This is a genomic window from Klebsiella sp. 1SOBk5mer (assembly GCF_046603115.1).
GTDB classification, from domain to species: Bacteria; Pseudomonadota; Gammaproteobacteria; order Enterobacterales; family Enterobacteriaceae; genus Klebsiella; species Klebsiella quasipneumoniae.
Map to the genome: position 1 here is coordinate 168,945 of NZ_JBKIUU010000005.1, position 115,343 is coordinate 284,287.

Sequence of the window (115,343 nt, forward strand, 5' to 3'; positions counted from 1 at the left end):
CGTCGCGTATGACTTCGGCGCGAAACGCAACATCCTGCGCATGCTGGTTGACCGCGGCTGCCGCCTGACGGTGGTGCCGGCGAAGACTTCGGCGGCGGATGTGCTGGCGCTCAATCCGGACGGCATTTTCCTCTCCAACGGTCCTGGCGACCCGGCGCCGTGTGATTACGCTATCGACGCGATTGAAAAATTCCTGGAGACCGATATTCCGGTGTTCGGCATCTGCCTCGGCCATCAGCTGCTGGCGCTGGCGAGCGGCGCCAAGACCATTAAGATGAAGTTCGGCCACCACGGCGGCAACCACCCGGTGAAAGATATTGATAATAACGTGGTGATGATCACCGCCCAGAACCACGGTTTCGCCGTGGATGAGGCGACGCTGCCGGCCAACCTGCGCGTGACCCACAAGTCGCTGTTCGACGGCACCCTGCAGGGGATCCATCGCACCGACAAGCCGGCGTTCAGCTTCCAGGGCCACCCTGAAGCGAGCCCGGGGCCGCACGATGCCGCGCCGCTGTTCGACCACTTTATCGAGTTAATTGAGCAATACCGTCAGTCCGCGAAATAATCAGGAGTAAAAGAGCCATGCCAAAACGTACAGACATAAAAAGTATCCTGATTCTGGGCGCGGGCCCGATTGTTATCGGTCAGGCGTGCGAGTTTGACTACTCCGGCGCCCAGGCCTGTAAAGCCCTGCGCGAAGAGGGCTACCGCGTTATCCTGGTGAACTCTAACCCGGCGACCATCATGACTGACCCGGAAATGGCCGATGCCACCTACATCGAGCCGATTCACTGGGAAGTGGTGCGCAAAATCATCGAAAAAGAGCGCCCGGACGCGGTGCTGCCGACCATGGGCGGCCAGACGGCGCTGAACTGCGCGCTGGAGCTGGAGCGTCAGGGGGTGCTGGCTGAATTCGGCGTGACCATGATTGGCGCCACCGCCGATGCGATTGACAAGGCCGAAGACCGTCGCCGTTTCGATATCGCGATGAAAAAAATCGGTCTCGACACCGCGCGTTCCGGTATCGCCCACACCATGGAAGAGGCGCTGGCGGTAGCGGCTGACGTCGGCTATCCGTGCATCATCCGTCCGTCGTTCACCATGGGCGGCACCGGCGGCGGCATCGCCTATAACCGCGAAGAGTTCGAAGAGATTTGTACCCGCGGCCTGGATCTCTCTCCCACCAACGAGCTGCTGATTGATGAATCGCTGATCGGCTGGAAAGAGTATGAGATGGAAGTGGTGCGCGATAAGAACGACAACTGCATCATCGTCTGCTCTATCGAAAACTTCGACGCCATGGGGATCCATACCGGTGACTCCATCACCGTTGCGCCGGCGCAGACCCTGACCGACAAAGAGTACCAAATCATGCGTAACGCCTCGATGGCGGTGCTGCGTGAAATCGGCGTCGAAACCGGCGGCTCTAACGTTCAGTTCGCGGTCAACCCGAAAAACGGTCGCCTAATCGTTATCGAAATGAACCCGCGCGTTTCCCGCTCCTCGGCGCTGGCCTCCAAAGCCACCGGCTTCCCGATTGCTAAAGTGGCCGCCAAGCTGGCGGTAGGTTACACCCTCGACGAGCTGATGAACGACATCACCGGCGGCCGTACCCCGGCTTCCTTCGAGCCGTCCATCGACTATGTGGTCACGAAAATCCCACGCTTTAACTTCGAAAAATTCGCCGGCGCCAACGACCGTCTGACCACCCAGATGAAGTCCGTCGGCGAAGTGATGGCGATTGGCCGTACCCAGCAGGAGTCCTTGCAGAAAGCGCTGCGCGGTCTGGAAGTGGGCGCCACTGGCTTCGACCCGAAAGTGAGCCTCGACGATCCGGAAGCGCTGACTAAAATCCGCCGCGAACTGAAAGACGCCGGCGCTGAGCGTATCTGGTACATCGCCGACGCGTTCCGCGCGGGCCTCTCGGTTGACGGCGTCTTCAACCTGACCAACATCGACCGCTGGTTCCTGGTGCAGATTGAAGAGCTGGTCCGTCTGGAAGAGAAAGTGGCGGAAGTGGGCATCAACGGCCTCGACGCTGACTTCCTGCGTACCCTGAAGCGTAAAGGCTTTGCCGATGCGCGTCTGGCGAAGCTGGCGGGCGTGCGGGAAGCGGAAATCCGCAAACTGCGCGACCAGTATGATCTGCACCCGGTCTACAAGCGCGTGGACACCTGCGCCGCGGAATTCGCCACCGATACCGCCTATATGTACTCCACTTATGAAGAAGAGTGCGAGTCCAACCCGTCCGTTGACCGCGATAAAATCATGGTCCTCGGCGGCGGCCCGAACCGTATCGGTCAGGGTATCGAATTCGACTACTGCTGCGTACACGCCTCGCTGGCGCTGCGCGAAGACGGTTACGAGACCATCATGGTCAACTGTAACCCGGAAACCGTCTCTACTGACTACGACACTTCCGACCGTCTGTACTTCGAGCCGGTCACCCTGGAAGACGTGCTGGAAATCGTGCGCATCGAGAAGCCAAAAGGCGTTATCGTGCAGTACGGCGGCCAGACGCCGCTGAAGCTGGCGCGCGCCCTGGAAGCCGCAGGCGTACCGGTTATCGGTACCAGCCCGGACGCTATCGACCGTGCGGAAGACCGTGAGCGCTTCCAGCACGCGGTTGACCGTCTGAAGCTGAAGCAGCCGGCGAACGCCACCGTCACCGCCATTGAACAGGCGGTAGAGAAAGCGAAAGAGATTGGCTACCCGCTGGTGGTGCGTCCGTCTTACGTGCTGGGCGGCCGGGCGATGGAGATCGTCTATGACGAGCAGGATCTGCGCCGCTACTTCCAGACTGCGGTCAGCGTCTCCAACGACGCGCCGGTGCTGCTGGACCGCTTCCTCGACGACGCGATTGAAGTGGATGTTGATGCTATCTGCGATGGCGAAATGGTGCTGATTGGCGGCATCATGGAGCATATCGAGCAGGCAGGCGTTCACTCCGGCGACTCCGCCTGTTCCCTGCCAGCCTACACCCTGAGCAAAGAGATTCAGGATGTGATGCGCGAGCAGGTGCAGAAGCTGGCCTTCGAGCTGCAGGTTCGCGGTCTGATGAACGTCCAGTTCGCGGTGAAAGATAACGAAGTCTATCTGATTGAAGTCAACCCGCGTGCGGCGCGTACCGTGCCGTTCGTCTCCAAAGCCACCGGCGTACCGCTGGCGAAAGTGGCGGCGCGCGTGATGGCCGGTAAGACGCTGGCGCAGCAGGGCGTGACCAAAGAGATCATCCCGCCGTACTATTCGGTGAAAGAGGTGGTTCTGCCGTTCAACAAATTCCCGGGCGTTGACCCGCTGTTAGGGCCAGAAATGCGCTCCACCGGGGAAGTGATGGGCGTCGGCCGCACCTTTGCCGAAGCGTTCGCCAAGGCGCAGCTGGGCAGCAACTCGACCATGAAGAAACAGGGGCGCGCGCTGCTCTCCGTCCGCGAAGGCGACAAAGAGCGCGTGGTCGACCTGGCGGCGAAGCTGCTGAAGTTTGGTTTCGAGCTGGATGCAACCCACGGTACCGCGATTGTGCTGGGCGAAGCGGGCATCAACCCGCGTCTGGTGAACAAGGTGCATGAAGGTCGTCCGCACATTCAGGACCGTATCAAGAATGGCGAATATACCTACATCATCAACACCACCGCAGGTCGTCAGGCGATTGAAGACTCCAAGCTGATTCGCCGCAGCGCCCTGCAGTACAAAGTGCACTATGACACCACCCTGAACGGCGGCTTTGCCACCGCGATGGCGCTGAATGCTGACGCCACCGACAAGGTGATTTCGGTTCAGGAAATGCACGCGCAAATCACCAAATAAGCGCTCCGGCCTGGCCGGATAGCAACAAACCTGGGCTGACGATATCGTCAGCCCATTTTTTTTGGCTGCGGCCATCTTCAGAGAGTTCTGCTTTTAACCCCCTGTCGGGTCAGGCTAACTATAGTTAGCACCATAACGATACCTATTGATGAAAAGACAGGAGGATACAATGCGGAACAATATTCTGGTGGCATCCGCGCTGGCAGCGACGGCAATCATGTTCGTGGCCGGTTGCTCATCGAATCAGTCGATCAAAACCACCGACGGCAAGACCATTGTCACCAGCGGTAAACCGCAGGTGGATGATGATACCGGTCTGGTCTCCTACAAAAATGCCGAAACCGGACGCGTGGAGCAGATTAACCGCGATCAGGTGAAATCCATGGATGAGCTGGATAATTAAGGCCTGACGTTTTCCATTCAGGCGCGCGTTACGTACACCACCGCGACATAAATCACAGTTATCATTGTAAGCGGTTCGCTTAACTGTCTACACTCTTGCTGATTACGACAAGAGCTAACGCAGGCCAATCAATGATTCTGATAATTTATGCGCATCCTTATCCGCAGCATTCTCATGCGAATAAGCGAATGCTTGAACAAGCAGGGACGCTTGAAGGAGTAGAGATACGCTCCCTTTATCAACTCTATCCCGACTTTAATATCGATGTCGCCGCCGAGCAGGCGGCGCTCGCCCGTGCCGATCTGGTTATCTGGCAGCACCCGATGCAGTGGTATAGCGTGCCGCCGCTGCTGAAGCTGTGGATGGACAAAGTGCTGTCGCACGGCTGGGCCTATGGCCATAACGGTATTGCGCTGCGCGGTAAGTCGCTGATGTGGGCGGTGACCACCGGCGGCGGTGAAAGCCACTTTGATATCGGTTCGTTTCCCGGTTTTCCGGTGCTGGCGCAGCCGCTGCAGGCCACCGCGCTTTACTGCGGGATGAAATGGCTGCCGCCGTTCGCCATGCACTGCACCTTTATCTGCGATGACGAAACGCTGCAGGCGCAGGCTCGCCACTATCGTCAACGCTTAATCGACTGGCAGGAGGCACATCAGAATGGATAGCCATACGCTGATACAGGCGCTGATTTACCTTGGCGCCGCGGCGCTGATTGTGCCCATTGCCGTCCGCCTTGGGCTTGGGTCGGTGCTGGGCTATCTCATCGCCGGCTGTATTATCGGGCCGTGGGGGCTGCGGCTGGTGACCGACGCCGAGGCGATTCTGCACTTTGCCGAGATTGGCGTGGTGCTGATGCTGTTCGTCATTGGTCTGGAGCTGGATCCGCAGCGTCTGTGGAAGCTGCGCGCTTCGGTGTTTGGCGGCGGCGCGCTGCAAATGGTGGCCTGTGGGGTATTGATCGGCCTCTTTTGCATGCTGCTGGGCCTGCGCTGGCAGGTGGCCGAGCTGATCGGTATGACCCTGGCGCTCTCCTCAACCGCTATCGCCATGCAGGCGATGAATGAGCGCAATTTGACGATGTCGCAGATGGGGCGCAGCGCCTTCGCGGTGCTGCTGTTCCAGGATATCGCGGCGATCCCGCTGGTGGCGATGATCCCGCTGCTGGCGGCCAGCGGCGGCGCCACTTCGCTGATGGCTTTTGCCCTCTCCGCGCTGAAGGTGGCCGCGGCGCTGGCGCTGGTGGTGGTTCTGGGGCGCTATCTGACCCGTCCGCTGCTGCGCTTTGTCGCCCGTTCCGGTCTGCGCGAAGTGTTCAGCGCCGTGGCCCTGTTCCTGGTCTTCGGCTTTGGGCTGTTGCTGGAAGAGGTGGGGCTGTCGATGGCGATGGGGGCGTTTCTCGCCGGGGTGCTGCTGGCCAGCTCCGAGTATCGCCATGCGCTGGAGAGCGATATTGAGCCGTTTAAAGGCCTGCTGCTGGGGCTGTTCTTTATCGGCGTCGGGATGTCGATTGATTTCGGCACCCTGGTTACCCATCCGCTGCGTATTGTGATTTTGCTGGTGGGTTTCCTGGCGATAAAAATGCTGATGCTGTGGCTTATCGCCAGGCCGCTTGGCGTGCCTCGCGCCCAGCGCCGCTGGTTTGCGGTGCTGCTGGGGCAGGGGAGTGAGTTCGCGTTTGTGGTCTTTGGCACCGCGCGGATGGCGGAGGTGCTGGACGGCGAATGGGCAAAGGCGCTGACCCTGGCGGTGGCGTTGTCGATGGCGGCAACCCCCATCCTGCTGGTGCTGCTGACCCGTCTGGAGAAATCGTCCAGCGGCCAGGCGCGGGATGCGGACGAGATTGATGAAGAGCAGCCGCGGGTGATTGTCGCCGGCTTTGGCCGCTTCGGGCAGATCGCCGGGCGACTGCTGCTCTCCAGCGGGGTGAAGATGGTGATCCTCGATCACGACCCGGACCATGTCGATACTCTGCGCAAATTTGATATGAAGGTCTTCTACGGCGATGCCACCCGGGTCGATCTGCTGGAGTCGGCTGGCGCCGAAAAGGCGGAGGTGTTGATCAATGCCATTGACGATCCGCACGTCAGCCTGGAGCTGGTGGCGAGGGTAAAAGAGCATTTTCCGCATCTGCAGATTATCTCCCGCGCCCGCGATGTCGATCACTATATCCAGCTGCGTCAGGCTGGCGTCGAAGCCCCGGAGCGTGAAACCTTCGAGGCGGCGCTGAAATCCGGCCGGATGACGCTGGAGGCGCTGGGGCTCGGCGCGTATGAAGCGCGCGAGCGGGCCGATCTGTTCCGTCGCTTCAACCTGCAGATGGTCGAAGAGATGGTGGCGATGGCGGAAAACGATGCGGCGTCGCGGGTGGCGGTCTTCAAGCGGACCAGCGATATGCTGACCGGCATCATCAACGAAGATCGTCATCATCTGTCGCTGGTGCAGCGTCACGGCTGGCAGGGGACGGAAGAGGGTAGGCACACCGGCGATATCGCCGATGAGCCGGAAAATAAGCCCTCCGCCTGACGTTAATCAGTAACATTTTGTTTTCGTTTGGATCCTGTTCTGGCGGCCCACGGCACGAACGTGGGCTTGCCAGCAAATCAGAAAATTTTCTTATTCTTTACCCTCCGGCCAGTCGACGAAGTTGTACGCTTTCCGTATAGTGGCGACAATTTTTTGTACTCAGGAATGAATGAATGATCAGTCTGATTGCGGCGTTAGCGGTAGATCGCGTCATTGGTATGGAAAACGCCATGCCATGGAACCTGCCTGCCGATCTCGCCTGGTTCAAACGCAACACATTAAATAAGCCGGTAGTGATGGGGCGTCTGACCTGGGAATCCATTGGGCGCCCGTTGCCGGGGCGTAAAAATATCGTGATCAGCAGCAAGCCAGGCAGCGACGATCGCGTGCAGTGGGTCTCCTCCGTTGACGAAGCGATTGCCGCCTGCGGCGATGTGGAAGAGATCATGGTGATCGGCGGCGGTCGGGTTTATGAGCAGTTCCTGCCGAAGGCGCAGAAGCTCTATCTGACCCATATCGATGCGGAAGTGGAAGGCGATACCCATTTCCCGGATTACGATCCGGACCAGTGGGAATCGGTGTTCAGCGAGTTTCATGACGCCGACGCGCAGAACTCCCACAGCTACTGCTTTGAGATCCTCGAACGCCGTTAAGCGGGAAGGATAGCAATGAAAAAACCCCGGTCGCGTCTGGCGTGACCGGGGTTTTCTTTGGCGTGAATTCAGCGCGGATGCCGCTGCCACTATTTTTTCTACGCCAGGTTTCCCGTCGCGGGGGCGTTTTTCCGGAGCGCTGCCCGGGGGGAAAAATGGCACGTAAACGTAGGTCGGGTAAGGCGTTAGCCGCCACCCGACACAAACGTGGCTCCACGCCCGCAGTTCTTGCCCGGCGGCGCTGCGCTTGCGCGGGCCTGCGCCAGGTTTCCCGTCGCGGGGTGCGTTTTTCTGGAGCGCTGCCCGGGGGTGACAAATGGCACGTAAACGTAGGTCGGGTAAGGCGTTAGCCGCCACCCGACACAAACGAGGCTCCGCGCCCGCAGTTCTTGCCCGGCGGCGCTGCGCTTGCACGGGCCTGGGGGACGGCGCCTGTTTCTTCAGGACGCGACGGCTTCGCCTTCGTCGAGGCTTTTCTGCCGGTTCGACGGCTGGGTAAAGTACTGCTTATCCTCCCAGCGCAGGCAGGTGAGTTCCCCCCCCCAGCAGCAGCCGGTATCCAGCGCGTAAATGCCCTCCGGCGTACCGCGTCCCTCCAGCGACGCCCAGTGGCCAAAGGCAATGCTGTAGGCACTGCTGACCGGTCCCGGAATGGCAAACCACGGCTTCAGCGGCGCCGGGGCGTCCTCGGGCGCTTCTTTCGAGTACATATCCAGCTGGCCGTTCGGGAAGCAGTAGCGCATGCGGGTGAAGGCGTTAGAGATAAAGCGCAGGCGTGCCAGGCCGCTCAGCTCGTTGCTCCAGTGATTCGGCATGTCGCCGTACATGGCATCGAGGAAGAAAGGGTAGGAGTCGCTGGAGAGCACCGCTTCTACATCGCGCGCGCACTGCTGGGCAGTCTCCAGATCCCACTGCGGGGTGATGCCGGCGTGGGCCATCACCAGCTTTTTCTCTTCGTCCACCTGGAGCAGCGGCTGACGACGCAGCCAGTTGAGGAGCTCATCGGCATCCGGCGCTTCCAGCAGTGATTTCAGACGATCCTTCGGCTTGTTGCGGCTGATGCCGGCGAAGACCGCCAGCAGGTGTAAATCATGATTGCCCAGCACCAGTCGCACGCTGTCGCCCAGAGATTTGACATAGCGCAGAACCTCCAGCGAACCCGGGCCACGGGCCACCAGATCGCCGGTCAGCCACAGCGTATCGATCGCCGGGTCGAATTCAACCTGCGCTAATAATGCGATCAGTTCATCGTAGCAACCGTGAACGTCGCCAATAAGGTATGTTGACATTGTTTTAATGAATGAGCGTTGGAACTGCGAGACGGAAAACAGGGATCTCGATACGGAACGGCGCGCCGTCGATATCGATCATCTCATAATGACCCTGCATGGTTCCCAGCGGCGTTTCAATGACCGCGCCGCTGGTATATTGATATTCACCGCCGGCGGGAATATGCGGTTGCTCGCCGACCACCCCTTCACCCTGAACTTCAGTCTCACGACCGTGGCCGTTAGTGATGAGCCAGTAGCGGCCAAGCAGCTGAACCTGACTCCGCCCCAGATTGCGAATGGTGACGGTATAAGCGAAGACGTAGCGCTCTTCTTCCGGAGAAGACTGCGATTCGATATAGACGCTTTGCACCTGAACGCAAACACGAGGCGAATTGATCATGGTTAGCTCTCCTTCGATGGCAGATTGTCAGACAGCCAGTTAGCCATCTGGCAGTACTGCGCCACGGAAATATTTTCTGCACGCATGGCCGGGTCGATGCCCAGCTCGGTCAGCACGTCCACGCTGAACAGATTGCCGAGACTGTTGCGGATGGTCTTGCGGCGCTGGTTGAACGCTTCGGTGGTGATGCGGCTCAACACCCGGATCTCTTTGACCGGATATGGCATCGTGCTGTGCGGCACCAGGCGGACCACCGCGGAATCGACCTTAGGCGGCGGGGTAAACGCGCTCGGCGGCACTTCGAGTACCGGGATCACCTGGCAATAATATTGCGCCATCACGCTTAACCGACCATACGCCTTACTGTTCGGTCCGGCAACCAGACGATTCACCACTTCCTTCTGCAGCATAAAGTGCATATCGGCAATGGCATCAGTATAGCTGAACAGATGGAACATCAGCGGGGTCGAAATATTGTACGGCAGGTTGCCGAAGACGCGCAGCGGCTGACCCATTTTCTCCGCCAGTTCGCCGAAGTTCATGGTCATCGCATCCTGCTGATAGATGGTCAGCTTCGGCCCGAGGAACGGATGCGTCTGCAGGCGGGCAGCCAGATCGCGGTCCAGCTCGATAACGGTCAGCTGGTCAAGGCGTTCACCGACCGGCTCGGTCAGCGCGGCGAGACCGGGGCCGATTTCAACCATCGCCTGGCCTTTCTGCGGATTAATCGCCGAGACGATGCTGTCGATCACAAACTGATCGTTGAGGAAGTTCTGCCCGAAGCGTTTACGGGCTAAATGGCCCTGATGGACTCGATTATTCATTGGGTATTAACAATCATTTTGATGGCGAGATTAAGCGCCGTGATAAAACTGCCGACGTCCGCTGTTCCCTGGCCCGCTAATTCCAGCGCGGTGCCGTGGTCGACGGAGGTACGAATAAAAGGTAAACCGAGCGTAATGTTCACGCCGCGGCCAAAGCCCTGGTATTTTAGCACGGGCAGGCCCTGATCGTGGTACATCGCGAGTACCGCATCGGCATGGTCAAGGTATTTGGGCTGAAAAAGGGTGTCAGCCGGCAGCGGACCGCTGAGGTGCATCCCCTTCGCGCGCATCTCTTCCAGCACCGGAATGATGGTGTCTATCTCTTCCGTTCCCATATGACCGCCTTCGCCAGCGTGCGGGTTAAGCCCGCAAACCAGCACATGCGGCTGGGCAATGCCAAATTTCGTGCGCAGGTCGTGATCGAGAATCGTGATGATCTCGCGCAGCAGGTCGGGCGTTATCGCCTCGCTGATGGCTTTCAACGGCAGATGGGTCGTCACCAGCGCCACCCGCAGCTCCTCGGTCGCCAGCATCATCACCACTTTGCTGGCCTGCGCGCGCTCTTCGAAGAACTCGGTATGACCGGTGAAGGCGATGCCGGCGTCGTTGATGTTGCCTTTGTGCACCGGGCCGGTCACTAACGCCGCAAATTCGCCGCTCAGGCAGCCGTCGCAGGCGCGCGCCAGCGTCTCGACTACGTAGGCGCCGTTTTGTACGTTCAGCACGCCGGGCTCCGCCGGGACGCTCAGCGGTACGTTAAGCAGCGTCAGCGTACCGGCACGCTGCGGAACGGGCGGTTGCGCAGCATCATATGGCAGGAGAGATAAAGGAAGACCGAGCCTCTGGGCTCGGTCAGTTAACAGGGCGCCGTCGGCGCAGATCACCAGCTCAACTGGCCAGTCGCGCTGGGCAAGCTGCACGACCAGGTCAGGGCCAATCCCGGCGGGTTCGCCGGGAGTGATAACAACTTTACGGGTTTCAGGCATCGATATTAGTTGCTCAGAATTTTAACATACGCACTGGCGCGCTGTTCCTGCATCCAGGTTGCCGCTTCTTCAGAGAATTTGCGGTTCATCAGCATACGGTAAGCACGATCTTTCTGCGCGGCGTCGGTTCTGTCGACCTGACGGCTATCCAGCAGTTCGATCAGATGCCAGCCGAAGGAGGAGTGCACCGGCCCGCTGGTCTGCCCTTTGTTCAGACGCATCAGCGCATCGCGGAACGCCGGGTCGAAGATATCCGGCGTGGCCCAGCCTAAATCACCGCCCTGGTTCGCCGAGCCTGGATCTTCAGAATACGCTTTCGCCGCTTTAGCGAAGGTGGTTTTCCCGCTCTTAATGTCGGCGGCAATCTGCTCCAGCTTAGCCTGAGCCTGCGCATCGTTCATGATTGGCGATGGCTTCAGCAGAATATGACGGGCATGCACTTCGGTGACGGAGATGTTCTGGGTCCCGCCGCGCAGGTCATTCACTTTCAGAATGTGGAAGCCGACGCCGGAACGGATCGGACCGACGATATCCCCTTTCTTCGCGGTGCTTAACGCCTGGGCGAAAATGCCCGGCAGCTCCTGGATACGACCCCAACCCATCTGGCCGCCCTTCAGCGCCTGTTGGTCGGCGGAGTAGGTGATCGCCAGTTTACCGAAGTTGGCGCCGTTGCGTGCTTGCTCAACGATGGCATTCGCTTGCTCCTGGGCCGCGGCGACTTCATCAGAGGTCGGGTTCTCCGGCAGCGGGAGCAGGATGTGGCTCAGGTTAAGCTCGGTGCTGGCGTCGTTCTGGTCGCCGATCTGTTTGGCCAGCGCTTCCACTTCCTGCGGCAGCACGGTGATGCGACGACGCACTTCATTGTTACGCACTTCCGAAATCAGCATCTCTTTACGGATCTGGTTACGGTAGGTGTTGTAGTTGATGCCTTCATAGGCCAGACGGCTGCGCATCTGATCCATGGTCATATTGTTTTGTTTGGCGATGTTGGCGATGGCCTGATCGAGCTGGTCGTCAGAGACCTTCACGCCCATCTTCTGCCCCATCTGTAACACGATCTGGTCCATGATCAGTCTTTCGAGGATCTGATGGCGCAGGGTCGCGTCATCCGGTAGCTGTTGGCCAGCCTGACCAGCATTGAGCTTAACCGATTGCATCAAACCATCGACGTCGCTTTCCAGTACGACGCCATTATTGACGACGGCCGCTACTTTATCGACCACCTGGGGGGCAGCGAAACTGGTATTCGCGATCATGGCGATACCGAGAAGCAGCGTTTTCCAGTTCTTCATACTTTTTCCATTTCGATTAACCGCAAATGCGGATGATGTTGTAAACCAGCCGCATCACAGGGAGCTCTGGTACGGTAAAATGTTCGAACGCAGCATCTGCTGGGTGCCGAGGCCGTAATTAGAGCTCAGACCGCGCAATTCGATATTGATTCCGAAGGTGTTGTCGTATTTGCTCTCGCCGCCATTGTTGTTGCTATCCCAACCGTTGACTTTACGTTCGTAGCCAAGACGGATGGCGTAGCAGCAGGAGTTATACTGGACACCCAACATCTGGTTTGCTGCTTTCCGGGTATTGGTATCGTAGTAGTAGGCCCCGACCACGGACCAGCGATCGACGATCGGCCAGCTGGCGGTCATCCCCACCTGCGAAATACCCTCTTTATATTGCGCCGCAGTGGAATATGACGGCAGCGTGGCCTGAATATATTCCGGGCTGGCGTAACGATAGTTAAGCTGGACTAAGCGGTTTTCATCGCGACGGTATTCAATGGTGCCGTTGCCGGTTGCGACGTTATCCAGACGCGTATCGTACTGGATCCCGCCGCGCAGACCCCAGTTATCGGCAATGCGCCAGTAGGTGTCGCCGGCCCATACCAGTGAACCCGTGGTGTCGTTGTTCTCCCAGTTGATGTTGTCATCACCGGTGCGTGACTCGGTGAAATAGTAGATTTGACCAACGGAAATGTTAAAACGTTCCACCGCGGCGGCGTCATACACGCGCGAGGTGATACCGGTAGTGACCTGATTGGCCGACGCGATGCGGTCCAGACCGCTATAGGTACGGTCGCGGAACAGGCCGGTGTAGTCCGACTGCAACAGCGTGGAGTCGTAGCTGCCGATTTCACTCTGATCGCGGTACGGCACGTACAGATACTGCATGCGCGGTTCCAGCGTTTGGGTGAATCCCTCCTGCAGGTCGCGCTCAAAGACCATTTTGCCGTCGATTTTAAACTGCGGCATTACGCGGCTAACGGACTCTTTGTAGTCCGTACCGTTGGCGGCGTTGTACTTATCAAGATTGCTCTGCTGGTAGTGGGTCGCCAGCAGCTTGGCTTCGGTATTCAGACTCCCCCAGCCGTTGGACAGCGGCAGGTTGATCGTCGGTTCGAAGTGAACGCGGGTCGCTTCCGGCATGTTGTTGTTCGAGTTAACAAAATGGGCGACCTGGCCGTACAGATGGGTATCGAACGGACCGACATCGTTCTGGTAGTAGTTGATGTCGAGCTGCGGCTCAGCCGAGTAGGAGTTGCTCGACTCCCGATCGAAGACCTGGAACTGCTTGGTTGAGACCGTGGCGTCAAAGTTCTGATTGACATACCCGGCGCTGAATTTCTGCGTCGCATAGCCGTCGGTACTGGAACCATACTTCGAGCTGAAATCGTTGAAGTAGTCAGGATCGCTGACCTTGGTGTAGTCAGCGTTCAGACGCCACACCTGATCGATAACCCCGGAGTGGTTCCAGTAGAACAGCCAGCGGCGGCTGTTGCTGTCGCTGGAGTGGTCGTCTTCGTAGACTTTATCCGACGGCAGGTAGTCAAACTCCGTTAAGCCGCTGCCGAGCTGGGTCAGATAGCGGAATTCGTTTTCCCACATCACGCCGCCGCGCTTGTTCATATAGTGCGGGGTGATAGTGGCATCGAAGTTTGGCGCGATGTTCCAGTAGTACGGCAGGGAGAATTCCACGCCGTTTTTGGTGCTGTATTTCGCGTTCGGGATCAGGAAGCCTGAACGACGCTTATCGCCCACCGGCAGCTGCAGGTAGGGGCTATAGAAAATCGGCACGGAGCCAAGCTTGAAGCGGGCGTTCCAGATCTCGGCAACTTGCTCTTCGCGATCGTGGATGACTTCGCTGCCCACGACGCTCCAGGTGTCGGAGCCCGGCAGACAGGAGGTAAAGCTGCCGTTTTCCAGAATGGTATAGCGGTTTTCGCCGCGCTGTTTCATCAGGTCAGCGGTGCCGCGTCCCTGGCGTCCGACCATTTGATAATCGCCCTGCCAGACGTTGGTATCTTTGGTATTCAGATTCGACCAGGCTTTTGGCCCTTTGAGGATCACCTGGTTATCGTCGTAGTGCACGTTGCCCAGCGCGTCCACCGTGCGCACCGGCTGCGCCTGGCCCGCGGCCTGCTGCTGATGCAGCTGAACTTCGTCGGCGCGGAGGCGGCTATTCCCCTGGTTAATATCGACGTTGCCGGTAAAGACGGCGTTGTCCGGGTAGTTGCCCTTCGCATGATCGGCGTTAATCGTCACCGGCAGATCGCCAGGCCGACCTTCCACGAGCGGACGATCATAGCTTGGCACGCCAAGCATACATTGCGTTGCGAGATCGGCAGCGAGGCCTTGTTGGCTATACAAGGCGCTGGCAATCATCGTAGCCAGGAGGCTGGGAATACGTTTTTTCATACGTTGTATTTATTGTTCCATCATCTTGTGGCAGCGGCTTGCAAACGGTCAGAGCCTAACTTACTCAACTTTATCACGCTAGTGTTAATCCTGCCCGTTTCGAGCCCGAGCGTTAGGCACCCTGTTGAATGACGAGTATGATAAAGCAAATTATAGGCTATGTCCCACAATTGACCGAGGCGCGAGTGCCGGGTAACGTGCGGTCATATTCGTGCTTAACGGCGACAAACAGTTGGGGAGTCTATGCAGTATTTGGGTAAAGTGATTGGCGTGGCAGTGGCTTTGCTGATGGGCGGTGGGTTCTGGGGCGTGGTGCTCGGCTTCCTGGTCGGCCATATGTTTGACCGGGCGCGCAGCCGCCGGTTGAATCTCTTCGCCAATCAGCAGGAGCGTCAGTCGCTCTTCTTTTCCACCACCTTTGAAGTGATGGGGCATCTGACCAAGTCCAAGGGCCGCGTTACCGAAGCGGATATTCACGTCGCCAATGTGCTGATGGATCGCATGAATCTGCACGGCGCTTCGCGCACCGCGGCGCAGCAGGCGTTTCGCGACGGCAAGGCCGACAATTATCCGCTGCGCGAGAAGATGCGCCAGCTGCGCAGCGTCTGCTTTGGCCGCTTCGATCTGATTCGGATGTTTCTGGAAATTCAGCTGCAGGCGGCGTTCGCTGACGGCGAACTGCACCCTAACGAACGTGAAGTGCTGTTCGTCATCGCCGATGAGCTTGGCATCTCCCGCGCCCAGTTCGATCAATTCCTGCGAATGATGCAGGGCGGCGCCCAGTTCGGCGGCGGTTCGCAGCAGCAATCTTATGGTCAGCACGGCGGCAACGCCGGCTGGCAGCAGGCGCAGCGCGGTCCAACGCTGGAGGACGCCTGCAACGTGCTGGGGGTGAAACCGACTGACGACGCGGCGACGGTGAAGCGCGCCTATCGTAAGCTGATGAACGAGCACCATCCGGACAAGCTGGTGGCGAAAGGGCTGCCGCCGGAGATGATGGAGATGGCCAAACAGAAAGCCCAGGAGATCCAGAAGGCCTGGGAGCTGATTAAAGAGCAGCGCGGTTTCTGAGTTTTCCAGCCCCTCCCACCCGGCGAGGGGGTTAGCGTTTGGCCTGTGCGCGGCGATACAGCCGCCGCGGATGGCCGATTTTTCCGTACAGCATCTCCACCTCCAGAAAACCGGTCTCAACGCCATGTTCAAGATAGCGGCGGGCGGTGGTTTTGCTGAGTCCGGCGGCGCTGACCACCTCATCAACGGAAAAGCAGTGCGCTTCCCGGCCGCTAAACAGACCCTGCACCAGCGCCAGCGTTTTCTCTTCAATCCCTTTGCTGCCATTATCCATACGATAGTTCTTCGCCTGCAATTGATAGAGGGAATCGACGTTCTGCTGATCGACGATTTTCCACTCCCGCTGCTGATCGTAGAACTGGATAAAACGCTCCAGCGACTGGCTCAGCCGCTTCCATGATACCGGCTTAAGAATATAGTCGAAGGCGCCATTGCGGATGGCCTGGCTGCAGGTTTCCATATCGCTGGCGGCGGTGATAAAGATCACCGAGCATTGGCTGGTCGCCAGCGCCGGGTCGGTCATCAGCGTCACCCCTTTGCCGTCCGGCAAATAGTTATCCAGCAGCACCAGCTGCGGCGGCGTGGCGTGGAGCAACTGACGGGCCTGAGCGAGGGAGGCCGCCATGCCCGCCAGCCGCAGGCGCGGGTGTTTCTGCACAAGCTCGGCGTGCAGGCGCGCCAGCTCGCTCTCATCTTCAATGATTAGCACATCGACCAGGTCATGATGCATCGTGGGCCTCCGGTTGCGGACAGGCGGGCGCGTCGGCCGGGATAAACAGGGTGAAGATCGTTCCCCGCGGCGCGTTATCGGCGACTTCGATGGTGCCGCCCGCCTGAGTGACATAATGTTCAATAAGATACAGACCAATGCCGTGATCGCCACGGGTTTTGGTGGTGATGCCGCGTTCAAAAATGCGCTCGCGGATATCGGGGCGGAGGCCGACGCCGCGGTCGGCCACTTCGATAATCAGCTCCCGGGCGTTGAGCTGGATCAGAACTTCCACCGGCTCATGCGGAAGCTCGGCGCGCTGCGTGGCTTCGATGGCGTTATCCAGCAGGTTGCCGATGATGGAGATCAGTTCGGATTCCATCAGCGACGGCAGCGGACGGTCAATGCGGCAGGCCGGGTCGAAGCTCAGCGCCACGCCTTTTTCGCGGGCGCGGGTGGCTTTGCCGAGCAGCAGACCGCACAGCGTCGGCGAGTGGAAGTGCGAGGAGATAAAGTCCAGTAGCTCCTGAGCATGCTCCGACTGGGCCTGAATATAGCGGATCGCTTCGTCATAATGGCCCATATGCAGCAGGCCGGAGAGGGTGGTCATCCGGTTGAGCTGCTCGTGGCGCATGATGCGAAGATTGTCGACATAGCGCTTCACCTGGCTCAGCTGGGCGGTGAGGGCATTGATTTCATTGCGGTCACGGAAGGTAATCACCCAGCCCTGCAGGGTATTCTCCAGCATAATGCGTACCCGACTGGCGAGCACGGTCAACTGGTTGAAGCGGCACAATTCATCATGGGTGTCGCGCTCAAGCATGTCGCCGCTGGCGAAAAAGGGCTGCGGGGAAATCACGCTGTCGATGGACTGGCCGCGCAGCTGACGGGCGGGCTGGCTGAGTCCCAGCAGGCTGCGGGCGGCATGGTTAATCACCTCAATGCGCCGCTGGCGATCGATGACGATCACCCCCTCAAAGATCGACTCCATCATCGCCTTTTGCTGGCGCACCAGCAGGCCAATCTCCCGCGGCTCGAGCGAAAAAATCTGTTTCTTGATGCTGCGGGTAAAGTACCAGGAGAAGATAAACAGGGCGGTGAGCAGCAGGACGGCGGCGATAAAAATATTGATCACTTTGCTCAGGGTAATGCTGTCGAGATAGCTGGTGAGGTAGCCGACGGAGACAATGCCGATCACCCGCCCCGCGTCATCGACGATGGGCGTTTTACTGCGCAGCGAGACGCCAAGGCCGCCTTTGCGAATGGTGGTAATGGACTTTCCCTCCAGTACCGCCTGGTTGTCGCCGCCGACCAGCCGCGTGCCGACCCACTCCGGATGGACGGAATGAAACAGATGCATCCCCTGGCGGTCGCCGATGACGATAAAGCTGGCGTCGCTATGGGCGGCGATTTGCTGCATAAATGCCTGAATCGCCTGTGGGTCATGCCGGCTGACCTGCTGACGTAAATTTGGCATCAGGGCTATCTCTTCGGCCTGAATTTTGGCCCTGGCGCTCATTTCCTGATAAAGCTGGCGGCTGGCGTCAAAGTAATAATAAATACCCAGCGCGATAAACAGGACTGAGAAAAAAGCGACCAGCGAAATAAACAGCTTATATTGAAAAGATAATTTCATAGGTCCCGGACGACGTATTCACCATACCGGCACTTTATCATTTTTCTGTCACGTGACGTAAATGTTAAGGGAAAGTTGTGATCAGCGGCGCAGGCGCCGGCTGTCGCCAGTGGTCGCGGCGGAAATAACGCGTGGCGGGAAATAAAAACCATAAAAACCACGATAATAAATCAGAGATATATCACCCCTGCGCGGATCAGCGAATAGAAACCATAAAAACCATAGTGACCATTAAAACTTCTTTTTTAATTCGGGGAGCTTCACATTAACGACGCCGCTGTCCCTTTACGCTGAAAATGAATAATAACGACAGGGCTGAATTTATGAGCACCACAGACAACGCATTCTCTGCAACCCTAGAACCGATCAATACGCCGAAAACCACGCTCAGGCAGCGCTGGTGGCACATCATGGATAACTGGAAGGTAGGGATCGTCCCGCTGCCGCTGTTTCTGCTGGCCGGGGGGCTGATCGCTCTCGACTGCCTTGGCGGTAAACTGCCGAGCGATATCGTGGTGATGGTGGCTACGCTGGCTTTCTTTGGCTTCGCCTGCGGCGAGTTTGGCAAACGCCTGCCGGTGCTGGGAAAACTCGGCGCGGCGGCGATCTGCGCCACTTTTATTCCTTCCGCGCTGGTCCATTACGGCCTGCTGCCGGACGTGGTCGTTGAATCCACCACCAAATTCTATAAATCCACCAACATCCTCTATCTCTATATCTGCTGCATTATCGTCGGCAGCATCATGAGTATGAACCGCACCACCCTGATTCAGGGCTTCCTGAAGATCTTCTTCCCAATGCTGTGCGGCGAGGTGGTCGGCATGCTGGTGGGCATCGGCGTCGGCACGCTCTTGGGCATGGAGCCGTTCCAGGTGTTCTTCTTTATCGTGCTGCCGATCATGGCCGGTGGCGTAGGAGAAGGGGCGATCCCGCTATCGATGGGTTACGCCGCGCTAATGCATATGGAGCAGGGAGTGGCCCTGGGCCGGGTGTTGCCGATGGTGATGCTCGGCAGCCTGACGGCGATCGTCATCTCCGGCTGCCTCAACCAGCTCGGCAAGCGCTTCCCGCATCTGACCGGCGAAGGGCAGCTGATGCCGAACCGCAGCCATGAAACCCGCAGCCTCGGCGAGAGCGAAGGCATGAGCGGTAAAACCGACGTCGGGACGCTGGCCTCCGGCGCGCTGCTGGCGGTGCTGCTGTATATGATGGGGATGCTCGGCCACAAACTGATTGGTCTGCCGGCGCCGGTGGGCATGCTGTTTCTCGCGGTGCTGTTAAAGCTGGCTAATGTGGTTTCTCCGCGCCTGCAGGAGGGATCGCAGATGGTGTATAAATTCTTCCGCACCGCGGTCACCTACCCGATCCTCTTTGCCGTCGGCGTGGCGATCACCCCGTGGCAGGAGCTGGTGAACGCCTTCACCTTCACCAACCTGCTGGTGATCGTCAGCACCGTCTCCGCGCTGGTGGCGACCGGTTTCCTGGTCGGTAAAAAGATAGGGATGCACCCGATCGATGTGGCGATTGTCTCCTGTTGCCAGAGCGGGCAGGGCGGCACCGGCGATGTGGCGATCCTGACCGCCGGCAACCGCATGAGCCTGATGCCGTTCGCGCAGATCGCTACCCGGATTGGCGGGGCGATAAATGTCTCGCTGGGGTTGCTGTTCCTCAGCCACTATCTGGCGTGATATAACGCTACGCTCAGCGATAAACCTGCTATTTTCCGCTACAGAACGCCGAAAATATCTGCGTTCTGTATCCTAAATGCTCCGCATTTAGCGTTACAATCAGCGCGCGATCGGCTATCGCAACCATCATCATGACAGTCCAGGCGCTGTCGCATTTATCATATGTAGGAGAGGAATTAATGTCAGTGGATACTCCCGCCCAGGCGGGCGTCAGCATCGACGCATTGCTGGCGGCGAAAGAGCAGCGTGCAGCCCGCCAGGCCGACTGGTTGGCCCATTATCAGCAGCCTGTTATTTCCCTGACCCTGGTGACGCCCGGGGCGGTGAAGGACAGCATTCGCTATCGCAACATGATGGGCGTAGCCCTCCAGGCCTGCGATCAACTGCTGTGGAAGCACCGCTGGCAAACGCTGGATCGTCAGGTGCTGTGGCTGCCGACCGGGCCTGAAGCGCTGTGGTGCGTGGCGCACCCGGCCAGCGAAATCAAAGCGATGTGCAGTACGCTGGAGCAGAGCCATCCGCTGGGACGCTTGTGGGATATCGATGTGATCTGTCCGCAGAGCGGGCAGGTGGGACGCCAGTCGCTGGGCGAGTCGCAGCGCCGCTGCCTGCTGTGCGATGAGCCGGCGCACGCCTGCGCGCGCAGTCGTCGTCACGACACCGATCTCGTCGTTGCCCGCGTTGAGCAGATGATTGACGCGTGGTTTGCCCGCGATTAACGGGTCAGTATTCCCCGGCGGCAAAGCGCTGCCGGGTAGGTCCTAAAAGTCGATCGGCGCGCGGAAGGTCATCGCGTTGCCGTAGGCGGGGTGGGTAATGGTTAGCGTCTCAGCGTGCAGCAGCAGGCGCGGGGCCATCGCCAGCGCCTCAGGCGTGGCGTAAAAGCGGTCGCCAAGGATCGGATGCCCCAGCGCCAGCATATGCACGCGCAGCTGGTGCGACCGTCCGGTAATCGGCTTCAGGCGCACGCGGGCGGTGTTATCTTCCGCGTACTCCAGCACCTCATACTCGGTCTGCGCCGCTTTGCCGGTTTCATAACACACCTTCTGCTTTGGCCGGTTCGGCCAGTCGCAAATCAGCGGTAAATCCACCAGGCCCTCCGCCGGCTGCGGATGGCCCCAGACGCGGGCGATGTACTGCTTCTTCGGCTCGCGCTCGCGGAACTGACGCTTCAGTTCGCGTTCCGCCGCCTTATTCAGCGCCACCACAATCACGCCGCTGGTGGCCATATCAAGGCGATGCACCGATTCGGCCTGCGGGAAGTCGCGCTGAATGCGCGTCATCACGCTGTCTTTATGTTCATCAAGACGACCCGGCACGGACAACAAGCCGCTCGGCTTGTTGACCACCATGATGTGCTCATCCTGATACAGGATCACCAGCCAGGGATCCTGCGGCGGATTGTAGTTTTCCATCGCCATTTTGCGTTCCGTTACTGGTGAGTGACGACGATCAGACGCAGCGCGTCCAGACGCCATCCGGCCTGTCCCAGCGCCTCCAGCACCTGCTGGCGGTTACTTTCAATCGCCGCCAGTTCGTCGTCACGGATGTTCGGGTTGACCGCCTTCAGCGCTTCCAGACGGGAGAGCTCCGCCGTCAGCTTATCGTCGGCTTCGCTACGCGCCGCGTCGATCAGCCCCTGCGCCGCCTTGGCGATCTGCGCTTCGCCCTGCTGCAGAATGGCGTGAACGTCCTGCTGCACCGCGTTGACCAGCTTGCTGCCGGTGTGGCGATTGACCGCGCTCAGCTGGCGGTTGAAGCTTTCAAACTCCACCTGGCCGGCGAGGTTGTTGCCGTTTTTATCCAGCAGCATGCGAACCGGGGTCGCCGGCAGGAAGCGGTTGAGCTGCAGCTGCTTCGGCGCCTGCGCTTCGACCACGTAGATCAGCTCCAGCAGCAGAGTGCCGACCGGCAGCGCCTTGTTCTTCAGCAGGGAAATGGTGCTGCTGCCGGTATCGCCGGAGAGGATCAGGTCGAGGCCGTTGCGGATCAGCGGGTGTTCCCAGGTGATGAACTGCGCGTCTTCACGGGACAGCGCCACGTCACGCTCGAAGGTGATGGTGCAGCCGTCCTCCGGCAGACCCGGGAAGTCCGGGACCAGCATATGGTCGGAAGGGGTGAGGACGATCAGGTTTTCGCCGCGGTCGTCCTGGTTGATGCCGACGATATCGAACAGGTTCATCGAGAAGGCGATCAGGCTGGTGTCGTCATCCTGCTCTTCGATGCTCTCCGCCAGGGCCTGGGCTTTTTCGCCGCCGTTGGAGTGGATCTCCAGCAGACGGTCGCGGCCCTGCTCCAGCTGCGCTTTCAGGGCGTCATGCTGCTGGCGGCAGGACTTGATCAGATCGTCAAAGCCGTCGGTGGATTCCGGCGCCGCAAGGTAGTTGATCAGCTCGTCATGGACGCTGTCGTAGACGGTCCGTCCGGTCGGGCAGGTATGTTCGAAGGCGTCGAGACCTTCGTGGTACCAGCGCACCAGCACCGACTGCGCGGTCTTTTCCAGGTACGGGACGTGGATCTGGATATCGTGCGCCTGGCCGATACGGTCGAGACGGCCGATACGCTGCTCCAGCAGATCCGGGTTAAACGGCAGATCGAACATCACCAGATTGCTGGCGAACTGGAAGTTACGTCCTTCGGAACCGATCTCAGAGCACAGCAGCACCTGGGCGCCGGTGTCTTCTTCGGCAAACCACGCCGCGGCGCGGTCGCGTTCGATAATCGACATTCCTTCATGGAACACGGCGGCGCGGATACCTTCGCGCTCGCGCAGCACCTGCTCCAGCTGCAGCGCGGTGGCGGCCTTGGCGCAGATCACCAGCACCTTCTGCGAACGGTGGCTGGTCAGATAGCCCATCAGCCACTCGACGCGCGGGTCGAAGTTCCACCAGGTGCCGGTATCGCCTTCAAATTCCTGATAGATCTGCTCCGGATAGAGCATGTCGCGCGCGCGCTCTTCCGCGGTTTTGCGGGCGCCCATGATGCCGGACACTTTGATGGCCGTCTGGTACTGGGTCGGCAGCGGCAGGCGAATGGTGTGCAGCTCGCGTTTCGGGAAACCTTTGACGCCGTTACGGGTGTTACGGAACAGCACGCGGCTGGTGCCGTGGCGGTCCATCAGCATCGAGACCAGCTCCTGGCGCGCGGCCTGGGCGTCTTCGCGATCGCTGTTGGCGGCCTGCAGCAGCGGCTCGATATCCTGCTCGCCGATCAGATCGCCGAGGGTATTGAGTTCGTTATCGCTCAGCTTGTTGCCCGCCAGCAGCAGGGCGACGGCATCGGCCACCGGACGGTAGTTCTGCTGTTCTTCGACAAACTGCGCGAAATCGTGGAAGCGGTTCGGATCCAGCAGGCGCAGGCGCGCAAAGTGGCTCTCCATCCCCAGCTGTTCCGGCGTCGCGGTCAGCAGCAGAATGCCCGGCACACGCTCGGCCAGCTGTTCAATGGCTTGATATTCGCGGCTCGGCGCCTCTTCGCTCCACACCAGGTGGTGCGCTTCATCGACCACCATCAGGTCCCACTCGGCGTCGCACAGATGCTCCAGACGCTGCTTGCTGCGGCGCACGAAGTCTAAAGAGCAGATCACCAGCTGTTCGGTTTCAAACGGGTTATAGGCGTCATGCTGCGCTTCGGCGTAGCGCTCGTCGTCAAACAGCGAGAAGCGCAGGTTGAAGCGGCGCAGCATCTCCACCAGCCACTGGTGCTGAAGGGTTTCCGGGACCACAATCAGTACGCGCTCGGCGGCGCCGGAGAGCAGCTGCTGGTGCAGGATCATCCCGGCTTCGATGGTTTTACCTAAGCCCACTTCATCGGCCAGCAGGACGCGCGGAGCGTGACGACGACCCACGTCGTGGGCGATGTTCAGCTGATGCGGGATCAGGCTGGTGCGCTGGCCGCGCAGGCCGCTCCAGGGCATGCGGTACTGCTCGCTCTGGAACTTGCGCGCGCGGTAGCGCAGGGCAAAGCGGTCCATGCGGTCGATTTGGCCGGCGAACAGGCGGTCCTGCGGCTTGCTGAACACCAGTTTGCTGTCGAGCAGCACTTCACGCAGGGTGACGTTCGCTTCCTGGGTATCGAGGCGGGTGCCGGTGTAGGACAGCAGCCCGTTCTCTTCATGCACTTTGTCAACGTGGAGCTGCCAGCCTTCGTGGCTGGTAATGGTGTCGCCCGGGTTAAACATCACGCGAGTGATCGGGGAATCGTTGCGTGAGTACAGACGGTTTTCGCCGATGGCGGGGAAGAGGAGAGTGACCATGCGCGCATCCAGCGCTACCACCGTCCCTAATCCTAGTTCGCTCTCTGTGTCGCTAATCCAGCGTTGACCAAGTGTAAAAGGCATATATGTTCGGCTCTTTAGTTCTTTAATTGCAGGCAATAGTTGATCATCCCCATGTACAACCGGAGATGCGTCAAAATTGGGGCCAGGAATGGAAAGGGCGCTATATTACTGGATGGCAGAACGTTCGTCACGTCCTCCTCACGGTTCATTTTCAGGCTTCTGCGCCCGCGGAATGGGTGTGAAAAAATCAAAATAGCCCCAGCTGTCCTGTCACTATTGTAGCAAAGTCGTCGTTGACGAAGGGCAGGATCCCTTCCGCCACCGGCTGCAGCTGCTTTGACAAATAGTGGTCGTAATCGAGCGGCGATTGTTGATAATCCACCGGTTCCGGGCCGCCGGTGGTCCAGACGTATTTGATGGTGCCGCGCTGCTGATACTGCTGCGCCCGACCCCGCTTCAGGTTGTGCTCATCGGCAAGCCTCGCGGCGCGCACATGAGGCGGCACGTTGCGCTGATACTCCGCCAGCGGCCGGCGCAGGCGTTTGCGATAAACCAGCTGCTCATCGAGCTCGCCGTTCATCAGCCTGGCGATAGTCTCCCGCACATAATCCTGATACGGCTGGTTGCGGAAGATGCGCAGGTACAGCTCCTGCTGAAACTGCTGGGCCAGCGGCGTCCAGTCGGTGCGCACCGTTTCCAGCCCTTTGAAAACCATGCGCTGGCCGTCGCCCTCCTGAATCATGCCGGCGTAACGCTTCTTGCTGCCGGTATCGGCGCCGCGGATCGTCGGCATCAGAAAACGGCAGAAGTGGGTTTCGTATTCCAGCTCCAGGGCGCTGGTAAGCTGGCTTTTGCCAAGCTCTTGCGCCCACCAGGCGTTGACATCGTTCACCAGCGTCCGGCCAATCTCCGCCGCCTGCGCTTCGCTGTGCGGGCGCTTAAGCCAGACGAAGGTGGAGTCGGTATCGCCGTAGATAACGTCATAGCCTTTGGCTTCAATTAACGCTTTGGTCTGACGCATGATCGCGTGGCCGCGCATGGTGATCGACGAGGCGAGACGCGGGTCGAAGAAGCGGCAGGCGCTGGTGCCCAGTACGCCGTAAAAGGCGTTCATGATGATCTTCAGCGCCTGGGAGAGCGGCTTATTGTGCCGGCGCTTGGCTTCATCGCGGCCATGCCAGATCTGGCTGACAATCCCCGGCAGGCAGTGCTTGTCTCGCGAGAAGCGGGCGCCGAGGAAGCCCTCAATGCTGTGCTGGTCATCGGGCTGCGCCAGGCCCTCCACCAGGCCGACCGGATCGATTAAAAAGGTGCGAATGATCGACGGATACAGGCTCTTGTAGTCCAGCACCAGCACCGAGTCATACAGGCCGGGGCGGGAGTCCATCACATAGCCGCCGGGGCTCGCCTGCGGCGGCACGTCGCCGAGGTTCGGCGCCACGTAGCCCAGGCGGTGCATGCGCGGAAAATAGAGGTGGCTGAAGGCGGCGACCGAGCCGCCGTGGCGATCGGCGGGCAGGCCGTTGACCGTCGCTCGTTCGAGCAGAAACGGCATGATCTCCGTTTTGTGGAAGATCCGCGTCACCAGCTCGCAGTCCTGCAGGTTATAGATGGCCAGCGCCGGTTTATCGTCATGGAAGCGGCGATCGATCTCGTCCATCCGATCCCACGGGTTGTCGATGGCTTTGCCTTCGCCCAACAGCTCGCGCGCTACCGCCTCCAGCGAAAAGGAGGAGAAATTCCAGAACGCCGATTTCAGCGCCTCGATACCGTCGATAATCAGCCGGCCGTTGGCCTGGGCGAAGAAGACGCCGTGCTTAAAGCCGTGCTCGCGCCACTCCAGCTCGCTGTTGCCGCGGCCGAGCCGCAGCGGGATACGATAGCGTTCAGCATGTTTTTGCAGGACGCGCAGATCGAACTGCACCACGTTCCAGCCGATCAGCACGTCGGGGTCGTGATCGGCAAACCAGGCGTTGAGCTTTTCCAGCAGCAGGGGGCGACTGGCGACGTAGACCAGATCGAAATCGACGTCTGGCGGCGTTTCCGGTTCGGGGCCCAGCATGTAGACCACCCGCTGACCGCAGCCTTCCAGGCCGATGCAGTACAGCTCGCCGTGACGGCTGGTTTCGATATCCAGCGACACCCATTTCAGCGGCGGGCGATAGTCAGGATGGGGTTTCATGCGCGCGTTGACCAGATGCGGGCCACGCGTTTCGCCTTCCACCCACACCGGGGCGGTAATAAAGCGCTCCATCAGGTAGCGCTCCGGCGGACGGATATCGCCCTCATAGAGGGTGACGCCGCTGTCGCGGAGCATCTTCTCCAGACGCATCAATTGACGATGGGCGCGGCAGTAGAGGCCGACCACCGGCTGGCGGTGGAAATCTTTCAGGGCCAGCGGGGCGAAGCGGAAGCCTTTCTCACCCTGCAGCAGTCGCTCAGCCTGCGCCCGCTGCGCGGCGGGGATAAAGGCGACGGACTCCTGCGGCGGCAGCGTGACCTGCAGCGGGCCGTCGTCGGTGGCCAGCCAGAAGGACAGCTCGGTGCCTTGCGGAGTGTCCCGCCAGTGACGGGTGAGTAAAAAACCTGCTCGTGGCTGGGTCACGGGTGCTCTCAACGATAAAAAACCAGGCCTGATTATAGCCTGGTTTCTCAGTGGGTGCTGGGGTTTTATACAGGTACTCGGCGCTAAGGTGGCGCCGGATTTCGGCTTGCGCGCTTATCCGGGCTACCCGACGCGGCAGAGCCGTAGCCCTGCCAGGCGCAGCGCGAGCAGGGTGATTATTGGCCGTAGTAGGCTTTAGCCCCGTGCTTACGCAGATAGTGTTTATCCAGCAGGGTCTGCTGCATATCCGGCAGCTGCGGCGCCAGCTGGCGGCAGAAGATGCCCATATACGCGATCTCTTCCAGCACGATGGCGTTATGCACCGCGTCTTCGGCGTTTTTACCCCATGCGAACGGGCCGTGGGAATGAACCAGCACGCCGGGCATCTGCGCCGGGTCGATCTCGCGCTGGCGGAAGGTTTCAACAATCACCTTGCCGGTTTCCCATTCGTATTCGCCATTGATCTCCGCATCGGTCATCAGCCGGGTGCAGGGCACTGGACCATAGAAATAGTCGGCGTGGGTGGTGCCGGTCGCCGGAATAGCTTGCCCGGCCTGCGCCCAGATGGTGGCGTGGCGCGAATGGGTATGCACAATGCCGCCCAGCGTCGGGAAAGCCTGATACAACAGGCGATGGGTCGGGGTATCCGACGAGGGCTTCTTCTTACCCTCCACCACTTCGCCGCTCTCCAGACTGACCACCACCATATCGTCGGCGGTCATTACGCGATAATCCACGCCGGAGGGTTTGATAACCAGAACGCCCTGGTCGCGGTCGACGGCGCTGACGTTGCCCCAGGTTAAGGTCACCAGATTATGCTGCGGCAGCGCTAAGTTGGCTTCCAGAACCTGGCGTTTAAGATCTTCTAACATAGTGTGCTCCGAATAGCAGGCGAGTCGGGTATCCCTCACCCCGGCCCTCTCCCGGCGGGAGAGGGAGGAAGGCGGCATCGCGCCCGGCCGGTACCCTCTCCCCGGCGGGGAAAGGGATAGGGTGAGGGGACGACCTTTTAGCGTTTTGAACCGTAATAGACTTCATTCCAGCGCAGCGCGTCTTTGAAGGCCGGCAGACGGGTATCGTTGTCGATGACGGTCAGCTCGATATCATTCAGCTCGGCGAACTGGCGCATATCGTCGAGGTTCAGCGCATGGCTGAAGACGGTATGGTGCGCGCCGCCGGCGATGATCCAGGCTTCCGAAGCGGTACGCAGATCCGGCTGCGCTTTCCACAGGGCGTTGGCCACCGGCAGCTTCGGCAGATCGTGCGGCGTCGGGACGGTTTCAATGGTGTTGACCAGCAGACGGAAGCGGTCTCCCAGGTCGATCAGGCTGGCGACAATCGCCGGGCCGGTCTGGGTATTGAAGATCAGGCGCGCCGGATCCGCTTTGCCGCCGATGCCCAGCGGCTGGACGTCGAGGATCGTTTTCTCGGCGGTGGCGATCGTCGGGCACACTTCCAGCATGTGCGAGCCGAGCACCAGATCGTTGCCATTGTCGAAGTGGTAGGTGTAATCCTCCATAAAGGAGGTGCCGCCCTGCAGACCAGTTGACATCACCTTCATGATGCGAAGCAGAGCGGCGGTTTTCCAGTCGCCCTCGCCGGCAAAGCCGTAGCCCTGCTGCATCAGGCGCTGTACGGCGAGACCCGGGAGCTGTTTCAGGCCGTGGAGATCTTCAAAGGTGGTGGTAAAGGCGTGGAAACCGCCCTGTTCGAGGAAGCGTTTCATCCCCAGCTCAATGCGCGCGGCGTCCAGCACGTTCTGGCGCTTGTCGCCGTGAACCTGCGCCGCCGGGGTCAGACGGTAGCTGCTCTCGTATTCATCGACCAGCGCGCTGATATCGCCGTCGCTGACGCTGTTGACCACCTGCACCAGATCGCCGACCGCCCAGGTGTTCACTGAGAAGCCAAACTTGATCTGCGCCGCGACTTTATCGCCGTCGGTCACCGCCACTTCACGCATGTTATCGCCGAAACGGCACACTTTCAGATGACGGGTATCCTGTCTGGAGACCGCCTGGCGCATCCAGCCGCCGATGCGCTGGTGGGCCTCTTTATCCTGCCAGTGGCCGGTCACCACGCTGTGCTGCTGGCGCATACGGGCACCGATGAAGCCGAACTCGCGGCCGCCGTGCGCGGTCTGGTTCAGGTTCATAAAGTCCATATCGATGCTGTCCCACGGCAGCGCGGCATTGTACTGCGTATGGAACTGCAGCAGCGGCTTGTTGAGGATGGTCAGGCCGTTGATCCACATTTTTGCCGGCGAGAAGGTATGCAGCCAGACCACTAACCCGGCGCATTTGTCATCGTAGTTGGCGTCGCGGCAGATATGGGTGATCTCGTCCGGGGTAGTGCCCAGCGGCTTGAGGACCAGTTTGCACGGCAGTTTGGCTTCCGCATTCAGGCTGTTCACCACATGTTCGGCATGCTTCGTCACCTGGCGCAGGGCTTCCGGGCCGTAGAGATGTTGGCTGCCAATAACGAACCATACTTCATAGTTATCAAAAATCGTCATTTTCGTATCCTTAATGGGTGAGCGCTGCCTGAGATTGCGGGGCTTTTTCCGCCTTTGCAGCCGAAGGGAGATAGTGTTGTTCGGCGCTGACCGACCACTGCTGGTAGCGCTGATAGAGTTGTTCGAAACGTTGCGCCTGCGCCGGGCGTGGCTGCAGGGTGGTTTCCACCTGGCTTGCCATCCGCTGCTGGGCGGCGGGAATATCGTCATAGACGCCGGCGGCGACGGCGGCGAAGATAGCCGCCCCCAGCGCACAGCACTGATCGGAGGCGACAATCTGCAGCGGGCGGTTCAGCACGTCGCAGCAGGCCTGCATGATGACCTGGTTTTTCCGTGCGATACCGCCGAGGGCCATGACGTTGTTAACCGGGATCCCCTGCTCGGTGAAGCACTCCATAATGGCGCGGGCACCGAAGGCGGTGGCGGCGATCAGTCCGCCGAATAGCGCCGGCGCGTCGGTGGCCAGGTTAAGGTCGGTGATCACCCCTTTCAGGCGCTGGTTGGCATTCGGCGTGCGGCGGCCGTTGAACCAGTCCAGCACTACCGGCAGATGATCGAGCGATGGGTTACTGGCCCAGGCTTCGGTGAGCGCCGGCAGTAACTGTTTTTGGCTGGCTTTGATTTGTTCGCGCAATTCCGGATGCTGCTGGGCCAGCTGTTCCAGCGGCCAGCCGAGGATGCGCCCAAACCAGGCGTAAATATCGCCGAAGGCGGACTGGCCTGCCTCCATACCGATAAAGTGCGGGACCACGCTGCCGTCGACCTGGCCGCAGATGCCTTTGACCGTGCGGTCGCCGACGCTCTCTTTATCGGCAATCAGAATGTCGCAGGTGGAGGTACCGATGACTTTCACCAGCGCGTTAGGCTGCGCGCCGGCGCCAACGGCGCCCATATGGCAGTCGAAGGCGCCGCCGGAGATGGCCACGGTCTGCGACAGACCCAGGCGCTGGGCCCACTCTGCGCTTAGCGTGCCGACCGGCACATCGGCCGTCCAGGTATCGGTGAACAGCGGCCAGGCCAGATGCTGGTTAATGATGGGATCAAGCTCATCGAAGAAGCTGGCCGGCGGCAGACCGCCCCAGCTCTCATGCCACAGCGATTTATGCCCGGCGCTGCAGCGGCCGCGGCGCAGATCCTGCGGACGCGTAGTGCCGGAGAGCAGGGCGGGCACCCAGTCGCAAAGCTCCACCCACGAGGCGGCTGCCTGGGCGACGGCGCTATCTTCCCGGGTGACGTGGAGGATTTTGGCCCAGAACCATTCGCTGGAGTAGATCCCGCCGATATAGCGCGAGTAATCCTCTTTGCCCGGCTGGTGGCACAGGCGGGTAATCGCCTCGGCTTCCTCGACCGCGGTGTGATCCTTCCACAGGACAAACATGGCGTTAGGGTTGTCAGCGAATTCTTCGCGCAGCGCCAGCACGTTGCCTTCGGCATCAACGGGAGCCGGGGTTGAGCCGGTGCTGTCGACGCCAATGCCCACGACGTCGGCGCGCTGTTCGGCGCTCAGGGAGGCAAGTACGCTTTTCAGCGCCGCTTCCATGGACTCGATGTAATCTCGCGGGTGGTGGCGGAAGCGGTTGTTCGCGCCATCGCAATACTGTCCTTCCCGCCAGCGCGGATACCACTCCACGCTTGCCGCCAGTTCTGCGCCGGACGCGCATTCCACCGCCAGGGCGCGGACTGAGTCACTACCAAAGTCGAGGCCAATCGCAATTGCCATCTTGTTACTCCATGCAGAAATCATTCATGCAGCAACAGTAGATATCCCCGGCAAAATCCGTCAGGCCGGATTCGCTAATCTTATGGATTATTTTGCTGTCACCTCGCAAAGTGTGACGCCGTGCAAATATTCGATGTGGACTTTCCTGCCGTATTTATAGACACTTTTGTTACCCGGCATATCCCGGTGGAATGCACGCTGCTGGCGCTTTTTTCGCTTGCTGTGCGGCTTTTTAGCGAAATTTCCACCGCCGTCGCAGTCGTGACAGGGCCGAGAGCGATAAAATGATGAATATGGACAATTGGTGTCACTAATACCTTCGGGAGAACCACGCGTATGGCCGAAACGCAAAACGATCCGCTGCTGCCGGGCTACTCTTTTAACGCTCATCTGGTCACCGGCCTGACGCCGATTGAGGCGCAGGGATACCTGGATTTCTTTATCGACCGCCCGCTGGGTATGAAAGGCTATATCCTCAACCTGACGATCCGCGGCGAGGGGGTAATCAACAACCACGGCGAGCAGTTTGTCTGCCGGCCGGGCGATATGCTGCTGTTCCCGCCGGGGGAGATCCATCATTACGGCCGCCATCCCGACGCCAGCGAGTGGTATCACCAGTGGGTCTACTTCCGCCCGCGCGCCTACTGGCACGAGTGGCTCAACTGGCCGACGATCTTCGCCCAGACCGGCTTTTTCCGTCCGGACGAGCAGTGGCAGGCGCGCTTTGGCGAGCTGTTCGGCCAGATCGTCGATGCCGGGCAAGGGGCGGGGCGCTATTCCGAACTGCTGGCGATTAATCTGCTGGAACAGCTCCTGCTGCGGCGGATGGAGGCGATCAACGAATCGCTGCATCCGCCGCTGGATAACCGGGTGCGCGACGCCTGCCAGTACATCAGCGACCATCTGGCGGACAGCCATTTTGATATCGCCAGCGTCGCCCAGCACGTCTGCCTGTCGCCCTCGCGCCTGTCGCACCTGTTTCGCCAGCAGCTGGGGATCAGCGTCCTCGGCTGGCGGGAGGACCAGCGTATCAGCCAGGCCAAACTGTTGCTGAGCACCACGCGGATGCCGATCGCCACCGTCGGGCGCAACGTCGGCTTTGAAGATCAGCTCTATTTTTCCCGCGTGTTCAAAAAATGCACCGGCGCCAGCCCGAGCGAATTCCGCGCGGGATGTGAATAAAAAGTAAAGAAAGTGAAATGATGACCCGCTTAAATGTCACAGCCAGTAAACTATTAAGACAATTGGTGGCTTGACGACGGCGCGATGGCTTCGGAGAATCCGGGCTTCGTTTTTTAACCGGGTACATTATGCAAGCATTGCTCGAACACTTTATTACCCAATCCACGGTCTACTCGCTGTTAGCCGTGATGCTGGTGGCCTTTCTCGAGTCGCTGGCGCTGGTGGGGCTTATCTTACCCGGAACGGTGATGATGGCCGGCCTTGGGGCGCTGATTGGCGGCGGTGAGGTTAACTTCTGGCAGGCGTGGCTGGCGGGGAGCGTGGGCTGTCTGCTGGGCGACTGGATCTCATTCTGGCTCGGATGGCGCTTTAAAAAGCCGCTGCACCGCTGGTCGTTCATGAAGAAAAACCGCGCCCTGCTGGAGAAAACCGAGCATGCGCTGCACCAGCACAGCATGATCACCATCCTGATTGGCCGCTTTGTCGGGCCGACGCGTCCGCTGGTGCCGATGGTCGCCGGGATGCTCGACCTGCCGGTGGCCAAATTCGTGCTACCAAATATTATCGGCTGCCTGCTCTGGCCGCCGCTCTATTTCCTGCCTGGCATTCTCGCCGGGGCGGCGATTGATATTCCGGCCGATGAAAACAGCGCCAGCTTTAAATGGCTGCTGCTGGGGGCGGCGCTGCTCGCCTGGCTGGCAGGGTGGCTGTGCTGGCGGCTGTGGCGGAGCGCGAAAACGTCTGGCGATCGGCTGACCCGCTGGCTGCCGCGCGGGCGTCTGCTGTGGCTGGCGCCGCTTATGGTCGCGCTGGCGGCAACGGCGTTAACGTTTGTCTTCCGCCATCCGCTGATGCCGGTCTATCTGGCGATCCTGCACAAGGTTATTGCGCGCTGATCCCCATCAGATAAGAGGCGCTGCTGTGGCCGCTTAACAGCTCGGCGGTAGCGCCATCCCAGACAATGCGCCCTTCGGCGACCACAATCGAGCGCGGCGCAATGCGCGCGGCATCTTCCACGCTGTGCGAGACCATCAGCAGGGTGAGCTGCTGCTGCTCGCAGACATCAGCCACCAGCGCCAGCATCTCCTGGCGCAGCGCCGGGTCGAGCGCTGAGAAGGGTTCATCCAGCAGCAGCACCGGCTGCTGGCGCACCAGACAGCGGGCCAGCGCCGCGCGCTGCCGTTGACCGCCGGAGAGCTCTCCCGGCAGGCGTTCAAGCAGGTCATCAATTCCCATCTGGGCGGCAATCGCCACGACTTTCTGCTGCTGTTCGCGGCTCAGTTTCAGGCCAGGGTGGATCCCGAGACTGATATTCTGCCGAATGGTCAGATGGTTAAACAGGTTATTCTCCTGGAACAGCATCGAAACCGGACGCTGCGCCGGCGGCGTCGCGTGATGCGTCTCGCCGTTAATCTGCAGGCTGCCGCTGGCGGGCGGCAGAAAACCGGCGATCAGATTCAGCAGGGTGCTCTTTCCGGCGCCGCTGGGGCCGAGCACCGCGATGCGCTCGCCGCGCGCGACGTCGAGAGTAAAGCGCATCGGCAGATGCTGGTACAGCCAGGTCACATCATTGAGTTTTAGCATCACGCCCCGGAAGTTTTTCAATCAGCGTAAATAATAAGAAACAGAGCAGCAGCAGAAGCAGGGCGGTGACGGCGCCGTCCTGGCTGCGGTAGGCGCCTATCTGCTGGTACAGATAGAAAGGCAGGGTGCGGAACGCCTCGTTGCCGAACAGCGCCACCACGCCGAAGTCGCCAATCGACAGCACGCAGGCGAAGGCTAACGCCTGGGCCAGCGGGCGCCGGAGCGCGCGAAGTTCGATGACCCGCAGCCGCGCCAGGCCTTCGATCCCCAGCGACTGGCAGAGCATGCTGTAGCGGACGGCAATGTCGCGCATCGGGTTTTCCAGCACTTTAAGCGCGTAGGGGATCGCCATCAGAGCATTGGTAAAGATGACGATGCCGTCGGCGGACTCCGGCAGACCGATGCTGTTATTGAGCAGCAGGAAGAAGCCGGTAGCCAGCACGATGCCCGGCATGGCAAGGATCAGCATGCCGCTCAGCTCCATCGCCTGCCCGGCCAGCGGCCGCTGACGGGCGCGCAGCTCGCGACTGCTCCATAGCAGCATCATCGTCAGGGTCACGCTCAACAGCCCGGCGGCAATGGCGATGCGCAGGGAAGTCGTCAATGCCTGCCAGAGTGCGGGCTGCGCCAGCACGTCCAGCATGTTGCGGTTGATCCCGTCGACGATGACCGCCAGCAACGGCGGCAGCAGAAGCAGCAGGGCGGCGCCGATCAGCAACCCATCGCTCAGCCGGCTATGCAGGCGATCGTCAGGGTCGCGCCAGCCGCGGACATGGCTGACGCCGATAGCCACCGCTTTACTGAGACGCTGGCTGAGCAGCACCAGCCCGAGGCAGCAGAGCATCTGGATCAACGCCAGCATCGCCGCTCGCGCCGGATCGTAGTCAAAGCTCAGCGCCTGGTAGATAGCCAGCTCAATGGTGGTGGCCTTCGGGCCGCCGCCCAGCGACAGCACGGTGGCGAAGCTGGCAAAGCAGAGCATAAAAATCAGCGCGGCGACGGCGGGAATGTGCCGGCGCATCCATGGCCATTCGACGAGGCGGAAGAAGGCATAGCCGCGCATGCCAAGCTGGGCGGCAATTTGCCGCTGCTCGCCGGGAATGTTCTCCAGCGCCTGCAGCAGCAGGCGGGTGGCCATCGGCATATTGAAAAAGACGTGCGCCAGCAGGATGCCCTGCAGGCCGTAAGGCGAGAAATCCCACTGCCAGCCGAAAGCGTGAAACAGCGAGGCCAGCCAGCCCTGGCGGCCATAGACGCTGAGGATGCCGAACACCGCCACCAGCACCGGCAGGATCAGGGTCATCGCGCACAGGCGCAGCAGCAGGGTGCGGCCGGGAAAGCGACGCCGATAAAGCGCGCGGGCGAGAAAGACGGCCGGGCCCACCGAAAGCAGCGCTGAGAGCGACGCCTGCCAGAAGGAGAAGCGTACCACGTGCCAGAGGTAGCTATCGCTGAAAACCGTCTGCCAGCCCGCGCCGGGCGCGCTGAACCACAGCGCCAGAAACGCCGCCAGCGCGACGGCGCAGAGCAGCGTGGCGGCGAACAGGCCCGGCAGCAGCCCGCTAAGGTTTAGCGGCTGACGGCGCGTTGCCATGCGCTAATCCAGGTCTGACGCTCGCTGGCGACCTGCTGCGGGGTAAACGTCAGCGTGGTCTGCGGCTTCACCAGGGTTGCAAAACCGGCCGGCAGCGCGACCTGGGTCACCGGATACATCCAGTTGCCGGTGGGGATGGCGTTCTGGAAGCCAGGAGATACCATGAATTTGAGGAATTTCTCCGCCAGTTCCGGCTGCTTGCTGGCGGCGGTGCGGGCGGCAACTTCGACCTGCAGATAGTGGCCTTCGGCGAAGTTCGCCGCCGCATAGTGGTCTTTTTTCTCTTCAATAATGTGGTAGGCCGGCGAGGTGGTGTAGCTCAACACCAGGTCGCTTTCGCCTTTCAGGAACAGACCGTAGGCTTCGCTCCAGCCCTTGGTGACGGTAACGGTCTTCGCCGCCAGCTTCTGCCAGGCCTCGGGCGCTTTATCGCCATAGACTTTTTGCATCCATAGCAGCAGCCCCAGCCCCGGGGTGCTGGTGCGCGGATCTTCATAGATGACGCGCCACTTCTGCGGGCTCTCGACCAACTCTTTCAGGCTTTTCGGCGGATTGGCCAGTTTGTTTTTATCATAGACAAAGGCGAAATAGCCGTAATCGTAGGGGACAAAGGTGTCGTTATCCCAGCCGCCCGGCACGCTGACCGCGCTGGCGGGAACGTGGCTTTTAGCGAACAGCTGACTCTGCGCCGCGGCTTCCAGCAGGTTGTTATCCAGGCCCAGCACGACGTCAGCCTTGCTGTTCTTGCCTTCCATGCGCAGACGATTCAGCAGCGAAACGCCATCTTCCAGCGCGACGAACTTCAGCTCGCAGCCGCAGTCCGCTTCAAACGCTTTTTTGACCGCCGGGCCGGGGCCCCAGTCGGCAGAGAAGGAGTCATAGGTATAGACGGTGAGGACAGGCTTAGCCAGAGCGGGCATGGCGACCAGCGCCAGCAGCGGGAGTAATTTTTTCAACACTTTGCACCTCAGAAAAAAGGGGTGGCAAAGGATTTTGAGTGAGCCTCAAATCCCTTCGCCGGCGTTATCCGGATCAGGTTCGACGGGTATTTTCTCAGCCCATACGCTTCATCCTTCAAGCCGCATCTGCGTTAGCTTCGCGCGTTCACCCCAGTCACATAGTTATCTATGCTCCAGGGGATTCACCCGCTTGCTGCCTTGATGCAACTTGAATGATATTGCGTATGTTTATTAGCACCCCGTTGAGAACGGCCTTAGTGTAATGATTTTGTCAGATGACGGAAAGCGCTTACGGCTCCGGCGGCGCAAACCATGCGGATTTAAAATCGAACCAGCCGAGGGTGTTCATCCGCACGCCGCGCATACTGCGCTGCCCCTGAATCATCAGCCAGTGATGGATCAGCGGCACGATATGCTGGCTGGCCAGCAGGCGCTGACTCCAGGTAGCCGGATTAAACTCTCCCGCGCGCCAGCGGCTGGCGTCTTCCTGCCAGTCGATGGGGATGCAGCGCTGAATCAGCGGGACTTCGTACAGATAGGCGAATAGCGAGAATTCGATTGGCAAGGTGAAGTTAACGCTGTTGAGCCAGATATCGCTGACCACCTCGCCGCGATGCCAGGCATCGTACTCCAGCTCCTGGATCTCCAGCTTCACCTGATGCGCCGCCAGCAGGTCGCGCATGATCCCGCCGATCACCCGATGTTCGACGTGATCGCGGTAGTAGGTGAGGGTGACCGTCTCCAGGCCCGCCGGCTTGTCGCAGGCGTGGTTGCTGGCGTGATGCCAGCGCGGCAGCAGGCCGTAGGCGGGAAACCAGTTGCCCTGGTAAAGCTCGCCCGCGTGGTAGAGCAGGTTCGCGGGCTGAAACAGATAGCTTAACCAGCGGCGCACCGCCTCGTTGGCGCCCAGCGGGCTTCGCGAGTCGAACAGCAGGTAGTAGCACCCCTCTTCCAGACGACTCTCCACCGCCTTTTCGCTTTCGGTATTGCCCTGCAGCGTCAGGCCGCCGTTGGGCTCTTCGCTAATTTCCGGTAGCACCCAGACGTTCACCTCATCGATCAGCGCCCGGTAGCCAAAATAGTCCTCAAAGGCGTGGATCTTGAGCTGGTTCTGATTGTTGCGCACCACCGCATACGGGCCGGTGCCGACCGGCATCGAAGAAAAGTGGTTCATGGTCCGCCACTCCTGCGGCAGCACCATCGCCGGCACCTGGCCCAGCAGCCAGGGCAGCCAGCGGTCGGGCTGGCGCAGATGAATATCCAGGGTCCAGGCGGTGGGCGACTCAATGCGTTCGATATGCGAATAGAGCGGCAGGGCATTGCTGCGCTGCAGAGAAGCGATCACATCGGTCATCTCCAGCTCACGGCCATGGTGAAAATGGATGCCTGGCCGGAGGAAAAAGCGCCAGTGGGTGGGCGTCAACTGCTGCCAGTGGTGGGCAATATCGGCTTCCAGTTCCCCATTTTCCTCATTTACCCGCGTCAGAGCGCTGAATATTTGCCGGGCGATATGGGTTTCCGAACGCCGCAGCGCGCTGCCGGGCAGTAAATTCTTCATTGGCCGGTAGTAGAGCACGCGCAGGATGTGCCGCCCCTGGCGGAAGCTGCGCCCGAGATGCGAGACCAGCATCTGACGGACGGCGGCTTTATCGCCGACCAGCTGCACCAGCTGATCGATGCGATCCTGTTCAAGCAGATCTTCGGCACGCTGCTGCTGCAGGGCGAGGCCGGTATAGAGAAAGGTCAGCCGCGAGCGTTTTCCGCGGCCAGCCTCCGCCTCCCAGGTCAGCCAGCCGCGGGACTCCATCATATTGAGCAAGGTGCGCATGTGGCGGCGCGAGCAGCTCAGCATTTCCGCCAGCTCGTTGAGGGTGGTCTCCTGCGACTTGCCGTCGCAGCACTGCCATAGACGGATGAACTGTTGTTGCAGACGGCCGGAAGACATAAAAGGGGAACTCCTGCGCAAAACTCAGCAATTTATTACTCCCCATATTAAGCCAATAATGAATCCCGATGAAGCGAGGAGGTGAATATGATGAGGTCTACCGCAAAATCGTTCTACCAGCGCTACTTTTCTGCGACGCAGGAAGCGTCCTGGCTGGCCCGCCTGATGGCAGGACGACAGCAGGAAATTCTGGGTGAACTGATGCAGTGGGGAGTGACGTCAAAGACCTCGGATCATTGACTTGCAGACATCATGTGTGACTGAGTATTGGTGTTATACTCGTCGTTTTTCAAGCTGCAGGTGCGCGCGCTCGCCCGGGTCTATCGCTGTCGATACTCCCAGAGCCCTATGTTCTGGCCGCGTGAATCGCCCCTACGGGACTCACCCTTTCGGAGCCAGCGCAAAAACGGTTAACCGTTTGTCCTGCAACGTGAATTCCACAGAGTATAGAATCACCCGCCAGCAGAAAGCCTCTGCTGGCTTTTTTCGTTTACTTCGCGTGTGTTAAGGACATTTCATGCTGTGGTTGATGACGATGGGACGACGGCTAAACGGCGTCTATGCCGCCTTTATGCTGGTTGCTTTTATGATGGGCGTGGCGGGCGCATTGCAGGCGCCGACGTTGAGTTTGTTTCTCAGCCGCGAAGTGGGGGCGCAGCCGTTCTGGGTGGGCCTGTTCTACACCGTGAATGCGATAGCCGGGATCCTGGTGAGTCTGGCGCTGGCCAAGCGCTCCGATAGCCGCGGCGACCGGCGGCGGTTAATTATGTTCTGCTGCCTGATGGCGGTAGGCAATGCGCTGCTGTTTGCCTTCAACCGCCACTATCTGACGCTGATCACCTGCGGGGTGATGCTGGCATCCATCGCTAACGCCGCCATGCCGCAGCTCTTTGCCCTGGCGCGGGAGTATGCCGACAGCTCGGCGCGGGAAGTGGTGATGTTCAGCTCGGTCATGCGTGCCCAGCTGTCCCTGGCGTGGGTGATTGGCCCGCCGCTGGCCTTTATGCTGGCGCTCAACTATGGCTTTACCACCATGTTCTCCATTGCGGCGGGCATCTTTGTGATCAGCCTGGCGCTGATTGCCGTCAAACTACCCTCAGTTCCGCGCGTGGAGCAGCCCTCGGAAGAGGCGGAGGCGCTGGCGCAGGCCGGCGGCTGGCAGGACAAGAACGTACGCATGTTGTTTATCGCCTCCACCCTGATGTGGACCTGCAACACCATGTATATCATTGATATGCCGCTGTGGATCAGCAGCGATCTCGGGCTTCCCGACAGCCTGGCCGGGATCCTGATGGGCACCGCCGCCGGGCTGGAGATTCCGGCGATGATCCTCGCCGGCTACTACGTGAAGCGCTTTGGTAAACGTAAAATGATGGTGGCGGCGGTGGCGGCCGGTGTGCTGTTTTATCTGGGGCTGATCCTGTTTCATGGCCGTACGGCGCTGCTGGCCCTGCAGCTGTTCAACGCCATCTTTATCGGCATTATCGCCGGGATCGGCATGCTGTGGTTCCAGGATTTAATGCCGGGGCGCGCGGGGGCGGCGACCACCCTCTTTACCAACAGTATTTCCACTGGCGTGATCCTGGCCGGCGTGATGCAGGGGGCGCTGTCGCAGAGCTATGGCCACGCCAGCGTCTACTGGACGATCGCCGCGATTTCGCTGGTGACGCTGTTTTTAACCAGCAAGGTAAAGGATATCTGACCGTCCTCTTCGCCCCGGCGTGCAATTCGCCGGGGCCGCCGGGTTTACTTCAGTTCGATTCGCTTGATGTCGCCGATGATAAAGATGTAGGCAATCACGCCGATCAGCGCCGTCAGGCCGACGTAGATCAGTGCGTAAAAGAAGTTACCCGTTGCGGAGATAATCACGCCAATTATCAGTGGGGCTATAATCGATGCCATATTAGCGCAGAAATTAAATATACCGCCGGTCAGGCCTGCCATATTTTCCGGGGCAATATCAGAAATTAACGTCCAGCCCAGGCCAACCATTCCCTGGCCAAAAAACGCCACCGACATGATAATAATAACGGTGCTGTTGGCGCTCACCCAGTTCGCCGCAATAATACAGCTGGAGAGTAATAATCCGGAAATTATTGGTAACTTCCGACTAATGTTGACAGAGCCGGTTCGCTTCAGCAGTCGGTCCGAGATCCAGCCGCCGAAGAGGATGCCGATGGCGGCGGCGAGGAACGGCCAGGTGGCGAAGAAGCCAACGTGCAGCCAGGGAAGATGGCGCTCGTTGGCCAGATAGCTGGGAAACCACGTCAGGAAAAACACCAGCGTGGTGTTGCCGGCAAACTGACCCAGACTGGCGCCGAGGATCTGGCGACAGCCCAGCAGGCGCCTGGCGTCACGCCAGTTAAATGGAACGTTCTGGATTTTATTGTTAATGCCGTTTGCGCCAATATAATCCAGCTCCGCTTGATTAGCCGTGCGCGATTCATGGGGTTCGTGATAAAAACGCCACCACACCAAAGTAAATAAAATACCTAATCCGCCGGTGAGGAAAAAAAGCGTTCTCCAGCCATGATGCTCGAGGATTAAAAATAACAGCGGCGAGAAGGCCGCCAGTCCTATATATTCACCAACCGTATATGTTGCCGTCGCCCGCGCGCGCTCATGCTGCGGGAACCAGGTGCTGACGATGCGGCTGTTGGCCGGGAAGCAGGGTGCTTCACTGACGCCGAGTCCCAGGCGCAGAAGCAGCAGAGATTTAAGCCCGAGGGTGAAACTTTGCAGCAGGGTAAACAGCGACCAGAAGAAAATTGACAGGGCATAGGTCAGTTTGTTGCCGAAGCGGTCTAAAAACATGCCGCCGGGGATCTGCGCCAGGGCATAGGTCCAGGCAAAGGCGGAAAAAATGATGCCCATCATCGCCGGATCGATATGAATTTCCTGGGTTAACTGTGGGGCAACGATACCGAGGATGGTGCGGTCGAGATAATTGATCATCGTTCCGACGGACAACAGCAGTAAAATAACTATCCGAACGCGGCTTCTTTTTTTCGTCCCCGATGAGGAAGTGAGGACTTCCTGAGAGTTTGACATACTCATAGCGAGTTCCTTTAAAGTTTAAAATATTTTTGCATATATTTGTATATGCAAAAATATCTCCGGGAACTATAGGTTGTATCTATGAATGGCAACGCTTTGTGGCACATTCATCCGCTTCAGAAAATAATATTTGATGCACCGCCAATATTTTCCCGCACGTGCGCATTATTGGTGGCTTGCATGGTATATTAGCATCAGTGGATTTATTCTTATATTATACGGGCAAAAATAATGAACCTAAAGCAACTTTATTATTTTAAACGTCTGTCTGAAACTGAACATTATACCGAAGCGGCCTCCAGTCTGTGCATCACCCAGCCTTCGCTAAGCCATGCGATATCAGAGCTGGAGAAGGAGTTAGGGGTCGCGCTGTTCGCCAGACAGGGACGGAACGTTAAAATTACGCAAAACGGCAAGCGGTTTCTGCCGTATGTCGAAGATGCGCTGGCCTCACTGGAAAATGGCCGCACAGTTTTGCAAAAAAACGGCGCTGAAAATAAAGAAAACATTCGTATCGCCTTTATTTACACGATGGGCGAATATGTTGTTCCGCAGTTAATTAATAAATATTCTCTTTCACCTGAGTTTCACAACGTGACTTTTTCTTTTACTCAAGGGACCTCGCTGACGCTGTTGCAGGAGCTGAAAGCGGGAAAAGTCGATCTGGCGATCTGCTCTTATATTGCCGATGAACCCGATATCGATTTTATTCCGGTTATTCAGCAGGAGCTGGTGGTGGTGACCGCCAGGGATCATCCGCTGGCCCGGCTGTATGAACATGAAGTCGACCTCGTGGAGACGATTCATTATCCCTATATCTATTTTTCAGAAAATAGCGGCTTACGTCCGTTTATCGATAATGTATTTATGCAGCAAAAGCTGGTGCCGGAGATTGCCTGCTACGTGGAAGAGGATACCGCGATGGCCGGGCTGGTCAGCATTGACTACGGGATCGCGATCATGCCGCGGATCTCGGCGCTCTCCCATTACAACGTCCATATCCTGAAGATTAAAAACACCCTCCCTCCGCGCTATATCTATCTGGCGACCATGAAAGACCGCGGACTTTCCCCTGCGCTGCAGTCGTTTAAAAATGTGGTCATCCACGACAGCCAGAAGATCTGTTAGCGAATAGCCCGGAGAGGTCCTCCGGGCTGAGGGGTTATCAGGAGAGAATATCCATCACTTCACGCAGCTTGTCGATGGCGATCTGTCCCGGCGCGGAAGCCTGACCCACGGTACCGAAGGTCATGGCTGAGCCAAAAAGACGCCCGGTCACCCGGCTGACGCCGCCCGATTTTCCCATCGACATGGTGATCAGCGGGCGGGTGGCATACTTTTCTTTCATGGTCAGCGTGGCGGCGAGCAGGGTCAGAACGTCCTGCGGCGATTGCGGCATCACCGCGATCTTCGGCAGATCGGCGCCCAGATCCTGCATGCGGCGCAGGCGATAGATGATATCTTCCTGGGCGGGGGTCTTATGAAAATCATGGTTACTCATGATCACTTTGACGCCCGCGGCATGCGCATCGTCAACCAGCGCGCGGATCTGCGCTTCATCATTGAACAGCTCGATATCGATGACATCAACCAGGCCACTGCGCGCCGCTTCGCGGTTGAGCGCGAAGTAGGCCTCGTCGCTGAGCTCGGTCTCGCCACCTTCTTTCTTGCTGCGGAAGGTGAACAGCAGCGGCAGCGCTTTCAGCGCGCCACGGATTTCCGCCAGCGCGGCCATCACCTGAGCCATCTCTCTCACCTGAGTAAAGTGGTCAACGCGCCATTCGATGATATCGGCGCCGGCGTCGACCAGGCCGTGGGCGTTACCCAGTATTTCATCCAGCGTTTTGCCGATCAGCGGTACACAAATTAAGGTTTCCCCTTCCTGGAAGGTGATGTTCTTTACGGTAACTGCATTTGTCATGTAGGCATCCATTATTATTCGCGTTGAACCTCAGGCGGTGACTGCGGTGGGTGATACTTTTTGCGCCGCCCGAGCCTGCAGTTGACGATAGCCGATGTACAGGGCGATCACAAAGCCGATCACGGCGATCGCAAAATCAAACCACATAATGCTGGCAATACTGATCTGCGAAAGTTTGGCGGTGATCAGCGGGATCGTGAAGCTGGCGATACTGCCGGCGGTGTAGAAGATGCCGGTTGCCTTGCCTTTCCCGTTCGGGAAGCTCATCGCCATGATCGTCGCTCCCAGCTGTAGCACTCCGCCCGCGGCGGCAAAGCCGATGACAAAGGCGAAGCCGGTAACCATCATCGGCGTCGGGAACAGGCACACCAGCAGCAGCGAGACCATCGATAGGCCAGTATAGATGATCATGGCGACGGCGGAGCTGAACACCTCTTTGACGAAGGCGGCGGTCACGAAGACGCAGACCAGCGACCCGACGGTGTAGATGCTGAGCAGCTTAATCGCCGAGGCATAGGGCAGGCCGACCACGAACTGACCGTACTGCGCCAGCCACTGGCTGACCAGATAGAATGTCGCCATGCCGATATAGCCGTACAGGGTGAAGATCACCATATCCAGTTTGTTGGCCTGCGGACGGGCGGAGGTTTCCGCCTGTGGCCCTGGGGTGGCCTCTTTTTTCGCCGCCTGGCTATCCGGGAACGGCATTTTGAGCAAATAGAGGCCGCTCACAACAAACAGCGCCGCCGCAATCACGAACGACCAGCCGAACCACAGATTCGCCCAGATCAGGAAGCTGATAATGAACGGCAACAGGAACTGTCCGGCGGAGACGAAGGCTTTGATCAGCACGTTGGCCCGGCTGGCGGAGTGCGGGAAAGATTCCATCAGCGCCGGATAGGTGCCGGAGTCGAGGAAGCTGTTCGCCAGGCCCGCCATAATGCCGAAGACATAGGCCAGATAGATATTTTTGGTCAGCAGAATGCCGATAAAAAAGATCAGATAGCTGAGGATCCCCAGATAGATAAAGGGCTTACGACCAAAGCGATCCGACAGAAAGCCGGTCACGATGGTCGCCAGTTTGCCGATCCCTAACGAGGAGATCACCACTGATACGCCGGCAGCGTCTGTTCCCCACTGCTCCTGAAGATGGGCCATGTTGAGGGTGATCAGCAGCACCCCCATGCCATGAATCAGGTAGTTGAGGTACAGCCCTGCCGCGGTAGGGACGTATTTATTTTTCATCGCTTGCCCCTTAGAACAGGATGCTTTTGATGTAATCAACCGGCATCTGTTTACCCGTCCAGATTTCGAACGCGCGCGCGCCTTGCCACAGCATCATCCCGAGGCCGTTTAGCGTACGGCAGCCTTTTTTCTCAGCCACTTCCAGCAGGTGGGTTTTGCGCGGGTTGTACACGACGTCGGAGACGATCAGGTCCGGACGCAGGAAGCTGTCGTCCGGGAGCAGCATCTGGCCTTCGAACGGCTTCATGCCGACCCCGGTGGCATTGGTCAGGATCACGCTGCTGTCGATTTCGGCACGCAGTTTGTCATGATCGTCGAGATCGAACAGATGGATCTCGCAGCGCGTGTTGTTGCGGATCTTGGCTACCGTTTCTTCGGCGTTGGCGAAGAATTTATCGCGACGGTTGAAGATCGAGATCGCCTTCACGCCATCCAGTGCCGCCTGGACGCAGAGCGCGGTCGCCGCGCCGCCGGCGCCGAGCACGGTCATCTTCTTGCCAATAATATCGATACCCGCTTCGCTAAGGGCGCGCATATAGCCGGTGCCGTCGGTAATATGCCCGGTCAGTACGCCGTCGTCATTGACCACGGTATTCACCGCCCCGACCAGCTGCGCCGCCGGCGAGAGCTTATCAAGATACTGGCAAATCTCGGTTTTGTTCGGCATAGAGACGTTAAAGCCGCGCAGCTTCAAAGCCCGGAAGCCCTGCACAACGTCTTTCAGCTCCTGATTACCGACTTCAAAAGCCAGGTAGACGTAGTCCAGCCCGAGATGGGCGAAAGCCTCGTTGTGCATGGTGGGCGACATGCTGTGGCGAATCGGGGTGGCGATCAGACCAATCAGCTCAGTGTGTCCAGTAATACGTTCTGCCATGACAAAAATCCTCAATAAGTTAGAAAGGGAATTCGTTGTGCTTCGCGGCTGCCCAGCGCACCCATGTCTTCGAGGGTGTCCAGCACGTTGCGGCCTTCGCGGATGCCGTCGATAATGCGTCGCGCCATCACGCTGTCGCCGATATTCATGATTTTGACGTTATTGGCATTGGCCCAGCGCTCGATCTCGTCGAGACCCGTCCGGTTGGCGCGCATCCCCAGGCAGACAAAGCCGTAGTCGAAGGGGATATCGAAGGTATGCTGTGTATTTTTCACCTGGAAATGGTCGGCAGCCACCGCCATCAGTTGCGTATTCATGTGCTGTTCGACCTGGTGCTCGTCGAGCATGGTCAACATGGCATTCCTGGTAATGATGTCGAGATCGCGACCGGCGGCGTCCTGCATTTCGATTAATACCGCTTGCGCGCCGCGAGCGGTAAAATATTCGATGACGTCAAGGCCAACGGCGCCCGCGCCGACAACGGCGATGCGTTTGCCCTCGACATGGGTAAATTTCGCCAGATTGTCGATCATGCCGGTAATGGAAAAGACCTTGCCTTCCGCGGCGTCAATATTCTCCCGCAGTCCTGCAATAGGCGGCAGCAGGGGGGTTGAGCCGGTGGCATTGACGATCAGATGCGGACGCAGGGCGGAAACCGAGGCCACGTCTGCCCGTTTGCCGACCTGCAGCATCAGGTTGTCCAGCGCGGCGATGCGGTTTTTCATAAACTGCGGGAAATCCGCGATGCGTTTTTTCTCCGGCAGACGGGCGATATCGCTGGCGAGACCGCCGACGTGATTTTTCGCCTCCAGCAGCCAGGTGTGGCAGCCGACTTCCGCCGCGGTGCAGGCGGCCTCCATCCCGGCAGTGCCGGCGCCGATGACGACCACGTTCGTTTCGCGATTAACGTGCCGCGTTTTGTAGGTATCGCCGTGAATGATGTCCGGGTTAATTGAACAGCGCAGCGGGCGCGAGCGGGCGATGCGATGGTCGGCGCAGCCGATGTTGCAGGAGATGCATTTGCGCATCAGGCGTTCTTTACCGCTTTGCACCTTCTGCACCCACTCCGGCTCGGCAATCAGACCGCGACCAATGGCAATGAGATCGGCATCGCCGCTGGCGAGGATATCCTCGGCCACCTGCGGGGTACGGATATTGCCGGCGATGACCGTGGGCTTATGGAATTTATCGCGCACCGCGCGGGAGAGATAACGCTTCCAGCCATCCTCCAGCGACATCTGGTCGATTTGCAGATTCAGGTTGTCGTTCTGCGCCGCCGAGACGTTGATGATATCGACCTTCTCCTGGCAGAGCTCAAGGATGCGCAGAGAATCTTCGAGGCTATTGCCGCCCTTGAGGAAGTCGTCGGCGCTAATGCGCAGGCTGACCGGAAAACGCGGCCCGACGCAGGCGCGAACTTTATCGACAATCAGACTTAATATCCGGGTGCGGTTTTCGACGCTGCCGCCAAATTCATCGGTGCGCTTGTTAAATAGCGGCGATAAAAACTGGCTAATTAAATAGGAGTGGCCGGCATGAATTTCGACGCAGTCAAAACCCGCGCGACGAACACGCTCTGCGGCGTCACCGAATTTTTCCACCGCGTGATAAATTTCCTCATGGGTCATTGGCCGCGGAATATTACCGTGCTTTTTCGAGGGCGTCGTCGAGGAGGAGAGCGGTGTCTGACCTTCGAGGCGGTAGGCATAAGCCGAAGCGCCTGCGTGATTTAACTGAATGGATACGCAGGCGCCATGTTTATGCAGGGTCTCGGTTAATTTAAACAGCCGCGGGATATATTGATCGTTATCGATCCGCAGCTGGGTGGTGCCGTTGGAGGCGAAAGGAAAATCAATACAGATGTTTTCGATGGTGATAAGCCCGGTGCCGCCTTTGGCCCGCAGTTCGTAGTATTCCAGCTGTTCCTGCGAGACCTCGCCATTGAGCGTGGCCATATTGGTGCCCATCGGGGGCATAATAATGCGGTTTTTTAGCGTCATGCCGTTGATGGTCAACGGACTGAAAAGGTGCGGATAGTGGCTCATCTCTTCTCTCCACAGGAGGCCGGGAAGCCGCTATGCGGGGGCCCGGGCGTGTCCTTAGTTAATATTTCTCTGTGGGAAAAGATAGCGAGGCGAAAAATCGAAAAATAATGCTTTTTTTTGCTGTGAGCTATAGGGGTTCTCTATGAGATTAACGCTTTTTTTACATTGTTATATTTTTATATTAAACACTCGTACCTTATTTTTACTTGCAGTGAAGGGATAATACATAAACCGCGCAGGTCAGGGGGAGGAAAGCGGAATCATTCGTCTTTATCGCGTGGGGCAGGCCAACGTCATGGGCAGACGATCGGCGAAGCAATATTGTTTTTTGTGCGTGAGATCGCAATTTTCTGCCGCAATAAACTAAAAAGCCCGGTCAAATGACCGGGCGCGAAGATTAATTCATAAACGCCGGCAGCTTGTGCTCATAGTCGGAAATAGCCGCTTCATGTTGCAGCGTCAGGCCGATGCTATCCAGGCCATTGAGCATGCAGTGGCGACGGAAATCGTCGATCTTAAAGCTGTAGGTTTTATCCCCCGCTTTAACCACCTGCGCTTCCAGGTCCACTTCAAACGTAATGCCCGGGTTGGCCTGCACCAGTTTGAACAGCTCGTCGACCTGCTCATCGCTCAACGTCACCGGCAGCAGCTGATTGTTGAAGCTGTTGCCATAGAAAATATCGGCAAAGCTTGGGGCGATAACGACTTTAAAACCGTAATCGGTCAGCGCCCACGGCGCATGCTCGCGCGAGGAGCCACAGCCGAAGTTTTCCCGCGCCAGCAGGATAGATGCGCCTTTGTACTCAGGAAAGTTCAGCACGAACTCCGGGTTCGGCTGTTGACCTTTATCGTCGAGGAAGCGCCAGTCGTTGAACAGGTGCGCGCCAAAGCCGGTGCGGGTCACTTTCTGCAGAAACTGCTTGGGAATGATCGCGTCGGTATCGACGTTTGCAGCATCCAGCGGAACCACCAGGCCGGTATGTTGGGTTAATTTCTCTGCCATGATGGTCTCCTTACTTCAGATTACGGATATCGGCGAAATGGCCGGTCACAGCTGCCGCCGCGGCCATTGCCGGGCTCACCAGGTGCGTGCGTCCGCCGCGGCCCTGGCGGCCTTCAAAATTACGGTTGCTGGTGGAGGCGCAGCGCTCGCCCGGGTTCAGGCGGTCGTTGTTCATCGCCAGACACATAGAGCAGCCCGGTAAGCGCCACTCAAAGCCGGCTTCGATAAAGATCTTATCCAGGCCTTCCGCTTCCGCTTGCGCTTTCACCGGACCGGAACCCGGCACCACCAGCGCCTGGACGCCCGGCGCCACTTTACGCCCTTTGGCGATTTCCGCCGCCGCGCGCAAATCTTCGATACGCGAGTTGGTACAGGAGCCGATGAATACTTTATCGATAGCCACTTCCGTCAGCGGAATGCCGGATTTCAGCCCCATATAGGCCAGCGCTTTCTCGGCGCTGGCGCGTTCCACCGGGTCGCTGAACGACGCAGGATCGGGGATATTATCGCTGACCGAAATCACCTGGCCCGGGTTGGTGCCCCAGGTCACCTGCGGGGCAATCTCAGCCGCCTGCAGCGTCACTACGGTGTCAAATGTGGCGCCGTCGTCGGTTTTCAGGGTTTTCCAGTACGCCACCGCATCGTCAAAATCTTTGCCTTTCGGCGCGTGCAGACGGCCGCGTACGTAATTGAAGGTGGTTTCATCCGGCGCGACCAGGCCCGCTTTCGCGCCCATCTCGATCGCCATGTTGCACAGGGTCATGCGGCCTTCCATGCTCAGATCGCGGATCGCTTCGCCGCAGAACTCCACCACGTGGCCGGTGCCGCCGGCGCTGCCGGTTTTACCAATGATCGCCAACACGATATCTTTGGCGGTGATGCCCGGCGCCGCTTTGCCTTGCACTTCGATTTTCATGGTTTTCGCACGACCCTGTTTCAGGGTTTGGGTCGCCAGCACATGCTCTACTTCGGAGGTGCCGATGCCGAAGGCCAGCGCGCCGAAGGCGCCGTGGGTGGCGGTATGGGAGTCGCCGCACACAATGGTCATCCCCGGCAGGGTAACCCCTTGTTCCGGGCCCATCACGTGAACGATGCCCTGGTACGGGTGGTTCAGATCGTACAGCTCAACGCCGAACTCTTTACAGTTCTTAATCAGCTCCTGCATCTGAATGCGGGCCATCTCGCCGGACGCGTTAATATCTTTGGTCTGCGTCGAGACGTTGTGATCCATGGTGGCGAAGGTTTTACCCGGCTGGCGCACCTGGCGGCCGTGGGCGCGCAGGCCGTCAAAGGCCTGCGGGGAGGTGACTTCATGCACCAGATGGCGGTCGATATACAACAGCGGAGTTTCGTTTTGCGCCTCATACACCACGTGCGCATCAAACAATTTTTCGTATAACGTCTTCGCCATGATTACACCCCTTCTGCGACATAGCGGGCAATGATATCGCCCATTTCATCAGTGCTGACCGCTGCCGTGCCGCGCGCTAAATCGCCGGTACGAACGCCTTCCTCCAGAGCGCGGTTAATCGCGCTTTCAATCGCGCTCGCCGCCTCGTCAGCGTCGAGGCTATAGCGCAGCAGCAGCGCCAGGGAGAGGATCTGCGCGATCGGGTTAGCGATATTTTTGCCGGCGATATCCGGCGCCGAGCCGCCTGCTGGCTCGTACAGGCCGAAACCTTGTTCGTTGAGGCTGGCGGACGGCAGCATGCCCATCGAGCCGGTGATCATTGCGCACTCGTCGGAGAGGATGTCGCCGAACAGGTTGGAGCACAGCAGCACGTCGAACTGGGACGGATCTTTAATCAGCTGCATGGTGGCGTTATCGATATACATATGCGCCAGCTCAACGTCCGGATACTCCTTGCCGATCTCGGTGACGATTTCGCGCCACAGAATGGACGACTGCAGGACGTTGGCCTTATCGATGGAGGTCACTTTGTGACGACGTTTACGGGCGGATTCAAACGCGATGCGCGCGATACGTTCGATTTCAAAGCGGTGATACACCTCGGTATCAAAAGCTTTCTCATGCTGACCGCTGCCTTCGCGACCTTTCGGCTGGCCGAAGTAGATGCCGCCGGTCAGTTCGCGAACGCAGAGAATGTCGAAGCCGTTGGCGGCGATGTCGGCGCGCAGCGGGCAGAACTCTTCCAGCCCCTGATACAGTTTGGCCGGGCGCAGGTTGCTGAACAGTTTAAAGTGTTTACGCAGCGGCAGCAGAGCGCCGCGCTCTGGCTGTTCTGCGGGCGGCAGGTGTTCCCACTTCGGGCCGCCGACGGAGCCGAACAGGATCGCGTCCGCCTGCTCGCATCCGGCGACGGTCGCCTGCGGCAGGGGAGTTCCCTGACGGTCGATGGCCGCGCCGCCGACGTCGTACTGGCTGGTGGTAATGTGCATGGCAAAACGTTGGCGCACGGCTTCCAGTACTTTCATCGCCTGGTTCATCACTTCCGGGCCAATGCCATCACCCGGCAAAACGGCAATATGGTAATTCTTCGACATTACACGGTTTCCTTATTGTTCTCTTTATTCTGAGCTTTGCGTTGCAATTCTTTTTCGACTTCGGCGGCGCGCCAGATGTTGTTCAGCACGTGAACCATCGCTTTGGCTGACGACTCTACGATATCCGTTGCCAGACCAACGCCGTGGAAACGGCGACCGTTGTAGTCAACGACGATATCCACCTGGCCCAGGGCGTCTTTGCCGTGGCCTTTCGCGCTTAAGCCATATTTCACTAATTCAATGTTGTAATCGGTGACGCGGTTAATCGCCTGGTAGATAGCATCAACCGGACCGTTGCCGTTGGCGGCTTCCGTTTTGATCTCATCCCCACAGACCAGTTTGATCGAGGCGGTCGCGATATCGCTGGAGCCGGACTGAACGTTGAAGTAATCCAGGCGGAAATGCTCCGGCTCTTCCTGCTGCTTGTTGATAAAGGCCAGCGCTTCCAGATCGTAATCGAAGACCTGGCCTTTTTTGTCCGCCAGCTTCAGGAACGCGTCGTACAGGTGATCCAGGTTGTAATCGCTCTCCTGATAGCCCATCTCTTCCATCCGGTGTTTCACCGCCGCGCGGCCGGAGCGGGAAGTCAGGTTCAGCTGCACCTGGTTCAGGCCGATGGATTCCGGGGTCATGATTTCGTAGTTTTCGCGGTTCTTCAGCACGCCGTCCTGGTGGATACCGGAGGAGTGGGCGAAGGCGCCGGTGCCGACGATGGCTTTGTTCGCCGGGATCGGCATGTTGCAGATCTGGCTGACGGTCTGGCTGGTGCGCCAGATTTCATGGTGGTTGATATTGGTGTGCACGTTCATGATGTCTTTGCGCACTTTAATCGCCATGATGACCTCTTCCAGCGCGCAGTTGCCGGCGCGCTCGCCGATACCGTTCATCGCGCCTTCTACCTGGCGGGCTCCGGCGTGGACCGCGGCGAGGGCGTTGCCGACGGCAATACCCAGGTCATCATGGGTATGGACGGAGATAATGGCTTTGTCGATATTCGGTACGCGCTCATACAGGCCGCTGATAATGTTGGCGTACTCGAACGGCATGGTGTAGCCGACGGTATCCGGAATATTAATGGTGGTGGCGCCAGCGTTAATCGCGGCTTCCACGACGCGAGCCAGGTCAGCAATCGGCGTACGGCCGGCGTCTTCACAGGAGAACTCGACATCGTTAGTGTAGTTGCGCGCCCGCTTCACCATATAAACCGCACGCTCAATGACCTCATCCAGGGTGCTGCGCAGTTTGGTGGCGATATGCATCGGCGAGGTGGCGATGAAGGTGTGGATACGGAACGCTTCGGCCACCTTCAAGGATTCCGCCGCCACGTCGATATCTTTCTCGACGCAGCGCGCCAGGGCGCATACGCGGCTGTTTTTGATGGTGCGCGCGATGGTCTGCACGGATTCAAAATCGCCCGGAGAAGAAACCGGGAAACCGACTTCCATCACGTCAACACCCATGCGCTCGAGGGCCAGAGCGATCTGCAGCTTCTCTTTGACACTCAGGCTTGCCTGTAACGCTTGTTCGCCATCACGTAAGGTCGTATCGAAAATAATGACTTGCTGGCTCATGGTTTGGATCCTTAGTCTGTGTCCTGGCGCCTTGTTGACGAGCATAAAAAAACCCGCGCCAAGGCGCGGGTTTTATAGTCTTGCTGGAAGATGACTTAACGCTGAACGTCGCCCAACAGCCTACCGCGCAAATGGCATGCGTTTAGTAGTAGTAGGCTGGTGATGCGAGTGGTGCGAATCATTGCGTCAAACTCCAGATGAAATCGTTATGCTTTTAGAGTTACTGGATAGCCGTTTCAAAGTCAACCCCTGGCATGGAAAAAGCGTTTTTGGTCCGCAGCGTGAATTAGCTAATTGTGCTGATGTTAGCCCTTTTTTGCCGAAGATCCTATTTTGGACCTGCGGGGGCGCACAGGGATATGTTTCATTTGAAAATGTACTTTGCATTAAAGGCCTCGCTCACGATGCGCCGCGAGCGAAGCGGTCAAAAATCGCTATCTGAATGAAATAATTATATTTATTTTTCGTGTGAATATGTCTACCCCTTAGCGGATCTTTTTTCAATGATAAATAGTTGTTAATTTTATGGGGTGGAAAATAAAATACTTTATTATTGCTTAAGTTACAGTTAACCATTGGTGTTGTTTTTATTTTCCTGGATTATGGTTAGACTCATCTTCATTAAGTAACTCATATTGTTTGAGCAGTTTATTAATTCCGGTGGTACCGGTTTGACACTGCCACTCATAGCCTTGATATATTCCTAAAATACACCTTTGCTATTTTGCAAATGTCATTGGCATGATAAATGATATTTTCGGCGCTAATTATAGCGGTTTAGTAAAGGGAATTCATCGTGACGGCGGAACTAGATATGTTAATTGAAAGTCCAGAATATAAATCAGCCCCCGGACAGGAAGTCGTAAAACCTCAACTACGGATGGTTGATCTCAATCTGCTTACCGTTTTTGATGCGGTTATGCAGGAACAGAATATTACCCGTGCCGCCCATACGCTCGGCATGTCTCAACCGGCGGTGAGCAACGCGGTTTCACGTCTGAAAGTGATGTTTAATGATGAGCTGTTTGTACGCTATGGCCGCGGTATTCAGCCGACGGCGCGGGCCTATCAGCTGTTTGGCTCAGTGCGTCAGGCGCTGCAGCTGGTACAAAACGAATTGCCAGGCTCCGGTTTTGAACCCTTGAGCAGTGAGCGTGTTTTCAATCTGTGCGTCTGTAGCCCGCTGGATAACATCCTGACGTCGGTAATTTTTAATAAAGTCGCCGAAATCGCGCCCAATATTCATTTAGTCTTTAAATCAGCGCTTAATCAAAATACGGAACATCAGTTACGTTATCAGGAAACGGAATTTGTGATCGGTTATGAAGAGTTTCGTCGTCCTGAGTTTGCCTGTGTACCGCTATTCAAAGATGAAATGGTTCTGGTGGCTAGTCGCAACCATCCGCGTATCTCCGGACCGGTGATGGAGGCTGATATTTATCGCGAGGAGCATGCCGCGGTGGCTCTCGATCGGTATGCCTCATTCAGTCTGCCGTGGTATGACACGGCCGATAAACAAGCGCGCATCGCATATCAAGGTAATGCGATGGTCAGCGTATTAAACGTGGTGTCGCAAACGCAGATGGTGGCCATTGCGCCGCGCTGGCTGGCAAATGAGTTTGCCGATAAGTTAGCGCTGCAAATATTACCTCTGCCGCTGAAGGTGAATAGCCGGACCTGCTATCTCTCCTGGCACGAAGCGGCGGGTCGCGATAAAGGTCATCAGTGGATGGAAGAGCTGCTGGTGGATATTTGTCAGCGCTGAGCCGATGGCAATAAGCATGAAAGGGGCTTCGGCTCCTTTTTTTATATGATTTAATTACAATAATGCAGAATTTTATGCTGTTTACCCTTTCGGTTGCTCTTCGCCCGTTAACAAAAAATGGATCAATTCCTGCTATCGCGCCTTTTCTCCGAGTATTTACTATTCTCTTTTCTTATATCTGAAGCATTCCACCATATTTTCCTCTCTCCGCTTGTTTTTCTTCTTATTCTACTTAGAAAGCATCTCCGGTGGCGAATTGCCTGCCTGCTGGCGAGCAGTTATGGTAGTGGCATGCAGTCCATTCACCTCAGTGCGGAGGGGTACTCCTTCGCATCGTGCGAGCGCGCGGAAATTGAGTTCCGCTGTCGTAAAACAATAAGCCTGGAGGCAAACCATGGAGATGTTGTCAGGAGCCGAGATGGTCGTCCAATCGCTTGTCGATCAGGGCGTCAAGCAAGTATTCGGCTATCCCGGAGGCGCAGTCCTCGATATCTATGATGCGTTACATACCCTTGGCGGTATCGATCATGTGCTGGTTCGCCACGAGCAGGCGGCGGTGCATATGGCGGATGGCCTGGCGCGAGCGACCGGGGAGGTCGGTGTGGTGCTGGTGACCTCAGGGCCTGGGGCGACGAACGCCATCACCGGTATCGCGACGGCCTATATGGACTCTATCCCGCTGGTGATCCTCTCCGGGCAAGTGGCGACATCGCTTATCGGCTACGATGCCTTCCAGGAGTGCGACATGGTGGGGATTTCCCGCCCGGTGGTGAAGCACAGTTTCCTGGTGAAGCAGACCGAAGATATTCCCGGCGTGCTGAAGAAAGCCTTCTGGCTGGCGGCCAGCGGTCGCCCCGGGCCGGTGGTGGTCGATCTGCCGAAGGATATACTCAATCCGGCGAAGAAACTGCCGTACGTCTGGCCAGACGCGGTCAGCATGCGCTCGTATAACCCGACGACCAGCGGTCATAAAGGCCAGATCAAACGCGCCCTGCAGACCCTGGTGGCGGCGAGCAAGCCGGTCGTCTACGTCGGCGGCGGGGCGATCAATGCGCATTGCGAACCTCAGCTGCGCGAGCTGGTGGAAAAGCTGAAGCTGCCGGTGGCCTCCTCCCTGATGGGGCTGGGCGCTTTCCCGGCGACGCACTCGCAGGCGCTGGGGATGCTGGGCATGCACGGCACTTATGAAGCCAACATGACCATGCACCATTCAGACGTGATTTTTGCCGTCGGCGTTCGCTTTGACGATCGGACCACCAATAACCTGGCCAAATACTGTCCGAACGCGACTGTGCTGCATATCGATATCGATCCGACCTCAATCTCGAAAACCGTGCCAGCAGATGTGCCGATCGTCGGCGATGCCCGACTGGTGCTGGAGCAGATGCTGGAGCTGCTGGAGCAGGAAGAGGCGCAGCAGCCGCTGGACGACATTCGCGACTGGTGGCAGCAGATTGAGCAGTGGCGCGCCCGCCATTGCCTGCGCTACGACGACCAGAGCGACAAGATCAAACCGCAGGCGGTGATAGAAACGATCTGGCGCCTGACTCAGGGCGATGCCTATGTCACTTCCGATGTGGGTCAGCACCAGATGTTCGCCGCCCTCTATTACCCCTTCGACAAGCCGCGGCGCTGGATTAACTCCGGTGGCCTCGGCACCATGGGCTTTGGCCTACCGGCTGCGCTGGGGGTCAAAATGGCTCTGCCGGACGAAATGGTCGTCTGCGTGACCGGTGACGGCAGTATCCAGATGAACATTCAGGAACTCTCTACTGCGCTGCAGTATGAGCTGCCGGTCCTGGTGCTTAACCTTAACAACCGCTATCTGGGGATGGTGAAGCAGTGGCAGGATATGCTCTATTCCGGGCGCCACTCGCAGTCCTATATGGAGTCGCTGCCGGACTTCGTTCGTCTGGCGGAAGCCTACGGCCACGTTGGGATCCGCATCAGCGAGCCGCAGGAGCTGGAGACGAAGCTTGCAGAAGCCCTGGAGCAGGTGCGACAGCGCCGGCTGGTGTTTGTCGATGTCACCGTCGACGGCAGTGAGCATGTGTACCCCATGCAGATCCGCGGCGGCGGCATGGATGAAATGTGGTTGAGCAAAACGGAGAGGACCTGATTATGCGCCGGATATTATCGGTATTACTGGAAAACGAATCGGGCGCATTGTCCCGCGTTATCGGCCTCTTTTCCCAGCGCGGCTATAATATAGAAAGCCTGACTGTCGCCCCGACGGACGATCCGACCCTCTCCAGGATGACCATCCAGACCGTGGGCGATGAAAAAGCGATCGAGCAGATTGAAAAGCAGCTGCACAAGCTGGTGGATGTTCTGCGGGTCAGCGAGCTGGGGCAGGGGGCTCATGTCGAACGCGAAATCATGCTGGTGAAGGTCCAGGCCAGCGGTTACGGCCGTGAAGAAGTGAAGCGCAACACCGAAATCTTTCGTGGACAGATTATCGACGTGACGCCTTCTATCTATACCGTTCAACTCGCCGGCACCAGCGATAAGCTCGACGCTTTCCTGGCCTCCCTGCGCGATGTCGCTCGGATCGTGGAAGTGGCTCGCTCCGGCGTGGTCGGCCTGTCTCGCGGTGATAAAATCATGCGCTGAGGATCGGGAACTGATGCAAAAATAGCCCGGCAGCGACTGTCGGGCTTTTTTTTTGCGAAATCAGTAGGAACTGTAAGCGAAAGCGGTTGCTGCGCTAACTATTCTGCGCTTAGATGTTATAAAAAGGGTTCCATACCTGAATAATGGTTATGTTTGGCACTTCTTACCCAAGGGGCAATTGTGAAACTGGATGAAATCGCCCGGCTGGCCGGTGTTTCAAGAACCACCGCGAGCTATGTGATTAATGGCAAAGCGAAGCAGTACCGCGTAAGCGACAAAACGGTCGAAAAAGTGATGGCTGTCGTGCGAGAGCACAACTATCACCCGAATGCGGTCGCTGCTGGCCTGCGTGCAGGACGCACACGCTCTATCGGTCTGGTGATCCCGGATCTGGAGAACACCAGCTATACCCGCATTGCAAATTATCTGGAGCGGCAGGCGCGCCAGCGCGGCTATCAGTTGCTGATTGCCTGCTCGGAGGATCAGCCCGATAACGAAATGCGCTGTATCGAGCATCTGCTACAGCGCCAGGTGGACGCCATCATTGTTTCCACCTCGCTGCCGCCGGAGCACCCTTTTTATCAGCGCTGGGCTAACGATCCGTTTCCGATTGTCGCCCTCGACCGCGCCCTTGACCGCGAGCACTTCACCAGCGTCGTCGGCGCTGACCAGGATGATGCCGAGATGCTCGCCGCCGAGTTGCGGACTTTTCCCGGCGAAACGGTGCTTTATCTGGGCGCGCTGCCGGAACTGTCGGTGAGCTTCCTGCGCGAGCAAGGCTTCCGTAAAGCCTGGCAGGACGATCCGCGTGAGGTGCATTATCTCTATGCCAACAGCTACGAGCGAGAAGCGGCGGCCCAGCTGTTTGAGAAATGGCTTGAAACCCATCCGATGCCGCAGGCGCTGTTCACCACCTCTTTCCCGTTGCTGCAGGGCGTCATGGATGTGACGCTGCGCCGTGAGGGTAAACTGCCTTCCGAGCTGGCGATCGCCACCTTCGGCGATAATGAGCTGCTCGATTTCCTGCAGTGTCCGGTACTGGCCGTGGCCCAGCGCCATCGCGATGTCGCTGAGCGGGTGCTCGAGATCGTCCTCGCCAGCCTCGATGAACCGCGCAAGCCGAAGCCGGGCCTCAGCCGTATTCGTCGTAATCTTTATCGCCGCGGCAGCCTGAATCGCCGTTAAGGGCGCAATATCGTCAGCACCCAGGATTAATCCTGGCAGGCCTGCCAGAGAGCAGGCCGCTGGTGATAAATCAGGCAACTGACGTCCAGAATGCAAAACTGAATATATTTCAGACAAATCCCTAAACTTCTTTACGCGTTATTTTGTTTTATTCGCTGGCAATCGTTTTGCGACTCAAAACGGGACACAAAAAATGATTGTGCCGGCTTTAATTGTATTATTTTGTTACATTCACCAGGTTAATTGCTGAATTAACACCCATTTTGTTAGCCCCAACCTTTCTCTCCTGCCTTATCCCGCGCCTGGTCAGCCCTTCAGCCAGCAACAGGTACTGTTAACGGCCGGCATAATGGCCTAAAATGCCGCTCGCGTCGCAAACTGACACTTTATATTTTCCCGCCGAAGATATTTTGATGTTTATAACTGTTACGAGTTTGTTGGTTATTTTCTTACACGTATTCATAACGTTAATTTGCCTCGCCTGTTGATGATTTTTTCATCAGGGCTAATGTCGGCTGTAAATAATGGGTTTTTGAGCTCCGTTGGCATTCGTGCTGGCTTGACAAGCTTTTCCTCCGCTCCGTAAACTCCTTGTGGTGGGAATTTGTGGGATAAAGTGGCGAAAAGGGGTGAGGCTGGCATGTTCCGTGGAGCAACGTTAGTCAATCTCGACAGCAAAGGCCGCCTGGCCGTGCCAACGCGCTATCGCGATGGGCTGATCGAGGACGCTGCCGGTCAATTGGTATGCACCATTGACATTCATCACCCGTGCCTGCTGCTTTATCCATTGCCTGAATGGGAAGTCATCGAGCAGAAATTGTCGCGTTTATCGAGCATGAATCCCGTTGAGCGGCGCGTACAGCGTTTGCTTCTGGGTCATGCCAGCGAATGTCAGATGGATAATGCCGGTCGCTTGCTGATAGCGCCGGTGTTACGGCAGCATGCCGGGCTGACAAAAGAAGTGATGCTGGTCGGGCAGTTTAATAAATTTGAACTGTGGGACGAAACGACCTGGTATCAACGGGTCAAGGAAGATATCGACGCTGAGCAGTCCGCGACCGGTGAACTGTCGGAGCGCCTGCAGGATTTGTCTTTATAAAAATGATGGAAAATTTTAAACACACTACGGTACTTCTGGATGAAGCCGTCAACGGCCTCAATATTCGTCCAGACGGTATCTATATTGATGGTACCTTTGGTCGCGGCGGTCACTCGCGCCTGATCCTCTCCCAACTGGGAGCGGAAGGACGCTTGCTGGCAATCGATCGCGATCCTCAGGCGATTGCCGTCGCGCAAACCATCGATGATCCCCGCTTTTCCATCGTACATGGTCCATTTTCACAGCTTGCTGAGTACGTCGGCGAGCGCAATCTTACCGGTAAGATCGACGGCATTCTGCTCGATCTTGGCGTCTCTTCCCCGCAGCTTGACGATGCGGAACGCGGCTTTTCCTTTATGCGCGACGGGCCGCTGGATATGCGCATGGATCCGACCCGCGGTCAGTCCGCGGCCGAATGGCTGCAGACCGCTGAAGAAGCGGATATCGCCTGGGTGATTAAAACCTTCGGCGAAGAGCGTTTCGGTAAACGGATCGCCCGCGCGATCGTCGAACGTAATCGCATTGCACCGATGACCCGCACCAAAGAGCTGGCGGAGGTCATCGCCGCGGCGATGCCGGTAAAAGATAAGCACAAACATCCCGCGACCCGTACCTTCCAGGCGGTGCGCATTTGGGTAAACAGTGAACTGGAGGAGATAGAGCAGGCGCTAAAAAGCTCGCTCAGCGTGCTGGCCCCGGGCGGGCGGCTGTCGATCATTAGTTTTCATTCGCTGGAAGATCGCATTGTAAAGCGCTTTATGCGTGAGCAAAGCCGCGGTCCGCAGGTTCCGGCGGGAATACCGATGACCGAATCGCAGCTCAAAAAACTGGGCGGCCGTGAGTTACGAGCACTAGGCAAGTTGATGCCGGGCGAAGAAGAGGTGGCAGAGAATCCACGTGCCCGTAGTTCAGTGCTGCGTATCGCAGAGAGGACGAACGCATGATCGGCAGAGTGACAGAGGCCTTAAGCAAAGTTAAAGGGTCGATTGGAAGCAACGAGCGCCATGCTTTGCCTGGCGTGATCGGGGACGACCTTCTGCGGTTTGGGAAACTGCCACTCTGCCTGTTCATTTGCATCATTATTACGGCGATTACCGTGGTCACCACCGCGCACCACACGCGCCTGTTGACCGCGCAGCGTGAACAACTGGTTCTGGAACGCGACGCCCTGGACATTGAGTGGCGCAACCTGATCCTCGAAGAGAACGCGCTCGGCGATCACAGTCGGGTTGAACGGATCGCGACCGAGAAGTTGCAGATGCAACACGTCGATCCATCACAAGAAAATATCGTTGTACAGAAATAAGGATTATTGCGACGGATGAAAGCAGCGCCAAAAACGCCAAAAGCAAAACGTCAGGAAGAACAGGCCAACTTTATCAGTTGGCGTTTTGCGTTGCTGTGCGGCTGCATTCTGCTGGCGCTGACTTTCCTGCTGGGGCGCGTTGCCTGGCTACAGGTGGTCAGCCCGGATATGCTGGTGCGTCAGGGCGATATGCGTTCCCTGCGCGTACAGGAAGTGTCCACCGCGCGCGGGATGATTACCGACCGCTCTGGACGTCCGCTGGCGGTCAGCGTGCCGGTGAAAGCTATCTGGGCCGATCCGAAAGAACTCCATGATGCCGGCGGGGTAACCCTGGATACGCGCTGGAAGGCGCTGGCGGATGCCCTCAATATGCCGCTGGATCAGCTGGCGACGCGCATCAATACCAATCCGCGGATGCGTTTCATCTATCTGGCGCGTCAGGTTAACCCTGACATGGCCGACTACATCAAAAAACTGAAGCTGCCGGGCATTCATCTGCGTGAAGAATCCCGTCGTTACTACCCTTCCGGGGAAGTGACCGCTCACCTCATCGGTTTTACCAACGTCGACAGCCAGGGGATTGAAGGGGTCGAAAAAAGCTTTGATAAATGGCTCACCGGCCAGCCGGGCGAGCGTATCGTGCGTAAAGACCGCTATGGCCGGGTAATTGAAGACATCTCTTCCACCGACAGCCAGGCGGCGCACAACCTGGCGCTGAGTATCGACGAGCGTCTGCAGGCGCTGGTCTATCGTGAGCTGAACAACGCCGTGGCCTTTAACAAAGCCGAGTCCGGCAGCGCGGTGTTAGTGGACGTGAACACCGGCGAAGTGCTGGCGATGGCCAACAGCCCGTCCTACAACCCAAACAACTTCGCCGGCACGGCGAAAGACACCATGCGTAACCGCGCCATCACCGACGTCTTCGAACCGGGTTCGACGGTGAAGCCGATGGTGGTGATGACGGCGCTGCAGCGCGGTATCGTCAACGAAAATACCGTGCTCAATACCGTGCCTTATCGAATTAACGGCCACGAAATTAAAGACGTGGCGCGCTACAGCGAATTGACCCTGACCGGGGTGCTACAGAAGTCGAGTAACGTCGGTGTTTCTAAGCTGGCGTTAGCGATGCCGTCCTCAGCGTTAGTAGATACTTACTCACGTTTTGGGCTTGGAAAGGCGACCAATTTGGGGTTGGTCGGAGAACGCAGTGGCTTATATCCTCAAAAACAACGGTGGTCTGACATAGAGAGGGCCACCTTTTCTTTCGGCTACGGGCTAATGGTAACCCCGTTACAGTTAGCGCGAGTCTACGCAACGATTGGCAGCTACGGCATCTATCGCCCGCTGTCGATTACCAAAGTTGATCCACCGGTTCCGGGCGAGCGTGTCTTCCCGGAATCACTCGTTCGTACCGTCGTTCATATGATGGAAAGCGTGGCGCTGCCCGGCGGCGGCGGCGTGAAAGCGGCGATCAAAGGCTATCGCATCGCGATTAAAACCGGTACGGCGAAAAAAGTGGGGCCGGATGGCCGCTATATCAACAAATATATTGCTTACACCGCAGGCGTTGCGCCCGCCAGCCATCCGCGCTTTGCGCTGGTGGTGGTGATCAACGACCCGCAGGCAGGTAAATACTACGGTGGCGCCGTTTCCGCGCCGGTGTTCGGTGCCATCATGGGCGGCGTATTGCGCACCATGAACATCGAACCGGATGCGCTGGCAACGGGCGAAAAAAGTGAATTTGTAATTAATCAAGGCGAGGGAACAGGTGGCAGATCGTAATTTGCGCGACCTTCTCGCTCCATGGGTGCCAAACGCACCGGAGCGCATTCTGCGAGAGATGACGCTGGACAGCCGGGTGGCGGCTTCCGGCGATCTCTTTATCGCGGTACAGGGTCATCAGGCGGACGGGCGTCGTTATATCCCGCAGGCGATAGCGCAAGGTGTGGCTGCCATTATTGCTGAAGCGCAGGGCGAAGCGAAAGACGGTGAGATCCGTGAAATGCACGGCGTGCCGGTTATCTACCTGAGCCAGCTTAACGAACGTTTATCGGCGCTGGCCGGGCGTTTTTATCATCAGCCGTCGCAGCAGCTGCGTCTGGTGGGCGTGACCGGTACCAACGGCAAAACCACCACCACCCAGCTTCTGGCGCAATGGGCGAAACTGCTCGGCGAAACCAGCGCGGTGATGGGGACCGTCGGCAACGGGCTGCTGGATAAAGTGGTGCCGAGCGAAAACACCACCGGCTCTGCGGTCGATGTTCAGCATGTGCTTTCCGGCCTGGTCGAGCAGGGGGCAACCTTCGGCGCGATGGAAGTCTCTTCCCACGGGCTGGTGCAGCACCGCGTGGCGGCCGTGCAGTTTGCCGCCTCGGTATTTACCAACCTGAGCCGCGACCACCTCGACTACCATGGCGATATGGCGCACTACGAAGCGGCGAAATGGCTGCTGTACTCCACCCACCATTGCGGCCAGGCCATCGTCAACGCTGACGATGAAGTCGGTCGTCGCTGGCTGGCGAAGCTGCCGGACGCGGTGGCGGTGTCGATGGAAGATCATATCAATCCGAACTGCCACGGCCGCTGGCTGAAGGCCACCGCGGTCAACTATCACGACAGCGGCGCCACCATCCAGTTTGACTCCAGCTGGGGCAACGGTGAAATCGAAAGTCGCCTGATGGGCGCCTTTAACGTCAGCAACCTGCTGCTGGCGCTGGCCACGCTGCTGGCGCTGGGCTATCCGCTGGCCGATCTGCTGAAAACGGCGGCTCGTTTACAGCCGGTATGCGGCCGTATGGAAGTGTTCAGCGCGCCCGGTAAACCGGCCGTGGTGGTGGATTATGCCCATACGCCTGACGCGCTGGAAAAAGCGCTGCAGGCCGCGCGCCTGCACTGCAGCGGCAAGCTGTGGTGCGTCTTCGGCTGCGGCGGAGACCGCGACAAAGGCAAGCGTCCGCTGATGGGGGCGATTGCTGAAGAGTTCGCCGATATCGTGGTCGTCACTGACGACAACCCGCGTACCGAAGAGCCGCGGGCGATTATCAACGATATTCTGGCCGGCATGCTTGATGCAGGTCATGCAAAAGTGATGGAAGGCCGTGCGGAAGCGGTGACCAACGCCGTGATGCAGGCGCAGGAGAACGACGTGGTGCTGGTGGCGGGTAAAGGCCATGAAGATTACCAGATCGTCGGCAACCGTCGTCTGGATTATTCCGACCGCGTCACCGTCGCGCGTCTGCTGGGAGCGGTAGCATGATTCGCTTTACGTTAAGCCAGCTCGCCGCGATCGCTCATGGCGAACGGCAGGGTAGCGATATCGCTATCGACGAGGTGACCACCGACACCCGTAAAGTCACGGCGGGCTGCCTGTTTGTGGCGCTGAAAGGCGAGCGTTTCGACGCCCATGATTTTGTCGAACAGGCGAAAGCGGCAGGCGCCGGCGCGCTGCTGGTGAGCCGTCCGCTGCCCTGCGATCTCCCGCAGGTGATCGTGAAAGATACCCGGCAGGCTTTCGGCGAGTTGGCCGCCTGGGTACGTCAGCAGGTGCCGACCCGCGTCGTCGCCCTGACCGGCTCGTCCGGTAAAACCTCGGTCAAAGAGATGACCGCGGCGATCCTCAGCCAGTGCGGCAGCACGCTGTATACCGCCGGCAACCTGAACAACGATATCGGCGTACCGATGACCCTGCTGCGTCTGACCAAAGAACATCAGTACGCGGTGATTGAGCTTGGCGCCAACCACCAGGGCGAAATCGCCTGGACCGTCAGCCTGACGCGTCCGGAAGCGGCGCTGGTCAACAACCTTGCCGCCGCGCACCTTGAAGGTTTCGGTTCGCTGGCGGGCGTGGCGAAGGCGAAGGGCGAAATCTATACCGGTCTGCCGGAAAACGGCATCGCCATTCTCAATGCCGACAACAACGACTGGCTGAACTGGCAGGCGGTGATTGGCGATCGCAAAGTGTGGCGCTTCTCGCCGAACGCGGCCAACAGCGATTTCACCGCGACTAACGTGCAGATCACCAGCCACGGCACCGAATTTACGCTGCAGACCCCAACCGGCAACGTTGACGTACTGCTGCCGCTGCCGGGACGCCACAACATCGCTAACGCGCTGGCGGCGACCTCGCTGGCGATGGCGGTAGGCGCCGATCTGGCGGCGGTGAAAGCCGGTCTGGCGCAACTGCAGGCCGTTCCGGGACGTCTGTTCCCGATCCGCCTGACCGAGAGCCAGCTGCTGCTGGATGACTCCTATAACGCTAACGTCGGTTCGATGACCGCGGCGGTGCAGGTGCTGTCAGAGATGCCCGGCTTCCGGACGATGGTGGTCGGCGATATGGCGGAGCTTGGCGCGGAAAGCGCGGCTTGCCATCGTGAAGTCGGCGAAGCGGCGAAAGCGGCAGGGCTGGATTGCGTTCTCAGCGTCGGCGCCTTGAGCGCGGATATCAGCCGCGCCAGCGGCGTGGGCGAACATTTTAACGATAAAGCCGCCGTGGTGGCTCGCCTGCGCGAGCTGCTGGCGGAGCATAAGATAATGACCATTTTAGTGAAGGGTTCACGTAGTGCCGCCATGGAAGAGGTAGTACGCGCATTACAGGAGACTGGGACATGTTAGTATGGCTGGCCGAACATTTGGTCAAATATTATTCCGGCTTTAACGTCTTTTCGTATTTGACGTTTCGCGCCATCGTCAGCCTGCTGACCGCGCTGTTCATCTCTCTGTGGATGGGCCCGCGCATGATCGCCCGTCTGCAAAAACTCTCCTTCGGCCAGGTGGTTCGTAACGACGGTCCGGAGTCCCACTTCAGCAAACGCGGCACGCCGACCATGGGGGGGATCATGATCCTCACTGCGATCACCGTGTCAGTGCTGCTGTGGGCTTACCCCTCCAACCCGTACGTCTGGTGCGTGCTGACGGTATTAATCGGCTACGGGATCATCGGCTTCGTTGATGACTACCGTAAAGTGGTGCGCAAAGACACCAAAGGCCTGATCGCCCGCTGGAAGTATTTCTGGATGTCGGTGATCGCGCTGGGCGTGGCGTTCGCGCTCTATCTGGCCGGGAAAGACACCCCGGCGACCGAGCTGGTGGTGCCGTTCTTTAAAGACGTCATGCCGCAGCTGGGGCTGTTCTATATCCTGCTGGCCTACTTCGTGATCGTCGGCACCGGCAATGCGGTTAACCTGACCGACGGTCTCGACGGCCTGGCGATCATGCCCACCGTCTTCGTCGCGGCGGGTTTTGCGCTGGTGGCGTGGGCGACCGGTAACATGAATTTCGCCAACTACCTGCACATCCCCTATCTGCGCCACGCCGGCGAACTGGTGATCGTCTGTACGGCGATCGTCGGCGCGGGGCTGGGCTTTCTGTGGTTTAACACCTATCCGGCGCAGGTCTTTATGGGCGACGTCGGTTCGCTGGCGCTCGGCGGCGCGCTGGGCATTATCGCCGTGCTGCTGCGTCAGGAATTCCTGCTGGTGATTATGGGCGGCGTTTTCGTGGTGGAGACCCTGTCGGTGATCCTGCAGGTCGGCTCCTTTAAGCTGCGCGGTCAGCGTATCTTCCGCATGGCGCCGATCCACCACCACTATGAACTGAAAGGCTGGCCGGAGCCGCGCGTTATCGTGCGCTTCTGGATTATTTCGCTGATGCTGGTGCTGATTGGCCTGGCGACGCTGAAGGTACGTTAATCATGGCAGATTATCAGGGTAAAAAAGTCGTCATTATTGGGCTGGGCATGACCGGCCTGTCATGCGTGGACTTTTTCATGGCGCGCGGCGTAACCCCGCGCGTGATGGACACCCGCGTCGCGCCTCCCGGGCTGGATAAATTGCCTGAATCGGTCGAATGCCATGTCGGCGGCCTCAATGATACCTGGCTGCTGGCGGCGGATCTGATTGTCGCCAGTCCCGGCATCGCGCTGGCTCATCCTTCGTTGAGCGCGGCGGCGGACGCTGGCGTAGAGATCGTTGGCGATATCGAACTGTTCTGCCGCGAAGCGCAGGCGCCGATCATCGCCATTACCGGCTCGAACGGCAAAAGCACCGTCACCACCCTGGTGGGCGAGATGGCGAAAGCGGCCGGGGTTAACGTCGGCGTGGGCGGCAATATCGGCCTGCCGGCGCTGATGCTGCTGGATACCGATCGTGAGCTGTATGTCCTGGAGCTCTCCAGCTTCCAGCTGGAAACCACCTCCAGCCTGCAGGCGGTGGCGGCAACCATCCTCAACGTGACTGAGGACCATATGGACCGCTACCCGCTGGGGCTGCAGCAGTATCGCGCCGCGAAGCTGCGGATTTACGAGAATGCGAAGACCTGCGTGGTCAACGCGGACGATGCGCTCACCATGCCGGTACGCGGCGCGGACGATCGCTGCATCAGCTTTGGCGTCGATGTCGGTGACTACCACCTTAACCGTCAGCAGGGCGAGACCTGGCTGCGCGTTAAAGGTGAGAAAGTCCTCAATGTAAAAGAGATGTCTATCACGGGTCAGCATAACTACAGCAACGCCCTGGCGGCGCTGGCGCTGGCCGATGCCGCGGGCCTGCCGCGTGCCAGCAGCCTGAAGGCGCTGACCACCTTTACCGGCCTGGCGCATCGCTTCCAGCTGGTGCTGGATCACAACGGCGTGCGCTGGATTAACGACTCGAAGGCAACCAACGTCGGCAGTACCGAGGCGGCGCTGAACGGCCTGCAGCTTGATGGCACGCTGTATCTGCTGCTGGGCGGCGACGGCAAGTCCGCTGATTTCACCCCGCTGAAGCGCTACCTTGGCGGCGATCGTATCCGCCTGTACTGCTTTGGTCGCGATGGCGCCGAGCTCGCCGAGCTGCGTCCTGAGGTGGCGGTACAAACTGAAACCATGGAACAGGCGATGCGTCAGATAGCGCCCCTGGTGAAAGCGGGCGACATGGTTCTCCTGTCGCCGGCCTGCGCCAGCCTGGATCAGTTTAAGAACTTTGAACAACGGGGCGAGATGTTTGCCCGCCTGGCGAAGGAGTTAGGTTGATGCGTTTCTCTCTCCCACGCCTGAGAATGCCGCAACTGAGCTTGCCTCGGTTGAGACTGCCGCGACTGCCGGGGATGTTTATCTTCGCCTGGCTGTTCGCCGCGCTGAAAGGCTGGGTGATGGGCTCGCGCCCAAAAGATAACGACAGTCTGGTGATGTATGACCGGATGCTGCTGTGGCTGACCTTCGGCCTGGCGGCGATCGGCTTTATTATGGTGACCTCGGCGTCAATGCCGGTGGGGCAGCGTCTGGCGAACGATCCTTTCCTCTTCGCCAAGCGTGACGGCCTGTACATTGTGCTGGCCTTTGTCCTCGCGCTGGTGACGCTGCGACTGCCGATGGATTTCTGGCAGCGCCACAGTACCGCGATGCTGATCGCCTCGATCGTCATGCTGCTGATCGTGCTGGTGGTGGGTAGCTCGGTAAACGGTGCATCGCGCTGGATCGCCCTCGGTCCGCTGCGCATTCAGCCGGCGGAGTTCACCAAGCTGTCGCTGTTCTGCTACATCGCCAACTATCTGGTGCGTAAAGCTGATGAAGTGCGCAACAACCTGCGCGGCTTCTTAAAACCGATGGGCGTGATTTTCGTGCTGGCGATCCTGCTGCTGGCGCAGCCTGACCTCGGTACGGTGGTGGTGCTGTTCGTCACCACGCTGGCGATGCTGTTCCTCGCGGGGGCCAAGCTGTGGCAGTTCATCGCCATTATCGGCATGGGCATCTCGGCGGTGGTCCTGTTGATCCTCGCCGAACCGTACCGTATTCGCCGCGTGACCTCCTTCTGGAACCCGTGGGAAGACCCGTTCGGCAGCGGCTACCAGCTGACCCAGTCGCTGATGGCCTTTGGCCGCGGCGAGATGTGGGGGCAGGGACTCGGTAACTCGGTGCAAAAACTGGAGTATTTGCCGGAAGCGCACACTGACTTTATCTTCGCCATCATCGGCGAAGAACTCGGTTATATCGGTGTGGTACTGGCGCTTTTAATGGTATTCTTCGTCGCTTTCCGCGCCATGTCGATTGGCCGAAAAGCGCTGGAGATCGATCATCGCTTCTCCGGCTTCCTCGCCTGTGCGATTGGTATCTGGTTTAGCTTCCAGGCGTTAGTTAACGTCGGGGCGGCGGCGGGGATGCTGCCGACGAAAGGTCTGACGCTGCCGCTGATCAGTTATGGTGGTTCCAGTCTGCTGATTATGTCGACGGCCATCATGTTGTTGTTGCGAATTGATTATGAAACGCGTCTGGAAAAAGCCCAGGCGTTTACACGGGGTGTTCGATGAGCGGTCAGGAAAAGCGGTTGATGGTGATGGCGGGCGGTACCGGCGGGCATGTGTTCCCGGGACTGGCGGTCGCGCACCATCTAATGGACCAGGGCTGGCAGGTTCGCTGGCTGGGTACCGCCGATCGTATGGAAGCGGATTTAGTGCCGAAAAACGGCATCGAGATTGATTTTATCCGTATCTCCGGCCTGCGTGGCAAAGGGATTAAAGCACAGCTGCTGGCGCCGGTGCGGATCTTCAACGCCTGGCGTCAGGCGCGGGCGATCATGAAGCGTTTCCAGCCGGACGTGGTGCTGGGCATGGGCGGCTATGTGTCCGGGCCTGGCGGTCTGGCGGCGTGGTCGCTGGGGATCCCGGTGGTCCTCCACGAGCAAAACGGCATTGCCGGCCTGACCAACAAGTGGCTGGCGAAGATTGCGAAGAAAGTGATGCAGGCGTTTCCCGGCGCCTTTCCGCATGCGGACGTGGTCGGGAATCCGGTGCGCACCGATGTGCTGGCGCTGCCGCTGCCGGGGCAGCGTCTGGTGGGCCGTCAGGGGCCGATTCGCGTACTGGTGGTCGGTGGCTCTCAGGGCGCGCGCGTCCTGAACCAGACCATGCCGCAGGTGGCGGCGAAGCTCGGCGATACGGTGACCATCTGGCATCAGAGCGGTAAAGGCGGCCAGCAAACCGTGCAGCAGGCCTATGCCGCCGCGGGGCAGCCGCAGCATAAAGTGACGGAATTTATTGATGATATGGCCGCGGCGTATGCCTGGGCAGATGTCGTGGTTTGCCGTTCCGGCGCGCTGACGGTCAGCGAAATCGCGGCCGCAGGCTTACCGGCGCTGTTTGTACCGTTCCAGCACAAAGATCGTCAGCAGTACTGGAATGCGCTGCCGCTGGAGAAAGCCGGCGCGGCGAAAATTCTCGAACAGCCGGCGTTCACGGTAGAGGCGGTAGCCTCTACTCTGGCGAGCTGGGATCGGGAAACCTTGCTGGATATGGCGGAACGAGCGCGTGGCGCTTCGATTCCGGACGCTACCGAGCGGGTAGCAGAAGAGGTCAGCGCCGTAGCTTTGGCGCGCTAATTGCGGTGATTTTCACCGCCCGAATACAGAAGTTGATGGCGTAAAGAATGAATACACAAGATTTGGCAAAACTGCGTTCCATAGTGCCCGAGATGCGTCGCGTCCGGCACATTCACTTTGTCGGCATCGGCGGTGCCGGTATGGGCGGTATTGCCGAAGTGTTGGCTAATGAAGGTTACCAGATCAGCGGCTCCGACCTGGCGCCGAATCCGGTGACCCAGCAGCTGTCGCAGCTTGGCGCCACCATTTATTTCAACCATCGCCCGGAAAACGTGCGCGATGCCAGCGTTGTGGTCGTTTCCAGCGCGATTTCCGCCGATAACCCGGAAATCGTCGCCGCGCACGAAGCGCGCATCCCGGTGATCCGCCGTGCGGAAATGCTGGCGGAGCTGATGCGCTTCCGTCACGGGATCGCGATTGCCGGAACTCACGGCAAAACCACCACCACCGCGATGGTGTCCAGTATTTACGCCGAAGCCGGGCTGGACCCGACCTTCGTCAACGGCGGGTTGGTGAAAGCGGCGGGCGTGCATGCCCGTCTCGGCCATAGCCGTTACCTGATTGCGGAAGCGGATGAGAGCGATGCGTCGTTCCTGCATCTGCAGCCGATGGTCGCGATTGTGACCAACATCGAAGCCGACCATATGGATACCTACCATGGCGACTTCGAAAATCTGAAGCAGACCTTTATTAATTTCCTGCACAACCTGCCGTTCTACGGACGCGCGGTAATGTGCGTGGACGATCCGGTTATTCGTGAACTGCTGCCGCGCGTCGGCCGGCAGATCACCACCTACGGTTTCAGCGACGACGCCGACGTTCGCGTAGAAGACTACCGTCAGGTTGGGGCGCAGGGGCATTTCCGCCTGGTGCGTCAGGATAAAGAACTGCTGCAGGTGACGCTCAATGCCCCGGGACGCCATAACGCGCTGAACGCGGCGGCGGCGGTTGCCGTGGCGACGGAAGAGGGGATTGACGATCAGGCGATCCTGCGCGCGCTGGAAAGATTCCAGGGTACCGGCCGTCGCTTCGACTTTCTTGGCGAATATCCGCTGACGGAAGTCAACGGCAAAGCGGGCAGCGCGATGCTGATCGATGACTACGGCCACCACCCGACGGAAGTCGACGCCACTATCAAAGCGGCGCGTGCCGGCTGGCCGGATAAAAATCTGGTGATGGTATTCCAGCCGCACCGTTATACCCGTACTCGCGATCTGTACGATGATTTCGCCAACGTGCTGACCCAGGTCGATGCGCTGCTGATGCTCGATGTCTACCCGGCAGGCGAAGCGCCGATCCCGGGCGCCGACAGCCGCTCGCTGTGCCGTACGATCCGTGGTCGCGGTAAAGTCGACCCGATTCTGGTATCCGACCCGGCGCAGGCCGCGGCGATGCTGGCGTCGGTGCTGACCGGCAACGATTTAGTGCTGGTGCAAGGTGCCGGAAACATTGGAAAAATCGCCCGTCACCTGGCTGAAATCAAACTGATCCCGCAAAAAACGGAGGAGGAGCGCCATGGCTGATAAAATCGCGGTGCTTTTCGGTGGAACCTCCGCTGAACGTGAAGTGTCGCTGAATTCAGGCGCCGCGGTGCTGGCCGGGCTGCGTGAAGCCGGGGTGGATGCCCATCCGGTTGACCCGCGCGATGTCGATATTACCCAGTTGAAAAAGCTGGGCTTTAAGAAAGCGTTTATTGCACTCCACGGCCGCGGCGGGGAAGATGGCACGCTGCAGGGGCTGTTGGATCTGATCCAGCTGCCTTATACCGGCAGCGGCGTGATGGCTTCGGCGATTTCAATGGATAAACTGCGCAGCAAATGGCTGTGGCAGGGGGCCGGATTACCGGTCGCGCCGTGGGTGGCGCTGACCCGCGCCCAGTTTAGCGCCGGATTATCTGCTGATGTCGAACAGCAGATTGCGGCGCTGGGTCTGCCGCTCATCATCAAGCCCAGCCGCGAAGGCTCCAGCGTTGGGATGTCGAAAGTCAGCGAAAGCTGTGATTTAGCGAGTGCACTCGCGCTGGCTTTTCAGCATGATGATGAAGTTTTGGTCGAAAAATGGCTCAGTGGGCCGGAATTTACCGTCGCCATCGTCGGTGAAGAAATTTTACCGTCAATACGTATCCAGGCGGCTGGAACCTTCTATGATTATGAGGCGAAGTATCTCTCTGATGAGACGCAATATTTCTGCCCAGGATTGGAAGATCCAGCGCGTGAGTCGGTCATTCAGAGCCTGGTGCTTAAAGCCTGGAATGTTCTGGGTTGCAAAGGCTGGGGCCGTATTGACGTGATGCTGGACAGCGATGGCCAGTTTTATCTGCTGGAAGCGAATACTTCCCCGGGCATGACCAGCCATAGCCTTGTACCGATGGCGGCGCGTCAGGCAGGAATGAGCTTCTCCCAGCTTGTTGTACGAATTCTGGACCTGGCGGGGTGATATGTCGCAGGCTGCGCTGAATACGCGGAACCATGAAGAGGACGTTTCTTCTTCGCGTCGGAGTAATGGAACGCGGCTGGCAGGGATCGTTTTCCTGCTGGCGGTGCTGTTTACCGTGCTGGTCAGCGGGTGGATGGTTCTTGGCTGGATGGAAGACGCGCAGCGTTTACCGCTGTCGAAGATGGTGGTGACCGGCGAGCGTCACTATACGCGCAATGATGACATCCGCCAGGCGATCCTGGCGCTGGGTTCGCCGGGCACCTTTATGACTCAGGATGTGAACATCATTCAGAGTCAGATTGAACGTCTGCCATGGATTAAGCAGGCGAGCGTCCGAAAGCAGTGGCCCGATGAATTGAAGATTCATCTGGTTGAATATGTGCCGATTGCACGCTGGAATGATCAACATATGGTGGATGCAGAAGGAAATGCCTTCAGCGTGCCGGCGGATCGCACCAGCAAACAGAATTTACCGATGTTATATGGCCCGGAAGGCAGCGAGAACGAAGTGCTGCAAGGGTACCGTGACATGGGGCAGGTGCTGGCAAAGGATAAATTCACGTTGAAAGTGGCGGCAATGACCGCCCGTCGTTCCTGGCAGTTGACGCTTAATAATGACATTAAGCTCAACCTTGGCCGTGGCGACACCATGAAACGGCTTCAGCGCTTTATGGAACTCTACCCGGTTCTTCAGCAGCAGGCGCAGACCGACGGCAAACGGATTAGCTACGTTGATTTGCGTTATGACTCGGGTGCGGCAGTGGGCTGGGTACCTGCTCCCGCAGAGGAAACTAATCAACAACAGAATCAGGCACAGGCAGAACAACAATGATCAAGGCGACGGACAGAAAACTGGTAGTTGGACTGGAGATTGGCACCGCCAAGGTGGCCGCTTTAGTAGGGGAAGTTCTGCCCGACGGCATGATTAATATCATCGGCGTGGGCAGTTGCCCATCGCGTGGTATGGATAAAGGCGGTGTGAACGACCTCGAGTCGGTGGTGAAATGCGTACAGCGCGCCATCGACCAGGCCGAACTGATGGCGGATTGCCAGATTTCATCAGTTTATTTGGCTCTTTCGGGTAAACATATAAGCTGTCAGAATGAAATCGGGATGGTACCGATTTCGGAAGAAGAAGTGACGCTGGACGACGTCGAGAACGTGGTCCATACCGCGAAGTCGGTTCGCGTACGCGATGAGCACCGCGTCCTGCACGTGATTCCGCAGGAATACGCCATTGACTACCAGGAAGGGATAAAAAACCCGGTAGGACTGTCCGGCGTGCGTATGCAGGCGAAGGTACATCTGATTACCTGCCATAACGATATGGCGAAAAACATTGTTAAAGCGGTGGAACGTTGTGGTCTGAAAGTTGACCAACTTATTTTCGCCGGTTTAGCGGCCAGTTATTCCGTATTAACAGAAGACGAACGTGAGCTGGGCGTCTGCGTGGTGGATATTGGCGGTGGTACAATGGATATCGCCGTCTATACCGGCGGCGCGCTGCGTCACACCAAAGTGATCCCGTACGCGGGCAACGTGGTGACCAGCGATATCGCCTATGCCTTCGGTACGCCGCCGAGCGACGCCGAAGCCATTAAGGTTCGTCACGGTTGCGCGCTGGGTTCCATCGTCGGTAAAGACGAAAACGTCGAAGTACCGAGCGTAGGCGGACGGCCGCCGCGTAGCCTGCAGCGTCAGACGCTGGCTGAGGTGATTGAACCGCGCTATACCGAACTGCTTAATCTGGTCAATGAAGAGATCCTGCAGCTGCAGGAACAGCTCCGCCAGCAGGGGGTTAAACACCATCTGGCGGCGGGGATTGTGTTAACCGGCGGCGCGGCGCAAATTGAAGGTCTGGCGGCCTGTGCGCAGCGCGTGTTCCATACTCAGGTGCGCATTGGCGCGCCGCTGAACATCACCGGTTTAACGGACTATGCCCAGGAGCCGTATTATTCGACGGCGGTGGGGCTGCTGCACTACGGAAAAGAGTCACATCTGAGTGGTGAAGCGGAAGTCGAAAAACGCGTGACGGCGTCGGTGGGCTCGTGGATTAAGCGACTCAACAGCTGGCTGCGAAAAGAGTTTTAATTTTTTAAGAGAACGCAGACAATTAGCGTTCTCAGGCGACAGGCACAAAACGGAGAGAAACTATGTTTGAACCTATGGAACTGACCAACGACGCGGTGATTAAAGTCATCGGCGTCGGTGGCGGCGGCGGTAATGCCGTTGAACACATGGTGCGCGAGCGCATTGAGGGTGTTGAATTCTTCGCGGTGAACACCGATGCGCAGGCGCTGCGTAAAACGGCTGTTGGCCAGACTATCCAGATCGGTAGCGGTATTACTAAAGGTCTGGGCGCTGGCGCGAACCCGGAAGTCGGCCGTAATGCGGCGGACGAAGACCGTGAAGCGCTGCGCGCGGCCCTTGATGGCGCAGACATGGTGTTCATCGCGGCAGGCATGGGCGGCGGTACCGGTACCGGCGCGGCGCCTGTTGTTGCCGAAGTGGCTAAGGATCTGGGGATCCTCACCGTTGCGGTGGTCACTAAGCCGTTTAATTTTGAAGGCAAGAAGCGCATGGCGTTTGCTGAGCAGGGGATCACCGAGCTGTCCAAGCACGTTGACTCACTGATCACCATCCCGAACGACAAGCTGCTGAAAGTACTTGGCCGCGGCATTTCTCTGCTTGACGCGTTCGGCGCGGCAAACGACGTCCTCAAAGGCGCGGTGCAGGGTATCGCCGAACTGATCACCCGTCCGGGCCTGATGAACGTCGACTTCGCGGACGTCCGTACCGTGATGTCAGAAATGGGCTACGCGATGATGGGCTCCGGCGTGGCGAGCGGTGAAGACCGTGCGGAAGAAGCGGCTGAAATGGCTATCTCTTCTCCGCTGCTGGAAGATATCGACCTGTCCGGCGCGCGCGGCGTGCTGGTTAACATCACAGCGGGCTTCGACCTGCGTCTGGATGAGTTCGAAACCGTGGGTAACACCATCCGCGCATTTGCTTCGGATAACGCCACCGTGGTTATCGGTACCTCTCTGGACCCGGATATGAACGACGAACTGCGCGTCACCGTAGTGGCGACCGGTATCGGCATGGACAAGCGTCCGGAAATTACCCTGGTGACCAACAAACAGGTTCAGCAGCCGGTGATGGATCGCTACCAGCAGCACGGTATGTCCCCGCTGACGCAAGAGCAGAAGCCGGCGGCAAAAGTGGTGAACGACAATACGCCGCAAACCGCGAAAGAGCCGGATTATCTGGATATCCCAGCCTTCCTGCGTAAGCAAGCCGATTAAGAATCGACTGGAAGTTGGGCATCTGCGCTCTTTGTGCTAAACTGGCCTCCCGATAGTGGTGTACACTTCGGTTGGATAGGTAAATTGGCGAGATTATACGATGATCAAACAAAGGACTCTTAAACGTATCGTTCAGGCGACTGGTGTCGGTTTGCATACCGGCAAGAAAGTCACACTGACGTTACGCCCTGCGCCGGCAAATACCGGGGTCATCTATCGTCGCACCGACTTGAATCCACCGGTAGATTTTCCGGCTGATGCCAAATCTGTGCGTGATACCATGCTCTGTACTTGCCTGGTTAATGAGCATGACGTGCGGATTTCTACGGTTGAACACCTGAACGCCGCATTGGCTGGCCTGGGTATCGACAACATTATTGTTGAAGTCGATGCACCGGAAATCCCGATTATGGACGGCAGTGCGGCTCCGTTCGTTTATTTGTTGCTGGACGCCGGCATCGATGAACTGAACTGCGCCAAGAAATTTGTACGTATCAAAGAGACGGTTCGCGTCGAAGATGGCGACAAATGGGCTGAATTCAAACCGTACAATGGTTTTTCGCTGGACTTCACCATCGATTTTAACCATCCGGCGATTGATGCCAGCACCCAGCGCTATACGCTGAACTTCTCGGCCGATGCGTTCATGCGTCAGATTAGTCGTGCGCGTACCTTCGGTTTCATGCGCGATATCGAATATCTGCAGTCCCGCGGCCTGTGCCTGGGCGGCAGCTTCGATTGTGCCATCGTTGTTGACGATTATCGCGTACTGAACGAAGACGGTCTGCGCTTTGAAGACGAATTTGTTCGCCACAAAATGCTGGATGCGATCGGTGACCTGTTTATGTGTGGTCACAACATTATCGGCGCATTCACGGCGTACAAATCGGGTCACGCGTTGAATAACAAACTGCTGCAGGCTGTTCTGGCAAAACAGGAAGCCTGGGAGTATGTGACCTTCGAAGACGACGCAAAACTGCCAATGGCGTTCCGCGCACCGTCGATGGTTTTGGCGTAAGCCTGACCATTCAGTAAATTCGACTGGTAACCTGGTACTCTCTCCGACCAGGGAACCAGTCGTTTTTCTTTTATAGCCTCTTCCCGTTATTTTTCGCTGCGATTTCTGGGTAATAATTAGCGCGCGTTCGCTGCTTTATTAAGCGTTTTCCCCGGGCAACAGCCTTCATTCATGCTGCCTCAGCGCGCTATTAATGTTAGTATTTGAGCGCAAAATTATTTCTCCGGGTTGCTTTACCCCGTGGACATCATGCTGTCCTGCGAAAAACGTTAATAAAGAGACAGCCTGAACGACAACGGGTATACCAAAGAAAGGTAATGAACGTGAGTGGATTGCTGACGCGCTGGCGACAGTTTGGCAGACGGTATTTTTGGCCGCATCTCCTGTTGGGGATGGTCGCGGCCAGCCTCGGCCTGCCTGCGTTAAGCAACGGCCATGAGACCGCGACGCCAGCGAAGGCGACCGCCAGCAACCATAATCCGAGCAAAGTTAATTTCTCCCAGCTGGCGCTGCTGGAGACGAATCGCCGGCCAAACTTTACCGTCGACTACTGGCATCAGCACGCCATTCGCACCGTTATTCGTCATCTCTCTTTCGCCATGGCGCCGCAGGCCTTGCCGGTGGCGGAAGAAGCGTCCCCGCTGCAGGCGCAGCATCTGGCGCTGCTCGACACGCTCAGCGCGCTGCTGACGCAGGACAGCACGCCGCCGGTGGTGTTCCGCCAGGCGGCGTATATCCCTTCCTCATATTCTGCCTTCCGCGTCAGCGCCTGGATAAGCCAGGTGGCGGGGATCCGCGCAGGGCCTCAACGTCTCAGCTGAAAATAACCACGGACTATCCTATTTTTTGTGACTCCGCACCGCGGGGCGTTTGAGATTTTATTATGCTTATTAAAATGTTAACCAAGGTTTTCGGCAGCCGTAACGACCGTACGCTGCGTCGTATGCGCAAAGTCGTCAATATCATCAACGGTATGGAACCGGCGATGGAAAAACTCTCTGATGACGAGCTGAAAGCGAAAACCGCTGAATTCCGCGCGCGCCTGGAAAAAGGCGAAGTACTGGAAAACCTGATCCCTGAAGCTTTCGCCGTCGTTCGCGAAGCCAGTAAGCGCGTGTTCGGCATGCGTCACTTCGACGTTCAGCTGCTGGGCGGTATGGTGCTTAACGATCGCTGCATCGCCGAGATGCGTACCGGTGAAGGTAAAACCTTGACCGCGACCCTGCCGGCCTACCTCAACGCGCTGACCGGCAAAGGCGTTCACGTGGTGACCGTCAACGATTATCTGGCCCAGCGTGACGCCGAAAATAACCGCCCGCTGTTCGAATTCCTCGGCATGACCGTTGGCATCAACATGTCCGGCCTGCCGGCGCCGGCGAAGCGTGAAGCCTACGCTGCCGATATCACCTATGGCACCAACAACGAATACGGCTTCGATTACCTGCGCGACAACATGGCCTTCAGCCCGGAAGAGCGCGTTCAGCGTAAACTGCACTATGCGCTGGTGGATGAGGTGGACTCCATCCTGATCGATGAGGCGCGTACCCCGCTGATCATTTCCGGCCCGGCGGAAGACAGCTCTGAAATGTACCGCAAGGTCAACAAGATCATTCCACACCTGATCCGTCAGGAAAAAGAGGATTCGGACACCTTCACCGGCGAAGGCCACTTCTCGGTGGATGAAAAAGCGCGTCAGGTTAACCTGACCGAACGCGGTCTGGTGCTGATTGAAGAGCTGCTGGTACAGGAAGGCATTATGGATGAAGGTGAGTCCCTGTACTCCCCGACCAACATTATGCTGATGCACCACGTTACCGCCGCGCTGCGCGCCCATGCGCTGTTCACCCGCGACGTTGACTACATCGTTAAAGATGGTGAAGTTATCATCGTTGATGAGCACACTGGCCGTACGATGCAGGGCCGCCGCTGGTCCGATGGCCTGCACCAGGCCGTTGAGGCCAAAGAGGGCGTGGAGATCCAGAACGAGAACCAGACCCTGGCCTCTATCACCTTCCAGAACTATTTCCGTCTGTATGAGAAACTGGCGGGGATGACCGGTACCGCTGATACTGAAGCCTTTGAATTCAGCTCCATCTACAAGCTGGATACCGTGGTCGTCCCGACCAACCGTCCGATGATCCGTAAAGACATGGCGGATCTGGTCTATATGACCGAAGCGGAAAAAATTCAGGCGATTATCGAAGATATTAAAACCCGTACCGCAGCCGGTCAGCCGGTGTTGGTGGGGACAATCTCGATCGAGAAATCGGAAGTGGTTTCCCGTGAGCTAACCAAAGCCGGCATTAAGCACAACGTTCTGAACGCCAAGTTCCACGCCAGCGAAGCGGACATCGTCGCCCAGGCAGGCTATCCTTCCGCGGTGACCATCGCTACCAACATGGCGGGCCGTGGTACCGATATTATGCTCGGCGGTAGCTGGCAGGCGGAAGTCGCGGCGCTGGAAAACCCAACGCCTGAGCAGATTGAACAAATCAAAGCCGACTGGCAGGTGCGCCACGATGCGGTACTGGCCGCAGGCGGCCTGCACATCATCGGTACCGAGCGTCATGAATCACGCCGTATCGATAACCAGCTGCGCGGCCGTGCCGGTCGTCAGGGGGATGCCGGTTCTTCCCGCTTCTACCTGTCGATGGAAGATGCCCTGATGCGTATCTTCGCCTCCGATCGCGTATCCGGCATGATGCGTAAACTGGGGATGAAACCCGGCGAAGCCATTGAGCACCCGTGGGTCACCAAGGCTATCGCTAACGCACAGCGTAAAGTCGAGAGCCGTAACTTCGATATTCGTAAGCAGCTGCTGGAATATGATGATGTGGCCAACGACCAGCGCCGGGCAATTTACACCCAGCGTAACGAACTGCTGGACGTGTCTGACGTCAGCGAAACCATCAACAGCATTCGCGAAGACGTGTTTAAGGCGACTATCGATGCCCATATTCCGCCGCAGTCGCTGGAGGAAATGTGGGATATCGAAGGCCTGCAGGAGCGTCTGAAAAACGACTTCGACCTCGACCTGCCAATCAAAGAGTGGCTGGATAAAGAGCCGGAGCTGCATGAAGAGACCCTGCGCGAACGTATTCTGCAGAGCGCGGTAGAAACCTACCAGCGTAAAGAAGAAGTGGTTGGCGCCGAAATGATGCGCCACTTCGAGAAAGGCGTGATGCTGCAGACCCTGGATTCGCTGTGGAAAGAACACCTGGCGGCGATGGACTACCTGCGCCAGGGTATCCACCTGCGCGGCTATGCGCAGAAAGATCCGAAGCAGGAGTACAAGCGCGAATCGTTCTCTATGTTTGCCGCGATGCTGGAGTCACTGAAGTATGAAGTGATCAGCACCCTGAGCAAAGTGCAGGTGCGGATGCCGGAAGAAGTCGAGGCGATGGAGCAGCAGCGTCGTGAAGAGGCCGAGCGCCTGGCGCAGATGCAGCAGCTCAGCCATCAGAGCGATGATGAAGCCGCTGCACAGGATCTGGCGGCGCAAACCGGCGAACGTAAAGTGGGGCGTAACGATCCCTGCCCGTGCGGCTCCGGTAAAAAATACAAACAGTGCCATGGCCGTCTGAGCTAAGGGCTGATAAAAAAACAAAGGCGCAGAGTTCTGCGCCTTTTTTATGGAGCTGCTTCAATGAAAAAACTGCAAATCGCCGTAGGGATAATTCGCAATCCAGAAGGCGACATCTTTATTACCCAGCGCGCCGCCGATGCCCATATGGCGAATAAACTGGAGTTCCCGGGCGGGAAGATTGAATCTGCTGAAACGCCAGAGCAGGCGTTGATCCGCGAGCTACAGGAAGAGGTGGGGATTACGGTCACCACGTTTTCACTATTTGATAAGCTGGAGTATCAGTTCCCCGATCGCCACATTACGCTGTGGTTTTTCCTCGTGGAAAGCTGGGAAGGCGAGCCCTGGGGCAAAGAGGGGCAGCCGGGACAGTGGATGGCGCGGCAGGCGCTGGATCCGGCGGCGTTTCCCCCGGCGAATGAACCGGTTATCCGCAAACTTATCGCCCAGGGCTGAGCCCCGGGTCGGGAGACTAACCCAACAGGCGTTGGGTTAGCGTGCCGTCAAATCAGGGCTGCTGCTCGCTCCAGTCATCGCTATCGGAGAGATCGCCCGCGCTGGGGATGCGCTTCTCCTCTGCTGCCCATTCTCCCAAATCGATCAGCTGGCAGCGCTTGCTGCAGAACGGACGATAGGGGCTTTGTTCGCCCCATACCACATTTTTGCCGCAGGTCGGACAATTGACGATAGTCTCTTCTGACATGTTATCTCCTTAACAGCAGGCCAGTTCAAAATCAAAGCGCTCCGGCACGATCCCATACTCACTGTCCAGCGGCAGGAAGCGGATGGCGAAACGGCTCTTATGGCCGGAGATCTGCGGATAAAGCTGGTGGGCCAGATCGAGACGCAGGCGCAGCAGATCGGCATCTTCGCCATTATCCTGATAAAAGCCATTGAGGCTGGTCTGTTTGCGAAACTGCCCGGAGTTACGGATCAGATCGAGGATCAGGCTCAGGGACTGGACCAAAGGATCGAGGCTGGCAAGCCAGCTGGCCACCTGCTCGTCACGATGCGCCTGCGGCATATGGAGCCAGATATGCAGGGTCGGTAAATCGAAGCTGCAGCAGCCTCCAGGGATACTCAGACGCTGACGCACTAGCGCAATCAGGCGATCTTCACGCAGAAACTGACCAATGCGCGGCGCGGCCATCAGGGTGCTGGAAGACTGCTTGAGCTGCTGGCGCAGCGCGTTAATGCGCTCCTGATCGACTCCCGGCACTTCTGCCCAGGACTGGAGCTTACGCTGCTGGCGCTCCAGCTCTTTGACCAGATCGGTACGCACCTCGCCGCGCTCCAGGACATCCAGCAGATCGCCGGCGTTACGGAAAAAATGGAGCGCATCGGCATGGCTGGCAATCATCGGATGGAAAGCCATCTGCTGGATCAGAAATTCGATGCGCAGCCAGGTGCGCATTTTCTCATTAAGAGGATGTTCAAACAGAACGGGGGTATGCATTACGAGTTTTCCTGTGAGGCGGCCTGCGATGCCAGCGTTAAATACTTTTCGTGCAGGCGGGCAACATCCGATGCCACTGCATCCGGCGTGCCAGTGTTTTCAATAACATCGTCCGCTACGGCCAGGCGCTGCTCGCGCGTGGCCTGGGCGGCAAGAATATGTTCAGCATGTTCGCGGCTGACCTTATCGCGCAGCATGGTGCGTTCGATTTGCGTCTCTTTTGGCACATCGACGACCAGGACGCGATCGGCCTGGCTGGACAGGCGGTTTTCGACCAGCAAAGGTACGACCCAGAGGAGATAAGGGGAGGTGGCGGCCTGCATCTGGCGGCGCGTTTCCTGCTGAATTAGCGGATGCAACAGCGCGTTGAGCCAGGCTTTTTCCTCCACCTGAGCGAAAATTTTTTCCCGCAGCAGACGGCGGTTTAGCGTGCCGTCGGGAGCGATCATCTGTGGCCCGAAGTGGCCGGCAATGGCCTGGAGCGCCGGGGTGCCGGGTTCGACCACCTGGCGGGCGATAACATCGGCATCGATAACGTTAATCCCGAGCTGCGCGAAGGCGTCGGCAACCGTACTTTTACCGCTGCCAATCCCGCCTGTTAACGCGACTGTGTACCCCATATCTTCTGACCCTGAAACGGATTGCTCGTATTTTTTGGTATTCAGACAGCGAGGACGGGCAGTATGCCGGAGAGGCGACAGCGATCTTGTCGTGATGGCCCCGTGCCAACCGGGAGCGCCGTCCGCTATTCTGTTTATTTTAATCAAGCAAATCAAATGGTTAAAAATAATGCACTGGCGGGTGGAGACATAAGCGTTTTTTTCTCCATTCACCAGGTAAATTTATACGATTGTAGCGTAAAAAAAGTGAAAATCGCAGTCTTGCGCGGGCCTGATTCGTGCGTATGATAACGTCACTGGAGTTGTGCTCTTACATTAATGCCATTAACCCCAGGAATTCGCACATGCGTATTGAAGAAGATCTGAAGCTTGGTTTCAAAGACGTTCTTATCCGCCCGAAACGCTCTACCCTCAAAAGCCGTTCTGATGTTGAGCTGGAACGTGAATTCACCTTTAAACATTCAGGCCTGACCTGGTCCGGCGTGCCGATTATTGCGGCAAACATGGATACCGTCGGCACCTTCAGCATGGCGAAAGCGCTGGCCACTTTTGGCATTCTGACCGCAGTACACAAGCACTACACCGCAGAAGAATGGCAGGTGTTTGTCCAGAGCGTATCCGCAGACGTTCTCAAGCATGTGATGGTTTCCACCGGTACTTCCGACGCGGATTTCGATAAAACGCAACAGATCCTCTCTGAGAACCCACAGTTGAATTTTGTGTGCATTGACGTCGCCAATGGCTACTCTGAACACTTCGTTCAGTTTGTGGCGAAGGCGCGCGAAGCCTGGCCGCAAAAAACCATTATCGCCGGGAACGTGGTCACCGGTGAAATGTGCGAAGAGCTGATCCTTTCCGGCGCCGATATCGTCAAAGTTGGCATTGGCCCGGGGTCCGTTTGCACCACCCGTGTCAAAACCGGGGTCGGCTACCCGCAGCTCTCCGCCGTGATCGAGTGTGCTGATGCTGCACACGGCCTTGGCGGCCAGATCATCAGCGATGGCGGTTGCACCATGCCGGGCGATGTGGCGAAAGCCTTCGGCGGCGGCGCTGATTTCGTGATGCTCGGCGGTATGCTGGCGGGCCACGAAGAGAGCGGCGGTACTGTGGTTGAAGAGAACGGTGAAAAATTCATGCTGTTTTACGGTATGAGCTCCGAGTCGGCGATGACCCGCCATGTGGGCGGTGTCGCGAAATACCGCGCGGCGGAAGGGAAAACCGTGAAGCTGCCGCTGCGTGGCCCGGTGGACAATACCGCGCGCGACATTCTCGGCGGCCTGCGTTCAGCCTGCACCTACGTTGGCGCCTCGCGACTGAAAGAGCTGACCAAACGCACCACCTTTATCCGCGTTCAGGAACAAGAGAACCGGGTATTCAACAGCCTGTAACCGGCTGCGCTGGCGCCTGCGCGGTGCCAGCGTTTCTCATCCTCCCGCCCCGCCAATGGCATCGCCCAGGTGAAAAACGGGCAAATACATCGCCACCACCAGGATCCCAACCAGCGAGCCGGTTATTACCAGCATCAGGGGTTCCAGATGCGCAGCCAGACTGTCGGCTCGCTGATGGGTCTGCTCACGATGATGATGCGCCAGGTTTTCCAGCATCTGATCCAGCGCCCCCGCGCTTTCCCCCGTACGGATGAGCTGCAGACACAGCGGTGTAAAACCGCCGCAGCGGCTTAACGCCTGCCAGATCGGATCCCCCTGAACGATCAGCGCGCGGGCCTGCGCCAGGCGCTGGCGCCACAGCGGGCACGACAGGGTCTCTTCAACGCTTTGCAGCCCCTGCAGAAAGCTGATACCGGCGCTTTGGGTTAACGCCAGAACGGTGAATATCAGGCTCAGCTGTTGGCCGCCGATCAGGGGGCCGACGAGAGGGAGCGCGTTAAGCAGCTGCTGGCGACGCAGCAGCCAGTCGGCGCGCTGCCGGACCAGCTGGTTGAGCAGCAGCGGGCTCAGCAGAAAGGCCAACAGCAACGGCCAGCCGCGGCTCAGCATGTCGCCTGCCGCAATAACCATTCGCGTCAACAACGGCAGCGGCGTATTGAACGTCTGGTAGATGGCGGTGAATTCGGGAAGGACAAAATAGAGCATTCCAAGCACCACCAGCAGCGCCAGAGTGAGCACGATTAGCGGGTAGCGCAGCGCCTTTTTGACCTTGCCGGCAAGCCGCTGCTGCTCCTGCTGCTGGTTGGCCAGCTGCTGGCAGCAAATATCGAGCTTGCCCGTCAGTTCGCCGGTGCTAATCATCGCCATATACAGTGGCGGAAAAGCCTGCGGCCACTGCGCCAGTGCGGCAGAGAAGGCTACGCCCTGGGCCAGTTCGCGGCCCAGCGCCTCAAGCAGCGCCTGCCACTGCGCATGCGGTTGCTGCTGCGCCAACAGCGATAACCCTTCCGCCAGCGGTAGCCCGGCCTGCAGCAGGGTTGCCAACTGGCGGATGGTTTCGCTGCTGTAGCGCGGGCGCCACAGGCTTTGCTTCACCGAACAGCGGCGTATAGCCAGCGGCATGATGCGCTGCTGCTGGAGGTGATGCAGCACCTCCGGACGACTGGCTTGCCATAGCATCCCCTGACAAGGAGCGCCTTGTGCATCGACGCCTCGCCAGCGCCAGAGACGCTTAGTCGCCATGGGGGATCCCCAGCACCCGCACCACCTCTTCGAGGCTCGTCAACCCCTGTTCGATAGCCTGACATCCGCTTTCAAAAAGCGTCATCATGCCCGCGGCTCGCGCCAGAGATTCGATCTCAAGGGCGTTGAGTCCCTGGACTATCCCCTGACGTAGCCCCGGGGTGACAGGCAAGACCTCAAACAGCGCCAGACGGCCATGATACCCGTGATAACAGTTTTCGCAGCCTGCTGCCTGCCAGCGCGGCAGCGGGCGGGGCCACAGACTGTGCGGCAGGTCTGCGGCGCTGCCGGCATTGCGCCGGCAGTGGGGGCACAGCTTGCGGACCAGACGCTGGGCGATAACCAGCGAGAGCGCAGAAGAGATCATCCAGCGGGCGATGCCCATTTGCTGCAGGCGAGTGAGGGTTTCGCTGGTGGAATTGGTGTGCAGGGTAGAGAGCACCAGATGGCCCGTTTGAGCGGCTTTCAGCGCGATTTCAGCGGTTTCGGCATCGCGGATTTCACCCACCATCACAATATCCGGGTCCTGGCGTAACAGGGCGCGCAGCACGCTGTGAAAGGTCAGCCCGGCGCGCGGATTGATTTGCGTCTGGTTCATCCCGGCGATAGGGATCTCCAGAGGATCCTCGACGCTACAGATGTTCACTTGCTCCCGGTTTCGGGCCTGCAGGGCGCTGTAGAGGGTCACCGTTTTCCCGCTTCCGGTTGGGCCAGTGACCAGCAGCAGCCCCTGCGGCTGATTCAGGGCCTGGCGAAAGGCCGCCAGCTGAGAGGATGAGAGGCCGAGAGCCTCCAGATCCAGCGCCTGGTCAACCTGATGCAGAAGGCGCAGGACAATTTTCTCGCCATAGCGGCAGGGCAGGGTGGCGATGCGAAAGGAGAGCGGCCGTCCGGCGAGGTTCAGCGCGAACTGGCCATCCTGCGGCAAACGATGCTCGGCGATATCGAGATTGGCCATCACCTTGAGACGTGCGATAACCGGCGCGGCCAGCTCGGGCGCCAGCAGCGGCAGCGCGTGTAGCACGCCATCGACACGCAGGCGGATCCTTAAGTGCGCTTCCGTGGGCTCGATATGAATATCGGACGCCCGCTGACGCAGGGCCTGCTCGAGGATCTGGTTGACCCGCTCGGCGATGTTTTCCGGCCCTGCATTTTGCGCCAGCAGCGCCTGCTTTTCCTGGACTTGCAGGCGCTTATCCATCTGCTCCTGGCTCCAGCATTCAATATCGATCCGTTTTTGCGTCGCGAAACGCAGTGCCTCCATTAGCTCCGTCGGTGGGGTATCGACCACCGCAATGGATATCGTCTGCTCATCGCTGTGCAGCAGCAGGGCGTGATGGCGACGACAGAGAGGGATCAGCTGTTCTGTTTTCATGTTGTCGCCCTCACTTCACCCGGAAGACGTCTTCGCAGGCCTGCTGAAGTGCGCTGTTGTCGGTGATAGTGCAGACCCGCTGCCAGCCGGTAACGCCTTCGGCGTTATCCCAGGTCGGGGTCAGGGTGACGCCCAGTCCGTTGAGACTTTCCTGGCCGGTGAGGGTAACGACGCCTTTGGCCACGCTCATGGCGGAGAGGTAGCGCGTGGTTGTTGGCGAGGGGATGCCATTGCTGCCGCCGTCGCATGTCGTCAGGCCGCCATGATCGAGCGCGCAAAGTTCGATTGCCGTCCGGTAGGGGACAAAGGTCTGCAGCAGGTCGGTGAGGGCGGCTTTACGCAGGTAGTTCTGGTAGGCCGGGATGCCGATGGCGCTGAGAATGGCGATGATGCCGATGACCACCATCAGTTCAATCAGGGTAAAACCTCGTTGTTTATCCATAAGTCGCTCCTTGTTGTGACAGGAGCACTGTGACGGGATTCTGGGGGGCAGGCGAGGAGACGAAAACGATCCGGGAAACCGGGTTCCAGGGTTTTTACCGGTATTGCATGGCGAGCAAGAGCGACTGCGAGTCGGGTCGCAAATTCAGGCCTTCACGCCCGGAAGCGTGAAGGCCAAATCCTCAGCGGAAACGCATCGACAGGTCGAGCGCCTGCACATGTTTGGTCAGGGCCCCGACGGAAATATAGTCGACCCCGGTCTCGGCAAATTCGCGGATGGTGTCAAAGGTGACGTTGCCGGAGACCTCCAGCGCCGCCTGGCCAGCGGTGATTTTCACCGCCTCGCGCATCAGGTCGGTGGTGAAGTTATCGAGCATAATGATATCGGCCCCGGCTTTTAACGCCTGCTCCAGCTCATCCAGCGTTTCCACTTCCACTTCCACCGGCACATCAGGATGCAGCCAGAAAGCCTTCTCCACCGCCTGACGGATCGAGCCGGAGGCGATGATGTGGTTTTCTTTAATCAGGAAAGCGTCGAACAGCCCCAGACGGTGGTTGGCGCCGCCTCCGCAGAGAACCGCGTATTTCAGCGCGGTACGCAGCCCTGGCAGCGTTTTACGCGTATCCAGAAGTTGGGTTTTGGTGCCGGCCAGCAGGTCGACATAGCGGCGGACGACGCTGGCGACGCCGGAGAGGGTTTGCACAAAGTTCAGCGCCGTACGTTCGCCAGTGAGCAGAATGCGCGATGGGCCTTCCAGCTCGAACAGGGGTTGATCGGCTTTGACCGCGTCGCCATCGGCGACGTGCCAGGTGATAGTCACGTCGTCACCGGCGAGCTGAATGAAGACTTCTTCCACCCAGCGTTTACCACAGAAGACGCCATCTTCGCGGGTAATGACCACCGCATGGGAGCGTGCATCCTGCGGCAATAATTGTGCGCTAATATCGTTGCTGGCGTCGACTTCGCCGCCCAAATCTTCCCGCAGGGAGTGTGCGACAGCATCGGTAATATCGAGATTAATTCGTTCCAGCAGCACGTCACGGCGGCGGTCGGGGTTGTAACGACGAGGCGACATGATAAAGCTCCAGATAGATAAGATTCAGAAGTGGGAAACATGCTAACCTGAACGACGTTTCAGTACCATACACACTTCATCCTTTGGGCCGGCGTGTGGCCCGGAAGCATGAGTTCGCGAAAGGAGATCCCGCATGCAGTTGAACGAGGGATGGCTGGTCGGCGCGCGTCGGGTTCCCTCGCCGCACCATGACTGCCGTCCGGATGAAGAAGCCCCTTCCTTACTGGTGGTGCATAACATTAGCCTGCCACCAGGTGAATTTGGTGGTCCATGGATTGACGCGCTGTTCACCGGCACCCTGGATCCGCACGCGCATCCTTTCTTTGCCGAGATCGCTCATCTGCGCGTTTCGGCGCATTGTCTGATTCGGCGTGATGGTGAAATCGTGCAGTATGTGCCTTTCGATAAGCGTGCGTGGCATGCGGGGGTCTCCTGCTATCAGGGGCGCGAACGCTGCAATGACTTTTCCATCGGCATAGAGCTGGAAGGCACGGATACCCTGGCGTATACCGATGCGCAGTACCAGCAGCTGGCGGCGGTGACGGATCTGCTTATCACTATTTATCCTGCCATCGCCACAAACATCACGGGACATAGCGATATCGCGCCCGTGCGCAAGACAGACCCGGGACCGGCCTTTGACTGGAAAAAATTTCGTGCGCTGCTCAGCGCGCCGTCAGAAAAGGAGACCTCATGACGCTGTTTACTACGCTGCTGGTGCTTATCGCTGAACGCCTGTTTAAACTGGGCGAACACTGGCAGCTTGATCATCGGCTGGAGGTGGTGTTCCGCCGGATAAAACATTTCTCGTTGCCGGGAACGCTGCTGATGACCCTGGTCGCCGTCGCGGTGGTCTACCTCATTCAGCGCTTGCTGCAGGGGCAGCTGTTCAACGTACCGCTGCTGGTGTTCTGGATCTTGCTGGGTCTGCTGTGCATCGGCGCCGGCAAGGTTCGGCTGCACTATCATGCCTATCTGAAAGCGGCGTCGCGCAATGACAGCCGCGCCTGCGATGCGATGGCCAGCGAGCTGACGTTGATCCATGGCGTCCCGCCGGGCTGTGATGAGCGCGAGTACCTTAGCGAACTGCAAAATGCGCTGTTATGGATTAACTATCGTTACTACCTGGCGCCACTCTTTTGGTTTGTGGTGGGTGGGGCATGGGGGCCGCTGACGCTTATCGCTTATTGCGTTCTGCGTGCCTGGCAGACGTGGCTGGCGCGCTACCAGACGCCGCATCATCGTTTGCAGTCTGGAATCGATGGTATCCTGCATATTGTCGACTGGCTGCCGGTGCGTCTGGTGGGGGTTGTCTATGCCCTGGTGGGGCATGGAGAGAAAGCGCTTCCGGCGTGGTTTGCATCGTTAGGCGACCGCCATTCGTCGCAGTATCAGGTATTGACCCGCCTGGCGCAGTATTCCCTGGCCCGTGAACCGCACGTGGATAAAGTGGCGACCCCAAAGGCCGCGGTGTCGATGGCCAAGAAAACCTCGCTGGTGGTGGTGGTGATCATGGCGCTGCTGACGATTTACGGCACCCTGGTGTAACGGCCTGCGCCCGTACTTTATCTGTCAGGATACCCCACCTGCGGGGCTTTGATTGCCGGATGGCGCTGTGCTTATCCGGCCTGGGGCTCACACCACGCAGGCCGGCAAGCAATAGCGCCGCCGGGCGCTATATCTGACGCCGCGCTTGTCATGTTGCCGGGGGGCGGCTTCGCCTGACCCGGCCTGGAGAACCCGCGCCTGCGGGCAGCATACCGAACCGCTACAGCGTATCCGCCGGCGGGACGCCGAAGTCGGGCATGCCGTCCTCTCTCCAGGAGACAAGTTTTAGCCGCGTATGACGATTGGGATCATACAGCGGGTCGCCTTCAATCTCGGTGTAATTCCGCGCGTGATATACCAGCACATCTTCCCCCGCCGGCGTTTGGGTAAAACTGTTATGGCCCGGGCCATACTGGCGGTTTTCATAGCTGGTCCGGAACACTGGCTGCGGGGCTTTATGCCAGTTTTCCGGCTGCAGCGGATCGGCCTCCCGGTCGATCCAGAGCAATCCCATGCAGTAGTTTTCATCGGTGGCGCTGGCGGAATAGCTGATGAAAAGCTTATCGCCATGCACCAGCACCGCGGGTCCTTCATTGACCTTAAATCCCCGGCACTCCCAGTCGAACTCCGGCTTGCTCAGCATGACCGGCTCGCCTTTTAGCGTCCACGGGTTGGCCATTTCAGCGAGATACAGGTTTGAGTTGCCCTCGATATGCGGAGATTTTTGCGCCCATAGGTACCAGCGTTTGCCCTGATGGATAAAGGTGGTGGCATCGAGGGCGAAGGTATCGAAAGGCGTCACCACCTGGCCTTTTTCCTGCCAGCGGCCGGTCAGCGGATCGCTGTCGGCGCACTCGATAACGAACATGCGATGCTGGAACATGCCCAGCGCATCCAGATCGTGGGTATGGGTGGCGGCAAAATAGATATACCACTTACCGTCTATCTCATGTAGCTCCGGCGCCCAAATCAGCTGGCTCATCGGCCCGCTTTGCGGTGCGCGCCACACCACTACCGGCTCAGCATCGCTCAACCCCTCAAGGGTTGCCGCGCGCCGGATCTCCAGCCGGTCGTATTCCGGCACTGAGGCAATAAAGTAGTAATGATTCAGGTGGCGCAGAATAAAGGGATCTGCGCGTTGCTCAATAAAGGGGTTTGGCCAGTTGTTCATCAGGCTTTCCTTACGTGTTCACTGGTTTTCAGTTCCTGGTATTCATTCAGCTCGCTGTAGTTGCTGCGGCGCTTCTCTAAATCGCTCTGAATCTGGCGCATCAGGGTGCGGTCAACTTTAAGCAGGCGCACCACGCCGGCGGTGATCAGGTAGCCGACGCCGGGGATGACCGAGAACAGCAGCACGATGCCGTTGAGGGCCGAGGCGCTTTGCGCTTTGGCGCCGGCGTCGTAGCCGTACCATGACAGCAGGAATCCGACCATCGCCCCGGCGACCGCCAGGCCGACTTTAAGGAAAAACAGGTTGCCGGAGAAGCTAATACCGGTGATGCGCTTGCCGGTTTTCCACTCGCCGTAGTCGTCAACATCGGACATCAGCGACCAGTGCAGCGGGGAGGGGATCTGATGCAGGATATTGAGCAGGAAGTAGAGCACCATAATCAGCGTGGTGGCGTGCGGATTAAAGAAATAGAAGGCGCAGGAGAAGATCGCCAGCACGATGTTGGTCCAGAAGAAGACCTGCAGTTTGCACCAGCGGTCGGTGAGGACTTTTGCCAGCATGCTGCCAATCATCATCCCGACCACGCCGAGGCTGATAAACAGCGTGGCAAAATGGGTGCTTTGCCCCATCACCCAGGTAACGTAGTACATGGTGGCGGCCATGCGGATAAAGCCCGGACAGACGTTGCATAGCGTGAGCAGCAGGATGCGTACCCACTGGTCATTTTTCCACACGTCTTTGAGATCTTTTTTCAGTTCATCATTGGTCTGCACTGCCGGGTGGATGCGTTCGCGCACGGTGGCGAAGCAGAACAGGAACATACACATGCCGATAAAGGCCAGCACGGTCATTGCCATCTGATAGCCTTTCGCTTTATCGGCGCCGCCGAACCAGTCGGCCATGGGCAGCAGCGTCAATGACAGCAGCAGCGTGGCGATACCCACCATCACGAAACGATAGGACTGGCAGGCAACACGCTCTTTCGGGTCGGCGGTCATCACCGTTCCCAGTGAGCAGTAGGGTATATTAATCGCGGTATAGGTAATCGACAGCAGAAAGTAGGTGACAAACGCATAGATGACTTTGCTGTTATAGGTCCACTCAGGAGTGGTGAACATCAGCACGCTGAACAGGGCGTAGGGGAAGGCAATCCACAGCAGCCATGGACGAAAGCGGCCATATTTACTGCGGGTGCGGTCGGCGAGGGCGCCCATGATCGGGTCGGTCACCGCATCGATGACGCGCACCGACAGCAGCAGTACGCCCACCAGCGCCGGCGCCAGGCCGAAGATATCGGTATAAAAATAGTTAACAAACAGCATGATGGCGCCAAAGATGATATTGCATCCGGCATCCCCCATCCCATAACCAATCTTTTCTTTTATTGAAAGTCTATTGTCTGCCATGTGCGGTCTCTCCGTTGCAGTATGGAGAGAATTATTGGCTGCTATCGAGAGAATTACGTTGCAGGAACGCGTTGACGATATGGATAAATAAGCTATGGAAGGGAAAGTGTGAAGCAGATAACAATGCTCTGCGCCCGTTATTAAGGGAGGGCGCAGAGCAAAGAGAATTATTGATGAGATGTATTATTGTGCTTTTACGGTGGCGGCGGCTTTCTGTTTAAACAGATAACCCACGCCCAGCACTGCGATCCATACCGGGATCAGCCAAACGGAAATCGCCATCCCCGGGGTCATCAGCATAATGATCAGCACCGCGGCCATAAACAGCAGGCACACCCAGTTACCCAGCGGGTAGAAGAGGGCGGGGAAGCGGGTGGTGACGCCCTGCTGCTGTTTGGCGCGACGGAATTTGATATGCGCGAGGCTGATCATCGCCCAGTTGATCACCAGGGCGGAGACCACCAGCGCCATCAGCAGGCCAAATGCGGATTCCGGCGCCAGGTAGTTGATCAGCACACACAGGGCGGTGACCACGGCGGAGACGAGAATGGTATTGACCGGCACGCCGCGTTTGTCGACGCTGAGCAGCGCTTTCGGCGCGTTCCCCTGCTGGGCAAGGCCGAACAGCATACGGCTGTTGCAGTAGACGCAGCTGTTATACACCGACAGGGCCGCCGTCAGCACCACCACGTTGAGGGCGTTTGCCACCAGCGTATCGCCAAGCTCATGGAAAATCAGGACGAACGGGCTGGTGTCCGCGGTCACGCGCGTCCACGGCAGCAGCGAGAGCAGGACCGCCAGCGAACCAACATAGAAGATCAGAATACGGTAGATAACCTGGTTGGTGGCTTTCGGAATGCTTTGCTCCGGGTTATCCGCTTCCGCCGCGGTGATACCCACCAGCTCGAGACCGCCGAAGGAGAACATAATGATCGCCATCATCATCACCAGCCCGGTAAAGCCGTGCGGCAGGAACCCGCCTTGATCCCACAGGTTACGTACCGTCGCCTGCGGGCCGCCGTTGCCGCTGAACAGCAGCCAGCCGCCGAACAAAATCATCGCCACGACGGCGACCACTTTGATAATGGCAAACCAGAACTCCATTTCACCGAACACTTTCACGTTGGTCAGGTTAATGGCGTTGATGGCGATGAAGAAAACCGCCGCTGAGGCCCAGGTCGGGATTTCCGGCCACCAGAACTGGATATATTTGCCGACGGCGGTCAGTTCCGCCATGGCTACCAGGACATACAGCACCCAGTAGTTCCAGCCGGAGGCGAAGCCGGCAAAGCCGCCCCAGTATTTATAAGCAAAGTGGCTAAACGAACCGGCTACCGGCTCTTCCACCACCATTTCGCCCAGCTGACGCATGATCAGAAAGGCGATAAAACCGGCAATCGCGTAACCAAGAATGATACCCGGGCCGGCGGACTGAATGACGGACGCGCTCCCCAGAAACAGGCCGGTGCCGATAGCCCCGCCCAGCGCGATGAGCTGGATATGGCGGTTTTTGAGGCCGCGCTTCAGCCGATCGCCGTGCTGTTGACCTTCCATATGAAACCTCGTGTGTGGTTATTTTTTGTGTACGTCATCCGTCAGGTTGCTGCTTCACTGCTGTCCCTGCCAGAAAGCATAGCCAGCGAAAATTTGGGCGAAGTGGCCCACTTTTTACCTGAGTGATGGCGCGCACATATTGTTGTGTTTGTGTATTTTTCGACTTCCGTTTCTGTATTGTTTTGTTTACGGAAGGCGGTGCAGTAATTCAGAAAAAGGCCTTTCGTCTCAGGGAGAATAGTGGTAAGCGCGTTTGAATGCACCTGCTTTATGAAGGGATGATGGCCATGTGTTTAAAAAGACATCAATAGACACATTCAGTATTATTTCGACGCATTGTTCTCATTTGGTTATTTATTCGTATTAACTGCCTTTATATTCACTTATCTGGTCGTTGAATCGGTTCAGATAGCGTAATTTTTCGTTTCCATTAAGTTAATGCTACCTCTTTATGAGTAAACGTAACATTTGTGCAAGGTTACATTTCTGAAATGTTATTTCTGTAAGGTTGTTAAAATGTCCGTGGTTTACTGATTTCAATCAAAACCTGTATGGACAGAAGGTGAATACTTTGTTACTTTAGCGCTACGAACTTTAAATTGGTAAGACCAATTGACTCCGGGCTAATGGCAGAGACAGGGAATATGGCCTACAGCAAAATCCGCCAACCAAAATTATCCGATGTGATAGAGCAGCAGCTGGAGTTTCTGATCCTTGAGGGGACCTTGCGCCCCGGTGAAAAACTCCCGCCTGAACGCGAACTGGCCAAACAGTTCGACGTTTCCCGCCCCTCGCTGCGTGAGGCGATTCAACGCCTCGAAGCCAAGGGCCTGTTGCTTCGTCGTCAGGGAGGTGGAACGTTTGTACAGAGCCGCCTGTGGCAGAGCTTCAGCGATCCGCTGGTCGAGCTGCTGTCCGATCACCCTGAATCCCAATTCGATCTGCTTGAGACCCGTCACGCGCTGGAAGGCATTGCGGCTTATTACGCGGCGCTGCGCAGCAATGATGAAGATCGCGACCGTATCCGCGAGCTACATCAGGCTATTGAGCGGGCTCAGCAGTCGGGCGATCTGGACGCCGAGTCCGGCGCCGTCGTCCAGTATCAAATCGCCGTCACCGAGGCGGCACACAATGTGGTTTTGCTCCATCTGCTAAGGTGTATGGAGCCGATGCTGGCGCAAAACGTGCGTCAGAACTTTGAATTGCTGTATGCCCGCCGGGAAATGCTCCCGTTGGTCAGCAACCATCGCACTCGCATTTTCGAGGCGATAATGGCCGGGGAGCCGGAGCAGGCGCGTGAGGCGTCGCACCGTCACCTGGCGTTCATTGAGGAAATTTTGCTGGACCGTAGCCGTGAGCAGAGTCGTAGAGAACGCTCGCTGCGTCGTTTACAGCAACGAAAGGACGAGAACTCCGGTTCTTAAGCGCCATTTTTAGAGCGCGGCAACTAAACGCAGAACCTGTCTTATTGAATTTTTGGTTGTTCAAAGGTGAAGAACGAAGAGTTCAATGGGACAGGTTCCAGATTAATCAACGATTAGATAGATAAGGAATACCCCCCATGTCAGAACGTTTACCAAATGACGTGGATCCGATCGAAACTCGCGACTGGCTACAGGCGATCGAATCGGTCATCCGTGAAGAAGGTGTTGAGCGCGCTCAGTATCTTATTGACCAACTCCTTTCTGAAGCCCGCAAAGGCGGGGTGAAAGTGGCTGCTGGCGCATCGACCGGCGGTTACGTAAACACTATTGCCGTTGAAGATGAACCGGAATATCCGGGTAATCTGGATCTGGAACGTCGTATCCGTTCTGCGATCCGCTGGAACGCCATCATGACCGTTCTGCGCGCATCGAAAAAAGATCTCGAACTGGGCGGCCACATGGCTTCTTTCCAGTCTTCCGCAACCTTCTACGAAGTGTGCTTCAACCACTTCTTCCGCGCACGCAATGAGCAGGATGGCGGCGACCTGGTGTACTTCCAGGGTCACATCTCTCCGGGCGTTTATGCGCGTGCTTTCCTGGAAGGTCGTCTGACTGAAGAGCAGATGAACAACTTCCGTCAGGAAGTTCACGGTAAAGGTCTGTCCTCTTATCCGCACCCGAAACTGATGCCGGAATTCTGGCAGTTCCCGACCGTTTCTATGGGCCTGGGCCCAATCGGGGCGATTTATCAGGCTAAATTCCTGAAATATCTGGAACACCGTGGTCTGAAAGACACCTCCAAACAAACCGTTTACGCGTTCCTGGGCGACGGTGAGATGGACGAGCCGGAATCTAAAGGCGCGATCACCATCGCGACCCGTGAGAAGCTGGACAACCTGGTCTTCGTTATCAACTGTAACCTGCAGCGTCTTGATGGCCCGGTCACCGGTAACGGCAAAATCATTAACGAACTGGAAGGCATCTTCGCGGGCGCTGGCTGGAACGTTATCAAGGTTATCTGGGGCGGTCGTTGGGATGAGCTGCTGCGTAAAGACACCAGCGGTAAGCTGATTCAGCTGATGGAAGAAACCGTTGACGGTGACTACCAGACCTTCAAATCCAAAGACGGCGCTTATGTGCGCGAGCACTTCTTCGGTAAATATCCGGAGACCGCCGCGCTGGTTGCCGACTGGACTGACGAGCAGATTTGGGCTCTGAACCGCGGCGGCCACGATCCGAAGAAAGTTTACGCTGCACTGAAGAAAGCGCAGGAAACCAAAGGCAAAGCGACCGTCATCCTCGCCCATACCATCAAAGGTTACGGCATGGGTGATACTGCTGAAGGTAAGAACATCGCTCACCAGGTTAAGAAAATGAACATGGACGGCGTTCGCTACGTCCGCGATCGTTTCAACGTGCCGGTTGCCGATGCCGATCTGGAAAAACTGCCGTACGTAACCTTCCCGGAAGGTTCCGAAGAGCACACCTATCTGCACGCTCAGCGTCAGAAACTGCACGGCTATCTGCCGAGCCGTCAGCCGAACTTCACTGAGAAGCTGGAGCTGCCGACGCTGGAAGATTTCCGTCCGCTGCTGGAAGAGCAGAATAAAGAGATCTCTACCACTATCGCGTTCGTTCGTGCCCTGAACGTGATGCTGAAGAACAAATCCATCAAAGACCGCCTCGTGCCGATCATCGCCGACGAAGCGCGTACTTTCGGTATGGAAGGTCTGTTCCGTCAGATCGGTATCTACAGCCCGAACGGTCAGCAGTACACCCCGCAGGACCGTGAGCAGGTTGCTTACTACAAAGAAGACGAAAAAGGCCAGATCCTGCAGGAAGGGATCAACGAGCTGGGCGCAGGCGCATCCTGGCTGGCTGCGGCGACCTCTTACAGCACCAACAACCTGCCGATGATCCCGTTCTACATCTACTACTCGATGTTCGGGTTCCAGCGTATCGGCGACCTGTGCTGGCAGGCAGGCGACCAGCAGGCTCGCGGCTTCCTGATCGGTGGTACTTCCGGTCGTACGACGCTGAACGGCGAAGGTCTGCAGCACGAAGATGGCCACAGCCATATTCAGTCTCTGACTATCCCGAACTGTATCTCTTACGATCCGTCCTACGCCTACGAAGTGGCGGTCATCATGCATGACGGCCTGGAGCGTATGTACGGTGAGAAACAAGAGAACGTTTACTACTACATCACGACCCTGAACGAAAACTACCACATGCCGGCGATGCCGGAAGGCGCCGAGGAAGGTATCCGTAAAGGTATCTACAAACTCGAAACCATCGAAGGTAGCAAAGGTAAAGTTCAGCTGCTGGGCTCCGGTTCTATCCTGCGTCACGTCCGTGAAGCAGCGCAGATCCTGGCGAAAGACTACGGCGTGGGCTCTGACGTGTACAGCGTCACCTCCTTCACCGAACTGGCGCGTGATGGCCAGGATTGCGAACGCTGGAACATGCTGCACCCGCTGGAAACCCCGCGCGTGCCGTACATCGCTCAGGTGATGAACGACGCTCCGGCTGTGGCATCCACTGACTATATGAAACTGTTCGCCGAGCAGGTTCGTACCTACGTACCGGCTGACGATTACCGCGTACTGGGTACCGATGGCTTCGGTCGTTCCGACAGCCGTGAAAACCTGCGTCACCACTTCGAAGTTGATGCTTCCTATGTGGTCGTTGCAGCGTTGGGCGAACTGGCTAAACGTGGTGAAATCGATAAGAAAGTGGTCGCTGACGCTATCGCGAAATTCGACATCGATGCAGAAAAAGTTAACCCGCGTCTGGCGTAAGAGGTAAAAGAATAATGGCTATCGAAATCAAAGTACCGGACATCGGGGCTGATGAAGTTGAAATCACCGAGATCCTGGTCAAACCTGGCGACAAAGTAGAAGCTGAACAGTCGCTGATCACCGTAGAAGGCGATAAAGCCTCTATGGAAGTCCCGTCTCCGCAGGCTGGCGTCGTGAAAGAGATTAAAGTCTCCGTCGGCGACAAAACCGAGACTGGCAAACTGATTATGATTTTCGATTCCGCCGAGGGTGCAGCAGCCGCTGCACCTGCGCAGGAAGAGAAGAAAGAAGCCGCTCCGGCCGCTGCTGCGCCAGCCGCCGCCGCGGCAGCGAAAGAAGTGCACGTCCCGGATATCGGCGGCGATGAAGTTGAAGTTACCGAGATCATGGTTAAAGTGGGCGACACCATCGCCGCTGAGCAATCCCTGATCACCGTAGAAGGCGATAAGGCCTCTATGGAAGTACCGGCGCCGTTCGCGGGTACCGTGAAAGAGATCAAAATCAACACCGGCGATAAAGTGTCCACCGGCTCCCTGATCATGATCTTCGAAGTCGCGGGCGCTGCGCCTGCGGCCGCTCCGGCACAGGCTGCCGCTCCGGCTGCCGCGGCACCGGCTGCTGCTGCTGGCGCGAAAGACGTTAACGTCCCGGACATCGGCGGCGACGAAGTTGAAGTCACCGAAGTGATGGTGAAAGTCGGCGATAAAGTGGCTGCTGAGCAGTCCCTGATCACCGTCGAAGGCGACAAAGCGTCTATGGAAGTGCCGGCGCCGTTCGCGGGCACCGTCAAAGAGATCAAAATCAGCACCGGCGATAAAGTCAAAACCGGCTCCCTGATCATGGTCTTCGAAGTGGAAGGCGCTGCGCCTGCCGCCGCTCCGGCTCAGGCTGCTGCACCGGCACCGGCTGCTGCACCGGCACCGGCTGCTGCACCGGCTCAGGCTGCTAAGCCTGCCGCGGCGCCGGCTGCGAAAGCAGAAGGCAAAACCGAATTCGCTGAAAACGATGCTTACGTTCACGCGACTCCGCTGATTCGCCGCCTGGCGCGCGAGTTCGGCGTTAACCTGGCGAAAGTGAAAGGCACCGGCCGTAAAGGTCGTATCCTGCGCGAAGACGTTCAGGCCTACGTGAAAGAAGCCGTTAAACGCGCTGAATCCGCACCGGCGGCTGCCGCTGGCGGCGGTATCCCGGGCATGCTGCCATGGCCGAAGGTTGACTTCAGCAAGTTCGGCGAAATCGAAGAAGTGGAGCTGGGCCGTATCCAGAAAATCTCTGGTGCTAACCTGAGCCGTAACTGGGTCATGATCCCCCACGTTACCCACTTCGATAAAACCGATATCACCGATCTGGAAGCGTTCCGTAAGCAGCAGAACGCCGAAGCTGAGAAGCGTAAACTGGACGTGAAATTCACCCCGGTTGTCTTCATCATGAAAGCTGTGGCCGCTGCGCTTGAGCAGATGCCGCGCTTCAACAGCTCGCTCTCCGAAGATGGTCAGCGCCTGACGCTGAAGAAATACATCAACATCGGTGTGGCGGTTGATACCCCGAACGGTCTGGTGGTTCCGGTCTTTAAAGACGTGAACAAGAAGAGCATCACCGAGCTGTCTCGCGAACTGACCACCATCTCGAAGAAAGCGCGCGATGGCAAACTGACGGCGGGCGAAATGCAGGGCGGTTGCTTCACCATCTCCAGCATCGGCGGCCTGGGTACGACCCACTTCGCGCCGATTGTTAACGCGCCGGAAGTGGCCATCCTCGGCGTGTCTAAGTCCGCGATGGAGCCGGTATGGAATGGTAAAGAGTTCGTGCCGCGTCTGATGCTGCCGATCTCTCTGTCCTTCGACCACCGCGTGATCGACGGTGCTGATGGTGCCCGCTTCATTACCATCATCAACAACACCCTGAGCGACATTCGCCGCCTGGTGATGTAATCGAAAAAGCCGGCCTGACGGCCGGCTTTTTTCTGATAACCTCAGGCTGTTTGGGATTATCAGCAACAAAGGACAAAATCGTTTGCCGTTTGTTGTTTAAAAATTGTTAACAATTTTGTAAAATACACGCGGATAGAACGTCCCGGTGGACTTGGGCGTAAGAATAATAGCGTCAGACCCGCCGGATATAAATTACAGAGGTCATGATGAGTACTGAAATCAAAACTCAGGTCGTGGTACTTGGGGCAGGTCCTGCAGGCTACTCTGCAGCTTTCCGTTGCGCTGATTTAGGTCTGGAAACCGTCATCGTAGAACGTTACAGCACCCTCGGTGGGGTGTGCCTTAACGTGGGTTGTATCCCTTCTAAAGCGCTGCTGCACGTGGCAAAAGTTATCGAAGAAGCGAAAGCGCTGGCCGAACACGGCATCGTTTTCGGCGAACCGAAAACTGACATTGACAAGATCCGCACCTGGAAAGAAAAAGTCATCACTCAGCTGACCGGTGGTCTGGCTGGCATGGCCAAAGGGCGTAAAGTGAAGGTGGTTAACGGTCTGGGTAAATTCACCGGCGCTAACACCCTGGAAGTGGAAGGCGAAAACGGCAAAACCGTGATCAACTTCGACAACGCCATCATCGCGGCGGGTTCCCGTCCGATTCAACTGCCATTTATCCCGCATGAAGATCCGCGCGTATGGGACTCCACCGACGCCCTGGAGCTGAAATCCGTACCGAAACGCATGCTGGTCATGGGCGGCGGTATCATCGGTCTGGAAATGGGTACCGTATACCACGCGCTGGGTTCAGAGATTGACGTGGTTGAAATGTTCGACCAGGTTATCCCGGCGGCCGATAAAGACGTGGTGAAAGTCTTCACTAAACGCATCAGCAAGAAATTCAACCTGATGCTGGAAACCAAAGTGACTGCCGTTGAAGCGAAAGAAGACGGTATTTACGTTTCCATGGAAGGCAAAAAAGCGCCGGCGGAAGCACAGCGTTACGACGCCGTACTGGTGGCTATCGGTCGCGTACCGAACGGCAAAAACCTCGACGCAGGCAAAGCGGGCGTGGAAGTGGACGATCGTGGCTTCATCCGCGTTGACAAACAAATGCGCACCAACGTGCCGCACATCTTTGCTATCGGCGATATCGTCGGTCAGCCGATGCTGGCGCACAAAGGCGTCCACGAAGGTCACGTTGCCGCTGAAGTTATCTCCGGCCTGAAACACTACTTCGATCCGAAAGTGATCCCGTCCATCGCCTACACCGAGCCAGAAGTGGCATGGGTCGGCCTGACTGAGAAAGAAGCGAAAGAGAAAGGCATCAGCTACGAAACCGCCACCTTCCCGTGGGCGGCTTCCGGCCGCGCTATCGCTTCCGACTGTGCAGACGGTATGACCAAACTGATCTTCGACAAAGAGACCCACCGGGTTATCGGCGGCGCGATTGTCGGCACCAACGGCGGCGAGCTGCTGGGTGAGATCGGCCTGGCTATCGAAATGGGCTGCGACGCTGAAGACATCGCGCTGACTATCCACGCTCACCCGACTCTGCACGAGTCTGTTGGCCTGGCGGCAGAAGTCTTCGAAGGCAGCATCACCGACCTGCCGAACGCCAAAGCGAAGAAAAAGTAACTTTTTCTTTCAGGCAAAAAGCATAAGCGGCTCCCGGAGCCGCTTTTTTTATGCCTGATGTTTAGAACTGTGTCGCTATTCATAAACCGCTACACCTCATACATACTTTGTAAATAGTCACTCAGTAAACTTATAGGTAGTTAACGATATCGATGAGGTGTGTGATGAAACGCTTTTTAACCACTGCGCTGGTCGCAGCAACGTGCTTATCCGGTGTAGCCTGCGCGGCTGACGCCACGATTCCGTGGGCGGATAACAGCGGCGGCACGGAAACGACCCATATCGCGGCGATGGGCCAGGATCTGAATGCCCAGCATCAGCAGGTGACGAAGACCAGTGAAGGGGTATGGGCTGCGAATTCCGGCAGCATCAGCGCTGACGAAGCGGCATTGTCCAGTACGAAACCAGCCTTTGCCGGCGATCCGTCTCTGATGCCCCACCAGGGCTAAGTGAATGAAAACGCCCGGTTGCGTATTCGTAACCGGGCGTTTTTTTATGGATTGACTACCTGCCAGCCGGCGTCAGCGTCGGGGGCAAAGCGCGTTATCGCCTGGGCCTTTGCCGCGCTCTCTTCACCGAGATTGGCCTGATAAACCGTATCGTGCTGATCGATCATAAAGCTCATCACGCCGGTTTCCCCCCACGCCACCGGCCACGCCAGCAAGGCGACGCTCTGCTCATCTCTACCGGTGATAATGCGGAAGCGGTAGCCATGGTAGCCGCTGCCGGGTACCGTCGGGCTAAAGGCGGGCCCTAGCGGGCTTGGCGCTTCGCCCGGCGAGGTGGGCCAGTACAGACCATCTTTTTTGCCTTCGCTACTGATGATTTTCTGCGCCCAGCGGTGGTTCAGTTGATAGTAATCCTGCTGGGCGTCAACGTAGGCGTGCATGGCGGCTATCGCCGACAGTTCATTACGGCCAATAGCGCGGGTGAGGATCTCCTCTTCGCCAGCGGCCATATCAAAGCGCCAGCCCTGGGATGATTTAACGATGGGGACGGGCAGACGCCATGCTTCGCTACCAACGTCAAGCCAGGCGTTATCACCTTGCTGCACAATCACATGTTTCACCTGCCAGTCGCGCTGGAAGCGGTCGACGGCAGTGGGGTCGATCCCGTCGGGGGGTAAAAAATGCTGCCAGTTATCGCCAAGCACCTCGCTCAGCGCCGCGTCATTTTGCTGGCCGATCGCCTCGGCCAGCGCGCTCGCGGCCTGCTCGGGGGTGGCATATTGCTGCTGGGCGAAGGCGGCAAGCGGTGACAGCATTAACGTGAACAGGGCAATAGGTAATGGGTTTCTCATTCTGCTCATCCTCAGCGGCGGCGTAGTTCATGGTGTTCAGAAAGACGCTCTCTGGCGCCGTCGCGCTGCTCGCGGTTTACGCTGGAAAACTGACGACTCTGTCGTCCCCGTTCCTGCTGCGCTTGCCAGGAGGGGGCGCGGCTTTCGTTGCCGCTAAGGGCGCTGGCGCGCAGATGATTGACCGTCTGCTGGCGCTGGGCGGGCGTGGCGGAATGGAGCTGCTGCCGGCGCTGTTGCTGCTGCGGTGTAGCATTCTGCTCGTGGTTCTTAATGGTTTCCCTACGCTGCTGTTGCTGCGGCGTCGGGTTTTTCAACTGCGCTTTCGCCGCATCTCGACGCTGCTGGGTTGATGTTGGCGCGCTGTCGTAACCGCGGTAGTTGCTGCGCTGGGTGGCTTGTTTCAACTGCGCCGAGGCTGCCTGACGCTGGGCATCGCGCGAGGGGGTGTTTGCCGCCAGGTTGCCTGCCGTGGCGGTCGACGCGCTGCGCTGCTGAAGCTGGGTCATTGCCGCCTGGCGCTGCGCCTCACGATCGACCGGCGCATGCTGGGTCGCGCTCAGTCCGCCGGATACGTTGGTCTGATGAAAGCGCTGGGCGACGGTATTATCGGGGTATGGCACGTGACCGCGATAGGCGGGATTGTGCTGCCAGTTTACGTGGTCGCCCGGCAGGTTTTGTCCGGTAATGCGGTTAAAATTATTCACATTGATATTGATGTTATCGCCATTATGCGAGTAATCCCCGCGGTGGTAGTCATCATCGTGATGGTGGTAGTCATCATCATCATCCCAGTCGATGCTGCTGAACAGCGCCCAGGTGGTCGCCACGCCCAGGCTGTAACCGAAGCCTTTGACGAAGCTATCGGTAAACTGCTCCCCGGGAGGGGGCGGCAGATAGACCGGAGGATAGGCGCTGTTCGGCCAGGTACCATAGACGGTGGAGGGGTTGTAGTTGGGAACATAGACCACCTGCGGGTCGGTCGGTTCTATTTTTATGACCTGCGTCGGCGCAGGCGCCGCCGCGGTAGTGCTTGACGTTGATACGGTGCTGCTTTTCGAAGTGGTGGCCGGCACAGGCGCCGCTGCGGCGACAATCACTTTTTGCTGCGGCGTGGATTTCAGGGTCCCGGTCTCCTGGGCGATGGCACGCAGGCGCTGCACCGCGTCCATCACATCATGCGGCTGGGCCAAAAACGCATTACCCAGATTTTCCACCCAGGGCGGATTCTCGCCCATCATCGCCAGCAGGGCAGGGAAAGCGACCAGCGATTTGACGCTGGGATCCCATGGCTGGCTGGCAACTGCCTGAACGGCGGGATCCCCTTTCATGGTGGGGTTATCCTGGGACCACTGCACCGCCTGCATGACGTTGTCCGGGTAGGTGGAAGCCATCAGCACCTGCGACAGCAGACTGTCCGGGTAGAGCGCGATGGGGGCAACCCACTGGTCAATCTGCGCCTGGGTGTAGGTGGTGGCCACCGGCTGCGCGGCGGCGGGTGCGGCTGGCGTTGGCGCTGGCGCAGGCTGCGCCGTCGGCTGAGTGACCGTCTCTGGAGTACGGCTTTGCACATAGAGTGTTCCCGCCGCCGCGAGTAAGCCAGCGCTACAGAGCAGGGTGATAATATGGGGTTTGAACGGCAGTGACATAGAAGCTCCTGACCCAAAAAGTAACCCATCTCGCTAAAGTATCGGCGAAAACGGCGCGTTTGCTGAGTATAAGTAAGCGGTATGGCTTTTTATTGATGATTGTTGGGATCGGCCCATGGCGTTGTACGCGGAAAGGAATTTTTGTCGCGGGATTTGAACAGAAAGCCTGCAATATCCTGCCCTTAACGATTCAGCTAAATTTTAATGTTGCTTTTTTGTAAACAGATTAACACCTTTCAAAAATCCTGCTATGCTGCCGACGCGGTATCGGGCATTTACCCTACAAACTGCTGTCTCACAGGAGCGTGAAGAAAATCGCCCAGCCACTAAATCCTTCAAGATGCGTCAAGGCGGCAAACTGCCAATACCGAAGCAGATTGATTGAAGAGGTGTAGGCCGCATTATGACAATGAGAAGCGAGGAGAACCGTCGTGCTAGAAGAATACCGTAAGCACGTAGCTGAGCGTGCCGCCATGGGGATTGTTGCCAAACCCTTAGATGCAACCCAAATGGCCGCGCTGGTAGAACTGCTGAAAAACCCGCCTGCGGGCGAAGAAGAATTCCTGTTAGACCTGCTGATTAACCGTGTACCGCCGGGCGTCGACGAAGCCGCCTATGTTAAAGCTGGATTCCTTGCCGCGATCGCCAAAGGCGAAACGACCTCCCCCCTGGTTACCCCTGAAAAAGCCGTTGAACTGCTGGGCACCATGCAGGGCGGTTATAATATCCACCCGCTGATCGATGCCCTGGATGACGCGAAACTGGCGCCGATTGCCGCGAAAGCGCTGTCCCATACTCTGCTGATGTTCGATAACTTCTACGACGTGGAAGAGAAAGCGAAAGCGGGTAACGAGCACGCTAAACAGGTTATGCAATCCTGGGCCGACGCTGAGTGGTTCCTGAACCGCCCGCAGCTGGCAGAGAAAATCACCGTTACCGTTTTCAAGGTCACTGGCGAAACGAACACCGATGACCTGTCTCCGGCGCCGGATGCCTGGTCGCGTCCGGATATCCCGCTGCACGCCCTGGCGATGCTGAAAAACGCCCGCGAAGGCATTGAACCGGATCAGCCGGGCGTGGTTGGCCCGATCAAACAGATCGAAGCCCTGCAGCAGAAAGGCTACCCGCTGGCCTACGTCGGCGATGTGGTCGGGACCGGCTCTTCACGTAAATCGGCCACCAACTCGGTGCTGTGGTTTATGGGCGACGATATCCCGAACGTGCCGAACAAGCGCGGCGGCGGCCTGTGCCTGGGCGGCAAAATCGCGCCAATCTTCTTCAACACCATGGAAGATGCGGGCGCGCTGCCTATCGAAGTGGATGTGTCAAACCTGAACATGGGCGACGTCATCGACGTTTACCCGTTCAAAGGCGAAGTGCGTAATCACGAGACCAACGAACTGCTGGCCAGCTTCGAGCTGAAAACCGATGTGCTGATCGACGAAGTCCGTGCCGGCGGCCGTATCCCGCTGATCATCGGTCGCGGCCTGACCACCAAAGCACGTGAAGCGCTGGGTCTGCCGCACAGCGATGTCTTCCGTCAGGCGAAAGACGTGGCGGAAAGCACCCGCGGCTTCTCTCTGGCGCAGAAAATGGTTGGCCGCGCCTGCGGCGTTGCCGGTATCCGCCCGGGCGCCTACTGCGAGCCGAAAATGACCTCCGTGGGTTCTCAGGACACCACCGGTCCAATGACCCGTGATGAACTGAAAGACCTGGCGTGCCTGGGCTTCTCCGCTGACCTGGTGATGCAGTCCTTCTGCCACACTGCGGCCTATCCGAAGCCGGTTGACGTCACCACGCATCATACTCTGCCGGACTTCATTATGAACCGCGGCGGCGTCTCGCTGCGTCCGGGCGATGGCGTGATCCACTCCTGGCTGAACCGCATGCTGCTGCCGGATACCGTGGGCACCGGCGGCGACTCCCACACCCGTTTCCCCATCGGTATCTCCTTCCCGGCGGGCTCTGGTCTGGTGGCCTTCGCCGCCGCGACCGGCGTGATGCCGCTGGATATGCCGGAATCGGTGCTGGTGCGTTTCAAAGGTAAAATGCAGCCGGGCATTACGCTGCGCGACCTGGTCCACGCGATCCCGCTGTACGCCATCAAGCAGGGCCTGCTGACCGTTGAGAAGAAAGGTAAGAAAAACATCTTCTCTGGCCGCATCCTTGAGATTGAAGGTCTGCCGGATCTGAAAGTGGAGCAGGCGTTCGAGCTGACCGATGCCTCCGCTGAACGTTCTGCTGCAGGTTGCACCATCAAGCTGAACAAAGAGCCGATCGTTGAGTATCTGAACTCCAACATCGTCCTGCTGAAGTGGATGATCGCCGAAGGCTACGGCGACCGCCGTACCCTGGAGCGTCGTATCCAGGGCATGGAGAAATGGCTGGCGGATCCGCAACTGCTGGAAGCCGATGCTGACGCGGAATACGCGGCAGTGATCGACATCGATCTGGCGGATATCAAAGAGCCGATTCTGTGCGCGCCGAACGATCCGGACGATGCCCGCCTGCTGTCTGACGTACAGGGCGAGAAAATCGACGAAGTGTTCATCGGCTCCTGCATGACCAACATCGGCCACTTCCGTGCCGCCGGTAAGCTGCTGGACAGCCACAAAGGCCAGTTGCCGACTCGCCTGTGGGTGGCGCCGCCAACCCGTATGGACGCCGCGCAGCTGACCGAAGAAGGTTACTACAGCGTATTTGGTAAGAGCGGGGCGCGTATCGAAATCCCTGGCTGTTCCCTGTGTATGGGTAACCAGGCGCGCGTCGCCGACGGTGCGACGGTGGTTTCCACCTCTACCCGTAACTTCCCGAACCGTTTAGGTACCGGCGCTAACGTCTATCTGGCCTCTGCCGAGCTGGCAGCGGTGGCTTCTCTGCTCGGTAAACTGCCGACGCCGGAAGAGTACCAGACCTTCGTGGCGCAGGTGGATAAGACAGCGGAAGATACCTATCGCTATCTGAACTTCAACCAGCTGGATCAGTACACTGAAAAAGCTGACGGCGTGATCTTCCAGACCGCGGTGTAAAACCAGTCGGTCAGCCTGGCTGACCGTTTGGCTACAAACTCCCCAATGCCCGGTGAACATTGCATCACCGGGCATTTTTATTTCCAAACCTCCTGCCTGTTACGCTTTTTTTCTTTCGGTCTGCTGCGATAATTACTCCATGGGTACAGTGCAGCGGTGACGCATTGCCCTTGCAGAGGAAAAGACGATGGACTACGAATTTCTGCGCGATATTACCGGAGTGGTAAAGGTGCGAATGTCGATGGATCACGAGGCGATTGGCCACTGGTTCAACGAGGAGGTGAAAGACAATCTTGCTCTGCTTGACGAAGTGGAGCAGGCTGCGCGCACCGTGAAAGGCAGTGAACGTTCCTGGCAGCGTGCCGGACATGAATATACGCTGTGGCTGGATGGCGAAGAGGTGATGATCCGCGCCAATCAGCTGGAATTTTCCGGCGACGAAATCGAGGAGGGGATGAGCTACTACGACGAAGAAAGCCTCTCTCTGTGTGGTGTTGAGGATTTCCTGCAGGTGGTTGCCGCCTATCGTGAGTTTATGCAGCAGCGTTGATGACTCGTTGTGCGCCGGGCTGCGGAAAACCGTAGCCCGGCTAAGCGTCGCGTGCGCAGGGCACATCTCCGGGTCGCGACGAGTACCTTTCCCCGCTTCCAGCCGGCGCAGAACCCAGGCCCGGCGCGCAAAATCGCCGCCGGGCATTTGAGGCATTACACGGCAGGAATATTGCGGCCGTAGTAAATCTCGCGCATCTCTTTCCACAGCAGGTCGGTAATGACCTTGCGCTCTTCAGCGGTCAACTCTTCCGGTCGGGTATGGAACATGTAATGCTTAAGGTCGAACTCCTTAAGCAACATTTTGGTATGGAAGATATTTTCCTGATAAACGTTGACGTCGACCATGTCATACAGCGACTTCATATCGTCAGACATAAAGTTCTGAATTGAGTTGATTTCATGATCGATAAAATGCTTCATCCCATTGATATCGCGGGTAAAGCCGCGCACGCGGTAGTCAATGGTCACAATATCCGATTCCAGCTGGTGGATCAGATAGTTCAGCGCTTTGAGCGGTGAAATAACCCCGCAGGTAGAGACTTCGATATCGGCGCGGAAGGTGCACAGGCCGCCTTCCGGGTGGCTCTCCGGATAGGTATGCACGCAGATATGGCTTTTATCGAGATGGGCGACCACGGTTTCAGGTAGCGGGCCGGGGTGTTCGGTCTGGTCGATAAGCCGCGGGTCGACGGGCTCTTCGCTTACCAGAATGGTCACGCTGGCGCCCTGGGGTTCATAATCCTGGCGGGCGATATTCAGGATATTAGCGCCAATAATAGAGCAGGTTTCGCTCAGGATCTCTGTAAGGCGATTGGCATTATAAAGTTCGTCGATATAGGCGATGTAGCCGTCGCGCTCTTCTGCCGTTTTGGCGTAACAGATATCGTAGATACAAAAACTCAGGCTTTTGGTCAGGTTGTTAAAGCCGTGCAGCTTCAATTTTTTCAATTTAGTTCACCCCCTTATTTCGCTTCACGGTGCGGACAGAGCATCATGCAGATACTGTGGTAAGGCGAAGGCCGCCGTATGGATTGCCGGATTGTAGTAACGGCAGGTCAGGTTGGCTTTGTGAAAGCGCGCCTGAATGATTTCGCTGGAAAGATGGCGCAGCGCCTCGTTGTCGCTCGCCCAGGCAAAGGTCATAATCCCGCCGTAATAGGTCGGAATCGCCGCCTGGTAGAAGCTGACGTCGCGAAAATAGTGGCTCAGTTTGCGATGGCTACCGACCGCTTCATCCTGCTGCAGGAAGCAGACGCCGTTCTGCGCAACGAAAATCCCTCCCGGATTCAGGCAGCGTTTGCAGCCTTCATAAAAAGCCGAGGTGAAGAGGCTTTCCCCCGGGCCAATAGGGTCGGTACAGTCTGAAATGATCACATCAAACGTTTGCGTCGTCTGGTTAACAAAATTGACGCCATCATCAATCACCAGCGTAAAGCGCGGATCGTCATAGGCGCCGGCGCTATGGTTGGGCAGGTACTGGCGGCAGAATGAGACCACCCCGGCGTCGATTTCCACCATGGTGATGCTTTCGATGCTGCGATGACGAGAGACTTCGCGCAGCATCGCGCCATCGCCGCCGCCGATGATCAGGACATGCTTGGCGTTACCGTGAGCCAGCAGCGGCACGTGGGTCATCATTTCGTGATAGATAAACTCATCGCGTTCGGTGGTTTGCACGACGCCATCCAGCGCCATCACCCGGCCAAAGGCGCGGTTGTCAAAGATGATCAGATCCTGATGATCGGTTTTTTCGTGGTACAGCACGTTATCAACGCTAAAGTACTGACCAAAATGGTCATGCAGCGTTTCATGCCACAGTGGATTATCGGCCACGGTGAGGCTCCTCCTTCGTTAACATCTGTTACACCCGTAAAACGAGTGCAACATCATAGACAACTATAGATGAGGATGCACGGCGGTTATTGCAGCAATGCGGCAGGAATAACAGCACCGCCCGAAGAGGGCGGTGGGAGGACAGGGCTATTTTGCCGGCGCGGGTTGGCTATCCACTATCCGCACGGAATAGACCATGGTCGCGCCTGGGGGGATCTTCGGTGGCAACCCTTTACTGCCATAGGCTTTGTCGGGCGGGACGACCAGCGTCACGGAGCCGTGGTTCTGCAGGCGCTTCAGCGGCCCGCGAAATACCGGGGGATAGGCATCCAGTTTCTGGGTAAGCGCCTGATCTTTCGTCTCCATATCATTGATCACCGTTCCGTCCGTCAGCATCTCTTTGATCACCACGGTCACCAGATCGTTGCCGCTAATTTTTCCTTTACCCGGGTAATCGATACGGCTGTAGACGCCCTCTTTGAAGACCACACCTTTTTTGCGCGCAAACGCCTGCTGGTATTTCTGACCGGCGCTGATGTTTTTCTGCTCGATTTTATTCAGGTTCTGGAAAACCTGCTGTGAAATGTCAAACAGCGCTTTGTTACGCGCCTGTTCGCCGAGGCGAAGCTGGCCGCTGAAAGCATCTTCGATGCCCTGCAGCACCAGGCCAGCGTCGACGTTAACTCCCTGAGTGCGACGAGTCGTGAGGACATTAAGCGCCTCTGTACCCATCGAGGCGCCGATGGCGTAAGCCTGCTGTTCACCTGGCGCGCTGAGTTTGGCGGCGGTTTTGCCGGTGGTATTTCTCGGCGGGACCGTCAGCTGCGTCCGCAGCAGCTGGATTTCATCCTCTTTCATCCGCAGCTGGGCGTTATCTTTGTCCGCCTGCAGGCGATAGGCCGCCACTATGGCCGCCATCTCGGGGGGCTCATCTTTTGCCGCCACGGCGGCATCGGCGCGGCTCGATGGCGCTTTCTCCGCCGCGGCGAGCCGGTTAGCCAGCGACTGCTTATCGGCGTTAAGGGCTTTGATCTGGTCGAGGGCGGTCTGCTTCTCTTTTTCCGCCGCCGCCAGCCGGTTGACCAGCGGCTGTTTGTCCGCGTTAAGGGCTTTGACCTGGTCGAGGGCGGTCTGCTGCGCCTTCTCTGCCGCGGCGAGCCGTTTAGCCAGCGACTGCTTATCGGCGTTAAGGGTTTTGACCTGGTCGAGGGCGGTCTGCTTCTCTTTTTCCGCCGCCGCCAGCCGGTTGACCAGCGGCTGTTTGTCCGCGTTAAGGGCTTTGACCTGGTCGAGGACGGTCTGCTTCTCTTTTTCCGCCGCCGCCAGCCGGTTGACCAACGGCTGTTTGTCGGCGTTAAGGGTTTTGACCTGGTCGAGAGCGGTCTGCTGCGCCTTCTCTGCCGCGGCGAGCCGGTTAGCCAACGTCTGCTTATCTGTATTCAGAGCGGTGAGGCTGGCGCTGAGCCGTTTATTTTCAGCTGCGGCTTGCTGAAGCTGTGACGTTAATTGTTGGATCTGCTTCAGCGCGGCGGCCTGACTTTGCTGCAGAGTCGTATTCTGGACTGCGCCTTCTTTTTTAATTAACGCCTCATTTTTCGCGGTGGCGGCGGTTAAGGCGATCTGTAATTCTTTTATTTTGTTATTTAAGGCCGCTTGCTCATTCGCGATGGAGGTTTCTGTGGCCGGAGTGTTAGCAAGCTGTTTTTTTAATTGCTGAATAGTTTTATTTTTTTGCTCAATCGTCGCCTGCTGGCTGACGATTCTTTTTTGCAATTGTGCGGTATTGGGCGTCTTTTTTTTATTATCCGCAGGTTGACGATCGCCTGACGTTTGCTTTGCGGTTGCAGCATCGCTTTTTTCATGCGCCTGGGTTTGCTGCTGGGCGTAGTCAAGAAACGCCGGCGCGGCGCCGGCGAAGAAAGGTGTTGAAAGCGCCAGCGCCGCGACGAGCATCAGCAGGGGCGCGTTGAGGGTCAGCGTGGCGGCTCTGTTCATGGCTGCTTGCTTTCACCCCGCTGTACCAGGCTATCGATTAGCGTTTTCTGAATATCGGCGCACAATTTGATGGATTTAAACTGATACATGGAGTCAATGCCAAGCCGGGTGGGATCCGCCACTTTCTCGCGCACGCTGTTGTATTGTGACGCCGCACGCACTAAGGCATTGAAGTCATTGCTGAGTTTGGTTGCCTGCTGTGGGTTAACCTCTTTTAGCGAGTCCAGCGCCTGTCGGCAGGATTCAATGCGCGCTTGTTCGCTGGCCGCTCGCTCCTGCTCTGCCTGCTGCTGCGACGTTAGCGGGGTGGTGAGCGGTTTTACCTGCTGGCGAGAGGCGGTATTGCTACAGCCGGCTAATAACATAGCGGCAAGTGGAATAATACGAAGAGTCAGCGAGATATTCACAATTTCAGTCCATGAAGTAGATATATTTTCAACGGATTCTAAAAGGCTGCTTTTTATTTTGCAATATATCGTTAGGGATATTTTATTGTTTTTATCTGCCAGGGGTGTTAGTACGGGTTTAATTTATTTATTGGCTTGATGTATTGCGAGGTAGATAAAATTTATTTTGTATAAAATAATAATAGTAAATATTAAAGGCGGGTGAGTCGGGGAAAAGCGCGGCGCGTTGCCGCCCGCGCGGGAAATTATTTGACGTAAGCCAGCAGGCTAAGTGAATCGCGGGCCAGCGCTTTACATTTTTTCGCCGTCGGAAGGTTAATGCCGCTGAGATCGCGATAGCTGTCTTCGCCAAGCGCTTTCATGTTGTAGCTGTCGTAGTTGCTCAGGTCCCATTGGTTCTGCTGAGCAAAGAACACCAGGGCGCGACGGATCTGCGTGTTGGGCAGGTTCTGGTAGCCACAGTCGTTTTTCAGAAACACAAAAACCGCGGTTAAATCAGCCATGTCTTCCGCTTCTGATTCGCTGAGCGCGTAGCTGTTGGCGGAGAGAGTAAGCAGGCTGCCGAGTACCATTGTTCTGAAAAGCGTCTTCATTTTTTCTACCGTTAGATCACCGACGCTTCAAATTAGCATACTTCTTTACACAGCGCCGATCTTTATTCTTACTCTTCTGCTTGACCTTCCCGTTACGGTAGGGTTTAAGCTCAAATATTCGCCCGCAGAATAAAAGGATGTGAATATGCAACGTCGAGACTTCCTCAAACTGACCGCCGCGGTCAGCATGGCCAGCGCGTTACCGCTTTGGAGCCGTGCGGTCTTTGCGGCCAGTCGCCCGGCCCTGCCGGTACCGCCGCTGTTGACGGCTGATGCGCGCAACCGTATCGCGCTGACCATCCAGGCGGGCAAAACGCAGTTTGGCGCTTTGAACGCCACCACCTGGGGGTATAACGGCTCGCTACTGGGTCCCGCGCTGCAGCTGACGCAGGGGAAGGCTATCACGGTGGACATTACCAACCAGCTGGCAGAGGAGACGACGCTGCACTGGCATGGTCTGGAGGTACCCGGCGAGGTCGACGGAGGACCGCAGGGGGTCATCGCCCCGGGCGCCACTCGGACGGTGAGCTTCACCCCAACGCAGCGGGCGGCCACCTGCTGGTTTCACCCGCATCAGCACGGGACCACCGGTCGGCAGGTGGCGATGGGGCTGGCGGGGCTGGTGCTGATCGAGGATGAAGAGAGCGGACGCCTGCTATTGCCGAAGCAGTGGGGAATCGATGATGTACCGGTGATTGTGCAGGACAAGAAGTTTACCGCCGCTGGCGAAATTGATTATCAGCTGGATGTGATGAGCGCTGCCGTCGGCTGGTTTGGCGATACGCTGCTGACCAATGGCGCTCTCTATCCTGAACATGCCGCCCCGCGCGGCTGGCTACGTCTGCGCTTGCTGAACGGCTGTAATGCCCGTTCCCTCAATTTTGCGACCAGCGATAAGCGCCCGCTGTACGTGGTGGCCAGCGACGGCGGTCTGCTGGCAGAGCCGGTGAAGGTCAATGAGTTGCCGGTCTTGATGGGGGAGCGTTTTGAGGTGCTGGTGGACACCAGCGATGGCAAACCTTTTGATCTTGTGACCCTGCCGGTGGGTCAGATGGGCATGGCCATTGCGCCTTTTGATAAACCACAGCCGGTACTGCGCGTCCAGCCGCTGGTCATTCCTGCCTCCGGCAAGCTGCTGGATACCCTGGCCGCTATGCCGGCGCTACCTTCTCTGACGGGGCTGACGCAGCGTCAGCTCCAGCTGTCGATGGATCCGATGCTCGACAGGATGGGCATGCAGGCGCTGATGGAGAAATATGGCGATCAGGCGATGGCAGGGATGGATCACGGCATGATGGGGCACGGCGGGATGGGCGACATGGGGAATATGCACCACGGCGACATGAGCAACATGAACCACGGGTCCGGCATGGATCATGGCATGTCGTCGGGCAAGGGATTTGATTTCCATAACGCCAACCGCATCAACGGCAAAGCCTTCGACATGAATGTGCCGATGTTTGCCGCCGCCAGAGGCCAGTATGAGCGCTGGGTGATTTCGGGTAAGGGCGACATGATGCTGCATCCGTTCCATATCCACGGCACCCAGTTCCGCATCCTGAGCGAAAACGGCAAGCCGCCAGCGGCGCATCGTCGCGGCTGGAAAGATACCGTGCGTGTGGAAGGGGACGTGAGTGAAGTATTAGTGAAGTTTGATCATCCGGCGCCGAAGGAGTTTGCCTATATGGCCCACTGCCACCTGCTGGAACATGAAGACACCGGGATGATGTTGGGGTTCACGGTTTAGGGCGGTATAACCCTGGCGCGTGGGAGAGGGGATAAAGACAAAAAAAACGGCAACTTTCGTTGCCGTTTTGCGTTTTATTTCGCCTCATCCGGGAGCGCATAGGCGACGATATAATCGCCCATTTTGGTCCCGAACGAGCCGTGACCGCCGGCAGAGATGACAACATACTGTTTGCCATTCACTTCGTAGGTCATCGGGGTGGCCTGACCGCCGGCTGGCAGACGGGCTTCCCACAGCTTCTCACCGTTGCTCATATTGTACGCGCGCAGGTAGTTATCCGCGGTCGCGCCGATGAACAGAACGTTGCCCGCCGTGGAGATCGGACCGCCCAGCATCGGCATACCCATGGTGAATGGGAGTTTAACCGGCATCGGGAACGGCAGGCTGTCCTGCGGGGTACCGATACGTTTTTTCCATACCACTTCGTTAGTTTTCAGATCCAGCGCGGAGATATAGCCCCAGGCCGGCTGTTTGCACGGCAGACCGAACGGTGACAGGAACGGGTTCAGGGTGACGCCGTACGGGACGCCGTACTGCGGCTGCACGCCGGACTCGGTGCCTGAGCCTTTCGCATCTTTCGGCGGCTCCATTGGGTTGCCCGGGCCGCGTGGGATCAGTTTAGAGACGAACGGCAGCGCCATCGGGTTGGCGATAGCCACCTGACGGTTCGGATCGACGGAGATACCGCCCCATTCAAACATCCCCAGGTTACCCGGGAAGACGAGGGTGCCCTGCTCAGATGGCGGGGTGAAGATACCCTCATAGCGCATCTGATGGAAAATCACGCGGCACACCAGCTGGTCGAACATGGTGGCGCCCCACATGTCCGCCCCGGTCAGATCTTTCTTCGGACGGAAGCTCAGATCGGAGAACGGCTGGGTTTTGGCGACGTAATCGCCTTTGGCGGCGCCCTGCGGAACCGGTTTTTCCGGGGCCGGGACCACCAGCTCGCCGTTACGGCGATCCAGCACGAAGATGTTGCCGGTTTTCGCCGGAGCATAGACGACCGGCACGGTTTTGCCGTTGACTTCAATGTCAGCCAGCGTCGGCTGGGAAGGCATGTCCATATCCCACAGGTCGTGGTGGACGGTCTGGTAGCTCCAGGCCAGCTTACCCGTGGTGGCGTTCAGCGCGACAATCGAGCTGGCATAGCGCTCTTGCTCCGGCGTGCGGTTACCGCCCCAGATATCCGGAGTGGTCACGCCCATCGGCAGATAGACCAGATCCAGTTTGGCGTCGTAGGCGGCAGG

At 58.0% G+C, this 115,343-nt stretch carries 94 protein-coding genes and 1 riboswitch (2 of these 95 cut by a window edge); of the genes, 48 read left to right on the forward strand and 46 right to left on the reverse strand.

Going from position 1 to position 115,343, the window contains the following annotated elements; all coding sequences use genetic code 11:
• From carA to folA, 6 genes are all read left to right on the forward strand, one after another.
• Positions 1-568: the 3' end of a glutamine-hydrolyzing carbamoyl-phosphate synthase small subunit gene (gene carA / locus ACLH1U_RS13690; protein ID WP_023291945.1), read on the forward strand. It extends 581 nt beyond the left edge of the window; the window shows 568 of its 1,149 coding nt (coding positions 582-1,149); the start codon falls outside the window, past its left edge; its stop codon occupies positions 566-568.
• Between the two features lie 17 nt (positions 569-585).
• On the forward strand, positions 586-3,810 hold the full coding sequence (gene carB / locus ACLH1U_RS13695; protein ID WP_004204267.1) for a carbamoyl-phosphate synthase large subunit: 3,225 nt from the start codon (positions 586-588) through the stop codon (positions 3,808-3,810).
• Positions 3,811-3,979: 169 nt separating this feature from the next.
• Positions 3,980-4,213: a YgdI/YgdR family lipoprotein gene (locus ACLH1U_RS13700; protein WP_002888059.1), complete on the forward strand. Its 234-nt coding sequence runs from the start codon at positions 3,980-3,982 to the stop codon at positions 4,211-4,213.
• 131 nt (positions 4,214-4,344) lie between these two features.
• Positions 4,345-4,878, forward strand: coding sequence for a glutathione-regulated potassium-efflux system oxidoreductase KefF (kefF, locus tag ACLH1U_RS13705; protein ID WP_004204269.1), 534 nt, complete (start codon positions 4,345-4,347; stop codon positions 4,876-4,878).
• Positions 4,871-6,736, forward strand: coding sequence for a glutathione-regulated potassium-efflux system protein KefC (gene kefC, locus ACLH1U_RS13710; RefSeq protein WP_411299302.1), 1,866 nt, complete (start codon positions 4,871-4,873; stop codon positions 6,734-6,736). Before kefF ends, kefC begins: the two co-directional genes overlap by 8 nt.
• Positions 6,737-6,909: 173 nt before the next feature.
• A complete protein-coding gene (gene folA / locus ACLH1U_RS13715) occupies positions 6,910-7,389 on the forward strand; it encodes a type 3 dihydrofolate reductase (RefSeq protein WP_004204271.1) in 480 nt (159 codons plus the stop codon).
• Positions 7,390-7,829: 440 nt separating this feature from the next.
• On the opposite strand, the gene apaH is transcribed toward folA, so the two are convergent.
• Genes apaH through lptD form a run of 6 tightly spaced genes read right to left on the reverse strand, consistent with a single transcriptional unit; the run spans position 7,830 to position 14,565 of the window.
• Positions 7,830-8,678, reverse strand: coding sequence for a bis(5'-nucleosyl)-tetraphosphatase (symmetrical) ApaH (apaH, locus tag ACLH1U_RS13720; protein ID WP_023291949.1), 849 nt, complete (start codon positions 8,676-8,678; stop codon positions 7,830-7,832).
• Between the two features lie 4 nt (positions 8,679-8,682).
• On the reverse strand, positions 8,683-9,060 hold the full coding sequence (apaG, locus tag ACLH1U_RS13725; RefSeq protein WP_004204274.1) for a Co2+/Mg2+ efflux protein ApaG: 378 nt from the start codon (positions 9,058-9,060) through the stop codon (positions 8,683-8,685).
• 2 nt (positions 9,061-9,062) lie between these two features.
• Positions 9,063-9,884 carry a 16S rRNA (adenine(1518)-N(6)/adenine(1519)-N(6))-dimethyltransferase RsmA gene (rsmA, locus tag ACLH1U_RS13730; RefSeq protein WP_023291950.1) on the reverse strand — a complete coding sequence of 274 codons (822 nt, stop codon included), beginning with the start codon at positions 9,882-9,884 and terminating at the stop codon, positions 9,063-9,065.
• Positions 9,881-10,870 carry a 4-hydroxythreonine-4-phosphate dehydrogenase PdxA gene (gene pdxA, locus ACLH1U_RS13735; protein ID WP_023291951.1) on the reverse strand — a complete coding sequence of 330 codons (990 nt, stop codon included), beginning with the start codon at positions 10,868-10,870 and terminating at the stop codon, positions 9,881-9,883. Before pdxA ends, rsmA begins: the two co-directional genes overlap by 4 nt.
• A gap of 5 nt (positions 10,871-10,875) precedes the next feature.
• Positions 10,876-12,162 (reverse strand): peptidylprolyl isomerase SurA, encoded by a 1,287-nt coding sequence (gene surA / locus ACLH1U_RS13740; protein ID WP_023291952.1) that lies wholly within the window; start codon positions 12,160-12,162, stop codon positions 10,876-10,878.
• Positions 12,163-12,216: 54 nt separating this feature from the next.
• Complete coding sequence (gene lptD / locus ACLH1U_RS13745; RefSeq protein ID WP_032429098.1) at positions 12,217-14,565, reverse strand: LPS assembly protein LptD; 2,349 nt, start codon at positions 14,563-14,565, stop codon at positions 12,217-12,219.
• 243 nt (positions 14,566-14,808) lie between these two features.
• On the opposite strand from lptD, the gene djlA reads away from it, so the two are divergent.
• Positions 14,809-15,636, forward strand: a complete 828-nt coding sequence (gene djlA / locus ACLH1U_RS13750; protein ID WP_008807470.1) for a co-chaperone DjlA — start codon at positions 14,809-14,811, stop codon at positions 15,634-15,636.
• A 31-nt stretch (positions 15,637-15,667) separates the two neighbouring features.
• On the opposite strand, the gene ACLH1U_RS13755 is transcribed toward djlA, so the two are convergent.
• Together ACLH1U_RS13755 and ACLH1U_RS13760 are read right to left on the reverse strand one after the other, a co-directional pair.
• The gene (locus ACLH1U_RS13755; protein WP_072421134.1) at positions 15,668-16,366 is read right to left on the reverse strand and encodes a response regulator; all 699 of its coding nucleotides are present in this window, start codon (positions 16,364-16,366) and stop codon (positions 15,668-15,670) included.
• Positions 16,356-17,981, reverse strand: coding sequence for a sensor histidine kinase (locus ACLH1U_RS13760; RefSeq protein WP_072421135.1), 1,626 nt, complete (start codon positions 17,979-17,981; stop codon positions 16,356-16,358). Before ACLH1U_RS13760 ends, ACLH1U_RS13755 begins: the two co-directional genes overlap by 11 nt.
• 323 nt (positions 17,982-18,304) lie before the next feature.
• Between ACLH1U_RS13760 and ACLH1U_RS13765 the strand changes: the two genes are divergently transcribed.
• Positions 18,305-19,669: a 2-hydroxycarboxylate transporter family protein gene (locus tag ACLH1U_RS13765; RefSeq protein WP_104467227.1), complete on the forward strand. Its 1,365-nt coding sequence runs from the start codon at positions 18,305-18,307 to the stop codon at positions 19,667-19,669.
• A 179-nt stretch (positions 19,670-19,848) separates the two neighbouring features.
• Complete coding sequence (citX, locus tag ACLH1U_RS13770) at positions 19,849-20,388, forward strand: citrate lyase holo-[acyl-carrier protein] synthase (protein ID WP_004204286.1); 540 nt, start codon at positions 19,849-19,851, stop codon at positions 20,386-20,388.
• A 42-nt stretch (positions 20,389-20,430) separates the two neighbouring features.
• Here the strand turns inward: citX and rluA are convergent, their stop codons facing one another.
• From rluA to araB, 6 genes are all read right to left on the reverse strand, one after another.
• Positions 20,431-21,090, reverse strand: coding sequence for a bifunctional tRNA pseudouridine(32) synthase/23S rRNA pseudouridine(746) synthase RluA (gene rluA / locus ACLH1U_RS13775; protein ID WP_023291957.1), 660 nt, complete (start codon positions 21,088-21,090; stop codon positions 20,431-20,433).
• 11 nt (positions 21,091-21,101) lie between these two features.
• Positions 21,102-24,008, reverse strand: a complete 2,907-nt coding sequence (gene rapA / locus ACLH1U_RS13780; RefSeq protein ID WP_032453828.1) for an RNA polymerase-associated protein RapA — start codon at positions 24,006-24,008, stop codon at positions 21,102-21,104.
• A gap of 187 nt (positions 24,009-24,195) precedes the next feature.
• The gene (polB, locus tag ACLH1U_RS13785; RefSeq protein ID WP_255894746.1) at positions 24,196-26,553 is read right to left on the reverse strand and encodes a DNA polymerase II; all 2,358 of its coding nucleotides are present in this window, start codon (positions 26,551-26,553) and stop codon (positions 24,196-24,198) included.
• Positions 26,554-26,729: 176 nt separating this feature from the next.
• Positions 26,730-27,425, reverse strand: coding sequence for an L-ribulose-5-phosphate 4-epimerase (araD, locus tag ACLH1U_RS13790; RefSeq protein WP_017901201.1), 696 nt, complete (start codon positions 27,423-27,425; stop codon positions 26,730-26,732).
• A gap of 137 nt (positions 27,426-27,562) precedes the next feature.
• On the reverse strand, positions 27,563-29,065 hold the full coding sequence (gene araA, locus ACLH1U_RS13795) for an L-arabinose isomerase (RefSeq protein WP_411299303.1): 1,503 nt from the start codon (positions 29,063-29,065) through the stop codon (positions 27,563-27,565).
• A 10-nt stretch (positions 29,066-29,075) separates the two neighbouring features.
• On the reverse strand, positions 29,076-30,785 hold the full coding sequence (araB, locus tag ACLH1U_RS13800) for a ribulokinase (RefSeq protein ID WP_101862333.1): 1,710 nt from the start codon (positions 30,783-30,785) through the stop codon (positions 29,076-29,078).
• 336 nt (positions 30,786-31,121) lie between these two features.
• Between araB and araC the strand changes: the two genes are divergently transcribed.
• Both araC and ACLH1U_RS13810 read left to right on the forward strand, forming a co-directional pair.
• Positions 31,122-31,967 carry an arabinose operon transcriptional regulator AraC gene (gene araC, locus ACLH1U_RS13805; protein ID WP_004204301.1) on the forward strand — a complete coding sequence of 282 codons (846 nt, stop codon included), beginning with the start codon at positions 31,122-31,124 and terminating at the stop codon, positions 31,965-31,967.
• A 128-nt stretch (positions 31,968-32,095) separates the two neighbouring features.
• The gene (locus ACLH1U_RS13810) at positions 32,096-32,863 is read left to right on the forward strand and encodes a DedA family protein (RefSeq protein WP_101862334.1); all 768 of its coding nucleotides are present in this window, start codon (positions 32,096-32,098) and stop codon (positions 32,861-32,863) included.
• Here the strand turns inward: ACLH1U_RS13810 and thiQ are convergent.
• The 4 genes from thiQ to sgrR form a co-directional block, all read right to left on the reverse strand.
• The gene (thiQ, locus tag ACLH1U_RS13815; RefSeq protein WP_101862335.1) at positions 32,850-33,551 is read right to left on the reverse strand and encodes a thiamine ABC transporter ATP-binding protein ThiQ; all 702 of its coding nucleotides are present in this window, start codon (positions 33,549-33,551) and stop codon (positions 32,850-32,852) included. The genes ACLH1U_RS13810 and thiQ overlap by 14 nt on opposite strands.
• Positions 33,535-35,145, reverse strand: coding sequence for a thiamine/thiamine pyrophosphate ABC transporter permease ThiP (gene thiP, locus ACLH1U_RS13820; protein ID WP_072422266.1), 1,611 nt, complete (start codon positions 35,143-35,145; stop codon positions 33,535-33,537). Before thiP ends, thiQ begins: the two co-directional genes overlap by 17 nt.
• A complete protein-coding gene (gene thiB / locus ACLH1U_RS13825; protein ID WP_023291964.1) occupies positions 35,121-36,104 on the reverse strand; it encodes a thiamine ABC transporter substrate binding subunit in 984 nt (327 codons plus the stop codon). Before thiB ends, thiP begins: the two co-directional genes overlap by 25 nt.
• A 32-nt stretch (positions 36,105-36,136) precedes the next feature.
• Positions 36,137-36,356, reverse strand: a riboswitch (TPP riboswitch).
• A gap of 37 nt (positions 36,357-36,393) precedes the next feature.
• Complete coding sequence (gene sgrR, locus ACLH1U_RS13830) at positions 36,394-38,049, reverse strand: HTH-type transcriptional regulator SgrR (protein ID WP_044521013.1); 1,656 nt, start codon at positions 38,047-38,049, stop codon at positions 36,394-36,396.
• A gap of 87 nt (positions 38,050-38,136) precedes the next feature.
• On the opposite strand from sgrR, the gene sgrT reads away from it, so the two are divergent.
• Both sgrT and ACLH1U_RS13840 read left to right on the forward strand, forming a co-directional pair.
• Positions 38,137-38,289 carry a glucose uptake inhibitor SgrT gene (gene sgrT, locus ACLH1U_RS13835; protein ID WP_004204309.1) on the forward strand — a complete coding sequence of 51 codons (153 nt, stop codon included), beginning with the start codon at positions 38,137-38,139 and terminating at the stop codon, positions 38,287-38,289.
• Positions 38,290-38,566: 277 nt separating this feature from the next.
• Entirely contained in the window at positions 38,567-39,751 is a 1,185-nt protein-coding gene (locus ACLH1U_RS13840; RefSeq protein WP_023291966.1) for a sugar efflux transporter, read from the forward strand.
• Positions 39,752-39,795: 44 nt separating this feature from the next.
• Here ACLH1U_RS13840 and ACLH1U_RS13845 read toward each other — a convergent pair whose 3' ends face one another.
• Positions 39,796-41,106, reverse strand: a complete 1,311-nt coding sequence (locus ACLH1U_RS13845) for an MFS transporter (protein ID WP_004204313.1) — start codon at positions 41,104-41,106, stop codon at positions 39,796-39,798.
• Between the two features lie 231 nt (positions 41,107-41,337).
• Between ACLH1U_RS13845 and ACLH1U_RS13850 the strand changes: the two genes are divergently transcribed.
• The gene (locus ACLH1U_RS13850) at positions 41,338-42,234 is read left to right on the forward strand and encodes a LysR family transcriptional regulator (protein WP_004204315.1); all 897 of its coding nucleotides are present in this window, start codon (positions 41,338-41,340) and stop codon (positions 42,232-42,234) included.
• Positions 42,235-42,271: 37 nt separating this feature from the next.
• Here ACLH1U_RS13850 and aroD read toward each other — a convergent pair whose 3' ends face one another.
• The 9 genes from aroD to leuL form a co-directional block, all read right to left on the reverse strand.
• A complete protein-coding gene (gene aroD, locus ACLH1U_RS13855; RefSeq protein ID WP_023291968.1) occupies positions 42,272-43,027 on the reverse strand; it encodes a type I 3-dehydroquinate dehydratase in 756 nt (251 codons plus the stop codon).
• A 30-nt stretch (positions 43,028-43,057) separates the two neighbouring features.
• On the reverse strand, positions 43,058-44,272 hold the full coding sequence (locus tag ACLH1U_RS13860; RefSeq protein WP_032453837.1) for an MFS transporter: 1,215 nt from the start codon (positions 44,270-44,272) through the stop codon (positions 43,058-43,060).
• A 10-nt stretch (positions 44,273-44,282) separates the two neighbouring features.
• On the reverse strand, positions 44,283-45,146 hold the full coding sequence (locus tag ACLH1U_RS13865) for a shikimate dehydrogenase (protein ID WP_017901194.1): 864 nt from the start codon (positions 45,144-45,146) through the stop codon (positions 44,283-44,285).
• Positions 45,147-45,157: 11 nt separating this feature from the next.
• Positions 45,158-47,191 carry an FAD-dependent oxidoreductase gene (locus ACLH1U_RS13870; RefSeq protein ID WP_411299304.1) on the reverse strand — a complete coding sequence of 678 codons (2,034 nt, stop codon included), beginning with the start codon at positions 47,189-47,191 and terminating at the stop codon, positions 45,158-45,160.
• Positions 47,192-47,588: 397 nt separating this feature from the next.
• A complete protein-coding gene (leuD, locus tag ACLH1U_RS13875) occupies positions 47,589-48,194 on the reverse strand; it encodes a 3-isopropylmalate dehydratase small subunit (RefSeq protein ID WP_285203319.1) in 606 nt (201 codons plus the stop codon).
• A 10-nt stretch (positions 48,195-48,204) separates the two neighbouring features.
• Positions 48,205-49,605: a 3-isopropylmalate dehydratase large subunit gene (gene leuC, locus ACLH1U_RS13880; RefSeq protein ID WP_023291973.1), complete on the reverse strand. Its 1,401-nt coding sequence runs from the start codon at positions 49,603-49,605 to the stop codon at positions 48,205-48,207.
• 2 nt (positions 49,606-49,607) lie between these two features.
• The gene (gene leuB, locus ACLH1U_RS13885; protein ID WP_023291974.1) at positions 49,608-50,699 is read right to left on the reverse strand and encodes a 3-isopropylmalate dehydrogenase; all 1,092 of its coding nucleotides are present in this window, start codon (positions 50,697-50,699) and stop codon (positions 49,608-49,610) included.
• Positions 50,699-52,270, reverse strand: coding sequence for a 2-isopropylmalate synthase (leuA, locus tag ACLH1U_RS13890; protein ID WP_023291975.1), 1,572 nt, complete (start codon positions 52,268-52,270; stop codon positions 50,699-50,701). Before leuA ends, leuB begins: the two co-directional genes overlap by 1 nt.
• 95 nt (positions 52,271-52,365) lie before the next feature.
• Positions 52,366-52,452: a leu operon leader peptide gene (gene leuL, locus ACLH1U_RS13895; protein ID WP_017901192.1), complete on the reverse strand. Its 87-nt coding sequence runs from the start codon at positions 52,450-52,452 to the stop codon at positions 52,366-52,368.
• Between the two features lie 614 nt (positions 52,453-53,066).
• On the opposite strand from leuL, the gene leuO reads away from it, so the two are divergent.
• The 23 genes from leuO (at position 53,067) to mutT (ending at position 80,383) form a co-directional block, all read left to right on the forward strand.
• On the forward strand, positions 53,067-54,035 hold the full coding sequence (leuO, locus tag ACLH1U_RS13900; protein WP_072140386.1) for a transcriptional regulator LeuO: 969 nt from the start codon (positions 53,067-53,069) through the stop codon (positions 54,033-54,035).
• A 394-nt stretch (positions 54,036-54,429) separates the two neighbouring features.
• On the forward strand, positions 54,430-56,154 hold the full coding sequence (ilvI, locus tag ACLH1U_RS13905) for an acetolactate synthase 3 large subunit (RefSeq protein WP_002888534.1): 1,725 nt from the start codon (positions 54,430-54,432) through the stop codon (positions 56,152-56,154).
• A gap of 2 nt (positions 56,155-56,156) precedes the next feature.
• Entirely contained in the window at positions 56,157-56,648 is a 492-nt protein-coding gene (gene ilvN / locus ACLH1U_RS13910) for an acetolactate synthase small subunit (RefSeq protein WP_002888536.1), read from the forward strand.
• Between the two features lie 180 nt (positions 56,649-56,828).
• Positions 56,829-57,833 (forward strand): catabolite repressor/activator, encoded by a 1,005-nt coding sequence (cra, locus tag ACLH1U_RS13915; RefSeq protein WP_004145952.1) that lies wholly within the window; start codon positions 56,829-56,831, stop codon positions 57,831-57,833.
• Between the two features lie 640 nt (positions 57,834-58,473).
• Positions 58,474-58,932 carry a division/cell wall cluster transcriptional repressor MraZ gene (gene mraZ / locus ACLH1U_RS13920; RefSeq protein WP_004204327.1) on the forward strand — a complete coding sequence of 153 codons (459 nt, stop codon included), beginning with the start codon at positions 58,474-58,476 and terminating at the stop codon, positions 58,930-58,932.
• 2 nt (positions 58,933-58,934) lie between these two features.
• A complete protein-coding gene (gene rsmH / locus ACLH1U_RS13925) occupies positions 58,935-59,876 on the forward strand; it encodes a 16S rRNA (cytosine(1402)-N(4))-methyltransferase RsmH (RefSeq protein WP_004204328.1) in 942 nt (313 codons plus the stop codon).
• Positions 59,873-60,238 carry a cell division protein FtsL gene (ftsL, locus tag ACLH1U_RS13930; protein WP_002888550.1) on the forward strand — a complete coding sequence of 122 codons (366 nt, stop codon included), beginning with the start codon at positions 59,873-59,875 and terminating at the stop codon, positions 60,236-60,238. The genes rsmH and ftsL overlap by 4 nt, the downstream gene beginning before the upstream one ends.
• Before the next feature lie 15 nt (positions 60,239-60,253).
• On the forward strand, positions 60,254-62,020 hold the full coding sequence (locus tag ACLH1U_RS13935; protein WP_023291977.1) for a peptidoglycan glycosyltransferase FtsI: 1,767 nt from the start codon (positions 60,254-60,256) through the stop codon (positions 62,018-62,020).
• Positions 62,007-63,494, forward strand: coding sequence for a UDP-N-acetylmuramoyl-L-alanyl-D-glutamate--2,6-diaminopimelate ligase (murE, locus tag ACLH1U_RS13940; RefSeq protein ID WP_023291978.1), 1,488 nt, complete (start codon positions 62,007-62,009; stop codon positions 63,492-63,494). Before ACLH1U_RS13935 ends, murE begins: the two co-directional genes overlap by 14 nt.
• Positions 63,491-64,849, forward strand: a complete 1,359-nt coding sequence (gene murF, locus ACLH1U_RS13945) for a UDP-N-acetylmuramoyl-tripeptide--D-alanyl-D-alanine ligase (RefSeq protein WP_032453841.1) — start codon at positions 63,491-63,493, stop codon at positions 64,847-64,849. The genes murE and murF overlap by 4 nt, the downstream gene beginning before the upstream one ends.
• Complete coding sequence (mraY, locus tag ACLH1U_RS13950; RefSeq protein WP_004204335.1) at positions 64,843-65,925, forward strand: phospho-N-acetylmuramoyl-pentapeptide-transferase; 1,083 nt, start codon at positions 64,843-64,845, stop codon at positions 65,923-65,925. Before murF ends, mraY begins: the two co-directional genes overlap by 7 nt.
• 2 nt (positions 65,926-65,927) lie before the next feature.
• Positions 65,928-67,244 carry a UDP-N-acetylmuramoyl-L-alanine--D-glutamate ligase gene (gene murD / locus ACLH1U_RS13955; RefSeq protein ID WP_023291980.1) on the forward strand — a complete coding sequence of 439 codons (1,317 nt, stop codon included), beginning with the start codon at positions 65,928-65,930 and terminating at the stop codon, positions 67,242-67,244.
• A complete protein-coding gene (gene ftsW / locus ACLH1U_RS13960) occupies positions 67,244-68,518 on the forward strand; it encodes a cell division protein FtsW (RefSeq protein ID WP_004204337.1) in 1,275 nt (424 codons plus the stop codon). The genes murD and ftsW overlap by 1 nt, the downstream gene beginning before the upstream one ends.
• Positions 68,515-69,585 (forward strand): undecaprenyldiphospho-muramoylpentapeptide beta-N-acetylglucosaminyltransferase, encoded by a 1,071-nt coding sequence (murG, locus tag ACLH1U_RS13965; protein WP_032429099.1) that lies wholly within the window; start codon positions 68,515-68,517, stop codon positions 69,583-69,585. The genes ftsW and murG overlap by 4 nt, the downstream gene beginning before the upstream one ends.
• Before the next feature lie 47 nt (positions 69,586-69,632).
• On the forward strand, positions 69,633-71,108 hold the full coding sequence (gene murC / locus ACLH1U_RS13970; protein ID WP_411299305.1) for a UDP-N-acetylmuramate--L-alanine ligase: 1,476 nt from the start codon (positions 69,633-69,635) through the stop codon (positions 71,106-71,108).
• On the forward strand, positions 71,101-72,021 hold the full coding sequence (locus ACLH1U_RS13975; protein WP_023291983.1) for a D-alanine--D-alanine ligase: 921 nt from the start codon (positions 71,101-71,103) through the stop codon (positions 72,019-72,021). Before murC ends, ACLH1U_RS13975 begins: the two co-directional genes overlap by 8 nt.
• Before the next feature lies 1 nt (position 72,022).
• Positions 72,023-72,853: a cell division protein FtsQ gene (gene ftsQ, locus ACLH1U_RS13980; RefSeq protein WP_004204342.1), complete on the forward strand. Its 831-nt coding sequence runs from the start codon at positions 72,023-72,025 to the stop codon at positions 72,851-72,853.
• Complete coding sequence (ftsA, locus tag ACLH1U_RS13985; protein ID WP_004204343.1) at positions 72,850-74,112, forward strand: cell division protein FtsA; 1,263 nt, start codon at positions 72,850-72,852, stop codon at positions 74,110-74,112. The genes ftsQ and ftsA overlap by 4 nt, the downstream gene beginning before the upstream one ends.
• Before the next feature lie 62 nt (positions 74,113-74,174).
• The gene (ftsZ, locus tag ACLH1U_RS13990) at positions 74,175-75,326 is read left to right on the forward strand and encodes a cell division protein FtsZ (RefSeq protein WP_002888628.1); all 1,152 of its coding nucleotides are present in this window, start codon (positions 74,175-74,177) and stop codon (positions 75,324-75,326) included.
• A 100-nt stretch (positions 75,327-75,426) separates the two neighbouring features.
• Positions 75,427-76,344, forward strand: coding sequence for a UDP-3-O-acyl-N-acetylglucosamine deacetylase (lpxC, locus tag ACLH1U_RS13995; protein WP_002888632.1), 918 nt, complete (start codon positions 75,427-75,429; stop codon positions 76,342-76,344).
• A 323-nt stretch (positions 76,345-76,667) separates the two neighbouring features.
• Entirely contained in the window at positions 76,668-77,165 is a 498-nt protein-coding gene (secM, locus tag ACLH1U_RS14000) for a secA translation cis-regulator SecM (protein WP_196531386.1), read from the forward strand.
• Positions 77,166-77,227: 62 nt separating this feature from the next.
• A complete protein-coding gene (secA, locus tag ACLH1U_RS14005) occupies positions 77,228-79,933 on the forward strand; it encodes a preprotein translocase subunit SecA (protein ID WP_023291985.1) in 2,706 nt (901 codons plus the stop codon).
• A gap of 57 nt (positions 79,934-79,990) precedes the next feature.
• Positions 79,991-80,383, forward strand: coding sequence for an 8-oxo-dGTP diphosphatase MutT (gene mutT / locus ACLH1U_RS14010; RefSeq protein ID WP_004204347.1), 393 nt, complete (start codon positions 79,991-79,993; stop codon positions 80,381-80,383).
• 52 nt (positions 80,384-80,435) lie between these two features.
• Here the strand turns inward: mutT and yacG are convergent, their stop codons facing one another.
• From yacG to coaE, 3 genes are read right to left on the reverse strand one after another with little or no spacing between them, the layout of a single operon-like run.
• On the reverse strand, positions 80,436-80,630 hold the full coding sequence (gene yacG, locus ACLH1U_RS14015; protein ID WP_004204348.1) for a DNA gyrase inhibitor YacG: 195 nt from the start codon (positions 80,628-80,630) through the stop codon (positions 80,436-80,438).
• A 9-nt stretch (positions 80,631-80,639) separates the two neighbouring features.
• The gene (gene zapD / locus ACLH1U_RS14020; protein ID WP_017901182.1) at positions 80,640-81,383 is read right to left on the reverse strand and encodes a cell division protein ZapD; all 744 of its coding nucleotides are present in this window, start codon (positions 81,381-81,383) and stop codon (positions 80,640-80,642) included.
• On the reverse strand, positions 81,383-82,003 hold the full coding sequence (gene coaE / locus ACLH1U_RS14025; protein WP_032453842.1) for a dephospho-CoA kinase: 621 nt from the start codon (positions 82,001-82,003) through the stop codon (positions 81,383-81,385). Before coaE ends, zapD begins: the two co-directional genes overlap by 1 nt.
• A gap of 344 nt (positions 82,004-82,347) precedes the next feature.
• Here coaE and ACLH1U_RS14030 point away from each other — a divergent pair, with 344 nt between their 5' ends.
• The gene (locus tag ACLH1U_RS14030; protein ID WP_121936404.1) at positions 82,348-83,391 is read left to right on the forward strand and encodes a GMP reductase; all 1,044 of its coding nucleotides are present in this window, start codon (positions 82,348-82,350) and stop codon (positions 83,389-83,391) included.
• Between the two features lie 36 nt (positions 83,392-83,427).
• Here ACLH1U_RS14030 and hofC read toward each other — a convergent pair whose 3' ends face one another.
• From hofC to nadC, 4 genes are all read right to left on the reverse strand, one after another.
• Entirely contained in the window at positions 83,428-84,633 is a 1,206-nt protein-coding gene (hofC, locus tag ACLH1U_RS14035) for a protein transport protein HofC (RefSeq protein WP_105491204.1), read from the reverse strand.
• Complete coding sequence (gene gspE / locus ACLH1U_RS14040; protein ID WP_023291990.1) at positions 84,623-86,008, reverse strand: type II secretion system protein GspE; 1,386 nt, start codon at positions 86,006-86,008, stop codon at positions 84,623-84,625. The genes hofC and gspE overlap by 11 nt, the downstream gene beginning before the upstream one ends.
• Positions 86,009-86,018: 10 nt before the next feature.
• The gene (gene ppdD / locus ACLH1U_RS14045) at positions 86,019-86,450 is read right to left on the reverse strand and encodes a prepilin peptidase-dependent pilin (RefSeq protein ID WP_004204358.1); all 432 of its coding nucleotides are present in this window, start codon (positions 86,448-86,450) and stop codon (positions 86,019-86,021) included.
• A 181-nt stretch (positions 86,451-86,631) separates the two neighbouring features.
• Positions 86,632-87,525, reverse strand: coding sequence for a carboxylating nicotinate-nucleotide diphosphorylase (gene nadC / locus ACLH1U_RS14050; protein ID WP_023291991.1), 894 nt, complete (start codon positions 87,523-87,525; stop codon positions 86,632-86,634).
• Between the two features lie 133 nt (positions 87,526-87,658).
• Between nadC and ampD the strand changes: the two genes are divergently transcribed.
• Both ampD and ampE read left to right on the forward strand, forming a co-directional pair.
• Positions 87,659-88,222, forward strand: a complete 564-nt coding sequence (gene ampD, locus ACLH1U_RS14055; protein WP_023291992.1) for a 1,6-anhydro-N-acetylmuramyl-L-alanine amidase AmpD — start codon at positions 87,659-87,661, stop codon at positions 88,220-88,222.
• Positions 88,219-89,073, forward strand: a complete 855-nt coding sequence (ampE, locus tag ACLH1U_RS14060; RefSeq protein ID WP_032453846.1) for a beta-lactamase regulator AmpE — start codon at positions 88,219-88,221, stop codon at positions 89,071-89,073. Before ampD ends, ampE begins: the two co-directional genes overlap by 4 nt.
• A gap of 220 nt (positions 89,074-89,293) precedes the next feature.
• Here the strand turns inward: ampE and ACLH1U_RS14065 are convergent, their stop codons facing one another.
• From ACLH1U_RS14065 to aroP, 3 genes are all read right to left on the reverse strand, one after another.
• Positions 89,294-90,244, reverse strand: coding sequence for a family 43 glycosylhydrolase (locus tag ACLH1U_RS14065; protein WP_411299306.1), 951 nt, complete (start codon positions 90,242-90,244; stop codon positions 89,294-89,296).
• A complete protein-coding gene (locus tag ACLH1U_RS14070; RefSeq protein ID WP_017901173.1) occupies positions 90,244-91,650 on the reverse strand; it encodes a glycoside-pentoside-hexuronide (GPH):cation symporter in 1,407 nt (468 codons plus the stop codon). Before ACLH1U_RS14070 ends, ACLH1U_RS14065 begins: the two co-directional genes overlap by 1 nt.
• A 183-nt stretch (positions 91,651-91,833) precedes the next feature.
• Positions 91,834-93,204, reverse strand: a complete 1,371-nt coding sequence (aroP, locus tag ACLH1U_RS14075; RefSeq protein ID WP_023291995.1) for an aromatic amino acid transporter AroP — start codon at positions 93,202-93,204, stop codon at positions 91,834-91,836.
• 644 nt (positions 93,205-93,848) lie between these two features.
• Here aroP and pdhR point away from each other — a divergent pair.
• From pdhR to ACLH1U_RS14100, 5 genes are all read left to right on the forward strand, one after another.
• Entirely contained in the window at positions 93,849-94,628 is a 780-nt protein-coding gene (gene pdhR / locus ACLH1U_RS14080; protein WP_002888699.1) for a pyruvate dehydrogenase complex transcriptional repressor PdhR, read from the forward strand.
• A gap of 137 nt (positions 94,629-94,765) precedes the next feature.
• The gene (gene aceE, locus ACLH1U_RS14085) at positions 94,766-97,429 is read left to right on the forward strand and encodes a pyruvate dehydrogenase (acetyl-transferring), homodimeric type (RefSeq protein WP_023291996.1); all 2,664 of its coding nucleotides are present in this window, start codon (positions 94,766-94,768) and stop codon (positions 97,427-97,429) included.
• A 14-nt stretch (positions 97,430-97,443) separates the two neighbouring features.
• Positions 97,444-99,360, forward strand: coding sequence for a pyruvate dehydrogenase complex dihydrolipoyllysine-residue acetyltransferase (gene aceF, locus ACLH1U_RS14090; RefSeq protein ID WP_395286626.1), 1,917 nt, complete (start codon positions 97,444-97,446; stop codon positions 99,358-99,360).
• A gap of 206 nt (positions 99,361-99,566) precedes the next feature.
• Positions 99,567-100,991, forward strand: coding sequence for a dihydrolipoyl dehydrogenase (gene lpdA, locus ACLH1U_RS14095; RefSeq protein ID WP_002888731.1), 1,425 nt, complete (start codon positions 99,567-99,569; stop codon positions 100,989-100,991).
• A 164-nt stretch (positions 100,992-101,155) separates the two neighbouring features.
• Entirely contained in the window at positions 101,156-101,440 is a 285-nt protein-coding gene (locus ACLH1U_RS14100; protein ID WP_023291998.1) for a hypothetical protein, read from the forward strand.
• Positions 101,441-101,484: 44 nt separating this feature from the next.
• On the opposite strand, the gene ACLH1U_RS14105 is transcribed toward ACLH1U_RS14100, so the two are convergent.
• A complete protein-coding gene (locus tag ACLH1U_RS14105; RefSeq protein ID WP_032453849.1) occupies positions 101,485-102,291 on the reverse strand; it encodes a DUF2950 family protein in 807 nt (268 codons plus the stop codon).
• Between the two features lie 11 nt (positions 102,292-102,302).
• Positions 102,303-103,937 carry a DUF3300 domain-containing protein gene (locus ACLH1U_RS14110; protein ID WP_065804807.1) on the reverse strand — a complete coding sequence of 545 codons (1,635 nt, stop codon included), beginning with the start codon at positions 103,935-103,937 and terminating at the stop codon, positions 102,303-102,305.
• 431 nt (positions 103,938-104,368) lie between these two features.
• Between ACLH1U_RS14110 and acnB the strand changes: the two genes are divergently transcribed.
• Both acnB and yacL read left to right on the forward strand, forming a co-directional pair.
• Positions 104,369-106,966, forward strand: a complete 2,598-nt coding sequence (acnB, locus tag ACLH1U_RS14115) for a bifunctional aconitate hydratase 2/2-methylisocitrate dehydratase (RefSeq protein ID WP_004204372.1) — start codon at positions 104,369-104,371, stop codon at positions 106,964-106,966.
• Positions 106,967-107,153: 187 nt separating this feature from the next.
• Positions 107,154-107,516, forward strand: coding sequence for a protein YacL (gene yacL / locus ACLH1U_RS14120; protein WP_004204373.1), 363 nt, complete (start codon positions 107,154-107,156; stop codon positions 107,514-107,516).
• 155 nt (positions 107,517-107,671) lie between these two features.
• Here the strand turns inward: yacL and speD are convergent, their stop codons facing one another.
• The 5 genes from speD to ACLH1U_RS14145 form a co-directional block, all read right to left on the reverse strand.
• Positions 107,672-108,466, reverse strand: coding sequence for an adenosylmethionine decarboxylase (gene speD, locus ACLH1U_RS14125; protein ID WP_004204375.1), 795 nt, complete (start codon positions 108,464-108,466; stop codon positions 107,672-107,674).
• A 24-nt stretch (positions 108,467-108,490) separates the two neighbouring features.
• Positions 108,491-109,351, reverse strand: a complete 861-nt coding sequence (speE, locus tag ACLH1U_RS14130; protein ID WP_004204376.1) for a polyamine aminopropyltransferase — start codon at positions 109,349-109,351, stop codon at positions 108,491-108,493.
• A gap of 147 nt (positions 109,352-109,498) precedes the next feature.
• On the reverse strand, positions 109,499-110,689 hold the full coding sequence (locus tag ACLH1U_RS14135; RefSeq protein ID WP_411299314.1) for an FKBP-type peptidyl-prolyl cis-trans isomerase N-terminal domain-containing protein: 1,191 nt from the start codon (positions 110,687-110,689) through the stop codon (positions 109,499-109,501).
• Positions 110,690-111,342: 653 nt separating this feature from the next.
• Entirely contained in the window at positions 111,343-111,753 is a 411-nt protein-coding gene (locus ACLH1U_RS14140; protein WP_004204380.1) for a hypothetical protein, read from the reverse strand.
• A 245-nt stretch (positions 111,754-111,998) separates the two neighbouring features.
• The gene (locus ACLH1U_RS14145; protein WP_004204381.1) at positions 111,999-112,346 is read right to left on the reverse strand and encodes a YacC family pilotin-like protein; all 348 of its coding nucleotides are present in this window, start codon (positions 112,344-112,346) and stop codon (positions 111,999-112,001) included.
• 145 nt (positions 112,347-112,491) lie between these two features.
• Between ACLH1U_RS14145 and cueO the strand changes: the two genes are divergently transcribed.
• Positions 112,492-114,093, forward strand: coding sequence for a multicopper oxidase CueO (gene cueO, locus ACLH1U_RS14150; RefSeq protein ID WP_023292004.1), 1,602 nt, complete (start codon positions 112,492-112,494; stop codon positions 114,091-114,093).
• 74 nt (positions 114,094-114,167) lie between these two features.
• Here cueO and ACLH1U_RS14155 read toward each other — a convergent pair whose 3' ends face one another.
• Positions 114,168-115,343, reverse strand: the final stretch of a protein-coding gene (locus tag ACLH1U_RS14155) for a glucose/quinate/shikimate family membrane-bound PQQ-dependent dehydrogenase (protein ID WP_411299307.1). 1,215 nt of this gene lie beyond the right edge of the window; the window shows 1,176 of its 2,391 coding nt (coding positions 1,216-2,391); the start codon falls outside the window, past its right edge; its stop codon occupies positions 114,168-114,170.

Excerpts from the sequence above, each read along its gene's own strand:
- rsmH (WP_004204328.1), top strand. The coding sequence starts at position 58,935 with ATGATGGAAAATTTTAAACACACTACGGTACTTCTGGATGAAGCCGTC.
- ACLH1U_RS13840 (WP_023291966.1), top strand. The coding sequence starts at position 38,567 with ATGCTGTGGTTGATGACGATGGGACGACGGCTAAACGGCGTCTATGCC.
- kefF (WP_004204269.1), top strand. The coding sequence starts at position 4,345 with ATGATTCTGATAATTTATGCGCATCCTTATCCGCAGCATTCTCATGCG.
- apaH (WP_023291949.1), bottom strand. The coding sequence starts at position 8,678 with ATGTCAACATACCTTATTGGCGACGTTCACGGTTGCTACGATGAACTG.
- ACLH1U_RS14105 (WP_032453849.1), bottom strand. The coding sequence starts at position 102,291 with ATGAGAAACCCATTACCTATTGCCCTGTTCACGTTAATGCTGTCACCG.
- leuA (WP_023291975.1), bottom strand. The coding sequence starts at position 52,270 with ATGAGCCAGCAAGTCATTATTTTCGATACGACCTTACGTGATGGCGAA.
- surA (WP_023291952.1), bottom strand. The coding sequence starts at position 12,162 with ATGAAGAACTGGAAAACGCTGCTTCTCGGTATCGCCATGATCGCGAAT.
- citX (WP_004204286.1), top strand. The coding sequence starts at position 19,849 with ATGTCAGTGGATACTCCCGCCCAGGCGGGCGTCAGCATCGACGCATTG.
- ppdD (WP_004204358.1), bottom strand. The coding sequence starts at position 86,450 with ATGGATAAACAACGAGGTTTTACCCTGATTGAACTGATGGTGGTCATC.
- araB (WP_101862333.1), bottom strand. The coding sequence starts at position 30,785 with ATGGCAATTGCGATTGGCCTCGACTTTGGTAGTGACTCAGTCCGCGCC.
- ampD (WP_023291992.1), top strand. The coding sequence starts at position 87,659 with ATGCAGTTGAACGAGGGATGGCTGGTCGGCGCGCGTCGGGTTCCCTCG.
- kefC (WP_411299302.1), top strand. The coding sequence starts at position 4,871 with ATGGATAGCCATACGCTGATACAGGCGCTGATTTACCTTGGCGCCGCG.
- folA (WP_004204271.1), top strand. The coding sequence starts at position 6,910 with ATGATCAGTCTGATTGCGGCGTTAGCGGTAGATCGCGTCATTGGTATG.
- hofC (WP_105491204.1), bottom strand. The coding sequence starts at position 84,633 with ATGGCGACTAAGCGTCTCTGGCGCTGGCGAGGCGTCGATGCACAAGGC.
- mraY (WP_004204335.1), top strand. The coding sequence starts at position 64,843 with ATGTTAGTATGGCTGGCCGAACATTTGGTCAAATATTATTCCGGCTTT.
- ftsZ (WP_002888628.1), top strand. The coding sequence starts at position 74,175 with ATGTTTGAACCTATGGAACTGACCAACGACGCGGTGATTAAAGTCATC.
- ACLH1U_RS13765 (WP_104467227.1), top strand. The coding sequence starts at position 18,305 with ATGAGCACCACAGACAACGCATTCTCTGCAACCCTAGAACCGATCAAT.
- ilvN (WP_002888536.1), top strand. The coding sequence starts at position 56,157 with ATGCGCCGGATATTATCGGTATTACTGGAAAACGAATCGGGCGCATTG.
- ftsL (WP_002888550.1), top strand. The coding sequence starts at position 59,873 with ATGATCGGCAGAGTGACAGAGGCCTTAAGCAAAGTTAAAGGGTCGATT.
- leuD (WP_285203319.1), bottom strand. The coding sequence starts at position 48,194 with ATGGCAGAGAAATTAACCCAACATACCGGCCTGGTGGTTCCGCTGGAT.
- ACLH1U_RS14070 (WP_017901173.1), bottom strand. The coding sequence starts at position 91,650 with ATGGCAGACAATAGACTTTCAATAAAAGAAAAGATTGGTTATGGGATG.
- ACLH1U_RS13810 (WP_101862334.1), top strand. The coding sequence starts at position 32,096 with ATGCAAGCATTGCTCGAACACTTTATTACCCAATCCACGGTCTACTCG.
- ACLH1U_RS13860 (WP_032453837.1), bottom strand. The coding sequence starts at position 44,272 with ATGAAAAATAAATACGTCCCTACCGCGGCAGGGCTGTACCTCAACTAC.
- ACLH1U_RS13700 (WP_002888059.1), top strand. The coding sequence starts at position 3,980 with ATGCGGAACAATATTCTGGTGGCATCCGCGCTGGCAGCGACGGCAATC.
- ftsA (WP_004204343.1), top strand. The coding sequence starts at position 72,850 with ATGATCAAGGCGACGGACAGAAAACTGGTAGTTGGACTGGAGATTGGC.
- araA (WP_411299303.1), bottom strand. The coding sequence starts at position 29,065 with ATGACGATTTTTGATAACTATGAAGTATGGTTCGTTATTGGCAGCCAA.
- nadC (WP_023291991.1), bottom strand. The coding sequence starts at position 87,525 with ATGTCGCCTCGTCGTTACAACCCCGACCGCCGCCGTGACGTGCTGCTG.
- araD (WP_017901201.1), bottom strand. The coding sequence starts at position 27,425 with ATGTTAGAAGATCTTAAACGCCAGGTTCTGGAAGCCAACTTAGCGCTG.
- coaE (WP_032453842.1), bottom strand. The coding sequence starts at position 82,003 with ATGGGGTACACAGTCGCGTTAACAGGCGGGATTGGCAGCGGTAAAAGT.
- leuB (WP_023291974.1), bottom strand. The coding sequence starts at position 50,699 with ATGTCGAAGAATTACCATATTGCCGTTTTGCCGGGTGATGGCATTGGC.
- ftsW (WP_004204337.1), top strand. The coding sequence starts at position 67,244 with ATGCGTTTCTCTCTCCCACGCCTGAGAATGCCGCAACTGAGCTTGCCT.
- mutT (WP_004204347.1), top strand. The coding sequence starts at position 79,991 with ATGAAAAAACTGCAAATCGCCGTAGGGATAATTCGCAATCCAGAAGGC.
- ACLH1U_RS13760 (WP_072421135.1), bottom strand. The coding sequence starts at position 17,981 with ATGAAATTATCTTTTCAATATAAGCTGTTTATTTCGCTGGTCGCTTTT.
- yacG (WP_004204348.1), bottom strand. The coding sequence starts at position 80,630 with ATGTCAGAAGAGACTATCGTCAATTGTCCGACCTGCGGCAAAAATGTG.
- leuC (WP_023291973.1), bottom strand. The coding sequence starts at position 49,605 with ATGGCGAAGACGTTATACGAAAAATTGTTTGATGCGCACGTGGTGTAT.
- aceF (WP_395286626.1), top strand. The coding sequence starts at position 97,444 with ATGGCTATCGAAATCAAAGTACCGGACATCGGGGCTGATGAAGTTGAA.
- ftsQ (WP_004204342.1), top strand. The coding sequence starts at position 72,023 with ATGTCGCAGGCTGCGCTGAATACGCGGAACCATGAAGAGGACGTTTCT.
- sgrR (WP_044521013.1), bottom strand. The coding sequence starts at position 38,049 with ATGTCTTCCGGCCGTCTGCAACAACAGTTCATCCGTCTATGGCAGTGC.
- rsmA (WP_023291950.1), bottom strand. The coding sequence starts at position 9,884 with ATGAATAATCGAGTCCATCAGGGCCATTTAGCCCGTAAACGCTTCGGG.
- ACLH1U_RS13935 (WP_023291977.1), top strand. The coding sequence starts at position 60,254 with ATGAAAGCAGCGCCAAAAACGCCAAAAGCAAAACGTCAGGAAGAACAG.
- mraZ (WP_004204327.1), top strand. The coding sequence starts at position 58,474 with ATGTTCCGTGGAGCAACGTTAGTCAATCTCGACAGCAAAGGCCGCCTG.
- djlA (WP_008807470.1), top strand. The coding sequence starts at position 14,809 with ATGCAGTATTTGGGTAAAGTGATTGGCGTGGCAGTGGCTTTGCTGATG.
- araC (WP_004204301.1), top strand. The coding sequence starts at position 31,122 with ATGGCCGAAACGCAAAACGATCCGCTGCTGCCGGGCTACTCTTTTAAC.
- ACLH1U_RS14065 (WP_411299306.1), bottom strand. The coding sequence starts at position 90,244 with ATGAACAACTGGCCAAACCCCTTTATTGAGCAACGCGCAGATCCCTTT.
- secA (WP_023291985.1), top strand. The coding sequence starts at position 77,228 with ATGCTTATTAAAATGTTAACCAAGGTTTTCGGCAGCCGTAACGACCGT.
- thiP (WP_072422266.1), bottom strand. The coding sequence starts at position 35,145 with ATGGCAACGCGCCGTCAGCCGCTAAACCTTAGCGGGCTGCTGCCGGGC.
- ACLH1U_RS14100 (WP_023291998.1), top strand. The coding sequence starts at position 101,156 with ATGAAACGCTTTTTAACCACTGCGCTGGTCGCAGCAACGTGCTTATCC.
- aroD (WP_023291968.1), bottom strand. The coding sequence starts at position 43,027 with ATGACAAATGCAGTTACCGTAAAGAACATCACCTTCCAGGAAGGGGAA.
- ACLH1U_RS13850 (WP_004204315.1), top strand. The coding sequence starts at position 41,338 with ATGAACCTAAAGCAACTTTATTATTTTAAACGTCTGTCTGAAACTGAA.
- pdhR (WP_002888699.1), top strand. The coding sequence starts at position 93,849 with ATGGCCTACAGCAAAATCCGCCAACCAAAATTATCCGATGTGATAGAG.
- ACLH1U_RS13865 (WP_017901194.1), bottom strand. The coding sequence starts at position 45,146 with ATGGCAGAACGTATTACTGGACACACTGAGCTGATTGGTCTGATCGCC.
- thiQ (WP_101862335.1), bottom strand. The coding sequence starts at position 33,551 with ATGCTAAAACTCAATGATGTGACCTGGCTGTACCAGCATCTGCCGATG.
- murD (WP_023291980.1), top strand. The coding sequence starts at position 65,928 with ATGGCAGATTATCAGGGTAAAAAAGTCGTCATTATTGGGCTGGGCATG.
- lptD (WP_032429098.1), bottom strand. The coding sequence starts at position 14,565 with ATGAAAAAACGTATTCCCAGCCTCCTGGCTACGATGATTGCCAGCGCC.
- rapA (WP_032453828.1), bottom strand. The coding sequence starts at position 24,008 with ATGCCTTTTACACTTGGTCAACGCTGGATTAGCGACACAGAGAGCGAA.
- ACLH1U_RS13755 (WP_072421134.1), bottom strand. The coding sequence starts at position 16,366 with ATGCATCATGACCTGGTCGATGTGCTAATCATTGAAGATGAGAGCGAG.
- rluA (WP_023291957.1), bottom strand. The coding sequence starts at position 21,090 with ATGGCGATGGAAAACTACAATCCGCCGCAGGATCCCTGGCTGGTGATC.
- gspE (WP_023291990.1), bottom strand. The coding sequence starts at position 86,008 with ATGAAAACAGAACAGCTGATCCCTCTCTGTCGTCGCCATCACGCCCTG.
- apaG (WP_004204274.1), bottom strand. The coding sequence starts at position 9,060 with ATGATCAATTCGCCTCGTGTTTGCGTTCAGGTGCAAAGCGTCTATATC.
- aceE (WP_023291996.1), top strand. The coding sequence starts at position 94,766 with ATGTCAGAACGTTTACCAAATGACGTGGATCCGATCGAAACTCGCGAC.
- cueO (WP_023292004.1), top strand. The coding sequence starts at position 112,492 with ATGCAACGTCGAGACTTCCTCAAACTGACCGCCGCGGTCAGCATGGCC.
- ACLH1U_RS13870 (WP_411299304.1), bottom strand. The coding sequence starts at position 47,191 with ATGAGCCACTATCCGCACCTTTTCAGTCCGTTGACCATCAACGGCATG.
- ilvI (WP_002888534.1), top strand. The coding sequence starts at position 54,430 with ATGGAGATGTTGTCAGGAGCCGAGATGGTCGTCCAATCGCTTGTCGAT.
- lpdA (WP_002888731.1), top strand. The coding sequence starts at position 99,567 with ATGAGTACTGAAATCAAAACTCAGGTCGTGGTACTTGGGGCAGGTCCT.
- lpxC (WP_002888632.1), top strand. The coding sequence starts at position 75,427 with ATGATCAAACAAAGGACTCTTAAACGTATCGTTCAGGCGACTGGTGTC.
- murC (WP_411299305.1), top strand. The coding sequence starts at position 69,633 with ATGAATACACAAGATTTGGCAAAACTGCGTTCCATAGTGCCCGAGATG.
- leuL (WP_017901192.1), bottom strand. The coding sequence starts at position 52,452 with ATGATTCGCACCACTCGCATCACCAGCCTACTACTACTAAACGCATGC.
- yacL (WP_004204373.1), top strand. The coding sequence starts at position 107,154 with ATGGACTACGAATTTCTGCGCGATATTACCGGAGTGGTAAAGGTGCGA.
- sgrT (WP_004204309.1), top strand. The coding sequence starts at position 38,137 with ATGATGAGGTCTACCGCAAAATCGTTCTACCAGCGCTACTTTTCTGCG.
- zapD (WP_017901182.1), bottom strand. The coding sequence starts at position 81,383 with ATGCATACCCCCGTTCTGTTTGAACATCCTCTTAATGAGAAAATGCGC.
- murG (WP_032429099.1), top strand. The coding sequence starts at position 68,515 with ATGAGCGGTCAGGAAAAGCGGTTGATGGTGATGGCGGGCGGTACCGGC.
- ampE (WP_032453846.1), top strand. The coding sequence starts at position 88,219 with ATGACGCTGTTTACTACGCTGCTGGTGCTTATCGCTGAACGCCTGTTT.
- ACLH1U_RS13845 (WP_004204313.1), bottom strand. The coding sequence starts at position 41,106 with ATGAGTATGTCAAACTCTCAGGAAGTCCTCACTTCCTCATCGGGGACG.
- ACLH1U_RS14030 (WP_121936404.1), top strand. The coding sequence starts at position 82,348 with ATGCGTATTGAAGAAGATCTGAAGCTTGGTTTCAAAGACGTTCTTATC.
- ACLH1U_RS14145 (WP_004204381.1), bottom strand. The coding sequence starts at position 112,346 with ATGAAGACGCTTTTCAGAACAATGGTACTCGGCAGCCTGCTTACTCTC.
- carB (WP_004204267.1), top strand. The coding sequence starts at position 586 with ATGCCAAAACGTACAGACATAAAAAGTATCCTGATTCTGGGCGCGGGC.
- pdxA (WP_023291951.1), bottom strand. The coding sequence starts at position 10,870 with ATGCCTGAAACCCGTAAAGTTGTTATCACTCCCGGCGAACCCGCCGGG.
- murF (WP_032453841.1), top strand. The coding sequence starts at position 63,491 with ATGATTCGCTTTACGTTAAGCCAGCTCGCCGCGATCGCTCATGGCGAA.
- ACLH1U_RS13975 (WP_023291983.1), top strand. The coding sequence starts at position 71,101 with ATGGCTGATAAAATCGCGGTGCTTTTCGGTGGAACCTCCGCTGAACGT.
- aroP (WP_023291995.1), bottom strand. The coding sequence starts at position 93,204 with ATGGAAGGTCAACAGCACGGCGATCGGCTGAAGCGCGGCCTCAAAAAC.
- ACLH1U_RS14110 (WP_065804807.1), bottom strand. The coding sequence starts at position 103,937 with ATGTCACTGCCGTTCAAACCCCATATTATCACCCTGCTCTGTAGCGCT.